112 protein-coding genes (1 of these 112 only partly in view) are annotated in these 112265 nt (G+C 60.3%); 49 read left to right on the plus strand and 63 right to left on the minus strand.

Translation table 11 applies throughout. The annotated features are described in order from the left end of the window. Positions 1–29 precede the first annotated feature (29 nt). Positions 30–1319 carry a nitrate- and nitrite sensing domain-containing protein gene (locus tag AACX99_RS10550; RefSeq protein WP_339411644.1) on the minus strand — a complete coding sequence of 430 codons (1290 nt, stop codon included), beginning with the start codon at positions 1317–1319 and terminating at the stop codon, positions 30–32. Between the two features lie 131 nt (positions 1320–1450). Here AACX99_RS10550 and hisB point away from each other — a divergent pair, with 131 nt between their 5' ends. From hisB to AACX99_RS10590, 8 genes are all read left to right on the plus strand, one after another. Beyond that, on the plus strand, positions 1451–2044 hold the full coding sequence (hisB, locus tag AACX99_RS10555; RefSeq protein ID WP_339411645.1) for an imidazoleglycerol-phosphate dehydratase HisB: 594 nt from the start codon (positions 1451–1453) through the stop codon (positions 2042–2044). Positions 2045–2311: 267 nt separating this feature from the next. Beyond that, the gene (gene hisH / locus AACX99_RS10560) at positions 2312–2950 is read left to right on the plus strand and encodes an imidazole glycerol phosphate synthase subunit HisH (protein ID WP_339411646.1); all 639 of its coding nucleotides are present in this window, start codon (positions 2312–2314) and stop codon (positions 2948–2950) included. Beyond that, on the plus strand, positions 2951–3211 hold the full coding sequence (locus tag AACX99_RS10565) for a DUF2164 domain-containing protein (protein ID WP_339411647.1): 261 nt from the start codon (positions 2951–2953) through the stop codon (positions 3209–3211). A gap of 36 nt (positions 3212–3247) precedes the next feature. Beyond that, on the plus strand, positions 3248–3985 hold the full coding sequence (gene hisA, locus AACX99_RS10570; RefSeq protein WP_339411648.1) for a 1-(5-phosphoribosyl)-5-[(5-phosphoribosylamino)methylideneamino]imidazole-4-carboxamide isomerase: 738 nt from the start codon (positions 3248–3250) through the stop codon (positions 3983–3985). Positions 3986–4096: 111 nt separating this feature from the next. Then, positions 4097–4867 (plus strand): imidazole glycerol phosphate synthase subunit HisF, encoded by a 771-nt coding sequence (hisF, locus tag AACX99_RS10575; protein ID WP_339411649.1) that lies wholly within the window; start codon positions 4097–4099, stop codon positions 4865–4867. Positions 4868–5031: 164 nt separating this feature from the next. Continuing rightward, complete coding sequence (locus AACX99_RS10580; RefSeq protein WP_339411650.1) at positions 5032–5769, plus strand: substrate-binding periplasmic protein; 738 nt, start codon at positions 5032–5034, stop codon at positions 5767–5769. A 96-nt stretch (positions 5770–5865) separates the two neighbouring features. Then, the gene (locus AACX99_RS10585; RefSeq protein WP_339411651.1) at positions 5866–6621 is read left to right on the plus strand and encodes a substrate-binding periplasmic protein; all 756 of its coding nucleotides are present in this window, start codon (positions 5866–5868) and stop codon (positions 6619–6621) included. A 137-nt stretch (positions 6622–6758) separates the two neighbouring features. After that, a complete protein-coding gene (locus tag AACX99_RS10590) occupies positions 6759–7514 on the plus strand; it encodes a substrate-binding periplasmic protein (protein ID WP_339411652.1) in 756 nt (251 codons plus the stop codon). A 123-nt stretch (positions 7515–7637) separates the two neighbouring features. Here the strand turns inward: AACX99_RS10590 and AACX99_RS10595 are convergent, their stop codons facing one another. The 3 genes from AACX99_RS10595 to gpmI all read right to left on the minus strand — a co-directional run bounded on the left by AACX99_RS10595 (position 7638) and on the right by gpmI (position 11908). Then, positions 7638–8933 (minus strand): S41 family peptidase, encoded by a 1296-nt coding sequence (locus AACX99_RS10595; RefSeq protein WP_339411653.1) that lies wholly within the window; start codon positions 8931–8933, stop codon positions 7638–7640. 38 nt (positions 8934–8971) lie between these two features. Further along, positions 8972–10213: a murein hydrolase activator EnvC family protein gene (locus AACX99_RS10600; protein ID WP_339411654.1), complete on the minus strand. Its 1242-nt coding sequence runs from the start codon at positions 10211–10213 to the stop codon at positions 8972–8974. A 159-nt stretch (positions 10214–10372) separates the two neighbouring features. After that, positions 10373–11908: a 2,3-bisphosphoglycerate-independent phosphoglycerate mutase gene (gpmI, locus tag AACX99_RS10605; protein WP_339411655.1), complete on the minus strand. Its 1536-nt coding sequence runs from the start codon at positions 11906–11908 to the stop codon at positions 10373–10375. A 145-nt stretch (positions 11909–12053) separates the two neighbouring features. On the opposite strand from gpmI, the gene AACX99_RS10610 reads away from it, so the two are divergent. Genes AACX99_RS10610 through secB form a run of 3 tightly spaced genes read left to right on the plus strand, consistent with a single transcriptional unit; the run spans position 12054 to position 13250 of the window. Continuing rightward, positions 12054–12467: a rhodanese-like domain-containing protein gene (locus AACX99_RS10610; RefSeq protein ID WP_339411656.1), complete on the plus strand. Its 414-nt coding sequence runs from the start codon at positions 12054–12056 to the stop codon at positions 12465–12467. A 1-nt stretch (position 12468) separates the two neighbouring features. Further along, positions 12469–12723 carry a glutaredoxin 3 gene (gene grxC / locus AACX99_RS10615; protein ID WP_339411657.1) on the plus strand — a complete coding sequence of 85 codons (255 nt, stop codon included), beginning with the start codon at positions 12469–12471 and terminating at the stop codon, positions 12721–12723. 41 nt (positions 12724–12764) lie between these two features. Further along, positions 12765–13250 carry a protein-export chaperone SecB gene (gene secB / locus AACX99_RS10620; RefSeq protein ID WP_275962187.1) on the plus strand — a complete coding sequence of 162 codons (486 nt, stop codon included), beginning with the start codon at positions 12765–12767 and terminating at the stop codon, positions 13248–13250. Between the two features lie 184 nt (positions 13251–13434). Here the strand turns inward: secB and trmL are convergent, their stop codons facing one another. Beyond that, on the minus strand, positions 13435–13896 hold the full coding sequence (trmL, locus tag AACX99_RS10625) for a tRNA (uridine(34)/cytosine(34)/5-carboxymethylaminomethyluridine(34)-2'-O)-methyltransferase TrmL (protein WP_339411658.1): 462 nt from the start codon (positions 13894–13896) through the stop codon (positions 13435–13437). Between trmL and AACX99_RS10630 the strand changes: the two genes are divergently transcribed. Next, entirely contained in the window at positions 13895–14326 is a 432-nt protein-coding gene (locus tag AACX99_RS10630) for a hypothetical protein (protein ID WP_339411659.1), read from the plus strand. The genes trmL and AACX99_RS10630 overlap by 2 nt on opposite strands. Positions 14327–14615: 289 nt before the next feature. Here the strand turns inward: AACX99_RS10630 and ntrC are convergent, their stop codons facing one another. The 5 genes from ntrC to glnA form a co-directional block, all read right to left on the minus strand. After that, positions 14616–16049 (minus strand): nitrogen regulation protein NR(I), encoded by a 1434-nt coding sequence (gene ntrC / locus AACX99_RS10635; protein ID WP_339411660.1) that lies wholly within the window; start codon positions 16047–16049, stop codon positions 14616–14618. Beyond that, on the minus strand, positions 16046–17131 hold the full coding sequence (gene glnL / locus AACX99_RS10640) for a nitrogen regulation protein NR(II) (RefSeq protein ID WP_445261856.1): 1086 nt from the start codon (positions 17129–17131) through the stop codon (positions 16046–16048). Before glnL ends, ntrC begins: the two co-directional genes overlap by 4 nt. A gap of 207 nt (positions 17132–17338) precedes the next feature. Further along, positions 17339–17956, minus strand: coding sequence for a DUF4124 domain-containing protein (locus tag AACX99_RS10645; protein WP_339411661.1), 618 nt, complete (start codon positions 17954–17956; stop codon positions 17339–17341). Positions 17957–17958: 2 nt separating this feature from the next. Then, complete coding sequence (locus AACX99_RS10650) at positions 17959–18513, minus strand: DUF4124 domain-containing protein (RefSeq protein ID WP_339411663.1); 555 nt, start codon at positions 18511–18513, stop codon at positions 17959–17961. Between the two features lie 174 nt (positions 18514–18687). After that, a complete protein-coding gene (gene glnA, locus AACX99_RS10655; protein ID WP_339411665.1) occupies positions 18688–20094 on the minus strand; it encodes a glutamate--ammonia ligase in 1407 nt (468 codons plus the stop codon). 326 nt (positions 20095–20420) lie between these two features. Here glnA and thiI point away from each other — a divergent pair, with 326 nt between their 5' ends. Together thiI and typA are read left to right on the plus strand one after the other, a co-directional pair. Further along, on the plus strand, positions 20421–21875 hold the full coding sequence (gene thiI, locus AACX99_RS10660; protein ID WP_339411666.1) for a tRNA uracil 4-sulfurtransferase ThiI: 1455 nt from the start codon (positions 20421–20423) through the stop codon (positions 21873–21875). A gap of 157 nt (positions 21876–22032) precedes the next feature. Beyond that, positions 22033–23853 (plus strand): translational GTPase TypA, encoded by a 1821-nt coding sequence (gene typA / locus AACX99_RS10665; protein ID WP_339411668.1) that lies wholly within the window; start codon positions 22033–22035, stop codon positions 23851–23853. 61 nt (positions 23854–23914) lie between these two features. Here the strand turns inward: typA and AACX99_RS10670 are convergent, their stop codons facing one another. Together AACX99_RS10670 and AACX99_RS10675 are read right to left on the minus strand one after the other, a co-directional pair. Continuing rightward, complete coding sequence (locus tag AACX99_RS10670; RefSeq protein WP_339411669.1) at positions 23915–24877, minus strand: IS1595 family transposase; 963 nt, start codon at positions 24875–24877, stop codon at positions 23915–23917. A 328-nt stretch (positions 24878–25205) separates the two neighbouring features. Further along, a complete protein-coding gene (locus AACX99_RS10675) occupies positions 25206–26270 on the minus strand; it encodes an AI-2E family transporter (RefSeq protein ID WP_339411671.1) in 1065 nt (354 codons plus the stop codon). Between the two features lie 580 nt (positions 26271–26850). Between AACX99_RS10675 and AACX99_RS10680 the strand changes: the two genes are divergently transcribed. After that, the gene (locus AACX99_RS10680) at positions 26851–28110 is read left to right on the plus strand and encodes a M23 family metallopeptidase (RefSeq protein WP_339411673.1); all 1260 of its coding nucleotides are present in this window, start codon (positions 26851–26853) and stop codon (positions 28108–28110) included. 102 nt (positions 28111–28212) lie between these two features. Here AACX99_RS10680 and AACX99_RS10685 read toward each other — a convergent pair whose 3' ends face one another. Both AACX99_RS10685 and AACX99_RS10690 read right to left on the minus strand, forming a co-directional pair. Then, positions 28213–29619 carry an NAD(P)/FAD-dependent oxidoreductase gene (locus tag AACX99_RS10685; protein ID WP_339411675.1) on the minus strand — a complete coding sequence of 469 codons (1407 nt, stop codon included), beginning with the start codon at positions 29617–29619 and terminating at the stop codon, positions 28213–28215. A 61-nt stretch (positions 29620–29680) separates the two neighbouring features. After that, positions 29681–30076, minus strand: a complete 396-nt coding sequence (locus AACX99_RS10690) for a YkgJ family cysteine cluster protein (protein ID WP_296129555.1) — start codon at positions 30074–30076, stop codon at positions 29681–29683. A 314-nt stretch (positions 30077–30390) separates the two neighbouring features. Between AACX99_RS10690 and AACX99_RS10695 the strand changes: the two genes are divergently transcribed. The 7 genes from AACX99_RS10695 to AACX99_RS10725 all read left to right on the plus strand — a co-directional run bounded on the left by AACX99_RS10695 (position 30391) and on the right by AACX99_RS10725 (position 39927). Beyond that, positions 30391–33975, plus strand: coding sequence for a DUF2339 domain-containing protein (locus tag AACX99_RS10695; protein WP_339411680.1), 3585 nt, complete (start codon positions 30391–30393; stop codon positions 33973–33975). Continuing rightward, a complete protein-coding gene (locus tag AACX99_RS10700; RefSeq protein ID WP_339411682.1) occupies positions 33972–35342 on the plus strand; it encodes a DUF3999 domain-containing protein in 1371 nt (456 codons plus the stop codon). Before AACX99_RS10695 ends, AACX99_RS10700 begins: the two co-directional genes overlap by 4 nt. A gap of 194 nt (positions 35343–35536) precedes the next feature. Continuing rightward, complete coding sequence (locus tag AACX99_RS10705) at positions 35537–37180, plus strand: histidine kinase N-terminal 7TM domain-containing diguanylate cyclase (RefSeq protein WP_339411684.1); 1644 nt, start codon at positions 35537–35539, stop codon at positions 37178–37180. Positions 37181–37412: 232 nt separating this feature from the next. Next, a complete protein-coding gene (locus AACX99_RS10710) occupies positions 37413–38420 on the plus strand; it encodes a class 1 fructose-bisphosphatase (RefSeq protein WP_339411685.1) in 1008 nt (335 codons plus the stop codon). 3 nt (positions 38421–38423) lie between these two features. Further along, positions 38424–39041, plus strand: coding sequence for a DUF924 family protein (locus tag AACX99_RS10715; RefSeq protein WP_339411687.1), 618 nt, complete (start codon positions 38424–38426; stop codon positions 39039–39041). Between the two features lie 68 nt (positions 39042–39109). Next, positions 39110–39364 (plus strand): outer membrane protein assembly factor BamE domain-containing protein, encoded by a 255-nt coding sequence (gene bamE, locus AACX99_RS10720; RefSeq protein ID WP_339411689.1) that lies wholly within the window; start codon positions 39110–39112, stop codon positions 39362–39364. After that, positions 39364–39927 (plus strand): lipocalin family protein, encoded by a 564-nt coding sequence (locus AACX99_RS10725; RefSeq protein WP_339411865.1) that lies wholly within the window; start codon positions 39364–39366, stop codon positions 39925–39927. The genes bamE and AACX99_RS10725 overlap by 1 nt, the downstream gene beginning before the upstream one ends. A gap of 9 nt (positions 39928–39936) precedes the next feature. Here the strand turns inward: AACX99_RS10725 and AACX99_RS10730 are convergent, their stop codons facing one another. Continuing rightward, positions 39937–40383, minus strand: coding sequence for a DUF2141 domain-containing protein (locus AACX99_RS10730; protein WP_339411690.1), 447 nt, complete (start codon positions 40381–40383; stop codon positions 39937–39939). 130 nt (positions 40384–40513) lie between these two features. On the opposite strand from AACX99_RS10730, the gene AACX99_RS10735 reads away from it, so the two are divergent. From AACX99_RS10735 to AACX99_RS10750, 4 genes are read left to right on the plus strand one after another with little or no spacing between them, the layout of a single operon-like run. Beyond that, positions 40514–41332 (plus strand): dialkylrecorsinol condensing enzyme, encoded by an 819-nt coding sequence (locus AACX99_RS10735; RefSeq protein WP_339411692.1) that lies wholly within the window; start codon positions 40514–40516, stop codon positions 41330–41332. Positions 41333–41351: 19 nt separating this feature from the next. Further along, on the plus strand, positions 41352–42518 hold the full coding sequence (locus AACX99_RS10740; protein ID WP_339411694.1) for a beta-ketoacyl-ACP synthase III: 1167 nt from the start codon (positions 41352–41354) through the stop codon (positions 42516–42518). Beyond that, the gene (locus AACX99_RS10745) at positions 42515–42922 is read left to right on the plus strand and encodes a hypothetical protein (RefSeq protein WP_339411696.1); all 408 of its coding nucleotides are present in this window, start codon (positions 42515–42517) and stop codon (positions 42920–42922) included. The genes AACX99_RS10740 and AACX99_RS10745 overlap by 4 nt, the downstream gene beginning before the upstream one ends. After that, positions 42919–43914: a BtrH N-terminal domain-containing protein gene (locus AACX99_RS10750; RefSeq protein ID WP_339411698.1), complete on the plus strand. Its 996-nt coding sequence runs from the start codon at positions 42919–42921 to the stop codon at positions 43912–43914. The genes AACX99_RS10745 and AACX99_RS10750 overlap by 4 nt, the downstream gene beginning before the upstream one ends. Positions 43915–43978: 64 nt before the next feature. Here the strand turns inward: AACX99_RS10750 and AACX99_RS10755 are convergent, their stop codons facing one another. The 6 genes from AACX99_RS10755 to AACX99_RS10780 are packed head-to-tail and all read right to left on the minus strand — an operon-like array spanning position 43979 to position 48361. Next, positions 43979–44536: a hypothetical protein gene (locus AACX99_RS10755; protein ID WP_339411699.1), complete on the minus strand. Its 558-nt coding sequence runs from the start codon at positions 44534–44536 to the stop codon at positions 43979–43981. After that, positions 44527–45651, minus strand: a complete 1125-nt coding sequence (locus tag AACX99_RS10760; RefSeq protein ID WP_339411700.1) for a beta-ketoacyl synthase N-terminal-like domain-containing protein — start codon at positions 45649–45651, stop codon at positions 44527–44529. Before AACX99_RS10760 ends, AACX99_RS10755 begins: the two co-directional genes overlap by 10 nt. After that, entirely contained in the window at positions 45648–45914 is a 267-nt protein-coding gene (locus AACX99_RS10765) for an acyl carrier protein (RefSeq protein WP_160014823.1), read from the minus strand. Before AACX99_RS10765 ends, AACX99_RS10760 begins: the two co-directional genes overlap by 4 nt. Then, entirely contained in the window at positions 45896–47080 is a 1185-nt protein-coding gene (locus tag AACX99_RS10770; RefSeq protein ID WP_339411701.1) for an ABC transporter permease, read from the minus strand. Before AACX99_RS10770 ends, AACX99_RS10765 begins: the two co-directional genes overlap by 19 nt. Next, positions 47077–47961, minus strand: coding sequence for an ABC transporter ATP-binding protein (locus AACX99_RS10775; RefSeq protein WP_339411703.1), 885 nt, complete (start codon positions 47959–47961; stop codon positions 47077–47079). Before AACX99_RS10775 ends, AACX99_RS10770 begins: the two co-directional genes overlap by 4 nt. Next, on the minus strand, positions 47954–48361 hold the full coding sequence (locus AACX99_RS10780) for a beta-hydroxyacyl-ACP dehydratase (RefSeq protein ID WP_339411704.1): 408 nt from the start codon (positions 48359–48361) through the stop codon (positions 47954–47956). The genes AACX99_RS10775 and AACX99_RS10780 overlap by 8 nt, the downstream gene beginning before the upstream one ends. A gap of 102 nt (positions 48362–48463) precedes the next feature. Between AACX99_RS10780 and AACX99_RS10785 the strand changes: the two genes are divergently transcribed. Continuing rightward, entirely contained in the window at positions 48464–49018 is a 555-nt protein-coding gene (locus AACX99_RS10785) for a methyltransferase family protein (RefSeq protein ID WP_339411705.1), read from the plus strand. A gap of 15 nt (positions 49019–49033) precedes the next feature. Here the strand turns inward: AACX99_RS10785 and AACX99_RS10790 are convergent, their stop codons facing one another. After that, on the minus strand, positions 49034–49468 hold the full coding sequence (locus AACX99_RS10790; RefSeq protein WP_339411706.1) for a hypothetical protein: 435 nt from the start codon (positions 49466–49468) through the stop codon (positions 49034–49036). Between the two features lie 123 nt (positions 49469–49591). Here AACX99_RS10790 and pip point away from each other — a divergent pair, with 123 nt between their 5' ends. Together pip and dtd are read left to right on the plus strand one after the other, a co-directional pair. Beyond that, the gene (gene pip, locus AACX99_RS10795; RefSeq protein ID WP_339411708.1) at positions 49592–50563 is read left to right on the plus strand and encodes a prolyl aminopeptidase; all 972 of its coding nucleotides are present in this window, start codon (positions 49592–49594) and stop codon (positions 50561–50563) included. Then, positions 50560–50991: a D-aminoacyl-tRNA deacylase gene (gene dtd / locus AACX99_RS10800; RefSeq protein ID WP_339411710.1), complete on the plus strand. Its 432-nt coding sequence runs from the start codon at positions 50560–50562 to the stop codon at positions 50989–50991. Before pip ends, dtd begins: the two co-directional genes overlap by 4 nt. Before the next feature lie 27 nt (positions 50992–51018). Here dtd and AACX99_RS10805 read toward each other — a convergent pair whose 3' ends face one another. Both AACX99_RS10805 and AACX99_RS10810 read right to left on the minus strand, forming a co-directional pair. Further along, positions 51019–51606, minus strand: coding sequence for a 2-hydroxychromene-2-carboxylate isomerase (locus AACX99_RS10805; protein WP_339411712.1), 588 nt, complete (start codon positions 51604–51606; stop codon positions 51019–51021). Positions 51607–51653: 47 nt separating this feature from the next. Then, positions 51654–52382, minus strand: a complete 729-nt coding sequence (locus AACX99_RS10810; RefSeq protein WP_339411713.1) for an SDR family oxidoreductase — start codon at positions 52380–52382, stop codon at positions 51654–51656. A 100-nt stretch (positions 52383–52482) separates the two neighbouring features. Here AACX99_RS10810 and AACX99_RS10815 point away from each other — a divergent pair, with 100 nt between their 5' ends. Next, on the plus strand, positions 52483–52986 hold the full coding sequence (locus tag AACX99_RS10815) for a winged helix-turn-helix transcriptional regulator (protein ID WP_339411715.1): 504 nt from the start codon (positions 52483–52485) through the stop codon (positions 52984–52986). A 79-nt stretch (positions 52987–53065) separates the two neighbouring features. Here the strand turns inward: AACX99_RS10815 and AACX99_RS10820 are convergent, their stop codons facing one another. From AACX99_RS10820 to ubiE, 9 genes are all read right to left on the minus strand, one after another. Then, the gene (locus AACX99_RS10820; protein WP_339411717.1) at positions 53066–53773 is read right to left on the minus strand and encodes a 16S rRNA (uracil(1498)-N(3))-methyltransferase; all 708 of its coding nucleotides are present in this window, start codon (positions 53771–53773) and stop codon (positions 53066–53068) included. Continuing rightward, the gene (gene tatC / locus AACX99_RS10825; protein ID WP_339411719.1) at positions 53770–54567 is read right to left on the minus strand and encodes a twin-arginine translocase subunit TatC; all 798 of its coding nucleotides are present in this window, start codon (positions 54565–54567) and stop codon (positions 53770–53772) included. The genes AACX99_RS10820 and tatC overlap by 4 nt, the downstream gene beginning before the upstream one ends. Further along, positions 54564–54920, minus strand: coding sequence for a Sec-independent protein translocase protein TatB (gene tatB, locus AACX99_RS10830; protein WP_339411720.1), 357 nt, complete (start codon positions 54918–54920; stop codon positions 54564–54566). Before tatB ends, tatC begins: the two co-directional genes overlap by 4 nt. A 3-nt stretch (positions 54921–54923) precedes the next feature. Beyond that, positions 54924–55154, minus strand: a complete 231-nt coding sequence (gene tatA, locus AACX99_RS10835; protein WP_339411722.1) for a twin-arginine translocase TatA/TatE family subunit — start codon at positions 55152–55154, stop codon at positions 54924–54926. Positions 55155–55181: 27 nt separating this feature from the next. Next, positions 55182–55514 (minus strand): phosphoribosyl-ATP diphosphatase, encoded by a 333-nt coding sequence (locus tag AACX99_RS10840; protein WP_304867976.1) that lies wholly within the window; start codon positions 55512–55514, stop codon positions 55182–55184. A 7-nt stretch (positions 55515–55521) separates the two neighbouring features. After that, a complete protein-coding gene (gene hisI, locus AACX99_RS10845) occupies positions 55522–55923 on the minus strand; it encodes a phosphoribosyl-AMP cyclohydrolase (RefSeq protein ID WP_339411724.1) in 402 nt (133 codons plus the stop codon). A 67-nt stretch (positions 55924–55990) separates the two neighbouring features. After that, complete coding sequence (gene ubiB, locus AACX99_RS10850) at positions 55991–57580, minus strand: ubiquinone biosynthesis regulatory protein kinase UbiB (RefSeq protein WP_339411726.1); 1590 nt, start codon at positions 57578–57580, stop codon at positions 55991–55993. Then, a complete protein-coding gene (locus AACX99_RS10855) occupies positions 57577–58194 on the minus strand; it encodes a ubiquinone biosynthesis accessory factor UbiJ (RefSeq protein ID WP_339411727.1) in 618 nt (205 codons plus the stop codon). Before AACX99_RS10855 ends, ubiB begins: the two co-directional genes overlap by 4 nt. Then, on the minus strand, positions 58194–58964 hold the full coding sequence (gene ubiE / locus AACX99_RS10860; protein WP_090254901.1) for a bifunctional demethylmenaquinone methyltransferase/2-methoxy-6-polyprenyl-1,4-benzoquinol methylase UbiE: 771 nt from the start codon (positions 58962–58964) through the stop codon (positions 58194–58196). Before ubiE ends, AACX99_RS10855 begins: the two co-directional genes overlap by 1 nt. Positions 58965–59168: 204 nt before the next feature. On the opposite strand from ubiE, the gene AACX99_RS10865 reads away from it, so the two are divergent. The 3 genes from AACX99_RS10865 to AACX99_RS10875 all read left to right on the plus strand — a co-directional run bounded on the left by AACX99_RS10865 (position 59169) and on the right by AACX99_RS10875 (position 60911). Beyond that, positions 59169–59447 (plus strand): polyhydroxyalkanoic acid system family protein, encoded by a 279-nt coding sequence (locus tag AACX99_RS10865; RefSeq protein WP_339411729.1) that lies wholly within the window; start codon positions 59169–59171, stop codon positions 59445–59447. Positions 59448–59653: 206 nt separating this feature from the next. Then, complete coding sequence (locus AACX99_RS10870; RefSeq protein ID WP_339411730.1) at positions 59654–60094, plus strand: phasin family protein; 441 nt, start codon at positions 59654–59656, stop codon at positions 60092–60094. 10 nt (positions 60095–60104) lie between these two features. Beyond that, positions 60105–60911: a phasin family protein gene (locus tag AACX99_RS10875; protein ID WP_339411731.1), complete on the plus strand. Its 807-nt coding sequence runs from the start codon at positions 60105–60107 to the stop codon at positions 60909–60911. A 63-nt stretch (positions 60912–60974) separates the two neighbouring features. Here AACX99_RS10875 and AACX99_RS10880 read toward each other — a convergent pair whose 3' ends face one another. The 28 genes from AACX99_RS10880 to choX form a co-directional block, all read right to left on the minus strand. Continuing rightward, a complete protein-coding gene (locus AACX99_RS10880) occupies positions 60975–61589 on the minus strand; it encodes a TetR/AcrR family transcriptional regulator (RefSeq protein ID WP_339411732.1) in 615 nt (204 codons plus the stop codon). A gap of 87 nt (positions 61590–61676) precedes the next feature. Then, positions 61677–63359, minus strand: a complete 1683-nt coding sequence (gene phaC, locus AACX99_RS10885; protein ID WP_339411733.1) for a class II poly(R)-hydroxyalkanoic acid synthase — start codon at positions 63357–63359, stop codon at positions 61677–61679. 193 nt (positions 63360–63552) lie between these two features. Next, positions 63553–64413: a poly(3-hydroxyalkanoate) depolymerase gene (gene phaZ, locus AACX99_RS10890; RefSeq protein WP_339411735.1), complete on the minus strand. Its 861-nt coding sequence runs from the start codon at positions 64411–64413 to the stop codon at positions 63553–63555. Positions 64414–64570: 157 nt separating this feature from the next. Beyond that, on the minus strand, positions 64571–66250 hold the full coding sequence (phaC, locus tag AACX99_RS10895; protein WP_339411737.1) for a class II poly(R)-hydroxyalkanoic acid synthase: 1680 nt from the start codon (positions 66248–66250) through the stop codon (positions 64571–64573). 418 nt (positions 66251–66668) lie between these two features. Beyond that, positions 66669–67043, minus strand: a complete 375-nt coding sequence (locus AACX99_RS10900; protein WP_339411739.1) for a DUF971 domain-containing protein — start codon at positions 67041–67043, stop codon at positions 66669–66671. Positions 67044–67100: 57 nt separating this feature from the next. Continuing rightward, on the minus strand, positions 67101–68441 hold the full coding sequence (gene hslU / locus AACX99_RS10905) for an HslU--HslV peptidase ATPase subunit (RefSeq protein ID WP_339411741.1): 1341 nt from the start codon (positions 68439–68441) through the stop codon (positions 67101–67103). Between the two features lie 27 nt (positions 68442–68468). Then, complete coding sequence (gene hslV / locus AACX99_RS10910; protein WP_273815985.1) at positions 68469–68999, minus strand: ATP-dependent protease subunit HslV; 531 nt, start codon at positions 68997–68999, stop codon at positions 68469–68471. A 140-nt stretch (positions 69000–69139) separates the two neighbouring features. Continuing rightward, positions 69140–69820, minus strand: a complete 681-nt coding sequence (locus tag AACX99_RS10915) for an SPOR domain-containing protein (RefSeq protein WP_339411743.1) — start codon at positions 69818–69820, stop codon at positions 69140–69142. After that, entirely contained in the window at positions 69821–71560 is a 1740-nt protein-coding gene (argS, locus tag AACX99_RS10920; protein ID WP_339411745.1) for an arginine--tRNA ligase, read from the minus strand. Positions 71561–71774: 214 nt separating this feature from the next. Further along, positions 71775–73463 carry a choline dehydrogenase gene (betA, locus tag AACX99_RS10925; protein WP_339411746.1) on the minus strand — a complete coding sequence of 563 codons (1689 nt, stop codon included), beginning with the start codon at positions 73461–73463 and terminating at the stop codon, positions 71775–71777. A gap of 280 nt (positions 73464–73743) precedes the next feature. Next, positions 73744–75216 (minus strand): betaine-aldehyde dehydrogenase, encoded by a 1473-nt coding sequence (gene betB, locus AACX99_RS10930; protein WP_339411747.1) that lies wholly within the window; start codon positions 75214–75216, stop codon positions 73744–73746. Between the two features lie 334 nt (positions 75217–75550). Further along, positions 75551–76141, minus strand: coding sequence for a transcriptional regulator BetI (gene betI, locus AACX99_RS10935; protein WP_339411748.1), 591 nt, complete (start codon positions 76139–76141; stop codon positions 75551–75553). A gap of 135 nt (positions 76142–76276) precedes the next feature. After that, positions 76277–76966 (minus strand): L-2-amino-thiazoline-4-carboxylic acid hydrolase, encoded by a 690-nt coding sequence (locus AACX99_RS10940; protein WP_339411749.1) that lies wholly within the window; start codon positions 76964–76966, stop codon positions 76277–76279. Then, on the minus strand, positions 76963–77199 hold the full coding sequence (locus tag AACX99_RS10945; protein ID WP_339411751.1) for a helix-hairpin-helix domain-containing protein: 237 nt from the start codon (positions 77197–77199) through the stop codon (positions 76963–76965). Before AACX99_RS10945 ends, AACX99_RS10940 begins: the two co-directional genes overlap by 4 nt. Positions 77200–77230: 31 nt before the next feature. Continuing rightward, the gene (locus AACX99_RS10950; protein ID WP_339411753.1) at positions 77231–77773 is read right to left on the minus strand and encodes a DinB family protein; all 543 of its coding nucleotides are present in this window, start codon (positions 77771–77773) and stop codon (positions 77231–77233) included. Positions 77774–77800: 27 nt separating this feature from the next. Next, positions 77801–78109 (minus strand): NIPSNAP family protein, encoded by a 309-nt coding sequence (locus tag AACX99_RS10955; RefSeq protein ID WP_282874240.1) that lies wholly within the window; start codon positions 78107–78109, stop codon positions 77801–77803. Positions 78110–78158: 49 nt separating this feature from the next. Beyond that, a complete protein-coding gene (locus AACX99_RS10960) occupies positions 78159–78776 on the minus strand; it encodes a LysE family translocator (protein ID WP_339411760.1) in 618 nt (205 codons plus the stop codon). A 119-nt stretch (positions 78777–78895) separates the two neighbouring features. Then, on the minus strand, positions 78896–79480 hold the full coding sequence (locus tag AACX99_RS10965; protein ID WP_339411762.1) for a nucleotidyltransferase family protein: 585 nt from the start codon (positions 79478–79480) through the stop codon (positions 78896–78898). A gap of 48 nt (positions 79481–79528) precedes the next feature. Continuing rightward, positions 79529–79834 carry a cupin domain-containing protein gene (locus AACX99_RS10970; RefSeq protein ID WP_339411764.1) on the minus strand — a complete coding sequence of 102 codons (306 nt, stop codon included), beginning with the start codon at positions 79832–79834 and terminating at the stop codon, positions 79529–79531. Positions 79835–79902: 68 nt separating this feature from the next. Next, positions 79903–80511 carry a rhodanese-like domain-containing protein gene (locus AACX99_RS10975; protein WP_269381409.1) on the minus strand — a complete coding sequence of 203 codons (609 nt, stop codon included), beginning with the start codon at positions 80509–80511 and terminating at the stop codon, positions 79903–79905. 89 nt (positions 80512–80600) lie between these two features. Next, a complete protein-coding gene (locus tag AACX99_RS10980) occupies positions 80601–80765 on the minus strand; it encodes an alpha/beta hydrolase (protein ID WP_339411767.1) in 165 nt (54 codons plus the stop codon). Positions 80766–80891: 126 nt separating this feature from the next. Next, on the minus strand, positions 80892–81053 hold the full coding sequence (locus tag AACX99_RS10985; protein WP_339411769.1) for a DUF2986 domain-containing protein: 162 nt from the start codon (positions 81051–81053) through the stop codon (positions 80892–80894). A 101-nt stretch (positions 81054–81154) separates the two neighbouring features. Then, positions 81155–82801, minus strand: coding sequence for an AAA family ATPase (locus AACX99_RS10990; protein WP_339411771.1), 1647 nt, complete (start codon positions 82799–82801; stop codon positions 81155–81157). 187 nt (positions 82802–82988) lie between these two features. Continuing rightward, the gene (locus tag AACX99_RS10995) at positions 82989–83849 is read right to left on the minus strand and encodes a glycine betaine ABC transporter substrate-binding protein (RefSeq protein ID WP_339411773.1); all 861 of its coding nucleotides are present in this window, start codon (positions 83847–83849) and stop codon (positions 82989–82991) included. Between the two features lie 303 nt (positions 83850–84152). Then, positions 84153–85097 carry a choline ABC transporter substrate-binding protein gene (locus tag AACX99_RS11000; RefSeq protein ID WP_339411774.1) on the minus strand — a complete coding sequence of 315 codons (945 nt, stop codon included), beginning with the start codon at positions 85095–85097 and terminating at the stop codon, positions 84153–84155. A 30-nt stretch (positions 85098–85127) separates the two neighbouring features. After that, on the minus strand, positions 85128–86006 hold the full coding sequence (locus AACX99_RS11005) for an ABC transporter permease (RefSeq protein WP_339411775.1): 879 nt from the start codon (positions 86004–86006) through the stop codon (positions 85128–85130). Further along, positions 85999–87204, minus strand: a complete 1206-nt coding sequence (locus AACX99_RS11010) for a quaternary amine ABC transporter ATP-binding protein (protein WP_339411777.1) — start codon at positions 87202–87204, stop codon at positions 85999–86001. The genes AACX99_RS11005 and AACX99_RS11010 overlap by 8 nt, the downstream gene beginning before the upstream one ends. Positions 87205–87864: 660 nt before the next feature. Continuing rightward, the gene (gene choX, locus AACX99_RS11015) at positions 87865–88806 is read right to left on the minus strand and encodes a choline ABC transporter substrate-binding protein (protein WP_339411779.1); all 942 of its coding nucleotides are present in this window, start codon (positions 88804–88806) and stop codon (positions 87865–87867) included. 447 nt (positions 88807–89253) lie between these two features. Between choX and AACX99_RS11020 the strand changes: the two genes are divergently transcribed. Next, positions 89254–90633: an L-serine ammonia-lyase gene (locus AACX99_RS11020; RefSeq protein ID WP_339411781.1), complete on the plus strand. Its 1380-nt coding sequence runs from the start codon at positions 89254–89256 to the stop codon at positions 90631–90633. 414 nt (positions 90634–91047) lie between these two features. Next, positions 91048–92151 (plus strand): GlxA family transcriptional regulator, encoded by a 1104-nt coding sequence (locus AACX99_RS11025; RefSeq protein ID WP_339411782.1) that lies wholly within the window; start codon positions 91048–91050, stop codon positions 92149–92151. Between the two features lie 389 nt (positions 92152–92540). On the opposite strand, the gene gbcB is transcribed toward AACX99_RS11025, so the two are convergent. Further along, on the minus strand, positions 92541–93644 hold the full coding sequence (gene gbcB, locus AACX99_RS11030) for a glycine-betaine demethylase subunit GbcB (RefSeq protein WP_339411783.1): 1104 nt from the start codon (positions 93642–93644) through the stop codon (positions 92541–92543). Between the two features lie 398 nt (positions 93645–94042). Here gbcB and gbcA point away from each other — a divergent pair, with 398 nt between their 5' ends. From gbcA to AACX99_RS11070, 8 genes are all read left to right on the plus strand, one after another. Further along, complete coding sequence (gene gbcA / locus AACX99_RS11035; protein ID WP_339411784.1) at positions 94043–95335, plus strand: glycine-betaine demethylase subunit GbcA; 1293 nt, start codon at positions 94043–94045, stop codon at positions 95333–95335. Positions 95336–95959: 624 nt separating this feature from the next. Further along, on the plus strand, positions 95960–96937 hold the full coding sequence (locus AACX99_RS11040; RefSeq protein WP_339411785.1) for a dipeptidase: 978 nt from the start codon (positions 95960–95962) through the stop codon (positions 96935–96937). A gap of 135 nt (positions 96938–97072) precedes the next feature. Continuing rightward, entirely contained in the window at positions 97073–97603 is a 531-nt protein-coding gene (locus AACX99_RS11045) for a DUF5943 domain-containing protein (protein ID WP_339411786.1), read from the plus strand. 110 nt (positions 97604–97713) lie between these two features. After that, complete coding sequence (dgcA, locus tag AACX99_RS11050; RefSeq protein WP_339411788.1) at positions 97714–99774, plus strand: dimethylglycine demethylation protein DgcA; 2061 nt, start codon at positions 97714–97716, stop codon at positions 99772–99774. 171 nt (positions 99775–99945) lie between these two features. After that, on the plus strand, positions 99946–101910 hold the full coding sequence (gene dgcB / locus AACX99_RS11055) for a dimethylglycine demethylation protein DgcB (protein ID WP_339411789.1): 1965 nt from the start codon (positions 99946–99948) through the stop codon (positions 101908–101910). Next, on the plus strand, positions 101907–103130 hold the full coding sequence (etfA, locus tag AACX99_RS11060) for an electron transfer flavoprotein subunit alpha (protein WP_339411791.1): 1224 nt from the start codon (positions 101907–101909) through the stop codon (positions 103128–103130). Before dgcB ends, etfA begins: the two co-directional genes overlap by 4 nt. A gap of 98 nt (positions 103131–103228) precedes the next feature. After that, positions 103229–104002 carry an electron transfer flavoprotein subunit beta gene (gene etfB, locus AACX99_RS11065; protein ID WP_339411793.1) on the plus strand — a complete coding sequence of 258 codons (774 nt, stop codon included), beginning with the start codon at positions 103229–103231 and terminating at the stop codon, positions 104000–104002. 173 nt (positions 104003–104175) lie between these two features. Continuing rightward, positions 104176–104427: a hypothetical protein gene (locus tag AACX99_RS11070; RefSeq protein ID WP_339411795.1), complete on the plus strand. Its 252-nt coding sequence runs from the start codon at positions 104176–104178 to the stop codon at positions 104425–104427. Between the two features lie 161 nt (positions 104428–104588). Here the strand turns inward: AACX99_RS11070 and AACX99_RS11075 are convergent, their stop codons facing one another. After that, positions 104589–105635 (minus strand): threonine aldolase family protein, encoded by a 1047-nt coding sequence (locus AACX99_RS11075; RefSeq protein WP_339411797.1) that lies wholly within the window; start codon positions 105633–105635, stop codon positions 104589–104591. Between the two features lie 344 nt (positions 105636–105979). Here AACX99_RS11075 and AACX99_RS11080 point away from each other — a divergent pair, with 344 nt between their 5' ends. The 6 genes from AACX99_RS11080 to AACX99_RS11105 form a co-directional block, all read left to right on the plus strand. Beyond that, complete coding sequence (locus AACX99_RS11080; protein WP_339411798.1) at positions 105980–106276, plus strand: hypothetical protein; 297 nt, start codon at positions 105980–105982, stop codon at positions 106274–106276. Between the two features lie 72 nt (positions 106277–106348). After that, entirely contained in the window at positions 106349–107080 is a 732-nt protein-coding gene (locus AACX99_RS11085) for a TraX family protein (protein WP_339411800.1), read from the plus strand. A 205-nt stretch (positions 107081–107285) separates the two neighbouring features. Then, entirely contained in the window at positions 107286–108539 is a 1254-nt protein-coding gene (glyA, locus tag AACX99_RS11090) for a serine hydroxymethyltransferase (RefSeq protein ID WP_339411801.1), read from the plus strand. Between the two features lie 118 nt (positions 108540–108657). Beyond that, a complete protein-coding gene (locus AACX99_RS11095) occupies positions 108658–109908 on the plus strand; it encodes a sarcosine oxidase subunit beta family protein (protein WP_339411802.1) in 1251 nt (416 codons plus the stop codon). Positions 109909–109963: 55 nt separating this feature from the next. Then, positions 109964–110290, plus strand: a complete 327-nt coding sequence (locus tag AACX99_RS11100; RefSeq protein WP_339411803.1) for a sarcosine oxidase subunit delta — start codon at positions 109964–109966, stop codon at positions 110288–110290. After that, positions 110287–112265: the 5' portion of a sarcosine oxidase subunit alpha gene (locus tag AACX99_RS11105; protein ID WP_339411805.1), read on the plus strand. Its footprint extends 1039 nt past the window's final position; the window shows 1979 of its 3018 coding nt (coding positions 1–1979); its start codon is at positions 110287–110289; its stop codon lies off the right edge, out of view. The genes AACX99_RS11100 and AACX99_RS11105 overlap by 4 nt, the downstream gene beginning before the upstream one ends.

The following is a 112265-nucleotide window of genomic DNA, read 5'->3' on the forward strand; positions in this document are numbered from 1 at the left end:
AGTGCGTGGGGATGTGTGCGTGCCTGGGTTCAGTGCTTTTGCCGAGATCTGGCCGCCTGCGATTCGGCGTTGAGCGCCAGCAGGCGCTGGGCCACCTCGTCCAGGCGCAGGCCCTGGTTCATCGCCTCCTGACGCAGGCGGGTATAGGCTTCGCTTTCGCTGCAGCCCTGCTGCTTGATCAGCAACTGCTTGGCGCGCTCCACCAGCTTGCGTTCGTCCAGTGCCTGGCGCGCTTCGCGCAATTCGTCGTGCATGCCCTGCAGGCGATGGGTCTGGCTCTGCAGCAGATCCAAGGTCGAACGCGCCAGGTTGGCGTCTGGGCCTTCCTCGGTCGGGCGGTCGCTGTTGTGCACGCTGAACAGTCTGGCCTGCTCGGCGGCAGCGTGCATGTCGCTGAGGCCGTCGAGCAGGTGGCGGTGGCTGTGCAGATCGCGGCGGACGCGCTGCATGCTCTGCTGGCAGCGCTGCAGCAAATCTTGCTCAAGGCAGGTTTCCACGCTTTTCATCGCGTCGATGCGGGCGGTGTGCAGGTCGAACCAGAGTTCGCCGAGCTGGCGGTCGACTTGGGCGTCGGCGTGGGTGCGTCGGGCGATCTCGCGCAGGCGGCAGGCCTGGTCGTTGCTGGGGCTGGCGCAGAGGCTGTGCCAGAGCTCCAGGGCCACCGGGCTGGCGAAGCGGCCGAAGGTAACGAAGCTGCGCTCCTGGCATTCCAGCAGATGCTCCAGGCGTTCGAGCATCTCGGCCGTGAAGTAGCCGCTGGCGAAGCCGGTGACGCCCAGGGCGCGCTCCTGGCCGGCGAGCTCCTTGCCCTGCATAAAGTTGAACAACGCCACCAGGCTGCGGGTGATGGCGGGGTCGATGGCGGTGTCGGCGGCCTCGAAGACCACTGCCAGCAGGCCGCCGATCAGTCGTACCAGCGTGGTGGTGGCGTCCTGCATGCTGATGCGGTGCTCGCGAATCCTGCGCCGCAGCGCCGGCAGCTCGTCGAGGCTGTGCAGGGCATAGGCGATGCGGGTGAACAGGCGGGTCTTGTCGGCCGAGCCGAGGCCGTTCTGGCCGATGCGTTCGAAGTCGTCACGCGCCTGACGTTCCAGGCTGTCGGCGGCCTGGCTCAGGCCGTCCAGCTGCAGGCGTTGGTGTGGGGCGTTGCCGCTCAGGTAGAGGTTGGAGTAGCCGCGCTCTTTTTGCAGGGCATGCACCAGCTGGCTGATACGGGTAACCAGTTCGCAGGTCTGCGACAGGTCCTCCAGGCCGAGCAACTCGCTGCGCCGGGCTGCCAGCATAAAGCGCAGGGTGGCCGGCATTTTCCGCTCATGCATGATCGCCGCCTCAGGTTGGCAAATACCCGGACGTCTGCAAGATGCAGTCCAGCCGGCTGGGTGCGTATCGCCAGGCCAGCTTTGCCCCTATAATGGCAGCCTTTTTCCGTGGGCAATTTCTGGAGCTGGTGATGGCCGAACGTACGGCATCCGTCGAGCGCAATACCCTGGAGACCCAGATCAAGGTCTCGATCAACCTGGATGGAACTGGCAAGGCCAAGTTCGATATTGGCGTGCCATTCCTCGAGCACATGCTCGACCAGATCGCCCGCCATGGCTTGATCGACCTCGATATCGAATGCAAGGGCGACCTGCATATCGACGACCACCACACCGTGGAAGACGTCGGCATTACCCTTGGCCAGGCGTTCACCAAGGCTATCGGCGACAAGAAGGGCATGACCCGTTACGGCCATTCCTATGTGCCGCTGGATGAAGCGCTGTCGCGTGTGGTGATCGACTTCTCCGGTCGTCCGGGTTTGCAGATGCATGTGCCGTTTACCCGTGCCGTAGTTGGCGGCTTCGACGTGGACCTGTTCCAGGAATTCTTCCAGGGCTTCGTCAACCATGCCCTGGTTTCGCTGCACATCGATAACCTGCGTGGCACCAACACCCACCACCAAATCGAAACGGTGTTCAAGGCCTTCGGCCGCGCCCTGCGCATGGCTGTCGAGCTGGACCCGCGCATGGCCGGACAGATGCCGTCGACTAAAGGCGTGCTCTAGAACCTGCCCCGCCTAAAAATCATGCCCGCGCCGGAGGCCGTTTTTCCGCAGCGCAAGGCAAGAGGAGAGAAGTTTGGTTATTCCAAATGAACGACGATTAACGCAGGGCTGCGGAAAAACGGCCCCGTCCCGCAGGGTTGCGCTCAAAAGTGCGCCATGCGGTGTTGTGGGACTTGCCAATGGAACGACCATTGGCTGCGTTCCACGCCTTGCCTGGCACGCTTTTGAGCAGCAACGCGGGCATGATTTTTGGGCGGGCAAGTTCTTATGCAAACGGTAGCAGTAATCGACTACGGCATGGGCAACCTGCATTCGGTGGCCAAGGCCCTTGAGCACGTAGGCGCCGGCAAGGTGCTGGTGACCAGTGATGCCCAGGTGATCCGCGAGGCTGACCGCGTGGTCTTCCCAGGCGTTGGCGCGATTCGCGATTGCATGGCCGAGATCAAGCGCCTGGGTTTCGATGATCTGGTCCGCGAGGTCAGCGTCGATCGGCCATTTCTCGGCATCTGTGTCGGTATGCAGGCCCTGCTGGAGCACAGTGAAGAGAACGATGGCGTCGATTGCATCGGCCTGTTCCCCGGCAAGGTGCGGTTCTTCGGCAAGGACATGGTCGAAGATGGCGAGCCGCTGAAGGTGCCGCATATGGGCTGGAATGAAGTGGCGCAGTCGGTCAAGCATCCGCTGTGGCACAACATCCCGGACCTGGCGCGCTTCTACTTTGTGCACAGCTATTACATCGAGGCCGGCAACCCCAAACAGGTGGTCGGTCGCGGCCATTACGGCAAGGACTTCGCGGCGGCCCTGGCTGACGGCTCGCGTTTCGCCGTGCAGTTCCATCCGGAGAAGAGCCATACCCATGGCCTGCAATTGCTGCAGAATTTCGCCGCCTGGGATGGTCGCTGGTAAATGAGCCGGGCCAAGCAGAAACCGCTGATTCTCACCCTCACGGCCGAGCAGGAGCGTGAGGCGACCAGCGCCCTGAAGCGCTTTATGGAAGAGCGCTTTGAGCTGCAGCTGGGCTCGTTCGAGGCGGCGGAAATCCTCGAGCTATTCGCTCGTGAGATTGCACCGCATTACTACAACCGGGCGATTTTCGATGTGCAGACTCACCTGAAAGAACGGTTCGAGAGCATCGAAAGCGACCTCTGGGCGCTGGAAAAGAGCTGACCCACCGAATTCACACGACTTGAGCAGGTTCAACCGATGCTGATTATCCCCGCTATCGATCTGAAGGACGGCGCCTGCGTGCGTCTGCGCCAGGGCCGCATGGAAGATTCCACGGTATTTTCCGATGACCCGGTGAGCATGGCCGCCAAGTGGGTTGAGGGCGGCTGCCGTCGCCTGCATCTGGTCGACCTCAACGGCGCCTTCGAGGGTCAGCCGGTCAACGGCGAAGTGGTCACTGCCATCGCCAAGCGCTACCCGAATCTGCCAATCCAGATCGGCGGTGGTATTCGTACCCTGGAGACCATCGAGCATTACGTCCGCGCCGGGGTCAGCTACGTGATTATCGGCACCAAGGCCGTTAAAGACCCGCAGTTTGTCACTGATGCCTGTAAAGCCTTTCCGGGCAAGGTGATTGTCGGTCTGGACGCTAAAGACGGCTTCGTCGCAACTGACGGTTGGGCTGAGGTCTCTACCGTGCAGGCCACCGATTTGGCCAAGCGCTTCGAGGCCGATGGTGTGAGTGCCATTGTTTATACCGATATCGCCAAAGACGGCATGATGCAGGGCTGCAACGTCGAGGCCACTGCTGCCCTGGCTGCTGCCAGCCGCATTCCGGTAATTGCCTCGGGTGGTATCCACAACCTCAGTGATATCGAGAAGCTGCTGCTGGCGCGCTCGCCAGGCATCATCGGCGCGATCACTGGTCGGGCGATTTACGAAGGCACTTTGGATGTGGCTGAGGCGCAAGCCTTCTGCGACGCCTTCAAGGGCTAAGCCGTAGGGTGGGTTAGCCGCGTAGCGGCGTAACCCATCGCCAACCACTTATCGATGGGTATCGCTGCCCTCAGCGGAACACCGCCCGCCCCATCCAACGAGAACATAGTTATGGCTTTGGCAAAACGCATTATTCCCTGCCTCGACGTCGACAACGGTCGTGTGGTCAAAGGCGTGCAGTTCGAGAACATCCGCGACGCCGGTGACCCGGTGGAAATCGCCCGTCGCTATGACGAACAGGGCGCCGACGAGATTACCTTTCTCGATATCACCGCCAGCAGTGACGGTCGCGATACCACGTTGCACACCGTCGAGCGCATGGCCAGCCAGGTCTTTATCCCGCTGACGGTGGGTGGCGGCGTGCGTACCGTGCAGGATATTCGCAATCTGCTAAATGCCGGCGCGGACAAGGTCTCGATCAATACGGCAGCTGTTTTCACCCCGGAGTTCGTTGGCGAGGCCGCCTCGCGTTTCGGCTCGCAATGCATCGTGGTCGCCATAGACGCGAAGAAGGTTTCCAAACCGGGCGAAACCCCGCGCTGGGAAATCTTTACCCATGGCGGCCGCAAGCCGACAGGTCTGGACGCCGTGTTGTGGGCGAAGAAGATGGAAGACCTCGGCGCCGGCGAAATTCTGCTGACCAGCATGGATCAGGACGGCGTAAAGAGCGGCTACGACCTCGGCGTCACCCGCGCCATTAGTGAAATGGTCGGCATCCCAGTGATCGCCTCCGGCGGCGTCGGCAGTCTTCAGCATCTGGCTGACGGCATTATCGAAGGCAAGGCGGCTGCGGTACTGGCTGCGAGCATCTTTCACTTCGGTGAATACACCGTGCCGGAAGCCAAGGCGTATATGGCCGCGCGCGGCATCGTCATTCGCTAAACCTCGCTGGCCGGCAGCCCTGCCGGCTACCGCTGCGGGCGAGTCGACAGCAAAATGTCGACTGGCCCGCTAAAATCATAATGTTTGCGTTCGGGTCGATGCTTTTGTCATCCCCGTGAGCGCTCCTCTTTCAATAAATGATTATTTCCCTACACGGAGTTCTTATGTCCGCTATCCGGCTATTCACCGCAGTTTGGCTGTTGTGTGCCGTCAGCCTGGCTCGCGCGGAGCCTTTGGTTCTGCTTACCGAAAACCTGCCACCGTTCAGCATGGCGGCCAGCGGTGGCAACTTTGCCAAAGATGCTGATGTGCAGGGCATCAGCAGCGATACGGTGCGTGCGTTGTGTAACAAGGCGCAGTTGGAGTGCCAGATGATTCTGCGTTTCCCCTGGGACCGTCAGTACAAACAGGCGCTCGAAAACAATGGCTACGGGTTGTTCTCCACAATCCGCACGCCGGACCGTGAATCGCTGTTCAAGTGGGTCGGGCCTATTGCCGTGAGCGATTGGGTGCTGCTGGCCAAGGCCGATAGCAAAGTTACGCTGAACAGCCTGGATCAGGCCGGGGCATACCGGATTGGTGGTTATCGCAATGATGCGATTTCGCAGTTCCTGATCGACCGCGGCGTGACGGTGCAAACCAGCCTGCAGGACAAGGAAAATCTCAACAAGCTGGAGAAGGACCTGATCGACCTGTGGGCCACCGATGAAGTCGGCGGGCGCTATATGGCCAAGCAGTCGCCGCTGGGCGCGCTCAAGGTGGTGCATCGCTTTAACAGCGCCGATCTCTATCTGGCGCTGAATATTGAAACGCCCGATGAAGTGGTGCAGAAGTTGCAGAAAGCCTTGGACGACATGCGCGCTCAGGGTGAGCTGGGTAAGATCAAAGACAGCTATCTGTAAGCGCTTTGTGATTGTGCCTGCGCAAAACCTGGGCTGGGCTAAGTCGGCAGTGCTGGGTATGCTGCATGCTCAGCCCAACTATCGATGTGAGACATCATGTTAAAACAACTACTAGTCGCTCTCGCCGGCACAGTTATGGTGCTCGCGGGCAGTGCTCGGGCCGAAATTGACCCGAACTACCGCATGGTCCTGCTGACCGAGAATTTCCCACCGTACAACATGGCGATCAACGGCAAGAACTTCGCCCAGGAAGACAATATCGACGGCATTGCTGTGGATATCATCCGCGAGATGTTCAAGCGCGCCGGCATCCAATACAACATGACTCTGCGCTTCCCTTGGGACCGCATCTACAAGCTGGCGCTGGAAAAACCTGGCTATGGTGTATTTGTTGCGGCGCGTCTGCCGGAGCGTGAGGCGCTGTTCAAGTGGGTTGGCCCGATTGGTCCGGATGACTGGGTACTGCTCGGCAAGGCCGACAGCAGCATTACCCTGAACAGCCTGGACGACGCCAAACAGTACAAGGTTGGTGCCTATAAGGGTGACGCGATCGCCGAGCACCTGGTGGAAAAAGGCCTGGAGCCGATTACCGCCCTGCGCGATACGCAAAACGCCAAGAAGCTGATGGTCGGGCAGATTGACCTGTGGGCCACCGGTGATCCTGCCGGTCGTTACCTGGCCAAGCAGGAAGGTGTTTCTGGCCTGAAAACTATTCTGCGTTTCGACAGCGCAGAGTTGTATCTGGCCCTGAACAAAGAGGTGCCGGACGAAGTTGTGCAGAAGCTGCAAGCCGAGTTGGACAAAATGCGCAGCGAAGGATTTGTCGACGATATTCTGAACAACTACCTGTAATACGTAACACCAGCGCGCCGGCGATAAACCGGCTCGCGGCCATGGATGGTTGACGCCGCGTACCATACGTCGCCGGGTAGTCGCCCGAGCAGGGATGCCGCTAGCCATAATCACAATTCATGCGAGCGGAATGACCTATGTTAAAAACCCTGAAAGCCAGCCTGTTGTTCGGGCTTGTCCTGAGTGCCTGCGCAGCCCGTGCAGAGCTTCCAGCTGATTACAAAGTGGTGTTGCTGACCGAGAACTTCCCGCCGTTCAACATGGCGGTGGACGACAAGAACTTCGCCCGTGATGACGGTATTGACGGTATCAGTGCCGAGATCGTTCGAGCGATGTTCAAGCGTGCCGGCATCAACTACACCCTGACCCTGCGTTTTCCTTGGGATCGCTTGTATCGCCTGACCCTGGATAAACCCAACTACGGCCTGTTCTCCACGACCTTCACGCCAGAGCGTCAGCCACTGTTCAAGTGGGTGGGGCCGTTGGCGAAAACCGGTTGGGTACTGTTGGCTGCGCCAGGTAATAACCTCAGCGTCGCCAGTCTCAAGGATGCCGGGCAGTATCAGATTGGTGCCTACAAGAACGATGCGGTCAGCCAGCACCTGGAAAGTCAGGGCCTGAGTCCGATCAATGCGCTGCGTGATCAGGAAAACATCAAGAAGCTGCTCAGCGGCAAAATCGACCTGTGGGCCACCACTGACCCGGTCGGCCGCTACCTGGCCAAGCAGGAAGGTGTAAGCGGGTTGAATACTGCGCTGCGCTTTAACGAAGCCGAGTTGTACCTGGCGCTGAACAAGGACACCCCGGATGAGGTGGTGCAGCGTCTACAGAAGGCTTTGGACGAACTGCGCGCCGAAGGCTTTATCGACGAGATGACCAATAACTACCTGTAGTTGTAGGTGTTATTAAAAAGCCCGACCTTGAGTGATCAAGGTCGGGCTTTTTCTTGGATCTGTAGGAGCGACCCATGGCCGCGATTGCGGGTTCGCGGGCATGGCCCGCTCCTGCACTCATCCCTACTCGCCGCGGGTAACGCTCAGCCCTTTGAGTAGGTTGAGTGCCTGGCTCAACTGGTAATCGTCATCCTGTGGGCGTGCTGGGGTGCTGGTTTTACTCTTGCTTGGCTTGTCGGCGCCGCCGTTACCATTACCAAGGTGACCTTGCAGATCGGCTTCCTTGATGCTGCTTTCATCCTGCTCGCGGGTCAGCTTGGCCCGTGCCACCTCAATGTCCGGGACGATGCCCTGAGCCTGAATCGAGCGGCCGTTGGGGGTGAAATACAGCGCGGTAGTGAGCTTCAGGGCGCGGTCGTTGTTCAGCGGTAGCACGGTCTGCACCGAGCCTTTGCCGAAGCTGTCAGTACCCATCAGCACACCGCGCTTGTGATCCTGTAGGGCACCGGCGACGATTTCCGAGGCCGAGGCGCTGCCGCCGTTGATCAGCACCACCAGTGGCACGCCTTCACTGGCGTCGGTTGGATCGGCATTGAAGCGCAGCTCGGAGTTAGCGATACGCCCCTCGGTGTAAACGATCAAACCCTTCTTAAGGAAATGGTCGGTGACTTCCACTGCTGCCTGTAGCACGCCGCCTGGGTTGTTACGCAGGTCAAGGACCAGGCCGCGGAGCTTCTTGCCGTTTTCCTTGCGCAGCTTGGCCAGTGCCTTGCCGACGTCCTCGCCACTGTTGACCTGGAACTGGGTGATGCGGATATAGCCATAGCCATCGTCAAGCAGCTGGCTTTTTACGCTCTTGACCTTGATCACCGCGCGCGTCAGTTCGACATCGAAGGGTCTGCCGCCTTCACGTACAAGGGTCAGCTCGATATCGCTGCCGGCTTTGCCACGCATCTTCTCGACTGCTTGCATCAGCGACAGGCCCTTGGTGGGCTGGCCGTCGATCTTCACGATCAGGTCGCCTGGCTGGATGCCGGCGGCGGACGCTGGGGTGTCATCAATTGGCGATATAACCTTGAGAAAGCCGTCTTCCGTACCGAGCTCAATACCCAAGCCGCCAAATTCGCCACTGGTGCTTTCCTGCAGGTCGCGGAAGGCTTCCGGCTCCAGGTAGGCCGAGTGCGGATCAAGGTTGCTGAGCATGCCCTTGATCGCGTTTTCCAGCAGGGTCTTGTCGCTGACCGGCTCGACATAGGCTGACTTGATACGGTCCATCACCTCGGCAAAGGTACGCAGGTCGTCCAGCGGCAGTGGCGCGCTGTCGTTGACTGTGGCCGGTACTGCGGCAAAGGCCTGGGAGGCGCCAGCCAGCAGGCTGAAAGCCAGGGCGAAAGCGCTGAGACGGAACAAATGCGGCATATCGAACTTACTCCTTCCTGAATCGGTAAAGGCAGCGCTTATCCTTGCGCGCGGCACCATTGAGCGGGGTCAATCGGGCGGCCCTGCTGGCGAATTGCGAAATACAATGCTGGGGTTTCCTGGCCGCCGCTGTTGCCAACGGTGGCGATGGCCTCGCCAGCTTTGACCACGTCGCCGGCATCTTTGAGCAGACTCTGGTTATGCCCATAGAGGCTCAGGTAGCCGTTGCCATGATCGAGAATGACCAGAAGCCCGGCGCCGCGCAACCAGTCGGCAAACACCACGCGCCCTCCATGCACCGCGTGCACCTGGCTACCGGCTGAAGCGCCGATCAGCACGCCATCCCACTTAGTGCGGGCATCGCCACCGCGTGGTGTGCCGTAGCGCGCCACCAGGCGACCGTTGACTGGCCAGGGCAATTGGCCGCGGGCTTTGGCGAATGGACCGCCAAAGCTGGCACCGGAGCTCACCAATGGACCCGTCGGCGCGGAATTAGTGCTGCTGCGCGGTTGTTCGCGTTCGGCGAGCAGGGCTTGTTGGCGCGCGGCTTCAGCTTCGCGGGCCTGGCGGGCGAGGGTTTCCTCGATGGTTTTCAGCACGCGCGCCAGATTGGCTTGCTCCTGCTGGCGGGCCTTGAGCTTCTGGTCGCGGGCGGAGAACTCCTTGTTCAGCTTGGCCAGGGCCAGCTGACGCTCCTTGCGCACGCTGGCGAGCTGTTCGCGGCGGCCGTCCAGCGCACTTTTCTGCTCAAGCAGCTGGCGTTGCTGGTTGGCGATGTCCTGCTCGACATTGGCCAGCTGACGCAGGGTTTCATTGAAGGCAGCGAGTTGTTCCATGCGCGCTTCGCTGAGGTAGTCGTAGTAGGTCAGGGTGCGCGAGAATTTTTCCGGATTTTGCTGGTTGAGCAGCAGCTTGACGTACTCCTGGCGGCCGCTCTGATAGGCGGCGCGGGCCTGGATGCCGATCAGGCGCTGCTGTTCAAGGCGCGCACCCTCAAGTTTTTTTTTCTCTTTATCGAGGCGTTGGATTTCCTCTTCGCTGTTTTTCAGGTCCTGCTGCAGGCCTTTGACCTGCTTCTCCAGCTGACCCATTTCGCTTTCGGTTTTTTTCAGGTCTTTCTGTACGCCGGATTTTTCCTGCTGCAGCTTCTCCAGCAGTTGTTTCAGCTCGGCGACATCGGCGCGGGCGGCGTCCAGTTGCTTCTGCGCATCGCTCTTCTCGTCGGCAATGGCAGGCGTCAGCAGGAGGGTCAGGAAAACAAGGGCGAGGGCACGAAGCATGGGGCTGGCAGTACCTAGGGCATGGACGCGCCTAGTATGCCTAAAAAACCGGCGGCAAGCTGCAAGTCATCCGTTTGCACATGAGGGTAAATTGGTAGCGTGAAGCAGCCGGCAGTTTGCCTGCAAGCCAGGCATTGCGCCTGGCTCACGGGTCGCGGCTTAGCTTAGCTCGACGATGCTGGTGCCGGTCATTTCCGCCGGTACCGGCAAGCCCATCAGGGTCAGCAGGGTCGGGGCTACGTCAGCCAGTACGCCGCCAGCACGGATAGTCGCCGGGCGCTTGCCAACATAGATAAACGGCACCGGCTCGCAGGTGTGTGCGGTGTGCGCCTGACCGGTGCTTTCATCGGCCATCTGCTCGACGTTGCCGTGGTCGGCGGTGATCAGCGCTTCACCACCCACCTTGTCCAGCGCGGCGACGATGCGGCCGACACAACCGTCCAGGCATTCCACGGCGGCCACGGCGGCGGAGAACACACCCGTGTGGCCGACCATGTCGCCGTTGGCGTAGTTGACAATGATTACGTCATAGCGCTGATTCTCGATGGCATCGACGATCTTGTCGGTGACTTCCGGCGCGCTCATCTGCGGCTGCAAGTCATAAGTGGCGACGTTCGGAGAGGGGATCAGGATGCGCTCTTCGCCAGCGAAGGGCTCTTCGCGGCCGCCGGAGAAGAAGAAGGTGACGTGGGCGTACTTCTCGGTTTCGGCGATGCGCAGCTGGGTCTTGCCGTTGTTTGCCAGATATTCGCCAAGCACGTTGGTCAGTGCCTCCGGCTTGTAGGCGCTGGGCGTCGGGATACTCGCGGCGTACTGGGTGAGCATGATGAAACCGGCCAGTTGCGGCACGCGCTTGCGCTCGAATTCCTTGAAGCCTGGCTCGACAAAGGCGCGGGTCAGCTCGCGGGCGCGGTCGGCGCGGAAGTTCATAAACACCACGGCATCGCCGTCTTCCATGCGTACAGGCTCGCCAATGCTGGTGGCTTTGACGAATTCATCGCTTTCGCCGCGCTCGTAAGCGGCATTCAGGCCTTCCATGGCGGTGGCGGCGGTGAACTGGCCATTACCGTCGACCAGCAACCCGTAGGCCTGCTCGACGCGGTCCCAGCGGTTGTCGCGGTCCATGGCGAAGTAGCGGCCGCTGAGGCTGGCGATGCGGCCCTTGCCGAGTTTGGCGAAGGTGGTGTCAAGCAGTTCGATGGAGGGCTGGGCGCTTTTCGGCGGGGTGTCGCGGCCGTCGAGGAAGGCGTGCAGGTAGATGTTCTCTGCCCCGCGCTGGGCGGCCAGTTCGGCCATGGCCACCAGGTGGTCCTGATGGCTGTGCACGCCGCCGTCGGAGAGCAGGCCGAGGATATGCACGGCCTTGCCAGCCTTGACCGCTTTATCCACCGCGCCAGTGATCTCGGCGTTATCAAAGAATTCGCCATCGCGAATGGCCTTGGTCACTCGGGTGAAGTCCTGGTACACCACACGGCCGGCTCCGAGGTTCATATGGCCGACCTCGGAATTGCCCATCTGGCCGTCTGGCAGACCTACGTCCATGCCTGAGCCTGAGATCAGGCCATGGGGCTGGGTGGCGCGCAGATGGTCGTAGACTGGCGTGTTGGCCGCCATGATGGCGTTGGATTCGGGGCTGTCACTGTGGCCGAAGCCATCGAGGATGATCAGTACCAGGGGTTTGGGCGTGGCGCTCATATAACTGGTTCGCTCTGGGTCGATGGGCGGGAAACAAAGCAGGCATTTTACGGCCAAGTGGCACAAACGTCACCGCCGGGCGGGGTTTGGCCGACTTGTGTGGCTGTGTATACTGGCCGACATTTTACCGCCCCGGAAACGCACAATGCTTGCCAACTTGATTGAATTTGCCACGACCCACTATGTCCTGAGCGGCTTGTTCGTGACCCTGCTCGCACTGCTGGTCTTCACCGAAGCACGCAAGGGTGGACAGAGCCTGAGCAGCCGTGAGCTGACCGCACTGGTTAACAGCGAGCAGGGCGTGGTGCTGGATATTCGCGGGCAAAAGGACTTTGCTGCTGGGCATATCGTCGGTGCGCTGAATATTCCCTTCGAAAAACTCGCTGGCCGTATGGTTGAGCTGGACAAGCACAAGACCAAGACCATCATCGTGGTCGATGCCATGGGCCAGCACGCCGGCGCTGTGTGCCGCGATCTGAAAAAGGCAGGTTTCACTGCCGCCAAGCTGTCTGGCGGTGTCGCCAGCTGGCGTGGTGACAATTTGCCGCTGGTGAAGTGAGATGCAGCCTGTCGTCATCTATTCCAGCGATTGGTGCCCGTACTGCATCCGCGCCAAGCAATTGCTGACTCAGAAAGGTGTGGCCTTCAACGAAATCAGAGTTGATGGCAAGCCTGACGTGCGTGCTGAGATGACCCGCAAGGCGCGGCAGACCTCGGTGCCGCAGATCTGGATCGGTGACACCCATGTGGGTGGTTGCGATGACCTTTACGCCCTGGAGCGCGCCGGCAAGCTTGACGCGCTGCTCAAGGCTTAACTCCCTGTTTATCCGTACCTAACGACAAGAAGGCTTTTGCCATGACAGAACAAGCTAGCAACGGCGCCGCTCAGGGCGAACAAAACCCGCAATTTTCCCTGCAGCGTATCTACGTACGTGACCTGTCCTTCGAAGCGCCGAAGAGCCCGGAAATCTTCCGTCAGGAGTGGGCGCCTAGCGTCGCCATGGACCTCAACACCCGTCAGAAGGCGCTGGATGGTGACTTCCACGAAGTGGTGCTGACCCTCTCGGTGACCGTGAAAACGGGCGAAGAAACCGCCTTTATCGCTGAAGTGCAGCAGGCCGGTATCTTCCTGATCAAGGGCCTGGACGCTGCCTCCATGAGCCACACCCTGGGTGCGTTCTGCCCGAATATCCTCTTCCCTTACGCTCGCGAAACCCTGGACAGCCTGGTCGTACGCGGCTCGTTCCCGGCGCTGATGCTGGCTCCGGTGAACTTCGACGCCCTCTACGCCCAGGAACTGCAGCGTATGCAGCAGGCTGGCGAAGTTGCAACCGCACACTAAGGTTTGCGGCTGGAACAAAAAAACGCCCTGCGGGGCGTTTTTTTATGGCCTGCCATCCCTGGCGGCCACCCTGCGGGCCGTCGTTGCATCATTTGGAGGGATAGCCAGTCTGTCTCGTTGGAGGGTTACGGCGCGACGGATTTATGTGGCAGCAGATAATCCGTGGCTTTGCGCCTAACCCACCCTACGCGCCGGCAAAACCCTGCTGACGCCAGGCCTCATAGACCGCTACGGCAACGGTGTTGGACAGGTTCAGGCTGCGGCAGCCTTCGCGCATCGGCAGGCGCAGACGTTGTTCGGGTGGCAGGTTGTCGCGAATTTCCTGCGGCAGGCCGCGGCTTTCCGGGCCGAACAAAAAGGCGTCGCCGGGCTGGTAGCTGACCTGGTGAAACGCTTGCGAGCCCTTGGTGGTAAAGGCAAATACGCGCGGCCGGCCGATGCTGGTCAGGCAGCTGTCGAGGTCGGCGTGGCGCTGCAGGGTGGCGTATTCGTGGTAATCCAGGCCGGCGCGGCGCAGGCGTTTGTCATCCAGCTCGAAGCCCAGCGGCTCGATCAGGTGCAGGTGGCAGCCGCTGTTGGCGCAGAGCCTGATAATGTTGCCGGTATTGGGCGGAATTTCCGGTTGAAAAAGGATGACGTGAAACATGCGCGGCTCCGAGCTTGAAGACGAGCAGCATTCTACAGACCCGCGCCCCCGTCCGTGGGTTCGGGTGATTGCTTCATTGGCGGTGTTTGGTTTTTTGATTGGTTTGATGATTGGTCGGCTGCTCCAGCCTGATCCGCTCTGGCTCGAACGCGTGGATGTGATCGAGCAGGGTCTTGAGCTGTGGTTCAACGTCGAGCCGGTGCCGCACGAGGAACACGCCAACGGCGTGTTTATCCTGCGTCTGCAAAGTTTTGGTCGCCAGCAGCACGGTCAACTGCAGATCCAGGGCAGGTTGGCCAACTGGCGTTTGCTGCGAGAGAGAAGGGATTTGTTACTGAGAGTGGTGGCAGCCCGTCCAGTGCGCGGTGAGTGGCGCGCTGAGGAGGTGGACGGGCGCTGGCGGCTGGTGATCAGCCTGATGGAACAATAAAAGAGGGGAATCCCCGGCCTGCCTGTACCAAGGTCCCCAAAACTGGGATTACTTGAGTCTATGCAGGCTGTGTGCCAGTTTTATTACGTTGACTGCGGGCCTTGTAAATACAGGGGTTCAGGAGTTTCTGCGGATGTTGCGGGGGCTCGGTAAGCGCTGGGGTATGAACCGCCGCTGTGCACGGGATTGATGCCGGTGCGTTGCTCTGGCGCATTTTCAGTTGTATGCCGGCGTAAAGAAAACGGGCCCTGATGGGCCCGTTTTGCATTCGCTGCAGCAGTTGAGCGGCTTAGTCATCGCTCTCCTCGTCATCGGCGCTTTCGACGTTCATGCCCAGTTCCTTGATCTTGCGCGTCAGGGTGTTGCGGCCCCAGCCCAGCAGCACGGCGGCGTCGCGGCGGCGGCCGGCGGTGTGTTTGAGGGCTGTTTCGATCATGATCCGCTCGAAGGCTGGTACGGCGGTATCCAGCAGGCTGGACTGACCACGGCCCAAGGCCAGATCGGCCCATTGGCGCAGGGCCTGCTCCCAGTTACTTACCGGTGCGCTTTCCTGCGGCTGGCTGAGCAGCTCTGGAGGCAGGTCGTCGACATGTACCTCACGGCCGGAGGCCATGACGGTGATCCAGCGACAGGTGTTTTCCAGCTGGCGCACGTTGCCCGGCCACGGCAGTTGCTGCAGGTAATCCTCGGTTTCGCTTTTCAGCAGTTTGGGCTCGACTGCCAGCTCCAGCGCTGCGCGGCTGAGGAAGTGCCGGGCCAGGGTCGGGATGTCTTCGCGACGATCCGACAGGCGCGGAATATGGATGCGGATCACATTGAGGCGGTGGAACAGGTCTTCACGGAACTTGCCGGCCTGCACCAGGCTTTCCAGGTTCTGGTGGGTGGCAGCGATGATGCGCACATCGACTTTGACTGGGGTGTGGCCACCGACCCGGTAAAACTCGCCGTCGGCCAGCACGCGTAGCAGCCGAGTCTGGGTGTCGGCCGGCATGTCGCCGATTTCATCGAGAAATAGCGTGCCGCCATCGGCCTGCTCGAAGCGTCCGCGACGCTGGTTGGCCGCACCGGTAAAGGCGCCTTTTTCGTGGCCGAACAGTTCGGACTCCATTAGATCCTTGGGAATCGCCGCCATATTCAGTGCGATAAACGGCGAGGCCGCACGCGGGCTATGGCGGTGCAGGGCGTGCGCCACCAGCTCCTTGCCGGTACCGGACTCGCCGTTGATCAGCACGGTGATATTGGAGTGCGACAGACGACCGATAGCGCGGAACACCTCCTGCATGGCCGGTGCTTCGCCAATGATCTCCGGCGTACGCGGCTGCTCGACCGGCGCGGCCAGGCTCTGCTGCTCCTGGGCATGCATATTGGCGCGCTTGACCAGGGACACGGCCTCATCGACATCGAACGGCTTGGGCAGGTATTCGAATGCGCCGCCCTGGTAGGACGCTACCGCGCTGTCCAGGTCGGAATGGGCGGTCATGATGATTACCGGCAGGCGCGGGTGCAGCTCGCGGATGCGCGCCAACAGGTCGAGGCCACTGGCCCCCGGCATACGGATGTCGGAGATGATCACGTCCGGTTGCTGACGGCTCAGGCGGCTGATCACGCCATCGGCGCTGTCGAAGCTCTGGGTGGTCATGCCTTCCTGTTGCAGGGCTTTTTCCAGGACCCAGCGGATGGAGCGGTCGTCATCGACAATCCAGACGGTTTCACTGCGGCTCATGACGGAGTTACTCCTTGTTCCAGCGGCAGGAAGATCGAGAACACGGTGTGGCCAGGATGGCTCTCGCACTCGATCAAGCCTTGGTGCTGACTAATGATGTTCTGGGTGATGGCCAGGCCCAGGCCGGTGCCATCGGCACGCCCGCTGACCATGGGGTAGAAGATGGTTTCCTGCAGCTCGTGCGGGATGCCCGGACCGTTGTCGATGATCTCGATCTTGGTCACCAGGCGATGGCGGCAATGGCCGATGGTGAACTGGCGCAGCGCGCGGGTGCGCAGGGTGATGCGGCCCAGGCGCAGATCGCTCTGTCCGGACAGCGCCTGCATGGCGTTACGCACGATATTCAGCACGGCCTGGATCATCTGCTCGCGGTCGATCAGCACATCCGGAATGCTTGGGTCGTAATCGCGCACCAAAATGATGCTGCCCTGGCTTTCCGCTTCCACCAGGCTACCGACACGTTCGAGCACTTCATGCACGTTGGTCAGTGCCAGGGAGGGCAGCTTGTTCGAGCCGAGCATACGGTCCACTAGGTTTCTTAGCCGGTCGGCCTCCTCGATGATCACGTTGGTGTAATCCTTGAGGCTTTCCTCGGGCAGCTCGCGGGCCAGCAGCTGCGCCGCGCCGCGGATGCCGCCCAGCGGGTTCTTGATCTCGTGGGCCAGGCCGCGCACCAGCAGTTTGGTGGTTTCCTGCTTGGACAGCTGCGCCTCTTCCTTGGTGATGCGCAGCAGGCGGTCGCGCGGGTGTACTTCCAGCAGCAGCAGGGTTTCGCCACGGTTAAGCACAGGGGTCACCGCGTAATCGACGGTCAGGGTCTGGCCGCTGACCGAGGTCAGTACCGCTTCGCGCTTGTTGAACGGGTGAGCGTGCTGAACGGCCTGGCGCAAGGCGCTCAGCGCCTCACTGGACTCGGTAAATAGCTCGCTGATGAATTGCCCGTGACTGCGCTGGCCGCTGACGGCCAGGAGCATCTCCGCTGCCGGGTTCATGTACTCAAGACGCAGGTCGTCGTTAAGCAGCAGCGTGGCAGTGGTCAGGTTGTCCAGCAGCAGGCGGTGCAGTGCGTCGTTGATGATCATATGGGATGTCAGCAGACCCTTGGGTTCCGGCAATGCAGCTGGAAAATGCAAGAAGCAAACCAAAGCCCCGAAAAGAAGCGTGTTTGGCCGTGGGATGCCGGGAATTAGCTGCTTAACAGCGCAGCCGGGTCGCGCCTGGCGACCCAAAACAGGGAGAGTATAGAAATGCCGGGCAAGAAGTGCACTGCTTTGGTGCGCTTCGCCGATTTAGATAAATGGAACGAAGGGTATATCTTTCTTTTCCGGCGGTTTGTCCTTCAGTGGACACTCCGGGCGCACGCCGTAGTCGGCTTTCTTGCACGGATTGACCTTACGCTTCTGCGCCAGGGAGATGCGCAGCATATGGAATGGTTGAGTGGGCGTGCGCTCGATGATGCGGCCCTGCTGGTCGATGATTTCCACCGCTAACTGGTGCGTGCCGCGGTCGATATTCTCCAGGGGGAATACCGGGCTGCTGCCGGCTTCGCCTACCTGTACGCCGTCCATTAGCAGACGGTAGCTGTGCTGGGGGAAAAGTTTCGGTTCGCTGTTAATGCTGACAATCAAATTGCCGGCACTGTCACGGATAGTCGCATCGGGTTGCGGCACCAGAATACGCAGCAGGCTGTAGCGCTGGCTAGGCTCGGGCGGTGCTGCAATTACCGGCGCGGTTTGCGTCTGCACGGTCGGCATCGAATTGCTGGGTGCCAACTCGACACGTTCGGCATTGCCCGATCTGGGCTTGTCGGTGAAGACGCGATTCCCTTCGGCGTCTATATAGGTGTAGACCTGCGCTAAGGCAGGCAGGGCGAGCAGCATCAGGCCGCAGAACAGCAGATTGCGCATAGTCAGGGGGCTGGCTTGGGTTTGGGTGGAGGTGGGCGCAGGGCCGGGCTGCTGGTGTTGACCCGCTGTACGGTAAAGGTGGCCGTGGCGCTCTGCTGGATCGATTGCTCGCCGCTGAGCACTTCTACAGCCAGGCTGTGCTCACCACGGTCAGCGTTGCTTATTTGCAGGCGTGGCACATTGCTTGGTTGGCCGTGCGGTTTGCCGTCGAGCAGCAGGCGTAGGCGGTGGTTGTTGGCCAGGCGTGGTTCGATCATCACACCTACGCTAAAGGTGCCGTTATTGGCACGCAGTGCTTCATCGTCGGGTATGCCGGTCAGCTGCAGGGTGCTGTAAGGCGCGGCATTGTCGACGGGGTCGGATGTGGTCGCTGCGGGCAGGCTGGGTGCCGGCATCGATACGCTATTGGTTTTCGGTAGCTCGACATTTTGTGTCGCCTGGCCTTCCGGCGGCTGGTCGGTGAATACCGTGTTGCCATTGGCGTCGGTGTATTTGTAGATCTGCGCGCTGGCCGGCAATGCCAGGCTCAGTAGCAGGCAGATGAATAGAGGGCGCATGCCTGACTCTCCCTAGTGGTGTGCCCTAAGCCTTGCACTGGTAAGGCGCTCTGGCAAGCATGTTGATGGCTGGGCGTATACCAGCGCAGAAAATGCCGGGTTAAACGGCAGCAGCCCCGGGCGGCTAAACGCAAAAAGGCCACCCGAAGGTGGCCTCTTGTACTGCGTGTCGAATTAGACGCTGTAGTACAGGTCGTATTCCAGCGGGTGTACGAAGGTGCGTACTTTGATTTCTTCTTCGGATTTCAGCTCGATGTAGGCATCGATAAAGTCGTCGGAGAATACGCCGCCTTTGGTCAGGAACGCACGGCCCTTGTCCAGCTCTTCCAGGGCTTCTTTCAGGCTGCCGCAAACCTGCGGGATCAGCTTGCCTTCTTCTGGCGGCAGGTCGTACAGGTTCTTGTCGGCTGCATCGCCAGGGTGGATCTTGTTCTGGATGCCATCCAGGCCAGCCATCAGCAGCGCTGCGAAAGCCAGGTATGGGTTGGCAGCCGGGTCTGGGAAGCGTGCTTCGATACGGCGGGCTTTCGGGCTCGACACGTAAGGAATACGGATCGAAGCCGAACGGTTACGCGCCGAGTAGGCCAGCATTACTGGGGCTTCGAAACCTGGGACCAGACGCTTATAGGAGTTGGTCGACGGGTTGGTGAAGCCGTTCAGGGCCTTGCCGTGCTTGATGATGCCGCCGATGAAGTACAGGGCGGTGTCGGACAGGCCGGCATAGCCTTCGCCAGCGAAGGTGTTCTTGCCATCTTTGGCGATGGACAGGTGCACGTGCATACCCGAACCGTTGTCGCCGTACAGCGGCTTCGGCATAAAGGTCGCGGTTTTGCCGTAGGCATCGGCCACGTTGTGTACGCAGTACTTCAGGGTCTGAACTTCGTCAGCCTTGGCGACCAGGGTGTTGAACTTCACACCGATTTCGTTCTGGCCGGCAGTCGCCACTTCGTGGTGGTGAACTTCGATGACCAGGCCCATTTCTTCCATGGCATTACACATGGCAGTACGGATTTCGTGGTCGTGGTCGCACGGCGGAACTGGGAAGTAGCCACCTTTGACGGCTGGGCGATGGCCCTTGTTGCCGCCTTCGATGTCGGCGTCGGTGTTCCAGGAACCTTGTTCGGAGTAGATCTTGAACATCGAGCCGGAGATGTCGGACTTGAACTTCACTTCGTCGAAGATGAAGAACTCAGGCTCTGGGCCAACGAATACGGTGTCACCGATGCCGGTGGTTTTCAGGAACTCTTCAGCGCGCTTGGCGATCGAGCGCGGGTCGCGGTCGTAGCCCTGCATGGTGCTTGGCTCAACGATGTCGCAAACCAGGATCAGCGTCGGCTCTTCGGTGAACGGGTCCAGTACAGCGGTTTCGTCAACCGGCATCAGGATCATGTCGGAGGCTTCGATGCCTTTCCAGCCATGGATGGAGGAGCCGTCGAACATTTTGCCGTGCTCGAAGAATTCGTCGTCCAGGGCGTCACGGGCCGGCATGGTCACGTGGTGCTGTTTGCCCTTGGTGTCGGTGAAGCGCAGGTCAACCCACTTCACGTCGTGTTCTTTAATAAGTTGAATCGACTTCGACATGCTGTCCTCCAGGTGGATAAGGCTCAAATCGTGAGCCCGCAATAGTACGGTAAGGCCGCGGCATACTCTGCCAGGGCATCCTGCCTCACAAGGGAGCAAATTGCATGCCAGTGCACAAGAATGGGTGTAAGCCCTGAAACTCAGGGTTGGCGGGGGCTGCGCGGCTCGGTGCGATAAATATTTGCACCGTTATGGTTCGCTGTATTTGTAGTGCGCTCTTTAATGGTGCGCTATTTGGGCGGTTGAGGATTTTTGATCAAAGCGTGAGCAATTTCCGCTATAATCCGCGCCCCTGTTTTTTCGCGGCCTCGGCACCCCCTGTTTTCATGAAACTGATCGTTAAAGTCTTCCCGGAAATCACCATTAAAAGTCGGCCAGTGCGTAAGCACTTTATCCGGCAGCTGGCGAAGAATATTCGCTCGGTTTTGCGTGAGTTCGATCCGCAGCTGCAGGTCAGCGGTGTGTGGGACAACCTGGAACTTGAAACTCAGCTCAGTGAGCCGAAAACCCTGCAGGCGATGATTGAGCGTCTGAGTTGCACGCCGGGCATCACCCACTTCCTGCAAGTCGATGAATACCTGCTGGGCGATTTCGACGACGTGCTGGAAAAGTGCAAGCTGCACTTCGCGGATCAGTTGCCGGGCAAAATTTTCGCCGTGCGCTGCAAGCGCGCCGGCAAACATGCGTTCAGCTCCATGGACGTGGAGCGCTATGTTGGCAGCCAGCTGCGCCAACAGTGTGGTGCGGCCGGTATCTCGCTGAAAGATCCCGAGGTGATTGTGCGGATGGAAATCCGCGACCAGCGCCTGTTCGTTATTCATCATCAGCACGAAGGCCTGGGCGGCTACCCGCTGGGCTCGCTGGAGCAGAGTCTGGTGCTGATGAGCGGTGGTTTCGACTCCACTGTGGCCGCCTATCAGATGATGCGGCGCGGCCTGGTCACCCATTTCTGCTTCTTCAATCTAGGCGGCCGTGCCCACGAGCTGGGCGTGATGGAAGTCGCGCATTACCTCTGGCAGAAGTACGGCAGCTCGCAACGCGTGCTGTTTATCAGTGTGCCGTTCGAAGAAGTGCTCGGCGAGATTCTCGGCAAGGTCGACAACAGCCACATGGGCGTGATCCTCAAACGCATGATGCTGCGCGCCTCCACGCGCATGGCCGAGCGTTTGCAGATTGATGCGCTGGTCACCGGCGAGGCGATTTCCCAGGTCTCCAGCCAGACCCTACCGAACCTCGCGGTGATCGATGCGGCCACCGAGATGCTGGTGCTGCGCCCGCTGCTGGCCAGCCACAAGCAGGACATCATCGACACCGCCACGCAGATCGGCACCGCCGAGTTCGCCAAGCACATGCCTGAATATTGCGGGGTGATCTCGGTCAACCCGACCACCAAGGCCAAGAAGCCGCGCGTCGAGCACGAAGAAAGCCAGTTTGATATGGCCGTGCTTGAGCGTGCGCTGGAGCGCGCCACCCTGCTGCCGATCGACAAGGTGATCGACGAACTGGGCAAGGATATTCAGGTCGAGGAAGTCAGCGAAGCGCTGGCTGGCCAAGTGATTATTGATATTCGCCACCCCGATGCCGCTGAGGATCAGCCGCTTGAGCTGCCCGGCATTGAGGTACAGGCGCTGCCTTTTTATGCCCTGAACAGCAAGTTCAAGGAGCTGGATGAGGCGCGCCAATACCTACTGTATTGCGACAAAGGCGTTATGAGTCGTTTGCATGCCCATCATCTGCTGAGTGAGGGGCATGCCAATGTGCGCGTTTATCGTCCGACATAAGACGCCCGGGTTGAATGGCGGCAGCATCCGCCATCGCCCTCCCGACATACAGGCGGCGTGACTCACGCATTCGCGCCGCCGAGCCGAAAATTGAAGTTAGTTAATACTTGCCACCTAGACTAAGTGGCACACCGAATCCTCTGATCGAGATACACACGTGATCGAAAATCTACGCAACATCGCCATCATTGCCCACGTTGACCATGGTAAAACCACCCTGGTAGACAAACTCCTGCGTCAGTCCGGCACTCTTGAGCGCGGCGAGCTCAACGACGAGCGCGTGATGGACAGCAACGACCAGGAAAAAGAGCGCGGCATTACCATTCTCGCCAAGAACACCGCGATCAACTGGAACGGCTACCACATCAACATCGTCGACACCCCCGGCCACGCCGACTTCGGCGGTGAGGTTGAGCGCGTAATGTCGATGGTTGACTCCGTGCTGCTGCTGGTTGACGCCCAAGACGGCCCGATGCCACAAACCCGCTTCGTGACCAAGAAGGCCTTCGAAGCCGGCCTGCGTCCAATCGTGGTGATCAACAAGGTTGACCGTCCAGGCGCGCGTCCGGACTGGGTTCTGGACCAGATCTTCGACCTGTTCGACAACCTCGGTGCCACCGAAGAACAGCTGGACTTCAAAGTCGTCTACGCCTCGGCCCTGAACGGCATTGCCGGTCTGGACCACACCGACATGGCTGAAGACATGACCCCGCTGTACCAGTCCATCGTCGACAACGTGCCGTCCCCGGCTGTTGACGTTGACGGTCCGTTCCAGATGCAAATCTCCGCACTGGACTACAACAGCTTCCTCGGCATTATCGGTGTTGGCCGTATCGCCCGTGGTCGCGTCAAACCGAACACCCCGGTGATCGCCATCGACGCCGACGGCAAGAAGCGCAACGGTCGTATCCTCAAGCTGATGGGTCACCACGGCCTGCACCGTGTCGACGTTGAAGAGGCCACCGCCGGTGACATCGTCTGTGTCAGCGGTATGGACTCGCTGTTCATCTCCGACACCCTTTGCGACATCAACCACGTTGAAGCGATGAAGCCGCTGACCGTCGACGAGCCGACCGTATCCATGACCTTCCAGGTCAACGATTCGCCGTTCTGCGGTAAAGAAGGCAAGTTCGTCACCAGCCGTAACATCAAGGAGCGTCTGGACAAAGAGCTGCTGTACAACGTGGCACTGCGCGTTGAAGAAGGCGACAGCGCTGACAAGTTCAAGGTCTCCGGCCGTGGTGAGCTGCACCTCTCGGTACTGATCGAAACCATGCGTCGCGAAGGCTTCGAAATGGGCGTGGGTCGTCCGGAAGTGATCATCCGTCAGGTTGACGGCGTGAAGCAGGAACCGTTCGAAAACGTCACCATCGACACCCCGGAAGAATCCCAGGGCAAGGTCATGGAAGAGATGGGTCTGCGTAAGGGCGACCTGACCAACATGGTGCCGGATGGCAAAGGCCGTGTGCGTCTGGAATACAACATCCCTGCTCGTGGTCTGATCGGTTTCCGTAACCAGTTCCTGACCTTGACCAACGGTGCTGGCATCCTGACCTCGATCTTCGATCGCTACGACACCATGAAGTCCGGCGACATGTCCGGCCGTCAGAACGGTGTGCTGGTATCGGTAGAAACCGGCAAGGCGCTGACCTACTCCCTGGAAACCCTGCAGGCGCGCGGCAAGCTGTTCGTCGAACACGGCCAGGAAATCTACAACGGTCAGATCGTCGGCCTGAACAGCCGCGACAACGACATGGGCGTTAACCCAACCAAAGGCAAGAAGCTCGACAACATGCGTGCTTCCGGTAAAGACGAAACCATCGCCCTGGTTCCACCTGTTCGCTTCACCCTGGAACAGGCCCTGGAATTCATCCAGGACGACGAGCTGTGTGAAGTCACGCCGAAGTCGATCCGTCTGCGTAAGAAGATCCTCGACGAAGGCGAGCGCACCCGCGCTGCCAAGAAAGCCAAGAACTGATACCAGTTCTAGCTAGCTAAAAAGCCCCCGCCGGCGCGAGCCTGCGGGGGCTTTTTCTTGGCTATGTCCCAATCGCGTGTTGCATGGTGCGCCCAACAGCCTCCTGGATGCAGTGAACCGGCTGAATACGCTGCTGATAGCGTTCAAGCATGCGGCGCCATCCTAGGTAGTTCGGGAGGTAGCGGGTGGCGACACCGTGGAAGCGTGCCATCCAGCTCTTCAGGCGGCTGTGGTAGGCATTCACGTTCTGAATGTGGAAAGCACCCTGGCGTACCCGCTCGCCAGGGCGCGAGTGGACGACATGGTGAGTAATGCCCTGAGTGCGGGCGAAGCTTGCGTAGACCGCGGCGCCATCACTGCACAGTACGGCCTCTTGGTCGATGAGCGGCAGTAAGGCTGTTCGCACATGCTCTGCATCCAGCCTTTCCAGCTTGAAGTCTGCGGTATGCCCCTCACTATCACGCACCGCCATGACCGGAATCTGATCCCTGCCAGTGCCGCGCGTTTTGCCCACCCCGGCCCTTTTGCGTGGTGCCCGCGGCAGCTTGCGCTGCCCCTTGAAGGACTCCAGAAAGAACGTCTCATCGACCTCAACGATTCCCGCTTCATGTGATGCATGGTGCTGGGCGGCGCAGGTCAGGAAGCGATGCCGCCAGAGAAAGGCTGTGTTCTTGCTGATACCGCATCGTTTGGCAGCCTTGCGCACGCTCAGGCCGTCAATCAGCGCTTGGGCGTAGTCCTTCCAGCGTTCGGGATAGTGCAAGCGAGCAAGGCTGCTGTTCGAAACCGCTGAGCATGTCCGCCGACAGGCCCGACAACGATAACGGCGCAAGCCACGCGACCAGCCCCAGGGAGCAAGATGTTCAGCCTTTGCTTGGCAATGTGGGCAGCTCTGAAGCGCTGGCAAGCTATCAAGAACCTCCATTGTTGGCGGTTCTTGCAGCGCCTGATGAAGTGCGGATTTTTGCTTGCTGCTGAGCTGGCTCACCTGAGCCAACCAGCGCTGAAAGGCTTGAGTATCCATGGTGGGCTGACCTCCCGAGCGGATGCCTGCCTTAAAGCTTAGTCCTGCAACACGGTCTTGGGACATAGCCTTTTTCTGGCTATGTATCAGGGCGTTTGCACGCCGCTTCTTTAGGGTGGGCGGCGCTGGACTGGTTATGGGTGGCACCAAGCGATTCGGCGCCGCGTGACCCACCATCGCGGATTGCGGGTGGACCTCCATGACGGGTTCAAGCCAATGGTGTTCACCTGATCCCGGTTATCGGCTAGGCCACCCTACGTATTACCGTGCTTCCTGTGCCGTACAGCTGTTCTGTCCCCTTAGTCCGCTAATCACGCCTGAAGCTTGGTTAGTCCGGCAATTTGACTGTCCTCTTCCCTCCTTCAAACAGGTTCCAGCTGGAGAGGAACAGTGCCGCCACCAGCGGCCCGATTACGAAGCCGTTGAGGCCCAGCAGGGCCAGGCCGCCGAGGGTGGAAACCAGGATCAGGTAGTCGGGCATGCGGGTGTCCTTGCCCACCAGGATGGGGCGCAGGATGTTATCCACCAGGCCGATCACCAGCACGCCGAAGACGGTGAGGGTCACCCCCTGCCAGAGGCTGCCGCTGGCTATCAGGTACACCGCGACGGGCACCCAAATAATGCCGGCCCCGACGGCAGGCAGCAGCGACAGAAATGCCATCAGCACGCCCCACAACAGCGGGCTGTAGATACCAAGCGCCCAGAATATAAGGCCGCCCAGTGCACCCTGTACTGCGGCGACTACAACATTGCCTTTTACCGTGGCGCGTACCACGCGGGTGAATTTGATCTGCAGGCGGCGTTTGGTGGCTTCGCCCAGCGGAATGGTTTCGCGAATTGTGCGCGCCATTTCCAGGCCATCACGCAGCAAGAAGAACAGCAGATAGAGCATGACGAAGAAGCTGACGAAGAAGGTAAAGGTGCCCTGACCGATGGCGAAGACCTTGGTGGCGAGAAACTGGCTGCCGGCCATGGCCACGGTTGAAATCTGTTCGCGCAGGCCATCGAGGTCGGAAATGCCGATACGGTCGAGCTGTACTTGCAGCGACGGCGGCAGCGCTCGGATGGTGCTGGTGACGTAGGTTCCGATATCCAGTTCGCCCGACTCCAGCTTCTTATAAAGGCTGGCACCTTCGGCCACGACCGCCGAGGTGATAAATATCACCGGGAGAATGGCTACCAGCAGGCAAACAATCAACGTCAGCAGGGCTGAAACATTGCCCCGGCCGCCAATGCGCCGCGCCATGCGCCGCTGCATCGGGGTAAATACCACCGCCAGCACCATGGCCCAGAAGACCGCACCATAGAACGGCAGCAGTATCCAGAAGAAGGCTACGGTCACTAGGACGAGGAGAAGAATGAAGGCTTTCTGTTCGACGTTGGGAATCTGCATGGCCGCTTCACTGGAGAGTTATGTTTGTTAGTCCCCCTCACTCTGAGCAAAGTTGCTTAATTCGCTACGCCCTGCCGTTGACGTGTGGTTCGACAGCTCTGGGATACTGAAAGCTGGCCACGATCATTTATCCAGGCGCAGAGGAGGGCCGCTATGCGTGATGAAGGCAGGGGCCGCAGGTCTGAGGTCGGCGAATAATCGGGGGGGCAGGCCACGGTTATCTTGACCTTTCGCCTAGCGGCATATGGATAAGGCGTTTTCATATGCCGCGCCAATCACGAGCTGAGGCAAGCCACTTGGGCCGACGCAGAAGCACGATGCGATCCCTTAATTTATTGCCGGATTCTGCCCTGTTTAGTTGCTTAGGCACGTTTTCTTTACAACTTTTTCCATCTATTGCTTAGTTCTAATTGTTTTAATTTCTCCGGGCTTTGTTTCTTGATAATTATTTCTTGTTGGCTAGCCTCTGGTTGCCTGAGCTATGAGAAGGCAAATGCACGGTCGTGTGTATGCAGTCCATGGCGAGGTCTAATAGGTGTTCTGAAAAAATTCCGATTAAATGTCATGGATGGATAACATAATGAATGGACGCACATGTATTGGTATGGCCTCCGGGGTTTTGATTTTCTCCTGCCTGGAAATGACGGTATTAACTACGCAGGCTATTGCCAGCGAAATAAATCACCCTGCCTATAACTTCTCAGTTCATGAATTAAAGCGCCTGCAGCCAGTAGGCGATGAGCTGCTTTTTAGCAATGAGTTATTTCTATATGGACGCGATGCAGAGGCGTTTGACCTTGCCGGTTATCTAGCGGTGCATGCGCCTCAGCTACGTGACAAGCAGGAACTGATCGCCCATTGGAGCGGCTATTACAGTATCAATCCCAAGGTGGTACTGGCGCTTATGGAGCTGAAGAGTGGATTGATGTCTGCACCCAGCCAGGAGAAGTTGCGCACCCCTTTTGCGGGGTTGTCCAAGGCGAGTGATTTTGCCGGGCAATTGCGTGATGTTTTGCAGCAGCTATCGCAACGTTTTTACGGTTTTGAGGCTTATCAGCTCAGGCAGGCGCGCACTGGCGATCGGCGCTCAGGTCAAGATGCAGGGGTGCTGAACGGTGCCAGCGCCGCGTTATTAGGGCTTCTTTATGATGCGAGCAGTGAGCCTGTGGTGCTTATAAAGAAACCGTCGCTGCAAGGTTTTACTCAACAGTTTGCTCAGCTATTTAATACGCCTTCTGAGCAGATGAGCCCCGTAGAGTCGAGCGGCGAAGTGGTGCTGGCGGCGAGTGCTCTCCCCCCGACTAATATGCTCCAGCTACCCTGGTATCAGGGTTATTCCTGGCAATCAAATGGCGCTCACTCCCACACGGGATCGGGTTCGCCGTACTCCTCCATTGATGTGTCCTATGACTGGCCGGGTTGGGGAGCGGCCACATACAGTGTGGCGGCTGCGCATGATGGCCGTGTCACGGTTATGTCGCGCTGCCAGGTGCGCGTCACCCACGCCAATGGTTGGGCGACCAACTATTACCACATGGACAATATTCGGGTGAGTAATGGGGAGATCATCACGGTTAATACAAAATTGGGAAACTATGCGAGTAACCGAAATACCGCGCTGTGCGAGGGAGGAAGTTCAACTGGGCCGCACTTGCATTTTTCACTTTTATACAATGGGCGTTATGTCTCATTGCAGGGCGTTAATCTCGGTGCCTTCCGTATTTCGGTGGGTTCTTACAATTACGACAATCAATGCAATCGCTTCAATTTCTACAATTTGAATACACGGCGCTACCAGTGCGCTTGGAGTGCGCTGTATAACGCGGGGCCGTTGAATTAGCCCTGTGAGGTGATCTGCTGTTATCGCTGCAACTAACCCAGGTGCTAGTTGCTCGGTCTTGGGCTGATATCCGCCAGGGTGCCTTGCTTGTGAACCGCTCCGTTAATGCATAAATTTTTCCATGGTGCCGGCCAGGCTGCTGGCCAGCTTGCGCCGCCATGGGGGACTGTCTGGGTTGGCCAGCACACGGTCTTCGTGCGCAAAACTCTGGATGATTGCGTTGTAGCCGAGCCAGCGCAGCGGCTCCGGTTCCCAGCGCGGCAGGCGATTGATTGGTTGGTCGCCCAGCACCCAGGGTTGGCGGGTCAGTTCGCTTTGCTGGTTGAGAATCAAGTCCGCCAGGGTGCGCCCGCCGAGGTTGCTGGCGCCGACACCTTCGCCGCCGTAACCGCCGGCCAGGGCGATGCCGTTGCGTCGGTCTACCAGCATGTGCGGGCGAAAGCGCCGTGCCATGCCCAGGTTACCGCCCCAGGCGTGGGTGATCCGCACCTGCTTGAGCTGCGGGAAGAGTTCGCCGAACAGGTAGCGGCGCAAGTCGCGCTCGTTCTCGCTGAGGTTGAAGTCGTGGCGCAGTTGGCCGCCAAAGCGATAGCCGCCGCGGGCACCGAACACCAGCCGGTCGTCGGCGCTGCGCTGGCCATAGGTGACCTGGCGGCTGTTCTCACTGAAGGCCTGGCCGCGCTCCAGGCCGATATCGGCCCAAACTTCCTTGGGTAGCGGCTCGGTGGCCACCAGCAGGCTCTGCACCGCGAGTTGGTGTTTGCCCAAGGGCGGCAGGCTGGCGGCGTAACCTTCAACGGCCGGGACGATCCAGTCGGCGCGCACGCTGCCGCTGGCGGTGCGCACCATACCGGTTTGCCAGTCGGTCACGCGGCTCTGCTCATACAGCTCAACGCCCATGGCCGCTACGCAGCGAGCCAGGCCGCGCACTAGTTTGGCCGGCTGAATGGTCGCGCAGTGTGGCGTATAAATCGCGCCGTAGGCATTGGCCAGTTGCAGCTGTTTGCCCAGATCGAAGGGTGTTAACCAGCGGTAGTCATTTTCATCCAGGCCTAGGGCACGCAGTTCGGCCAGATATTGACGCAGGCTGGTCAGCTGTTCGGGGTAGCGTGCGGCGCAATACAGTACGCCGGCTTTGCGGTAATCGCAGGCGATCTGCTCGCGCTGCAGCACGCTGGCGACTTCATCGGGTATGCCATGCAGCAGCTTATAGGCACTTTGGCGTGCGGCGCTGGGCTGGTCGGCGAGCAGGCTGTCTTGGCCGAGCAGGTTGCCCATCAGCCAGCCGCCGTTGCGTCCGGAAGCGCCGAAGCCGGCAATCTCGCCTTCGAGGATGACTATGCGTAAATGTGGCGCCTGCCGCTTGAGGTAATAGGCGGTCCACAGGCCGGTGTAGCCCGCGCCGATGATGGCCACATCGGCATGCAGGTCTTCGGTAAGCGCGGGGCGGGCGGTCAGCGGTTTGTCCAGCTGATCCATCCACAGGCTGAGGGTGTGCCATGGGAACATGCAGGTTGACCTAGTTCGCAAGGAGGGCGCCTAGGATAAACCAGTGTGGCGAGGGGAGAGCTCAGGCTTTGGGCTTGTATGCGCAATAACCCGGGCGCGGACCGATTTTCGGATGGTTGCGGCAGGTATCCGGGCGCTTGTCGTAGATGGTGCACAGGCGGGTTTTGCGGTCGAGGTAGTAGCAGTCGTTGTTGCTCATGCGGGTCAGGGTGAAGATGCCCGATTTCTGATGGAAACGCTCGACGATGCCGTCTTTCTGCAGGCGCTTGGCGATGTTCTTCAGTGGCTCGCTGCGTTCGAATTCGTCGACCACGCCAATACGAATCAGGTCATTCAAGCGTGCTTCGACCGGCAGCGTGCAACAGCTGGACATGCAGCTGTGGCACATGTCAGCGGTATATTTGGCCCAGGTTTCCAGGCGGTCGAGTTCGGCGGCGGCAATCAGGTTGTTTTTCATCGGGGCTGGCGTCAGGTGTGCGGCGCGCGATGATAGCGACCTTGCGGCGTTTGTGAATGACTATCTGCCGGCTGGTCATAATTTGTGCGGTTATGTTTGAGCTGATTTTTTATGGCGGCCATCCATGGCAGAGCCCGTTTGGTTCGCCGCGACACAACGTTAAAAACAGCCCCCGGCAATTTATGACTGTGCTGTGATGCGTGCGGCATTCGTCTCTCTGGGTATGCACCTGCCAGGCTCCTATACTGCTGCGCAGTTTGCGCCGGGTGCTGGGCAACAGGATGTTCGGGTTTAGTTGAATAGGAACGCGCTGCATGCAATGGATCTTCATGCTGGTGGGGTTGGTGCTCGGGGCATTGGCGGATGAGACGCTGACAGCCTCGCTGTTAGGTGCCTTGGTGGGGTTGGGCCTTGGTCAGGCGCTCAAGCTACATGGGCTGGCGCGCGAGAATGCCGCGCTAACGGCGCAGCTCAAGGCTTTTTCTCAGCGCTTCGAGCAGGGCACAGCTGCGCTGTATGAGCGCTTGCTCAAGCTGGAGCAGGGCGCAGCGCCGGCCCCTGATGCGCCACCCGTGGCGGAGCCGCTCAGGTCCGTTGCCGAGCCCGAACCTGAGCCCATTGTCGCTGCCCAGGCTGCCGAGCCCGAGCTGGACTGGACCCTGGATTTTGTCCTGCCCGAACCTGCGCCTGTCGCTCCTATGCATGCCGAGGCTGGGCCCGCAGCCGAGCCGATCAAGCAGCCGTCCGCCACGCCGTGGAAACCGGCAGAGCCGCGTCAGCCGACTTTGCTTGAGCGGGGCTTTACGGCGGCCAAGGACTGGCTGTTGGGCGGCAACACGGTGTTGCGTGTTGGCGTTGTGCTGTTGTTTCTCGGCCTGGCCTTCCTGCTGCGTTACGCCACTGAAGGAGTGGTGGTGCCGGTTGAGATGCGTTACGCGAGTGTCGCCGCCAGTGCCGTGGCGCTGCTGGCTCTGGGCTGGTGGCTGCGCCTGCGCAATCCTAATTACGCACTGATGCTGCAGGGCACCGGGATCGCCGTGTTGTACCTGACGGTGTTCGCTGCCATGCGGCTGCATCCTTTATTGGACTCTGGCGTGGCGCTGGGCCTGCTGGTGCTGGTCACGCTGTTCTCGGCGATCCTGGCGGTCAAGCAGAATGCCCTTGGCCTTGCGGCTGCAGCGGCTCTGGGCGGTTTTGCGGCGCCGATTCTGACCTCGACCGGCAGCGGCAATCATGTCGCGCTGTTCAGTTATTTCGCCCTGCTCAATGCCGGGATCTTTGCCATCGCCTGGTTCAAGGCCTGGCGCCTGCTCAACCTGATCGGTTTTGTCGGCACCTTCGGCATCGGCTTCGCCTGGGGCATTCGCTCCTATACACCGGAACTGCTGTGGAGCACCGAGCCGTTTCTGATTCTGTTCTTCCTGATGTATGTGGCCATCGGTCTGCTGTTTGCCCGGCGCAAGCTGCGCGAGGCGCTGGATGCGCCCGAGGACCGCGATGCGCTGCTGCGCTGGGCGGCGCGCAAGGGCGACTATATCGATGCCACCGTGCTGTTCGGCCCGCCGCTGGTAGGTTTTGGTCTGCAGTTTGCGCTGGTGCAGCATATCGAGTTTGCCGCAGCCTTCAGTGCGCTGGCGCTAGGCTTGTTCTACCTAGTGCTGGCGCGGCTGCTGGTCGGTCGCACCGGTGATCGTGCGGCACTGCTGGTGGAAACCTGCCTGGCGCTGGGCGTGGTATTTGGCAGCCTGGCCATTCCCTTGGGCCTGGATGCGCGCTGGACCTCGGCCGCCTGGGCGGTGGAAGGGGCGGGTATTTTCTGGCTCGGTCTGCGTCAGCAACGCAGCCTGGCACGGGCATTCGCCTTGCTGCTACAGGTTGGCGCGGCGCTGGCCTTCGTTATCGGCTTGCGCGGCGGTGAACTGACCCTGTTGGACGGTGCGCCGCTGGGCGCGTTGATGCTCGGCGTGGCCTTGCTGTTCAGCTACTGGCAGTTGCGCCAAAACACGGCACTGGCCAGTAGCTGGGAAGTGCGCGGGCTGCCGGTGCTGGCCTGCGCGGGGCTGGGCTTCCTTTATCTGATAGCGCCATTGCTGTTCGCGGCGCAGGGCACGGCGATCAGCTGGGCGCTAGCTGGTCTGCTGACGCTGTGGCTGGGCCTGCGCATCCAGGCGCGCAGTTTTCTGTTCAGTGCCTTTGCCGTGCAGTTGCTCGGTGGCCTGGTGTTTATGCTGGACATGGCCGGCAATGCGTCCAGCGGTATAGGCGGGTTCTCTGCCGGCTGGCAGGGCTTGTTGACCTCGTCCTTGATCGGCTTTGGCCTGATCGCCGGCATGCTGCTGGCGGCGCGGGACCCGCAGGTCGGCGCGGATCGCCGCCTGCTGCGCGGCCTGTCCATCGTGCTGTTGGTGGGGCTGGTATTTCTCAATCTGGCGGTGCTGTTCGTCCTGCCTTGGGCCACGGCTAGTGCGGTATGGGGCGGCAGCGGGCTGCTGATAATCTGGCTCAGCTTGCACTTGCAGCAACGCGCCAGTTTTGTCTTCGGTCTGTTGTTGCAGGTGTTGGCGGGGCTGGTGTTTCTTGCGGTCAGCCCGTTGCTGTTCGGTCAGTTGTCGGCTGAGGGGATTCGCCCGCTGGCGCATATGGATTTTTGGACGCCGCTGGTGCTCGGTGTCGCCGCTTTGGTCGGCGCCTGGCGTTTGCAACAGCTGGCGCGTCGTGAGGCGCCCAGCGCCCTGGGCAATTTCAGTTTGCTTGGCTTGGCGCAATTGCTGTTGGTGTGGGGCGCGGCCTGGTGGGCGCTGGCGCTAAGCAGCGAAGTGCTGCGTTTTGTCGTGGCCGAATGGCAGAGCAGTGCGCTGCTCGCGGTACTAGCGGCCAGTGTGGCCTTGACGGCTTTCCTGGCGCCGCGCACACGTTGGGCCGAACTGGCGCTGCTGTGTTGCCTGCTGACGCCGTTGGCCGGCGTGGTGCTGCTGCATGCTTGGCACCTGCACTATCACCCGGCGGCGCAGTTCGGCTGGCTGGCCTGGACGCTGCTGTTTGCCGTGCACTTCTGGGCGCTGCGGCGTTTGGCTGTGCAGCTGCCGGCCGGCGCGTTGAGCGCCGCCCATGTGCTTGGCTGCTGGTTGCTGCTGGGCGTGCTGGCGCTGGAGTTGCGCTACCTGCTGCTGGCTCTGTCGGAGCATTACAACGCCTGGCGCTGGCTGGGCTGGGCGCTGCTGCCGAGCGCCTATCTATGGCTGATGGCGCTGCCACGCCGCTGGCCTTGGCCGGTGGCGGCCTATCCGCGTGAATACCGTTTGCTGGCAGCGGCCCCGCTGGCGCTGCTGATGCTCGGCTGGTTCTGGCTGGCCAACGTCGCCAGCGCTGGGGATGCCGAACCCCTGGCTTACCTACCGTTGCTCAATCCGCTGGAACTGGGCTTGTTGTTTGCTCTTGGCGCAGTATTCGCTTGGGCGCGTATGGGCCTGGCTGAGCTGGGAGTGGACGCCATACGCAGCCAGTGGCTGACCCAGGCGGTGGCTGGGGCTTCGTTGTTCGCGCTGCTGACCGCCATGGTGATGCGCACTGCGCATCACTGGGGCGGCGTGCCTTATCAGCTGGATGCGCTGCTCGATTCGATGCTGGTGCAGGCCGGTCTGTCGATCGTCTGGACGCTGATCGCTCTGCCGCTGATGCTCCTCGGTAATCGCCTTGGCCGGCGCGAGCTGTGGCTGATCGGCGCGGCGTTGATCGCGCTGGTGGTGGCCAAGCTGTTCTTCGTTGAGTTGGGTAATCGCGGTGGGCTGGAGCGCATCGTGTCGTTTATTGGTGTTGGTGTATTGCTGTTGGTGGTGGGCTATTTCGCCCCGTTGCCGGCACGCAAGGTGGATGCGCAACAGTCGCAGGAGCCCGCATGATCAATCGTTTTATCCTCGGCGCATGTAGCGCTGCGTTTCTTGGCCTACTGTGCAATGCGCCAGCCCTGGGGCAGGAGCAGTCTGGCGATTATGCCGTGCAACTGCCGCTGAGCCTTAATGGGGAAGGGCCCTGGTATCGCCTGGACGTGCCGATGGCGCTGCATTTCGCCGCACGCTATGGCGATTTGCGTGACCTGCGGGTGTTTAACGCGGAAGGCCAGGCCCTGGCCTACGCCTTGGTAGCCGGGCAGGGCGAGTCGCGCGACAGCCAGCAGGAGCAGGCGGTGAAGTGGTTTCCGCTATATGCCGAACAAGGCGATAGCAGCGCCACGCCGAGCCTGCGAGTACAACGCAGCACCAGCGGGACCTTGATCGAGCTGCTTGATGAGCCGGATCCAGCCGACAAGCCGGCGCTGCTGCGTGGCTGGCTGTTGGATGCCAGCGCGTTGCAAGAGCCGCTGGTGCGCCTGCAACTGGACTGGAGCGGTGGTCAGGAGGGCTTCCAGCATTTCAGCATCGAAGCCAGTGACGACCTGCAAGTCTGGCGCTCCTGGGGTAGCGGACAGTTGGCGCGCTTATCGTTCGACGGCGAGCGTGTCGAGCAGCGCCAGATAGAGCTGCCGGGCAGCAAGGCGCGCTACCTGCGCCTGCTCTGGCAAAGCCCGCAGCAAGCCCCGCAACTGACGGCGGCCAGCCTGCACAGCCAGCGCAGTGACAGCATGCCGGCGCCGCTGGTGTGGTCGCAGCCATTGGCGGCAACGCGCAGCCCAGATGGCCAGTATCAGTGGCAACTGCCCCTGGCCTTGCCGCTGGAGCGTCTGCACGTCGAGCTCAGTCAGGCCAATAGCCTGGCGCCGATCCGCGTCACTGGCCGCAGCGAAGCCAAGGGCGCGTGGCAATCACTGGCCCAGGCCCTTCTCTATCGGCTGCCGGAAAATGGCGTAGAAATCCGTCAGGACGAACTGCCGTTGCCGGGCTGGGCGGTGCAGCAGTTGCGTCTTCAAGTGGATGAGCGCGGCGGCGGTCTGGGCGTCGAACCGCCGCAAATCAAGGTCGCGGTGCGTGCCACCCAGCTGGTGTTTCTCCAGCGTGGTAGCCCGCCCTATCGGCTGGTAGTGGGGCGAGCAGGGGCCCAATCAGCTGCCTTGCCATTGTCTACCTTGATCCCTGGTTATCAGCCGCAGCGCCTACAGCAACTAGGCACAGCCGAAGCGCAGTTGCCGGCTGAGGATCTAGCGCCGCAAGAACAGGCAGCGGTTGGCGAGAGCGACTGGAAGCGCTGGGGGCTATGGCTGGTGCTGCTGCTTGGCGTGGGCTTGCTGGCGCTGATGGCAGTCAGCCTGTTGCGCCGGCCGAGTGCTGAATAGCGCTGGATGACAGAAATAAAGCCCAGCTGCCTAACGAATTTTGCAGTATGGTTGGCATCTTCGATTGATTGGCGTTTGAGGTCAGGAAGGCCCTTGCGTATTGCTACTTTGACCCGTCGTCGGGTGATTCCCGTGCGTTTGCCAGGCTTGTTTGGCAAACCTATCCAGCCGTTTTCCTTGGCAGTGCCCTACCGATGAATGCCTGCGGTGATTCCGGCTGGGCGCTCAATGGCCCGGTGATTCTGACTTCAGCGGTTTGCCTCGGTGTGCTGCTCTTGGCCCGCTGGGTTATGCGGCAGCGCTATTTCCCAGGGCGTGAGAGCTTTATCGTGCTGCACCTGGCGAGCCTCTGGTGGATGATCGCCGCAAGTCTGGAAATGGCCGCGCAGGGCCCGCAGTGCAAAGTGTTCTGGGCCACCATGGCCTGGCCGGGCATTCTGATGGTGCCGACTTTCTGGGCGGTGTTCCTCTGGCAGTATGTCAACAGCGTGCGTCAGCCGCTGCCGCTGCGCAGCACCCTGGGTTTGGCTGTGGTGCCGGTGCTGATCTGGCTGATGGCCCTGAGCAATCCCTGGCATGGCCTGTTCTACGGCGCGGATACAGCGCCGCTGAGCGATGAGCCGGGCGCGCCGATTCGCTATCAGCATGGGCCGCTGTTCTACGCTGCCGCCGCTTATGTCTACCTGTTTATGACCTTCTGCATGGGTGTGGTGCTGCGCGCGGCGATCGTCAGTTATGGCGTGCACCGGCGGCATTACCTGGCCTTCGTCTTTGTTACGGCAGTGCCCTGGGCCGCCAATATCAGCTATGTGGTCTTCGGTTGGATGCTGTTCGGTTTTGACCCGACCCCCTTCAGCTTTGCGTTTACTCTGGTGGCGTTTGCCTGGTTGATCGTTGGCGTGCGCCTGTTCGATTTGCTGCCGGTAGCGCGCCATCTATTGCTGGATGCATTGCTCGATCCGGTGCTGGTCGTCGATGCGCAATTGCGGGTAATCGAGGCCAACCCCGCTGCATTGAAACTGGCGGGGCTGCGCAGTGGTTGGCAGGGCCGACAGCTGGCCGACTGGCCGATTCTCGGCGCTGATCTGCAACAGCTGCTGAGTCAGCAGGTACAAGGTGAGCATGACTGTTTGCTGACCCTGGCCAACTCGGCGCGTTATTTTGAGGTGCGTATCCGCGCCATTGAGCGGGTGACCCATCGCGGTACTCTGGTGCTGGGGCGAATGCTCTACCTGCGTGATGTTACCCAGCGCCACCTGAGCGAACTGAAGCTAGCTGAGGCCCTGGCCCTGAGCGAGGAGCGCCTGCGCACCATTACCAACCTGCATGAACAACTGCAGGAACAGGCGCTGTGTGATCCGCTGACGGGGCTCTATAACCGGCGCTATCTGGATGAGTTCTTTGCTCGTGAGCTGGCCGTGGCACAGCGCGAACGCACGCCAATTTCCCTGGCGCTTATCGATCTGGATCACTTCAAGCAGCTCAACGACGAGCATGGCCATCTGGAAGGTGATGATGTGCTCAAGGGCGTGGCGCAGCATCTACAGGAAAACCTGCGCAGCTCGGATGCGGTATTCCGTATCGGCGGTGAAGAGTTCCTGCTGATCCTGCCGCGGGCCGATGCTAAGGAAGCCCGCGCGCGCCTGGAAACCATCTGCCGTGAGCTGGCTGCACAGCCGCTGCCAACCCGCGGCGGCGCGCGCTATGTGACTCTCTCTGCCGGTCTTGCACTGTGGCCCGAACAGGGAGTAGTGCTCGATCAACTGCTGCAGGTGGCGGACGCCGCGCTCTATCAGGCCAAGCATGCCGGGCGTAATAGAGTCTGCAGCCTGGTCTGATGGCCCAGCAAAGGCTGCTGCGCGTCGGTCTTGCTGCGTTAGAAACAGGCTCGGGTGCGAGCCCAGTCCGCTTCCTTACCTGTTTCTGCCTTGCATGCCGCTAGCCCGCGATCCTTTGAGTGGGTTTTGATCGGTTGTGTATTTTCCCGTAAGGCCCTTCTATCCAGTGCTAAGGCGCTTTCCCCGCTAAAGGGGTAAACTGCGCGCGATTTCATTCCCTCCGGAGCCATCCATGTCCCGCGTTACCCTCAGCCGCTACCTGATCGAGCAGACTCGCTGCAACAACACCCCGGCCGATCTGCGTTTCCTTATTGAAGTGGTCGCTCGGGCCTGCAAGGAAATCAGTCATCAGGTATCCAAGGGCGCGCTGGGCGGCGTATTGGGCAGCATGGGCACCGAGAACGTGCAGGGCGAGGTGCAGAAGAAGCTCGACGTGATTTCCAACGAAATTCTGCTGGAAGCCAACGAATGGGGCGGTCACCTGGCTGGTATGGCGTCCGAAGAAATGGACAATGCCTACCAGATTCCCGGCAAGTACCCGAAAGGTGCCTACCTGTTGGTATTTGACCCACTGGATGGCTCCAGCAATATCGATGTCAACGTTTCGGTTGGCACCATCTTCTCGGTGCTGCGTTGCCCGGATCGCAATGGCGATGAAGGCGATCTGGGTGAGGACGCTTTCCTGCAGCCAGGTACCGAGCAGGTGGCTGCCGGCTACGCGATCTACGGCCCACAAACCATGCTGATGCTGACCCTGGGTGATGGCGTCAAAGGCTTCACCCTGGACCGCGAGCTGGGCAGCTTCGTGCTGACTCACGACAACATCAAAGTGCCGGAATCGACCAAAGAATTCGCCATTAACATGTCCAATCAGCGCCACTGGGAAGCACCGGTGCAGCGTTATGTCAGCGAGTTGCTGGCTGGCGAGGAAGGCCCGCTGGGCAAGAACTACAACATGCGCTGGGTGGCTGCGATGGTTGCTGACGTGCATCGCATCCTGACCCGTGGCGGCGTGTTTATGTACCCGCGCGACAGCCGCGAGCCAGAAAAGCCGGGCAAGCTTCGCCTGATGTACGAAGCCAACCCAATGTCGATGATCATCGAACAGGCCGGCGGTGTGGCCACCAACGGTACCCAGCGCATTCTCGATATTCAGCCGACCTCCCTGCATCAGCGCGTAGCCGTCTTCCTCGGTTCCAAGGAAGAAGTGCTGCGCATCAGCGCTTATCACCGCGAGTAAGTGATGAACGCGCCCTGGCAGCCGTTACTCGATTGGTGGTTTGGTGCGGCCGGCTGCGGCAATGGTGTGACGGCTGCCGAGGTGGCTGCCAGTCGTACCGCGCTGTGGTTCGGCAAGCAGGACAGCCAGGATGAGCAGGCGCGCGAGCAGTTTGCCGCGCTGGTCGAGCAGGCCCTGGCCGGTCAGTTGCAAGACTGGCAAGCCGAGCCTGAAGGCTGGCTGGCGTCGCTGCTGTTGCTTGATCAACTGCCACGGATGATCTTCCGCGATACGCCCAAAGCCTTCGCCGGCGACTTGCTGGCGCGGCCGTTGGCCCTACATGGGTTGACTCGCGGCTGGGATCAGCAGCTGCATCCCATCCAGCGCGTATTTACCTATCTGGTGTTGGAGCACGCCGAAGATCTGGCGCTACAGGATCAGGCCGTGCAGCTGTTTCAGGTGTTGCGCGAGCAAGCCGTAGCCGCCGAGCGCGGGCTGTTTGCCGACTATCTGGATTATGCCGTGTGCCATCAGCAGGTAATCGCACGCTTTGGCCGTTTCCCCCATCGCAATCAGATACTCGGGCGCACTTCCAGCACTGAGGAATCTGCCTTTCTGCTGGAACCTGGCTCGCGCTTCTAGCATCCAAGCAGGCAAGCTCGGTATTGCTATGCCAAGCTGGTCTTGGTTCTTTTCTCAGGAGTATCCCCATGTCTCTGCGTGTCGTCGCACTACTCGCTGGTTGCCTGCTGCTGGCTGCCTGCAACAAGGTCAATCAGGATAATTACGCTCAGCTCAAGCCGGGTATGGCTAAGGATGAGGTTGAGAGCCTGCTCGGCAGCCCGGCCGAATGCGCAGGCGCGCTTGGCATGTCCAGCTGCACCTGGGGCGATGAGCAGCGCTTTATCAGCGTTCAGTACGCTGGCGACAAGGTCATGATGTTTTCCGGCAAGGGCTTGAAGTGATGCGCCTGCTGGCGGCGTTGGCCGCAGCAGCGCTGCTGGTAGGTTGCGCCAATTCCGGTACAGGCGTGGTGCCACCCAAGACGATTGAGAAGGTCGATCTGCAGCGTTATCAGGGCACTTGGTACGAACAGGCGCGGTTGCCGATGTTTTTCCAGCGAAACTGTGCGCAGTCCGAGGCGCTCTATGAGCTGCAGGACGGCGGCACGATTGGCGTGACCAACCGCTGCCGTACTTTCGATGGCGATATGCAACAGGTGCAAGGACAGGCTGTGGCTCAGGTGCCGGGCGAGACTAGCAAGTTCTGGGTGCGCTTCGACAACTGGGCCAGTAAGCTGCTGCCGGGTCTGACCAAGGGCGAATACTGGGTGCTGTATCTGGATGATGACTACCAAACTGCACTGGTCGGCCATCCCAATCGCAAGTACCTCTGGTTGTTAACGCGAGATCAGGACGCCAGCACGAAACACTTGGCGACGCTACTTGAAGAGGCGCGCAGCCGTGGTTATGACACCCGTGAGCTGATCTGGCGCCGCACGGCTGCTGAGATGGCTCTGCCGCGTTAATTGTCCTGGTTATTTCTTGGCTTTCGGGCTCTGCAGGCGGATGCGCAGTTGGGTGTCCGCTGTGCCGTGCTCGAACAGGCTGTCAGCTGGTGTGGGCTTGCCATTGAGCAGCGGTGGGTTGGCGGAAAAGCCCACCGGTTCCAGCGGGATGCCGCGTCGGCCCTGATCAAGCTGGCGATTGCCATTGCTGTCTTGGTACAGCTGAATGGCATAGCGTCCGGGCGCTAGATCGATCAGACGCAGCTGGCCATCGTCACTCTGTTGCTGGCGCAGTGGTTGTTCGGGCCAGCGCTTCAGCTCGCCGCTCACCAGTGCCGCATGCACGGTTCCTGCGGCTTGTATGCCGTCTATTGTGACCAGGATGTCACCGGCCTGGGCCGATGAGCCGACCAGTAGCAGCAAAAGGCCAGTCTGATAGCCGGCCTTCTTTACGGTTTGAAGAATTCTCTGTGGCATAATCCGGGCATTTCGCAGGAAGTGGCTGGCGATGCGTCAGGTCTTGATCGTTCATTTTTCGCAAACTGGCCAGCTAGACAGGTTGGCGCAGTCGGTATGCGAGCCTTTACAGCAATGCAGCGATATTCAGTTGGATTTTCTTCAACTGCAGCCTGCGCAACCTTACCCGTTTCCCTGGCCTTTTCTCGGTTTTTTCCGGATTTTTCCTGAAACCGTATTGATGCGCCCGCAGCCGCTGCTGCCGTTGGCGGTGGATGCGAGCAAGCGCTATGACTTGGTGATTCTGGCGTATCAGGTGTGGTTCCTCTCGCCATCGCAGCCGATGACCGCGTTTCTCGCCTCCTCTGAGGCTGCGCAGTTGCTCAAGGGCACGCCGGTGGTGACGCTGATTGGCTGCCGCAATATGTGGCTGATGGCCCAGGAAAAGGTCAAGAACCGGCTCACTGAACTGGGCGCGCGGCTGGTGGACAATATCGCCCTGACCGACGCCTGCGGTACTGCGGCGAGCTTTCTGGCGACGCCTTTGTGGCTATTTACCGGGCGGCAGAAGCCCTATGGATGGGTGCCGCGCGCAGGTATCGCCGAGGTGGAAATTGTTGCGGCCAGTCGTTTCGGCACCGCTATAGCGCAGCGGTTGACTGCAGATGATCAGCCGATTGAGCAACCGATGTTGACTGGTCTTGGTGCAGTGCGAATTGATGAAAAGCTGATCGCCAGCGAGAAAGTCGGCAACCGCAGCTTCCAGTTATGGAGCCGCTTGCTGGCTGCTTTAGGCCCGCAGCTGAGCCGTCGGCGTGGCGCAGGGCTGGTGGTGTATATCGTGTTTCTGTTGTGCCTGATCGTCACCGTGGTGCCGCTCAGTGCCTTGCTTAAAAAGCTGTTGGCGCCGCTATTAAAACAACGCACCCAGCGTGAGAAGGCTTACTTTGCCGGCCCGTCTGGCGAGTGAAGTGACCCGAGGAAGTCCCGTGGTACAACCTGTATTTATTAACCGAATCAGTGCCTTCCTGCCCCATGCTCCGGTCGACAACGAGCAGATGGAAGCGCGCCTGGGCCTGGTCGGCGGTAAACCGTCGCGCGCGCGCAAGCTGATCCTGCGCAGCAATGGCATTCAGCAGCGTCACTATGTGATCGACCCGCAGACCGGCGCGCCAAGCATGAACAATGCCCAGGTCAGCGCGGCAGCGATACGCGGTCTATTGGGCGGTGATTTCCAACTGGAGGATCTCGATTGTCTGGTGGCTAGCAGCGCCTCGCCGGATCAGGTCATGCCTGGCCATGCGGTGATGGTGCAGGGCGAGCTGGGCAATCCGCCGTGCGAAGTGGTGTCCACCGCCGGTATCTGCCTGTGCGGCATGACCGCGCTGAAATACGCTTGGATGAGCGTGGCCAGTGGCGAAAGCCGCAACGCCGTGGCCTGTGGCTCGGAAGTGGCCTCGACGCTGATGCAGGCGAGCAACTTCAACGCCGAGTACGAGAGCCGCCTCGACGAGCTGGAAACCCACCCGGAAATTGCCTTCGAGAAGGATTTTCTGCGCTGGATGCTCTCCGATGGTGCCGGTGCCGTGCTGCTGCAAGGCCAGCCGAATCGCACGGGCATGAGCCTGCGTATCGACTGGATCGACATCTTTTCCTTCGCCGACCAGATGCCGCCGTGCATGTACGCCGGGGCGGAAATGGTCGATGGCCAGCTGCAGGGCTGGAGCCGTTATGAAGGTGCCGAGCGCAACCGCCGCTCGCTGATGGCGATCAAGCAGGACGTCAAACTGCTCAACGACAACATCGTCAAATACACCGTGGAAGAAACCCTCAAACGCATCATGGCGCGTCGCGAGCTGCATGCCGAGGCGGTGGATTATTTCCTCCCGCACTATTCCTCCGAGTTCTTCCGCGAGCGCCTGTCTGTGGGGCTGGCCAATGCGGGCCTGCCGATCCCGCAGGAACGCTGGTTTACCAACCTGACCAGCAAGGGTAATACCGGCGCCGCGTCGATCTTTATCATGCTGGATGAGTTGTTCAATGCCGGTAGCCTGCGCAGCGGCCAGCGCTTGCTTTGCTATGTGCCGGAAAGTGGGCGTTTCTCTAGCGCCTTTATGCATCTGACAGTGGTTGGCCAGGACGGTGACAACACATGAAGCTCAATGAGGTTCCCCAGGATCACAGCTCCACTTACGGCGGCCACTGCAAGTTGGTCTACGCGGTAGACGCCAGTGGCCATTACCAGGGCGCGCAGAGTGATGGCTGGGAGCCGGAGGCCTTTGCTACCCAGCTCGCCGTAGCTGAACTGCAGGAGCAGGAAGCTGAGGCCGAAGCGGGCTGGCAGCGCGGCGAGCTGTCGCCGCTGAAGTGCCTGATGTACCGCTATCGTCTGGATGAGCCGGCGTTGGCGCAGATTACCGGGCTATGGCAATGGCGTATTCGCCGGCATTTTCGTCCGGCGATTTACCAGAAATTGTCGGCGGCCATTCTGGCGCGATACGCGGAGGCGTTCGGCCTGCCCGTTGAGCAATTGATTTCTTATCAGAAGGGCATGGCATGAGCAGTTTTCAGCATCAACAGAGCGCCCACTGCGAAAGCGGGGTGATGGCCAGCCTGTTGACCCATGCAGGCTTGCCGATGAGCGAGCCGATGGCCTTCGGTCTGGCCTCGGGCCTGGCGTTCGCCTACCTGCCGATCGTCAAACTCAGCGGTATGCCGCTGATTGCCTACCGCATGCCGCCCAAGCACCTGATCAAGACCCTGAGCAAGCGCCTGGGCGCGCGCCTGCATACACGCACCTTCGGTAACCCCGAGCAAGGCCGTCGCGAGCTGGATGCGGCCTTGGACAGCGGCCGCTTGGCCGGGCTGCAGAGTTCGGTGTTCTGGTTGCCGTATTTCCCGCCGGAGATGCGCTTTCACTTCAATGCGCACAACCTGCTGGCCTATGGTCGCGAGGGTAATGAATACCTGATCAGCGATCCGGTGTTTGAAGAGCCGGTGCGCTGCGCCGTCGAAGACTTGCAGAAGGCGCGCTTCGCCAAAGGTGCACTGGCCGCCAAGGGCCTGATGTACTGGCTAGATGATGTGCCGCTGGAGCAGGACTGGAACAAGCTGATCCGCCAGAGCGTGCTGTCTACCACGCGTATCCTCGACGGCATGCCACTGCCGTGGATCGGTATTCGCGGCATTCAGCATTTGGCCAAGCAGATCGACAAGCTCGATCCGGCGCAGAGCAAATACAACCGCCTGTACCTGACCCATATCGTGCGCATGCAGGAAGAAATAGGCACCGGCGGCGCGGGTTTCCGCTTTATGTATGCGAGCTTTCTGCAGGAAGCCGGCGAGAAGCTTGGCGACAGCACCTTGCAGGAAGCCTCGGCGCAGCTGACCGCCATCGGCGACAATTGGCGCCAGTTTGCCTCGGCCTGTGTGCGCGCCAGCCGCAACAAAGGCGAGACGCCCAACTTCGCGCCCATCGCCGAGAGTCTGCGTGGCATTGCCCTGCAGGAACGCGGGTTGATGAAAGAGCTGGCGGCTTGGAGCAAACGCTAGGGTGGATCGCGCTGTAGCGATCCACCGTTCAACGCCGCTGGTGGATGAAAACGGCGCATCCACCCTACAGCTTGATTCGCAGCACCTCGGTATTGGCGCTTAACTCGGCAAAACTGTTGGCGTAAGCGCCAGCAGTTGCACCTTCCTGCAGCACAGCCTGCACACAAAAATCCCCGTGCTCATCGCACACCAGCAACAACGCCTGCTCGATCAGGCCGTCCTGTAAATCCAGATTGGCCAGCGCTTGTAGCTGCGCCCAGACCTGTTCACCAGCGCCGATAAACAGATTCGGCCCGTCGATACCCAGTTGCTGGGCGATATGAAAGCCGGCGGCGTTGCTTACACTGTTCACGAACTCGAAGGGCTTGGGCTGTTTGTGCTGCACGCACACCGCCTCCAGCAGCGCGCCCATGGTGGCGCGGGCCGGATGCGCCGAGGCCAGGTACAGGCCGCAGTTGTTGCGTACCTGGCTCTTCAGCGGTGCGGCGGCCAGCAAGCATTGCAGAATCAGCCGGTCGATACGCCTTGGCGGGCTGTCCAGCCACTGGCCCAGGGCCGCTTTCAGCTCTTTATCGCTGGTGGCGGCCAGGCCGTGGATCTCGCTGGCTGCGATTACCGGCATGCTGTTTCTCCCGTGCTGCAACCCTGAAGTACCAGGCTGGCGTTATTGCCGCCAAAGCCGAAGAAATTGGTCAGTACCAGGCTGCTGGCTGCAAGAGTTTGCGGTTCTGTACTGAATGGCAGCATCGCTTGGTTGGCGTAGCTCACGCCTGGCAGTGGGCCGTTTTGCAGAGCCTTGAGTAGCAGCAGGCTTTCACTTAAGCCACAGGCGCCCAGGGTATGCCCGAGCCAGGGTTTGAGCAGGCTAAGGGCGGGCATCTGTTTGCCGTACAGCAAGCGCATGCCATTGCTTTCAGCTTCATCGTTGGCGCTGGTAGCCGTGCCGTGCAGTTTCACTAGGTCGATCTGCGCCGCCGTGCAGCCGGCACTACTTAGCGCCTGTTGCATCACCCAGTGGATATGGCTGCCATCCTCGCGGGTGGTGGTCAGGCTGCTGGTGTCGCAGGCGCTAAAGCCGCCGAGCAGGCGGCCCAATGGCGCGTCACCTGGCTCACGGGTGAGCAGGGTGGCAGCATAGGCCTCACCGAGGATCAGGCCGTCGCGTTCGGGGTGAAAGGGCCGGTACTCGCCGCTGGGGCTGGTCAGCATCAGTGCACCGAAACCCTGCATGGCGATAGCGCTGGGCGTCTCGAAACTCAACACCAGGGCACGGACGTACTGGCCGGCGTTGATAAGCCGGGCGCCATAGAGCAGGCCGTTGGCGGCACTGGTGCAGGCGGTGTTCAAGGTAAACGCGGCGGCAAAGCCCCAGCGTTGGCGCAGCTGGTTGGCGAGCAAGTCCAGTGGCGTCGAGTCTTCCGGACGGAACCCCTGCTGCTGGCTGGTCAGGGCTTCCAGTTCGCTGATATCCAGGCTGGTGCTGGCGACGATCAACAGGCAGTCGTCGAGGGCCTGGGGGTGTTCACCGAGGGTTTCGCCGAGCAGGCGATCCAGGCGCTCACTCAGGCGTTCGCCGGTTTTAGCGGCGTACAGATACGTGCGCGGCTCAAGCACTTCATGCAGTACAAAGGGCTCGCCCTGGGGCGGCTGATCGCTTTGCAGGGCGCGGGCGGCGCTGTGCAGGTCTTCACCGAGGGCGCAGTGCAGGGCGGCGCGTTGCAGGTAGATCGGGGTCACTGCTGCTGCCTGATATAGGCGGCGATGCTGGCGATGCTGCCAAGGATACGTCGACCGTCTTTCGCGCCCTCAATACGCACTCCATAGTGCTGTTGCAGGGCCAAGGAGACTTGCAGGGCATCCAGGCTGTCCATGGCGATGCGGCTTTTGCCGCCGAACAGCGGCTCGTCGTCGCTGATGCTCTGCCAGTCGATATCGTCTTCCTTGTCGCACTCGCGGATCAGCAGTTGTTTGAGTTGTTGTTCTAGTAGTGAGTGGTCCATTGCGTGCGCTGTACTCGTCGGGTGAACAGAAGCAGCCCGGCCATGCCGCACACCGCTGCAAACAGCAGCAGGCGCGCGCAGTAGGGGGCGATGTCGGCCAGTGAGCCGTGGCCCACCAGAAGGGTGAGAAAGGCATCCAGTGCCCAGCTCATCGGGGAAACTTCCGCCAGTTGGGCCATGGCCGCCGGCATCACGCTTTTCGGCACCATGATTCCGCCAATCGCGGCCAGCAGGATGTTGATGCCGCCGCCAAGGAGCAGCGCCTGTTCACTGCTACGCGCCAGGGCAGCCAGCAACAGGCCGAGGCTGCAGGTTGCCAGGGCGATACTCAGCGCGAGCAGCGGATAAGCCGCGGCGCTGCCGGGCAAACTCAGGGCGGGCAGGCCAAGCAGCGGCAGACCATAGACGCCGATACCCAGCAGCAGAATGAACTGCAGCAGGTTGATCGCCAGGTACGGCAGCAGCTTGCTCAGCACCAGGGTGCCGAGGTTCAGGCCCAGGCAGCGCAGGCGCAGCAAGGTGCCGCTCTGCTGTTCACGCTGGAAGCCACCGGCCATGGGTAGCACGACGAAGAACATGCCGAAGATCAGCCAGGCCGGCACGCTCAGTTGGGTGGCATTGGCGCGGCCGCTCAGGTCGCCGCTGGCCAGTTGTTCCTGCTCGTCGATCTGGCTCTGGGTGCGTTGTTGCACCAACTGCAGGCGCTCGGCACGGCTTAATTTGGCATCGACCACACCGCTGTCTTCCAGGTAGGCCAGCAGCCGGCTTTGCGCCAGGGCAATGCTCACTGCGCTGTGCAGACGCTGGCGCGACAGCTTGTCGAACTGCGCCGGGAAGCTCAGGCTCGGGCCCTGATGTGGGCTGTCCAGCAGGGTATCGGCGAAGTCTGCGGGCAGCTGCACGCGGGCCAGGCTTTCGCTGCTGTCGTCCAATAGCTGGCTGTCGGGCAGTTGCGCCTGTAGGGCGTCGCGGAAGAACTGGCTGGCGTCGCCCTGTGGTGCGTCGATAAGCAGGCGTAGCGCAGGTGGCTTGTCCTGCATATAGCTGGACATGGCCCCGGCCATCAGCAGCAGAAACAGCGTCGGCATAATAAACAGCACGGCCAACGCATGCGGGTCGCGTAGCAGCAGTAGCACTTCTTTGCGTACCAGCGCCCAGAGCCTCATAGCCGACCTCCGTTCAGGCGCAGGTAGAACTGCTCGAGCGACGGGCGGCCGAAGCGTAGCAGGTTGGGTAGGCCATCCTGCGCAGCAACAAATTCGGTGATCGCCAGCAGCTGTTGGCCATTCAGGGATGCGATACGCAGGCCCTTGGGTAGCACTTCGGCCGTCAGTTGCAGGCTCGCGAGCAGTTCGATAAGACCTATCGGTATGGCGTCCGGCCATTCCAGCAGCAGACCGTGGTCGTCACCGAGCAGCTGACGTTTTTCCAGGTCCAGGCGTACCTGACCTTCGTGCAGCAGCAGAATGCGCTGGGCGACCCGCTCGACTTCTTCCAGATAGTGGCTGGTGTAGATCACCGCCTTACCATCGGCTGTCAGCTGCTCCACGGCAGCCAGCAGCTGTTGGCGACTCGCGGCGTCGACGCCCACGGTAGCTTCATCGAATAAATAGAGATCAGCGGGTTGCAGCAGGCCGATAGCGAAGTTCAAGCGCCGTTGTTCGCCGCCGGAGAGTTGCTCGCTGCGCCGCGTCAGCTTGTCTCCCAAGGCGCAGATATCGATGCACTGCTGCAGGCGCTGACGGCGTTCGGCGCCGCGCAAGCGATACAGGTCGGCAAATAATTCGAGGTTCTCGCCCACCTTGAGCCCGGCATAGAAGGCCAGCTGCTGCGGTACCAGGCCGAGCCTTGGCTGGCCTTCCCAGTGCAGCTCACCCTGTTGCAGCGTGAGCACGCCACTGAGTAGCGATAGCAGGGTGGTCTTGCCGGCGCCGTTACTGCCGAGTAGGCCGAGGCATTCGCCGGCCTGTAGCTGCAGGTCGATACCCTGCAGCGCGGCGCGGCTTGCGCCTGGGTAGCTGTGCGTGACGTGGCGAAGTTCAAGCATGGATCAACACCAGCAGCAGTTTGCCGTCGAGCAGTAGCTGCTCGTCATTGTGGATGCTGAAGGCATACAGCGCGCCGGCCGGGCTTAGCGCCTCTTGCTGGGCGCTGACCTGCAATGCGCCGCTGCGCTGCGTCGGTTCATGGTGTAGCTGCAGTTGCGAGAGCTTGCCGACCAGGGCCATTTCAATGGCACTGGCATCGCCGTATAAGGCACCATGCGCGGCGCACAACTGAGCGGCTGCTTCGAACAGCAGGCAGGGTGAGGCATTGGCCCCAAAGGTCTCGAGAAAGCGCCAGGCACTCAGACCCTGGATACTCAGGCTGTCATGCGCCAACAGGCCATCCAGCCAGAGGGCTGGGCCTTGGTGGGGCAGCAGGCTGTGCAGTTGAGTGCGATCCATTGCGGGCGGCCGAGGCAAAGAGGCCGGCAGTGTAACAGAGGGGCTGCAGGTCACGCAGCGCCTGGCCTTGAAGGGCTAACGGACAGAGTAGGAGACGGCTTTATGGTGTGGTTGCAGGGGTTGGCTTTTGCGCTGGGTACACTGCTGCTGCTGGCGCTGTCCTGGCGGGTACTGCTACGGCCGCAGTCTCACGGCTTTTACCGGTTCTTCGCCTGGGAGGCGATTCTGGCTTTGCTGGTGCTGAACGGGCCGGTCTGGTTTGTCGACCGCTTTGCCCTGCATCAGCGTCTGTCCTGGGCGCTGCTGTTTGCATCCTTGCTGCTGCTGTTTACCGGCCTCTATCAGCTACGCCGTATGGGGCGCCCTGATGGGCAGCGCACGGACGCCGAGCTATTCGCTTTCGAGCGCACCTCGCAACTGGTGACTAGCGGCATCTTCCGCGTTATCCGCCATCCGCTGTACGCCTCGTTGCTGTTGCTGGCTTGGGGCGTGGCCTGCAAGCAACCCAATGGCTTGAGTCTGGCGCTGGCACTGCTGGCCAGCCTGGCACTCTGGCTGACCGCCAAGCGCGACGAAGCCGAGTGTCTGCAGCAGTTTGGCGAGGCGTATCGCGACTATATGCAGCGCAGCAGGATGTTTATCCCCTGGCTGTTTTAATTAGTAGCTGGGCCGTTATTGCCACTTCAGGCGCGCCAGCTTCCATTCATCACCCTCCAGCCACCACTCCATTTCCACAAGGAAATGACGGGCACTATCCGGGATCACGCTTTCGGCGCCGACCAAGGCAACCTGGGCCTCGGTAAAGCCTTTCTCGCGATAGGTTTCGTGGACGTAGCTGGCTTTGCTCAGGGCCAGCACTTCGACGTTCTTGTGGCGCATAAACAGCAGCAACATGGTGCGCTGCGCCCACTCACGGTCGAACTCGCCCTGGGCCGAGAACTGCGGGTGCAGCTGGTCGAGTACCGCGCTGGTGTTCTTCGCTTCCAGGTTGTCCTGCAGTTGTTGCACGGCTGCTTCCAGCGCTGCCTGCGGATCGTCCTTGGCGCCGCAACCTGTGAGTAGGGTGCAAAACATTAGGAAAGCTAAGGCAAATATCCTTGTTGGCATGCTGAACTCCTTTTTCATGGTTATGATGCCCGGCAGAGCGTCAAGCGGTTGCGTCTGCAGTTGTCCTGCGCAAGGCTGTCAACGTTACGCCACGCATTATTCAGGTCAAGTCAGGAGCATGCTATGCAGACCTTGTATCCGGAGATTAAACCCTACGCCCGTCATGAGCTGGCGGTGCAGGCGCCGCACGTGCTGTATGTCGACGAAAGCGGTTCGCCGGATGGCTTGCCTGTGGTGTTCATCCACGGCGGGCCGGGTGCCGGGTGCGACGCTGCTAGCCGGCGCTATTTCGACCCCAACCTGTATCGTGTTATCACGTTCGATCAGCGTGGTTGTGGCCGTTCCACCCCGCACGCGAGCCTGGAAAACAACACCACTCAGGCGCTGATCGCCGATATGGAGCAGATCCGCGAGCACCTCGGCATCGATAAGTGGGTGCTGTTCGGCGGCTCCTGGGGTTCGACCTTGGCGCTGGCCTACGCCCAGACCCATCCGCAGCGTGTGCATGGCCTCATCTTGCGCGGCATCTTTCTTTGCCGCCCGCAGGAGATCAGCTGGTTCTATCAGGCCGGCGCCAGTCGTTTGTTCCCCGATTATTGGGAAGATTACCTAGCGCCCATACCGGCGAATGAGCAGGATAATTTGGTACAGGCCTTCTACAAACGCCTGACTGGGCCCGACCAGATCGCCCAGATGCATGCAGCCAAGGCCTGGTCGACCTGGGAAGGCCGCACCGCCACCCTGCGCCCCAACCCGCAGGTGGTCGACCGTTTCAGCGACAGTCATCGCGCGCTGTCGATTGCCCGTATCGAATGCCATTACTTCGTCAACAATGCCTTCCTCGAAACCGATCAGCTGCTGCGTGATATGCCGAAGATCGCCCATCTTCCGGGGGTTATCGTGCACGGCCGTTATGACGTGATCTGCCCGCTGGACAACGCTTGGGCGCTACATCAGGCCTGGCCGAACAGTGAGTTGCAGATCATTCGCGATGCCGGCCATTCGGCAGCGGAAACCGGGATTACCGATGCGCTGGTGCGCGCCGCTGATGAGTTGGCGCATCGCTTGCTCAACCTGGCGCCGGACGAAGCATGAAGGCACTGATTCAGCGGGTGCGTGGCGCCCGAGTAGAAGTAGACGGCGAAGTGGTCGGTGCGATTGATCAGGGCCTGCTGGCGCTGGTCGGTGTTGAGCCGCAGGACACTCCGGCCAGCGTCGAGAAAATCCTGCACAAACTGCTCAATTACCGCGTTTTCAGCGATACGGCCGGCAAGATGAATCTGTCGCTCAGCGATATTGGTGGCGGCTTGCTGCTGGTCTCGCAATTCACCCTGGCCGCCGACACCAAGAGTGGCCTGCGCCCAAGCTTTTCCAGTGCTGCGCCACCAGCGCTGGGCGCGGAACTGTTCGACCTGCTGGTTACTCAGGCCCGCAGCAAACACCCGCAGGTTGCCACCGGCCAATTCGGTGCCGATATGCAGGTGCATCTGATCAATGACGGGCCGGTGACCTTTCTGCTGTAGAGCTAGCAGGCCGCTGAAAACTACCTGCTAGCGCGCCAGGGCTTCGGCGACGAAGTCCAGGCGATCCTGACCGAAGTGCATCTCGCTGCCGATAAAGAAGGTCGGCGCGCCAAATACGCCGCGTTTGATCGCCTCTTCGGTGGTGGCCTTGAGCCGTTCCTTGACTGCTTCGTCGCTGACCAGGCGCTCGAACTCGGCGGGCTCGAAGCCTGCTGCGCTCAGCACTTCGGCGACTACTTCGGGCTTGCCGAGGTCTTTCTGTTGCACCCACAGCGCTTCGAAGATGGTTTTTAGATAGTGCTCGAAGCGCTCGCTGCCCTGGTAACCGGCTGCGCCGCGCATCAGCGTCAGGGTGTTGATCGGGAAACTCGGGCTAAAGGCCATCGGCACACCGTAGTGACTGGCGAAACGCGCCAGGTCCTTGAGCATCCAGGCGCCCTTGCTCGGAATCATGACCGGCGACTGGTTACCGGTGGCCTTGAATACGCCGCCAAGCAGCATCGGTCGCCAGACGATCTGCGCGCCGGCCTTGTCGGCAATACGCGGCAACTGAGTCCAGGCTAGGTAGCTGGCTGGGCTACCGAAATCAAAAAAGAACTCTACGCTTTTGCTCATTGCATGCTCCTTCGGGAGGTCTTGTTCTTGGGCGAGCGCAGCTGCGGCTAGAACGTCTCAGACCAGGGCCGCAGATCCAGCTCATGCACCCAACAATCGCGCGGTTGGCAATGGATCTGCCAGTAGGTCTCGGCGATATGCTCAGGGTTGAGGATGCCATCCTGTTCCTTGAGCTGATAGAGCTGAGGAAAGGTGTCGCGGATAAACGCGGTATCGATGGCGCCGTCGATGATCGGGTGGGCGACATGGATGCCCTGGGGGCCGAGTTCGCGGGCCATGCTTTGGGCCAGGGCGCGCAGGGCGAACTTGGCGCTGGCGAAGGCGGAAAAATTCGCCCGGCCGCGCAAGGAAGCGGTGGCGCCGGTAAAGATGATCGTGCCCTGGCCGCGCGGCAGCATCACCTTGGCGGCTTCACGACCGGTGAGAAAACCGGCCAGGGCGGCCATTTCCCAGACTTTGCGATACACCCGCTCAGTGGTTTCAGTGATGGAGAATTGCACATTGGCGCCGATGTTGAACACCACGGCATGCAGCGGGCCGACTTCGCGTTCGATGGTGGTAAACAGCTCGATCACCTGCCCTTCGACTCGCGCATCGCAGCCAAAGGCGCGGGCAGTACCACCGGCTGCTTCGATATCCGCCACCAGCGTACCGAGCTTGTCGGCATTGCGCCGTGCCACGCAGGCGACATAGCCCTCGCGGGCGAAGCGTTTGGCGATGGCGCTGCCGGTGGCATCACCAGCGCCTACTACCAGAATTGCTTTGCGTTCGGTCATTACAATCTCCATCAGTTCTATTTTGGAACCTGGCCTGATAGTCGGTTCCATTTTGGAACCTGTCAAGCTATGGTGAGCCGTCGCTGTTGGAGACTGGTTTATGCGTTGGGAAGAACTTGAGCAACAACCCTGCTCCCTGGCCCGCACCCTGTCGGTGGTGGGTGACCGTTGGACGCTGCTGGTGCTGCGCGAAAGTTTTCTTGGTATCCGCCGTTTCGACGAGTTCGAGAAACGCCTGGGGATTACCCGTCACGTGCTGGCCGAGCGGCTGAAAAAGCTGGTGGAAGCCGGGGTGCTGGACAAGGTGGCCTATCAGCAGCGGCCCTTGCGTGAGGAATATTGCCTGAGCGCCAAGGGCCGTGATCTGTACCCGGCCATCATGGCGCTAGTGCATTGGGGTGACCAGCATATGAGCGGCGCGGAAGGCGCACCGATTCGGCATATTCATCGGGGCTGCGGGCAGCCGATGCATGGCGTGCTGGTGTGCTCGGATTGCGGTGAGCCGCTGGTGCCGAGGGATGTTCTGCTGGAGGAGGCGCCTGCGCTCAAGGGCCAGCTACTGCCGGCGCACTGGCACGTTCTTGAGGTTGGAGAGAACCTGTAGGAGCACGCCATGCGTGCGAGCGTTTTCCCCGATACCACCACTCGCGGGCATGGCCCGCTCCTACGGAGTCGGTGTTCGCTTAGAACAGTCGCGCCAGCAAGGCGGTAACCGCCGTCTCGACTCGTAGAATCCGCGCGCCCAGTTGCACCGGCTGCAGGCCAGCTTCCTGCAGCTTGTCCACTTCATAGGGAATCCAGCCGCCTTCCGGCCCGATGGCCAATGTGACGGCCTGTTCGACGGCACGTGGGCAGGCCGGGTAGTCGCCAGGATGGCCGACCAGGCCCATTGTGCCGGCGGCGATGCTGGGCAGCTGGTCTTCGACAAAGGGCTTGAAGCGTTTCTCGATAATGACTTCCGGCAATACGGTATCGCGGGCCTGTTCCAGGCCGAGGATCAGCTGTTCGCGAATCGCCGCCGGTTCGAGGAAGGGCGTCTGCCAGAAGCTTTTCTCTACCCGGTAGCTGTTCAGCAGAATCAGCCGAGGTACGCCCATGCTGCTGACGGTTTGCAGCACGCGCCGCAGCATCTTCGGCCGGGGCAAGGCGAGCAGCAGGGTCAGTGGCAGTTTTTCAGGCGGCGCTTGGTCGAGTTGCACGACAAGCTCGGCCTGCTCGGCATCCAGGCGCAGTAACTGGCCGCTGCCCATTGCGCCATTCAGCCGGCCAACGCGCAGGCTGTCGCCAGCTTCGGCGCGGTGCACTTCATGCAGATGCTTGAGGCGGCGGCCGCTTAGCAGCACGCGGTCAGCGGCGATAAAGTCGCCGTCTTCGAGGAGCAGCAGGTTCACGGTTGTGCGGCGGGCGGCTGATCGTTGGAGGCGCTGTCGGCTTCAGCCGCTGCTTCCTCATCGGCGCGGCGCTTGACCAGGCTGCCGCACAGCAGGCCGGCTTCAAACAGCAGCCACATGGGCAATGCCAGCAGGGTCTGCGAGAACACATCCGGCGGGGTCAACACCATGCCGACGACAAAGCAGCCAACGACTACATAGGGTCGGCTTTTACGCAGGGTGGCGACATCGACAACGCCGATCCAGATCAGCAGAAAGGTGGCAATCGGGATCTCGAACGCCACGCCGAAGGCAAAGAACAGGGTCAGGACGAAATCCAGGTACTGACCGATATCGGTCATCATCTCCACGCCTTCCGGGGTCACGCTGGCGAAGAAGCCGAACATGATCGGGAATACCACGAAGTAGGCGAAGGCCATGCCCGCGTAGAACAGCAGAATGCTGGATATCAGCAGCGGTACGGCGATGCGCTTTTCATGCTTGTACAGCCCCGGTGCGATAAAGCCCCAGATCTGATGCAGGATGATAGGAATCGCCAGAAACAGCGCGACCATCAGCGTCAGCTTGAACGGCGTGAGGAACGGCGAGGCCACCCCTGTGGCGATCATGGTCGCACCTTCCGGTAGGTAGGCGCGCAACGGCGCGGCGACCAGCGCGTAGATGTCCTGGGAGAAATAGAACAGCCCGGCAAACAACGCGAAGACCGCCGCCACAATACGTAGCAGGCGTGTGCGCAGTTCGGTCAGGTGGGAGACCAGGGGCATTTCCTGATCGCTGTCCGGTCGTTGGCTCATGGCTGCGGGCTTTTATCCTGGCGGGTGCTGCTATCAGTGGTGGTAGCCGGCTCTGCTGCGGGGGGCGCGGCAGGGCTGGGTTCAGTGAGGGTGCTGAGCGGTGCGTTGAGGTTTTGCTTCATCGCGTTCATTTCCCGCTCAAGCTCGAGGATCTGCTCATTATGCAGCTGGCGGCGAATTTCATCCGCGCCAATCTCACGCTCAACCTCTGCCTTGATCGCACTGAAGCTGCGCTTGATCCGACCGATCCACAAACCGGCAGTGCGAACTGCACCGGGCAGACGATCAGGCCCTAGGACTACCAGGGCTACCACGGCGATCAGCAGCAACTCGGTAAAGCCGATATCGAACATGGCTTAGTCTTTTTTCGCCGGTTCTTCGACCTTGCGCGCTTGGGCATCGATGGTCTGGCCCTTTGGCTCTTCCACGGCCGGCTTTTCTTCTTCGCTGCCCATGGATTTCTTGAAGCCCTTGATCGCATCACCGAGATCGGAGCCCAGGCCTTTAAGGCGCTTGGTGCCGAACAGCATGACCACGATCAACAGGATGATCACCAGTTGCCAGATGCTAATGCCACCGAATCCCATAACGCGTACTCCGTAGTAAGAGGTTGATCAGTTTTGCGGGCGCGAGGCTTTTTCCGCGTGCCCGGACAAGCCGAAACGCCGGTCCAGTTCGTCCAGTACCGCCTGAGGATGCTGGCCGAGTGCGGCGAGCATGACCAGGCTGTGGAACCACAGGTCGGCGGTTTCATAAATTACATCGCTGCAGTCACCGCTGACGGCAGCATCCTTGGCGGCGAGGATGGTTTCCACCGACTCTTCACCGACCTTTTCCAGAATCTTGTTCAGGCCCTTGTGGTATAGGCTGGCGACATACGAACTGTCGGCAGCCGCGCCTTTGCGCGACTCCAGCACGTCGGCCAGGCGGCTGAGGGTGTCGGTCATGGCCGTGTCACTCATGGTTGTGTCCTGCGGCATAGATGGCGTGCGGGTCTTTTAGCACCGCGTCGACGGTTTTCCACTCGGCGTTGTCGTACACCCGGTAGAAGCAGCTTTCGCGGCCGGTGTGGCAGGCGATGCCGCCCAGTTGCTCGACCATCAGGATGATCACGTCAGCATCGCAGTCCAGACGCAGTTCGTGCAGCTTTTGCACATGGCCGGACTCCTCGCCCTTGCGCCACAGCTTGCCACGCGAGCGTGACCAGTAGATGGCGCGCTGCTCGGTGGCGGTCAGGGCCAGGGCTTCACGGTTCATCCAGGCCATCATCAGCACGCGGCCGGTTTTGTGGTCCTGGGCGATGGCCGGCACCAGGCCGTCCGCGTTCCAGTTGATTTCGTCGAGCCAGTCATTCATTGCAAGTTCCGCCCATATCGGGCTGTCTGATTCGGAAAGCTAGTGTGCCAGTGCGCACCCGGTGTGGCTATCGGCGCAGTACCAGATAGAGGCCGCCGGCGAGCATCAGCCAGCTCGGCCAGGCCACCAGGCTCAGCAGCAGGCCCTGGCTGGCGGCACCGCCGATCAGTGCTGCGCCGAGCAAACGAACCGGCCATTGGCGGCTTGGCGCAGGCTGTTGCTGACGGCTGGCCGGTTGCTGGTTGAGACGTTCCAGGGTTTCACGGGCGATCTGCGACAGGTGCGGGACTTGCTCGGCCTGCAGTTGCAGGTTGCGCAGCAACTGCAGTGGGCTGATGCGCTCACGCATCCAGCGCTCGAGGAACGGCTGGGCGGTGCTCCACAGATCCAGATCGGGGTACAGCTGGCGGCCCAGGCCTTCGATATTCAGCAGGGTTTTTTGCAGCAGCACCAGCTGCGGCTGCACTTCCATATTGAAGCGTCGCGCGGTTTGGAACAGGCGCAGCAGCACCTGGCCAAAGGAGATGTCCTTCAGCGGCTTCTCGAAAATCGGCTCGCACACCGTGCGGATCGCCGCCTCGAAGTCATTGATCTTGGTTTCTGCCGGCACCCAGCCAGAGTCGATATGCAACTGCGCCACACGACGGTAATCGCGCTTGAAGAAGGCAATCAGGTTGCGCGCCAGGTAGTCCTGATCTTCGGCGGTAAGGCTGCCGATAATGCCGCAGTCGATGGCGATGTACTGCGGGTTCCAAGGCGTGCGGGTACTGACGAAGATATTGCCGGGGTGCATGTCGGCGTGGAAGAAGCTGTCGCGGAACACCTGGGTGAAGAAAATCTCCACGCCACGCTCGGCCAGCAGTTTCATATCGGTGCGCTGGTCGGCCAGGGTTTCCAGGTCGGTGACCTGAATACCGTAGATGCGCTCCATCACCAGCACTTTCGGCCGGCAATAGTCCCAGTACACCTGCGGCACATAGAGCAGCGGCGAGCCTTCAAAGTTGCGCCGCAGCTGGCTGGCGTTGGCGGCCTCGCGCAGCAGGTCGAGTTCGTCGTAGATGGTCTTTTCGTAGTCGCTGACCACTTCCACCGGACGCAGTCGGCGGGCATCGGCGGAGGCGCGCTCGGCCAGTTTGGCCAGCAGGAACAGCCAGGCGATGTCCTGTTCGATTACCGGTTTCAGACCCGGACGAATCACCTTGACCACCACTTCTTCGCCGCTTTTCAGCTGCGCGGCATGCACCTGGGCGACGGAGGCCGAGGCCAGTGGTTGAGCGTCAAAGCGGGCAAACACCTCGCTGACCTTGGCCCCCAACTGGGACTCGATCAGCGCCTGCGATTGCGCGGGGTCGAAGGGTGGTACCTGGTCTTGCAACTTGGCCAGCTCATCGGCGATATCGGTCGGCAACAGGTCGCGGCGGGTGGAAAGCAGCTGGCCAAACTTGATAAAGATCGGCCCCAGTTCCTCCAGCGCCAGGCGCAGGCGTGCACCGCGCGACAGCAACAAGTCGCGGCGTGGCAGCCAGCGCCAGGGCAAAACATAGCGCAGCACGCGCGCCCATAAGGGCAGCGGCAGGGCAAATAACAGGTCGTCCAGCTGGTAGCGGATGACTACGCGCTGGATACGTAACAGGCGACGAACGGCAAGCAGCTTCATGCGATGGGCTTATGGCGTTGGGCGAAGCGCTCGATGCGCGCGTCGAGTCGGTCGAGGGACAGCTTAAGGTGGTCCAGTTCGGCGAAGCGCGCATCGGCTTCGCGCTGGCCGACCAGGCTGCGGGATTCTTCGCTGAGGTAATCGGCCAGGTTCAAGCGCAGGCTGTCGAGGGTCTGGCTGGTCCAGCTGACGCGGCTGCGCAAATGGCCGCCGAGCAGCTGGCTACCGATCGGGCCGAGCCAACGCGACAGTTCGTACTCCCAGTCCAGTTCAAGGTCCTGAAGGATTCCGGCCAGCTCCAGCAGGGCGGCGCTGTCGCCATCCAGACTGACGTCCGGGCTATGCAGGATGCTGGTCTTGTCCTTGCTGGTGGCCAGGCGCAGCAGGCTGGCGGCGGGTGCGCGCAGGTGGCAGTCAGCTTCGCCTGCCCACTGTGCGGCTAATTGCAGGCCGCTGGCGCTGGGCAATATAAACAGCTGCAGATTGGGTGCGGCGCATTCGACGGCAATCACCCGGCCGCTCAAGCGCGCCAGGCGTGGCAGCGCGGTGCTGTCCATGGCCAATACGCGATTGAGGCCGAGTTCGACCCCGGCCAGTAGCCCGGTGAGGATCATCAGGGCTTGATGCCGCGGTGCAGGGCGACGATGCCGCCGGTCATGTTGTGGAAGGTCACACGCTCGAAGCCGGCTTCAACCATCATCGCCTTGAGTGTGTCCTGATCCGGGTGCATACGGATCGACTCGGCCAGGTAGCGGTAGCTCTCGGCGTCGTTGGTGATCAGCTTGCCGGCCAGCGGCATGAACTTGAACGAGTAAGCGTCGTAGAACTTCGACAGCAACGGGCTGGACGGTTTGGAGAACTCCAATATCAGCAGGCGGCCGCCGGGCTTGAGAACGCGTAGCATCGAACGGATGGCGTCTTCCTTATGCGTCACATTGCGCAGACCGAAGGCGATGGTCACCACATCGAAATGATTGTCCGGGAACGGCAGTTTTTCCGCATCGGCCTGAACGAAGCTGACATTGCCGGCCACGCCCTTGTCGAGCAGGCGATCACGGCCGACGCGCAGCATCGATTCGTTGATGTCGGCCAGCACCACTTCGCCGGTCGGGCCGACCAGGCTGGAGAATTTGCGGGTCAGGTCGCCCGTGCCACCGGCGATATCCAGCACCCGGTTACCGCTGCGCACACCAGACAGTTCGATAGTGAAGCGCTTCCACAGGCGGTGCATACCGCCGGACAGCACGTCGTTCATCAGGTCGTATTTGGCCGCCACGGAGTGGAACACTTCGGCGACTTTCTCCGCCTTCTGGCTTTCCGGCACGCTCTGGAAACCAAAGTGCGTGGTGGGTTCGCTGTCGCTGCTCTTGCGCGGATCGTTCATCGTGGCCTTTCCTAAAACACAGAGGCTGCATCTAAAGTGGCGGCCATTCTAAACCCAAAAAGCCCCGCTGGGTTTGGGCCTTGCGCGGCAAACAACAAAGTTGTGCGGCCTACTGAATGCGGGAGTTGCTTGCAGCTTGCGGCCTGTAGCCTTGCTATAGTCGCAGCGACTTAAGGTCGCAGTTAACTGGCGAGGAGAAATGCCATGGCCAAGATCACCATCGAACGTCCCCACTCCCTGGGGCGCGAAGCCGCCCGGGAAAAAGCCGAGCAATTGGCCGAGCGTCTGGCGCGCGAGTACGACGTGCGTTATCGCTGGAACGGCGACAACCTGGAGTTCAAGCGCAGCGGTGCGGATGGGCGTATTGAAGTGCATGAGCACAGCGTGCGCGTGCAGCTCAGTCTGGGGCTGTTGTTGTCGGCGATGAGCAGCAGCATCAAGCGTGAGATTGAAGAGGTGCTGGACAAGAATCTGCAGGCTTGAGGTGCTGTTTAGAATTGCCCTTGGCAATTTTTGATGGCCTGCCATCCCTGGCGGCCACCCTGCGGGCCGTCGCTGCGCGACGTTAAAAACTGCTCCAGGCAGTTTTTTCTTACGCTTAGTATGCGGTTTCTAATTTTCATCGATACCGTGCTCCTAAGCCTGCATTCCGTGGGCGTTTCCTCGAAACACTTAGAGTGAGGTGCACCATGTCGAAAGTTGCCGTTAAAAAGAAAGCCGTCGTTGAAGAAACCAGCAGCGTGCTGAGCGACGCAAAAGTTTACGCCCGCAAAATCTGGCTGGCAGGTCTGGGCGCTTACGCCAAAGCCGGTCAGGAAGGTTCCGAGTACTTCAAAGAACTCGTGAAGAGCGGCGAAGGCGTTGAAAAACAAGGCAAAAAACTGGTCAACGAACAAGTTGAAGCAGCCAACAGCCAGATCGACAGCGTTAAGAGCACTGTCACCAGCAATGTCAGCAGCGTGAAAGGCAAGTTTGAAGTGCAGATCGACAAAATCGAGAAAGCCTTCGATAACCGTGTAGCCAGCGCACTGAACCGCATTGGTATCCCTTCCAAGCAGGATGTTGAAGCACTCTCTGCTAAGCTGGATGAGCTGAGCGCGTTGCTCGAGCACGTCGCGCGTACCAAGTAAGGAGAGCAGGATGGCTGTCAAAAAGAAAACCGAAAAGCAAACCACTTCCTGGATCGGCGAAGTAGAAAAATACTCGCGTCAAATCTGGTTGGCTGGTTTGGGTGCCTACTCCAAGGTCAGCAAGGACGGCAACAAGCTGTTCGACACGCTGGTCAAGGATGGCGAAAAAGCTGAGAAGCAAGCCAAGACCGAAGTCGACAAGCAAGTTGGCGCAGTGAAGACCAATGTGGGTTCGAAGGTAGACACTGCCAAATCGAAAGTCGATGAAGTAAGAGGCAAGGCTATTGGCAAGTGGGGCGAGCTGGAAGAAGCCTTCGACAAGCGTCTGAACAATGCCATTTCGCGTCTTGGTGTACCGAGCCGCAACGAAGTGAAAGCGCTCAACGCCAAGGTTGAAAGCCTTACCAAGCAGATCGAGCAACTGACCGGCGTTTCGGTCAAGTCGGTCAAACCGGCGGTCAAGAAGGTGGCTGCCAAGCCTGCTGCTAAACCTGCGGCCAAGCCGGTTGCCAAAGCCGCAGCTAAACCAGCTGCTAAGCCTGCGACCAAAGCTGCTGCCAAGCCTGCCGCTAAACCGGTAGCCAAGGCTGCGGCCAAACCAGCAGCTAAACCTGCTGTCAAAGCCGCCGCTAAGCCTGCTGCCAAACCAGCGGCGAAAGCTGCTGCCAAGCCAGCTGCTAAACCAGCCGCCAAGGCGCCAGCCAAGCCGGCCGCAGCTAAGCCTGCAGTTGCCAAACCAGCTGCTGCTCCTGTAGCTGCTGCACCTGCGCCGGCCGCTGCACCTGCTGCACCCGTGACACCTGCCGCCCAGTCGTAAGACGCGCAGCAGTCAACGCAAACGCCCGGCCAAGTGCCGGGCGTTTGCGTTTATACGTGCGGGTTAATCTTCCAGGTAGCGCTGCGCCAGGTGTTCGGCGGCGTAGCGTGATTCTTCGGCCAGGTGCGGGGCCACCAGCATCATGACCTGATAGACCACTAGGCGACTCTCGGCTTCGCGGCCGATGATGCGTTGGTAGTCCAGCGAAAAAAGCAGGGTTAGAGTGATTTGCTCAACCAGCTGGCCCAGCGCCTGTGTATCGCTGTGCAACTGGCCATCGAGCTGCAGTTGTGCAAGCAGTTCGGCCAAGGTGCGTTTCAAGCTGTTGAGCCAGTGGCGTATACCGCGTTCCAGTTTCGGCAGGCGGCTGGTTAGGTTGGATAGGTCCTGGAACAGGAAGCGGTAGTGCGCCAGGCGCTCGACGATCAGGTGCAGAAACAGCCAGTAGTCTTCTACATCCAACTGCACGTCTTCTGGCGGCGATAGCAGCGGCGCGAGCTCGGCTTGAAAGCGCTCGAACAGGCCGAGGATCAGCGGCTCCTTGCCGTGGAAGTGGTAGTACAGGTTGCCCGGGCTGATGCCCAGTTCGTTGGCGATTTCCAGGGTTGAAACATTTGGCTCGCCCTTCTGGTTGAACAGCAGCAGGGCACATTCCAGGATTCTGTCGCGGGTTTTCATCCGGTCTTCTTATTCTGGCCGCGGGAAGGCTGACGATACCTGGCCGCAATAGCTTGCGGCCAGTCTGATCATGCGTAGCTTGGCGTTTTAGCGCACATGCACATAGGTGCCGGGAGCTGCTTCCATAGCTGGGTAGTGGCGGTTGCCGAGTGCCATCTGGGTGTCCTTTTGCTCGCCCGAGCGTTCCTGCATCCAGCTTAACCATACCGGCCACCAACTGCCTTGTACGTGCTTGGCGTCGTGGTACCAGGCGCGCGGGTCGCCGGTGAGTTTGGGGTTTTCCAGGTAGTTGGATTTGGGGTTGCCCGGCGGGTTGAGAATGCTCTGAATATGCCCGCTGTTGGATAGGATAAAACGCCGGTCACCGCCCAGTAGCAGGGTCGAGCGATACACTGCATCCCAGGGCGTGATGTGGTCGTTGATCCCGGCAACGCTGAAACTGTCCACCGTGACCTTCTGTAGATCGACCGGCGTGCCGCAGACTTCCAGGCCGCGTGGATGGGTCAGCGGGTTGTGCTTGAAGAAGTCGATCAGGTCGCCATGCAGGGCAGCCGGCAGGCGGGTGTTGTCGTTGTTCCAGTAGAGGATATCGAAGGCCGGTGGCTGCTTGCCGAGCAGGTAGTTGTTGATCCAGTAATTCCAGATCAGATCATTCGGGCGCATCCAGGCGAACACGCGCGCCATATCGCGGCCATCCAGTACGCCCTGCTGATAGGAGCGGCGCTTGGCGGCCTCAAGCGTCAGCTCGTCGGCAAATAGCATGGCCGGGCTGTCGATCTGACTGTCCAGCAGGCTGACCATATAGGTGGCACTGGCCACCTTGCGCAGCTGACGCTTGGCTTGCAGGTGGCCCTGCAAGGCGGCAATGGTCAGGCCGCCGGCGCAGGCGCCGAGCAGGTTGACGTCCTTGCTACCGGTGATCTCACGGCAGGCGTCGATGGCGACTTCAAGTGCTTCCACGTAGCTCGACAAGCCCCACTCGCGGTGCCGTGGATCGGGGTTACGCCAACTGATGACAAAGACCTGCAGGCCGTTTTTCAAGGCGTACTGAACGAAGCTCTTCTCGCTGGAGAGGTCGAAGATGTAGAACTTGTTGATTTGCGGCGGCACGATCAGCAGCGGCTTGGCGTACTGTTTTTCGCTCATCGGCTTGTACTGAATCAGCTCCAGCAGCTCGCTGCGAAACACCACGGCGCCGTTGGTGGTGGCCAGGTTGCGGCCGACTTCGAACGCCTTCTTGCTGACCTGGCTGGGCATGCCGTCGTTATTCACCAGGTCATCGAACAGATGCGTCACGCCCTTGAGCAGGCTACTGCCGCCGGTGTTGAACAACTCCTTGATCACCTGCGGGTTAAGCAGGGTGTTGCTGGGGGCCAGGGCATCGCCCAGCAGAGTGGCGACAAAGCGCGCGCGGGCGCGGTCGTCGGCATCCAGGTTGCTCTCGTCGATCCAGTTGTTCAGCTGTTTCTGGCAGGCCATATAGGCTTGCAGGCTGCGGCTATAGATTGGATTGTCACGCCAGGTCGGGTCAGCGAAGCGCGGGTCTTGCGGGTTGACCTTGAACGGCTTGTCGCCCATCAGCACGCGGCCCAGTTGACCACCCAGCGCGGCGACATGCCGGGCGCTGTGAATGGGTTGCTTGATTCCTTGCAGGGCCAGGCCTCGCAGGGTGGATAGCAGGTCCCGGCCGCGCAGACCGACCACTGCGTTTTGGGCATTCATCACGCTGCTGCGTACCGGCAGGGCGCGTTTGGCAGGTTGGTCTCGCATTGGGCAACACTCCGTCGTCAAACCGTGAGACTTGATAAGCAGCAAGGCTTATACCAATGCGCGCGCATGTGCGTTCCAGACTGCCGCGCGCCAAGTCCCAGGTAATACAACGTGCCCGAAAGTGGGTCAAGCACTGTGCTTTCGGCACAGCCTCAGGGCGCGCTGTTGAGGCGCTTGCCCAGGTACGGTGCGCTTAGCCGAGAGTCCGGGCTGGCGCGGGCTGCGGATGCATGATCGCGCGCTGACGTTCTTCCTCGAGAAATTTCATTATGATCGGTGCCACCGCTTCGGCGCGGGTCACCAGGAACAGGTGGCCATCGTCGATCACGTGCAATTCCGAGTTGGGGATGCGCCAGGCCAGCAGGCGCATGTTGACCAGCGGGATCAGCGGATCGTCGTCACCGGCCATCACCAGCGTCGGTTGGCGAATCTTGTGCAGCCAATGGATGCTGGTCCAGCCTAATCCTGCGAACAGCTGCCAGTAGTAGCCCATCTTGCCACCCGAGCGGACTTTACTGGCATGCGCCAGGGCCAGTTTCGGGTCGCGGCGGAAGGCGCCACCGTAGATTTCCGGGGCAATCTGCACTCCATAGGACGGCTGCACATAACGCCGTGGGCTGGCCATGCACCAGAGCACCTTGGGTTTGCCGGGAATCATCACCGCGCCGGCCGAAGTGGCCGCGAGGATCAGTTTCTTGCAGCGCTCGGGGTAATCGTGGGCGAACTGCTGCGCCAGTGCTCCACCCCAGGACACGCCAATCGCATTGACCTGGCCATAATCGAGGTAATCGAGCATGCGCGCGGCCAGCTTGGCCAGGCCAGGGAAGCGGTACGGCGTACTGGGTGTGGACGAGCCGCCAACGCCGGGTACATCGAACGCAATGACCTCCAGGCCAGGGTCCAGAGCCCGCACGAAAGGCATGACCAGTTCCAGGTTGGCCCCGATGCCGTTGAAAATCAGCAGCGGAGTCATTTTGCCGTTACCGGGGCGCACCGCGGTACGGATAGTTTGGCCGTCCAGTTCAATGGTACGGAATACGAAAGGTAGCGACATGCGCAAAAGCCCTATCAATTAAAACGCTGGATCAGACCCTCCGGGTCTTTTCCAGAAACACCAGGGCAAAGCCTGGTTCGCCTCACCCGCATAAATAAAGCGGGTGGGCGAGCGACACCTCCAGTGCCGCGGGCAGTATTGCGCAGTGCGCAGGTGATCAACGTTCGTGAACGTAGGTGCCGGGCGCTGCTTCCCCGGCCGGATGTTTCTTGTTGCCCAGTTGCGTTGGTGCCTTCTTCTGTGCGCCGGAGCGCTCGCCAAGCCAGACCTGCCAATGCAGCCACCAAGAGTCGGCGTGTTTGGTCGAACTGGCTTGCCAGGTTTTCGGGTCCGCATGCATCTGGGTGTTGGTCATGTAGCGTGCTTTTGGGTTACCCGGCGGGTTGAGGATGCTCTGGATATGTCCGCTATTGGACAGCACGAACTCAACATTGCCGCCAAACAGATTGGCTGACTTGTAGCACGACTCCCACGGCGTGATGTGGTCGGTGGTGCCCGCCACGCAGTAGAGATCGCTGGTGACTTGCTTGAGATCAATCGGGGTGCCGCAGACTTCCAGCGCGCCCGCACGGATCAGCGGGTTGGAGGTAAACATGTCGATAAACTCGCCATGCAGGGCTGCAGGCAGGCGCGTGGTGTCGTTGTTCCAATAGAGGATGTCGAACACCGGCGGCTCGTTGCCGAGCAGGTAGTTGTTGACCCAGTAGTTCCAGATCAGGTCGTTGGGGCGCATCCAGGCGAACACCTTGGCCATGTCGCTGCCTTCCAGTACGCCGGCCTGGTAGGAGCGGCGCTTGGCCAGCTCCAGGCTTTTCTCGTCGGCGAATAGCGCCACATCAGTTTCCAGGCGGTTATCCAGCACGCTGACCAGTAGGGTCAGGGCATGCACCTTCTTCTCACCCAGCGCGGCGTAATGGCCCAACAGCGAGGTGGTGGTGAGGCCGCCGGAGCAGGCGCCGAGCATGTTGATGTCTTTGCTGCCGGTGACAGCCGTGACCACATCAATGGCTTCTTTCAGCGCTTCGATATAGGTCGACAGGCCCCACTCGCGGTGGGCCTTGGTCGGGTTGCGCCAGCTCACCACGAAGGTTTGCACGCCATTGCGCAGCAGGAAGCGCGCAACGCTCTTTTCCGGCGACAGGTCGAATACGTAAAACTTGTTGATCTGCGGCGGTACCACCAGCAATGGGCGCTCATGCACCTGCTCGGTGATCGGCTTGTACTGGATCAGCTCCAGCAGATCGTTGCGGAAAATCACCGCACCATCGGTGGTGGCCAAGCTTTTGCCGACCTCGAAGGCGTTCATGTTGACCTGGCTGGGCATGCCGCCGTTGTTGACCATGTCCTTGGCCAGGTGCGACAGGCCGTCGAGCAGGCTCTTGCCGCCGGTTTCGAAGAAGCGTTTGACTGCGGCCGGGTTGGCCATGCTGTTGCTGGGGGCCATGGCTTCGGTCATCAGGTTGATCACGAAGTGGCCACGGCTGGCATCCTGCTCGGACAGGTTGCTGTGCTCAACCCAATCATGCAGCTCCTTGCGCCAGGCCAGGTAGGTCTGCAGGTAACGGCGGTACAGCGGATTCTGGCTCCACGCCGGATCGGCAAAGCGCCGGTCGCCATCGGCGGGGGTGAGGTCGGATTGGCCGAGCAACACGTTCTTCAGCTCCATGCTGAAGTGAGCAAGGTGTTTGGCGCTGTGCAAAGGTTGCTTGATAGCTTGCTTGAGTACGACCCGGGCGGAGCTAAGCAGGTCTTTACCACGGATGCCGATCACCGGATTAAGGCCCAGGGTGTTCTCGGAGGCCTGGTGCTTCAGGTCATCATTATTCTTATCTGTCATCTACAACGCTCCATTGTCCTGAGACGAAATACCGGCGTAATGCTGTGCACGGCGACACAGGGCTAGAACCTGCTCCAAGTCTGCTCGCGAGACTTTGAACCGGTTCCATGAACCAGGTATTGCCCGGATTACCAAGGGCGGATTGCTCCGCAATATTCCCTGCCGCTGGCCTAGCCAGATGCAAGAAAACTTCCAACTACTTGGTTACCCGAGTTTGAGAATTTGTGCAAGCTGGCCGCGATCCAGGCCGAATGCGCGATGAGTATGCCGGGAAGGATTAGAAAATGCGCTCTAACCGGTCAGGATCACCGGGCTAGAAGGGCTGCTGCACTGCGGCAGATTGCCGCTTGGCGGTGCAAGGGTAAGGAAATAGCTGAAGCGCCTGAGGCAATTCCTGTCGGCATATCGCCTGGGCGCTTCAGAGCATCAGTTTGACCACGCTTTCGCTGGGGTCGCGGGACTTGCCTGCGGCCGCGAGCGTGGCGAGGTAATCGTTCCACAGTTCGCTCTGACGCATGGCCAGCTGCTCCAGGTAATCCCAGGTGAACAGGCCGCTGTCGTGACCGTCATCGAAGGTCAATTTCAGCGCGTAGTTGCCCGCCGGTTCGATCTTGCTCAGGCCAACGCCGAGCTTGCCGGTCTGCAGGATGGGTTTGCCATGGCCCTGGACTTCCGCCGATGGCGAATGCACACGCAGAAACTCGGCGGGCAGGCTGTAGTGCTCGTCAGTCCCGTAGTGCAGCTCCAGGGTTTTCGAGGCTTTGTGCAGTTTTATTGCGGTAGGCATGCGCATGGTTGCTTCCTGGGTTGCTCCGTAGCCCGGATTGCATCCGGGCTACGTGCGGGCGCGTTACAGGATATAGCGCGACAGGTCTTCGTCCTGCGCCAGTTCGCCGAGGTGGCTGTTGACGTAGGCTGCGTCGATCACAATCGGCGCGCCAGCCTGCTGGCCGGCCAGGTCGCCTGCGCTGAAGGAGACTTCCTCGAGCAGACGTTCGAGCAAGGTGTGCAGGCGGCGCGCACCGATGTTTTCGGTCTTTTCGTTGACCTGATAGGCAATCTCGGCGATGCGCTTGATGCCTTCGGCAACGAACTGGATACCCAGGCCTTCGGTGTTCAGCAGCGCGGCGTATTGCTCGGTCAGCGAAGCGTGCGGCTCGGTGAGGATGCGCTCGAAGTCCTCTGGGGTCAGGGCCTTCAGCTCCACGCGAATCGGCAGGCGGCCTTGCAGCTCCGGCACCAGATCGCTCGGCTTGCTCAGGTGGAACGCGCCCGAGGCAATAAACAGGATGTGGTCGGTCTTCACCATGCCCAGCTTGGTGTTCACCGTGCAGCCTTCGATCAGCGGCAGCAGATCGCGCTGTACGCCTTCGCGAGACACGTCGGCGCCGCCGGTATTGCCGCGCTTGGCAACCTTGTCGATCTCGTCGATAAACACGATGCCGTTCTGTTCCACGGCTTCCAGGGCTTGGGCCTTGAGTTCGTCCTCGTTGACCAGGCGCGCGGCTTCTTCATCGCGCACCATCTTCAGGGCTTCCTTGACCTTGAGCTTGCGGCTCTTCTTCTTGCCCTTGCCCATATTGGAAAACAGGCTTTGCAACTGGTTGGTCATCTCTTCCATGCCCGGCGGGGTCATGATTTCGATGCCGGCGGGTGCTTCGGCCACTTCGATATCGATGTCCTTGTCGTCCAACTGGCCTTCGCGCAGGCGCTTGCGGAACAGCTGGCGGGTGTTGGAGTCGCTGCCCGGCGCGGCTTCTTCACTGAAGCCCGTGCGGGCCGGCGGCAGCAGGGCATCAAGGATGCGTTCTTCGGCGGCGTCCTCGGCGCGGTGACGGACTTTGATCATCTCCTGTTCGCGCAACAGCTTGATCGCCGCATCGGCGAGGTCACGGATGATCGACTCGACATCGCGGCCGACATAGCCGACTTCGGTGAACTTGGTCGCTTCCACCTTGATAAACGGCGCATTGGCCAGCTTGGCCAAGCGGCGGGCGATTTCGGTCTTGCCGACGCCGGTCGGGCCGATCATCAGAATGTTCTTCGGCGTCACTTCGGCGCGCAGTTCGGCAGGCAGTTGCATGCGCCGCCAGCGGTTGCGCAGGGCAATGGCCACGGCGCGCTTAGCGTCGTCCTGACCGATGATATGGCGGTTGAGTTCGTGAACGATCTCGCGGGGCGTCATGGACATGCAGGTTTACTCCAGAGGAAGGCGCGCTTATTCGGCGCAGTCTTCTTCTTCGATAGTTAGATTCTGATTGGTGAAGACACAGATGGAGCCGGCAATGTTCAGCGCGGCTTCGGTGATTTCACGGGCGCTCAGGTCGGTTTTCTGCAGCAGGGCCATGGCCGCGGCCTGGGCGAAGCCGCCACCAGAGCCCATGGCGATTAGGCCATGCTCGGGCTCAACCACGTCGCCGTTGCCGGTGATGATCAAGGAGGCGTCTTTGTTGGCCACGGCCAGCATGGCTTCCAGGCGGCTCAGCGAACGGTCGGTGCGCCAGTCTTTGGCCAGCTCCACGGCGGCGCGCACCAGATGACCTTGATGCTTTTCAAGCTGGCCTTCGAAGCGCTCGAACAGGGTAAAGGCGTCGGCGGTGGCACCGGCGAAGCCAGCCAGCACCTGACCGTGGTACAGGCGACGAACTTTTTTCGCGTTGCCTTTCATCACGGTATTGCCGAGGGACACCTGGCCGTCGCCGCCCATGACGACTTTGCCGTTGCGGCGTACTGAAACGATGGTGGTCAAGGGGAGAGTCTCCACGCAGCGGGGCGAAAGTGCCCAATGCCGAATGAAGTGGGGGCAGCGATGGCCTGCTTCAAGCCCTGATGCATCCGCTGTCCGACAAATAGTCGTCAGAGACGCCGCAGGGCCTGAAGTCGCGGGGGCTATTGCGCCTGGCGCTGCTGTAACAACAGATTGCTAAAGCCGCTGCCGGCCAGGGATTTTTGCGCCTGGCCGAGCTGTTCGCGGGTGGCGAAGGGGCCGACTAGCACGCGGTGCCAGGTTTCCTCGCGCACCTTCCCGGTTTCCACTTGCACGCTCTGGCCAAGCAGGATGATCTGCGCACGCAGGCTGTCGGCGTCATCCTTGCGGCGGAACGAGCCGGCCTGAAGGAAGAACTGCGAGCTCACCGGGCCTTTGGCCACCACCGGCGGCGGCGGTGGCACCTGGCCGTTTAGTGCAGCTTCGGCGCGGGCGGCGTCGATCTTTGCCGCTTCTTCCGGGCTGACCGGTTTCTGCTCGGGAGGGGCGACGGGCTCAATGCTTTGCGGCGGCAGGATCACTTCCGATTCCGGCAGCAGGGTGTAGAAATCGTATTTAGGCTTGATCGGCTCTTTGCTGGCGGGCTTGGCGGCCGCCGCTTTATTGGCCTGAGTGGCGCGAGCCTGTTCGACCTTGCTGCGCTTGATCTCGTCGCGGCCCGGTTCGAGGCTGAACAGAAACACCATAAAGCCGCCGATCACCAGGCCGCAGACCAGCCAGAACCAACCCGGCACCGGTTTTTTCGCCTGAGCCTGATAACGACTGGCGCCGCGTTTGGCCGCGGGTTTCTTCTTCGCCGCCACTTACATGCGCTCCAGGGTTTCCAGGCCGAGCAACTCAAGGCCTTGCTTGAGTGTACGCGCGGTCAGCGCGGCCAGGCGCAGGCGGCTGTTGCGCAGCGCTTCGTCTTCGGCGGAGAGGATCGGGCAGTTCTCGTAGAAACTGGAGAACAAACCGGCCAGGTCGTACAGGTAGGCGCAGAGCAGGTGCGGCTCGCCCTTGTCGGCGACGCTGGCAAGCACTTCGTTGAATTGCGCGAGCTTGCCGCCCAGTTCGATTTCGTGGGCGGCCTGCAGGTCGAGGCAGCCCTCGATCTGCTCGAAGCCCTTGCCCAGCTTGCGGAATACGCTGGCCACACGGGTGTAGGCGTACAGCAGGTACGGTGCGGTGTTGCCCTCGAAGCTGAGCATCAGCTCGAAGTTGAAGCGGTAGTCGCTGGTACGGTGCTTGGACAGGTCGGCGTATTTCACTGCACCGATGCCCACCGCACGGGCGATCTGGCGCAGTTCGGTTTCGTCGAGCTCAGGGTTCTTGCCTTTGACCAGGGAGTAGGCGCGCTCTTCGGCTTCATCAAGCAGGTCGACCAGCTTCACCGTGCCGCCGTCGCGGGTCTTGAACGGGCGGCCGTCGGCGCCGTTCATGGTGCCGAAGCCCATGTGTTCCAGTTGCATCGTCTCAGGGACAAAACCCGCCAGGCGCGCAGCAGTGAAGACCATTTGAAAGTGCAGGGCCTGACGCTGATCGACGAAGTACAGCGCGCGGTCGGCTTTGAGTACGTTGGCGCGGTAGCGAGTGGCGGCCAGGTCGGTGGTGGCGTACAGGTAACCGCCGCCAGCCTTTTGCACGATCAGGGGCAGCGGGTTGTCTTCGGCGTTCTTGAACTGCTCCATAAACACGCACTGCGCGCCGTCGCTCTCGCTGAGCAGGCCCTTGGCCTTGAGGTCGGCGACCACATTGGCAAGGTCGTCGTTGTAGGCGCTCTCGCCCTTGACGTCGGCCATGCTCAGTTTCACCCCAAGGCGGTCATACAGCGCTTGGCAGTGGCTGAGGGAAATATCATTGAAGCGGTGCCACAGGCGCAGGCATTCAGCATCGCCAGCCTGTAGTTGCACCACCAGCTCACGGGCACGCTCGGCGAACTCAGCCGAGTCATCGAAGCGCTTCTTCGCCGCGCGGTAGAAACCTTCCAGGTCAGCTAGCTCGCTTTCGGCGGCCACTGGGTTTTCCTGCATGTAAGCCAGCAGCATGCCGAACTGGGTACCCCAGTCACCGACGTGGTTCTGCCGAATGACTTCGTCACCGAGGAACTCCAGCACCCGCGCCACGCCATCACCGATGATGGTCGAGCGCAGATGGCCGACGTGCATCTCTTTGGCCAGGTTGGGTGCCGACAGGTCGACCACTACGCGCTGCGCTGGGCCATTTTTTCGCACGCCAAGTTTGCCGTCGGCCAGCAGGGCATCCAGGCGCGCGGCCAGGGCTTGAGTGTTCTGATAGAAATTGAGAAAGCCTGGACCGGCGATCTCGACCTTGCTGATCGCGGCATCGGCCGGCAGTGCGGCGATCAGCTTCTCGGCCAGGTCACGTGGCTTCATGCCGGCCGGTTTGGCCAGCATCATCGCGATATTGCTGGCGAAATCACCGTGAGTCTTGTCTTTGGTGTTCTCCACCTGAATGGCCGGGCTCAGGCCTTCCGGCAGCACGCCGTCGGCAGTGAGGCGGGTCAGGGCTTGCTGAATCAGGTGGCGAATGCTGTCTTTCATGGTCTGCTCGGTCGGCCGTTGGGGCGGCGGCGCATAAAGGCGCTGGTTGAAAACTGCGCATTATCGACGCCCTTCGCCCGCAGCTTCAAGCAGCGTGTGGTTTCGTCGGGCTAAAGGCCGTTGCGATGGGTTGCAGATCACGCCGTGCCGGGCCTCTATAAAGAAAACGCCGCAGAGGCGAAACCGCTGCGGCGTCTGGATGTGGCGTGAAGCGTTAAGCGGAGCGCTGCGCAGTGCCACGCGCGGCGGCGTTGCCGGCGACGAAATATGGCGCGCTGCTGCGTGGCAGTGGGGCGCGGCCACGGATTTTGTCGGCAATCTTCTCGGCCATCATGATGGTCGGTGCATTCAGATTGCCGGTGACGATCAGCGGCATGATCGACGCATCCACCACGCGCAGGCCCTGCACACCGTGCACCCGGCCCTGGCCGTCGACCACCGCCATGTCATCTTCACCCATCTTGCAGGAACACGACGGATGGTAGGCGGTTTCCGCGTGTTCGCGGATAAAGGCGTCCAGTTCGGCATCGCTCTGCAACTCGGCGCCTGGGCTGATCTCGCGTCCGCGGTACGGGTCCAGCGCCGACTGCGCCATGATTTCGCGGGTGATACGGATGCCGTCGCGGAATTCACGCCAGTCCTGTTCGTGGGCCATGTAGTTGAACAGGATGCTCGGGTGCTGGCGCGGGTCTTTGGAGGTGACGTGAATGCGTCCACGGCTCGGCGAGCGCATGGAACCCATATGCGCCTGGAAGCCATGTTCCTTCACTGCGTTGCTACCGTTGTAGTTAATCGCCACTGGCAGGAAGTGGTATTGGATGTTCGGCCACGCGAAGTCGGCGCTGGAGCGGATAAAACCGCCGGCCTCGAACTGGTTGCTGGCGCCGATGCCCTTGCCGAGGAACAGCCAATTGGCGCCGATCATCGGTTGGTTCCACCATTGCAGCGCCGGGTACAGCGACACCGGCTGCTTGCAGGCGTATTGCAGGTACACCTCAAGGTGGTCCTGCAGGTTCTGGCCTACGCCGGGCAGGTCGTGCACCAGTGGGATGCCCAGTTCACGCAGCAGCGCTGCCGGGCCGACGCCAGATCGTTGCAGCACCTGTGGCGAGGCAATCGCACCGCTGCACAGCAGCACTTCGCGGCGTGCGTTGACGGTGATCGGTGTGTCGTTGTCGCCCTGCAGATAAACCACGCCGCTGGCGCGTTTGCCGCTGAACAGAATGCGATCAGTCAGCGCGTGGGTGACGATGGTCAGATTCGCTCGTTTGCGGGCCTGATCAAGGTAACCGCGCGCGGTGCTGGCACGGCGGCCCTTGGGCGTAACGGTGCGGTCCATCGGGCCGAAGCCTTCCTGCTGGTAACCGTTGAGGTCGTCGGTACGCGGGTAACCGGCCTGCACGCCAGCTTCGATCATGGCGTGGAACAGCGGGTTATTGCCGTTTTTCGGGGTGGTCACGCTCACCGGACCATCGCCGCCGTGGTAGGCATTGGCGCCGATATCACGGGTTTCCGCTTTGCGGAAATACGGCAGGCAATCCAGGTAGCTCCAGTCTTCCAGGCCCCTCTCCTCAGCCCAGCCGTCGTAATCCATGGCGTTGCCACGGATGTAGCACATGCCATTGATCAGGGATGAGCCGCCCAGGCCCTTGCCGCGTCCGCACTCCATGCGGCGGTTGTTCATATAGGGCTCGGGTTCGGTCAGGTACGCCCAGTTGTAGCGCCGGCCCTGCAGCGGGAAGGCCAGGGCGGCAGGCATCTGAGTGCGGAAATCCAGGCGGTAATCCGGGCCGCCGGCCTCCAGCAGCAGCACGTTGACGTCTGCGTCTTCAGTCAGGCGGGCGGCCAGCACGTTACCGGCCGAGCCGGCACCGATGATGATGTAGTCAAATTCCTGGGGCATAAAAGCTCCTGTAGCCCGGATGCACTCCGGGGAAAACGCGGTGACTGTTCCCGGATTGCATCCGGGCTACGGGTTGCTCTATGTAGGGTGGATGGCGTTTTTTCATCCACCGTTGCAATTGGTGGATGGGTGAAGCGTCATCCACTCTACGAAGTCGAGCGCCTTGAGAATCAACGTAGGATCTTCGGGGTAGTGATCTGTAGGCGCGGGGGCGACGCCTAGTCCCATGCCCGCGATAGCGTTTCGCGGGCATGGCCCGCTCCTACGAAGGTTTTGATGATCAGAACACCGAGGCGTAGTCGCCCATTTCCAGCTGTATCGATTTAATTCGGGTGTAGTGCGCCAGGGTGGTCAGGCCGTTTTCGCGACCGACGCCGGATTGTTTGTAGCCGCCCACCGGCATTTCCGCCGGCGACTCGCCCCAGGTGTTGATCCAGCAGATACCGGCTTCCAGCTTGTGGATCACTCGGTGCGCGCGGTTCAGGTCGCGGGTGACCACGCCTGCGGCAAGGCCGTAGTCGGTGGCGTTGGCGCGGCGAATCACTTCCTCTTCGGTGTCATAAACCAGAATGCTCATCACCGGGCCGAAGATTTCCTCTTGGACGATGGTCATGCCGTCGTTGCAATCGGTAAACACGGTCGGCGCGACGTAGGCGCCCTTGGCGTAGTCGCCCTCGGACACGCGATTACCTCCGATCAGCAGGCGTGCGCCTTCGCTGCGGCCGGTTTCGATATAGCCGAGCACGCTTTCCATATGTGCCGCGCTGACCAGCGGGCCGAAGTTGGTGCTGTCATTGAGTGGGTCGCCTAGGCGGATGCGTTTGACCCGCTCAACCACCTTGGCCTCGAAGCGCGCCTGTAGCATGCGCGGCACAAACACGCGGGTGCCGTTGGTGCAGACCTGGCCAGAGCTGTAGAAGTTGGCCATCACGGCAATGTCGGCCGCGCGGTCGAGGTCGGCGTCTTCGAAGATGATCAGCGGCGACTTGCCGCCCAGCTCCATGGTCACTTCCTTGAGCGACGAGCTGGAGGCGCTGGCCATCACCTTCTTGCCAGTCACGGTGCCGCCAGTGAAGGAAATCTTCTCGATCCCGGGGTGCTCGGTCAGCCACTGGCCGACTTCGCGGCCGCTGCCGGTGAGCACGTTGAACACGCCATCGGGCAAGCCTGCTTCGGTATAGATTTCGGCGAGCTTGAGGGTGGTCAGTGAGGTCACTTCGCTCGGTTTGAAAATCATCGCGTTGCCCGCCGCCAGGGCCGGGGCGGATTTCCACAGGGCAATCTGGATCGGATAATTCCACGCGCCGATGCCGGCGACCACGCCCAATGGCTCGCGGCGGGTGTAGACGAAGCTGGTTTCGCGCAGCGGAATCTGCTCGCCTTCGATAGCCGGAATCAGCCCAGCGTAGTACTCCAACACGTCCGCGCCGGTGACGATATCGACGTAACGGGTTTCGCTCAACGGCTTACCGGTGTCGAGGGTTTCCAGCTCGGCCAGCTCATCGTTGCGCTCACGCAGGATGTCCACGGCGCGGCGCAAAATGCGCGAACGCTGCATGGCAGTCATCGCCGCCCACACCTTCTGACCCTCGGTGGCACTGGCAACAGCCAACTCCACATCCGCCTCGCTGGCGCGCTGCACACGGGCCAGCACTTCCCCGGTGGCGGGGTTGATGCTGTCGAAGGTCTCGCCGCTGCTGGCGGTTACATAGCGGCCGCCAATAAAAAGTTGCTGTTCGTCGAAGCGGGGCATGGCGCGTTCCTCGTGTGCGATGGGCGACGGGAGCCGCCTGGCGCAGGCCGTCAGTGTAGACAATATAGATGCAAGGCTAAATTATCTAAATTGAACGATCAATCAATAAAAACGACAGAGCACAGCCAAACGCGACAGGCAGCGCGTGTCGGCAGTGGTAATAGGCTTGTTTGAGGCTATAGACCAATCAAGTACGTAGGGATGGTTAGCGGCGCAGAAAAGCATGTGCGCTTTGCTAACCCGCCAGGCAGGAGATTGGTTGAGCCCCCATGGTGGGTTACGGCGCAATTAAGCCATTGGTGTGTGGACGCTAGTGGCCTGCGCCTAACCCACCCTACATGGCCTTGGCCAATTGCAGGTCGAGGTATTCGTAGGCGATCTCAATCGCCTGGCGGGTGTCGAAGCCTTCGCCGGACAGCGCGCCGCGCAGCCACAAACCATCGATCAAGGCCGCCAGACCACGGGCAGCGCTGCGTGCCTGCGCCTGCGGCAACACCTGAAGAAACTGGCCGCATAGATTGGAATACAGGCGCAGGTCATTGACCCGCTGCAAACGCCGCAGCGCCGGTTGGTGCATGCTGGTGGCCCAGAACGCCAGCCAGGTCTTCATCGCCGGGCCATTGACTTGGCTGTCATCGAAGTTGCCTTCAATCATTGCCCGTAGATGTTCGCGCGGCCGGTCCGGCGGCAAGCTGGCGCGGCGTTCGCGCACGGCATCGCTGAGCGCCTGCATCAGGTGGCGCATGGTGGCGTCGAGCAGGCCGTTCTTGTCCTTGAAGTAATGGCTGATGATGCCATTGGAGACCCCGGCGATCCGCGCGATATAGGCGATGCTGGCATCCCCCATGCCGACTTGATCAACCGCTGCGAGGGTCGCCGCGATCAATTGTGAGCGGCGGATCGGCTGCATTCCGACCTTGGGCATCTACTTCTCCATCGGTGGGGGCATCCCCGGAATGCGCGCAGTCTAGGCCGGTTATTGTTGAGCGATCAATCAAACGTGGCGTTTCAGGGATGACCTGTCAGTCAGGGGCATGCCGCTGCGCGAGGGCCGACGGAGCTAGTTTCCAGGTTGATCGGCGGCGGTTTTATCGACGCCCGCGCCTTCGCGAGCAATCAGCTGAACGGGTGGCATGCTAAAGCGGAAATCGCAGTAGGCCGCGCCGCCGGCGAGGGTTTGCGTGCGTTGCAGCGTCACGCCCCAGTCGCTGGCCATACGGTAATCCAGGCTACACGCGGCCAAGTGGGTCAGCTCCGGCACGCCCTGGTCGCGCAAGTAACTGGCCAGCGGACACACCTGCACATCAAAGGCCACGCCAGCGGCAGCGGGCAGGTTTGTGCGGCGGAAAGGGCGGGTAAACACCAGGCTGAACAGCGCATCGAGCAGCCACTGGACGCGTGCCTGCAAACGGCTGCTGCGCAGGCGCGACACTTTGAACGCCATGGCGCTGGCCGGGGCGAAGATCTGCCAGTTGATCTGCTCGATCCACTCGCCGGCCTGTTGCTGGCCGATGCCTTGCTCCTGCAAGGCGCGGTACAGCGCGCAATCCCACTGCATATAACGCAGCAGCAGATTCACCCCGGGCGAATGACGCACTCGCGTGCGTTGCAATTCGCCCTGTATTTCCAGGGTTCTGGCCCATACCGCTGCCGCCGTGGCCGCAGGCAAACAAACACCCAGCTGCGCCTGCGCCGCGCGGCGAAAGGCGATGCGCGGGAGATAAACCCGCAGCAGGGCGAGTGGTTTCATTGGCTGTCTTTGGCTCTGGCGATGGCGGCATTGAGCGCCGCCTTGGCCTGTGGGCTGTTTTTCCAGCAGGTGCTGCTGAGCATGGCGGCGACCATCTCGGCGATATCTTCGGCCCGGTAGGTGGCCAGCTGCGCCAGGGAATCGATGCCAAGCTCCTCGAAGCGCTTGATCACCGTGGGGCCAACGCCCTTGATGGCGAGCAGGCTGAGACGTTCGGTTTGGTTAAAGGCCATGGGGTGACGTCCTGTCCGGTCGTTGCGCGTGTCAGCGCGGGTCAACGTCGGCGATCAGCGCCAACAAATCGGTCACGCCGATATCCTGACCGGCCTGATGCAGCAGGGTGCTGGCCTGACCGCGATGGTGGGTCTGATGATTGAAGAAGTGCAGCATCAGGCCGGCGTACGGCCGCTGCGCCGGCACGCCCTTCATATTACCGTAGGCCAGCACATGCTCTAGGTCCGCCTCGCTCAGTGCTGCGACCCAGTTGCTGATATGCCCATCCAGCCGGCTGCGCAATGCCTGTAACGGCGCGAAGGTGTCGAACAACAGCTGATCCAGCGCCGTAGGCCGCTGTACATCCTTGATCGCCTCGCGTAGCTCAGCGCAGGCCGGGTGCTCGGCAAAGCGTTTGAGCCAGATGATATCGGCCACCGCAATATGGTTTAGCGTGGCGAGGATGGACGGGAAAAACGCCCCGCGATCCTCATTCAGCGCCTGCGGCGAAAGCTGGCCTGTAGCCGCGTAGAGCTTGTCATTCATCCACGCGTTATAGCGGGCCATTAACTGGAAGTGGGCTAGTTGAGACATGCGCTTAACTCGGCAATTAAGGTTCAGTCAGGCATCGAATACCGGGCGGAAGAAGGTGCGCTCGTAGCTGATGATGCACTGGGTCTCTTCCGCATATTTAAAGGCCGCCAGGCACTCGGCGTCGGCGAAGGATTTCAGCCGATACTGCTCATACTCCGCCAGGCTGGGGAAGCTGAACATCGCCAGGCCGATATTGTTGGCACCTTCCGAGGGTAGAAAGTAACCGTGATGCGTGCCGCCAAACTTCGCCACCAGGGCAATCCATAGCTTGCCGTAATGCTCGAATTCCTTGAGCTTGCGCGGGTCGAGCACGTAGCGGATATGGCAGGTGATCATGCGGGTTCCTCAACTAGTGTGGGCCGGCTTATTCAGGCCGTGCACGGGTTCAACGGTGAGTGAGCTGAGTGAATATTTCCATTACAACGGGCACAACAGACAGAACCAGCAGTGCTGACATGCTGTAGTTGAACCACTTTCGATTTTGCTCACTCTTCAGCAAGGTTTTCAGCACCGAGCCGAAAAGCAGCCAAACTCCAACGCATGGAAACGACACGATAAAAAAGGTCAGGGCTATTGTCAGGTTCTGCGTGTAAAAACTCGCGCCAATGGTTGTGAAGGCTGCAATTGCCCCTGTAGCGACTACCCACGCCTTCGCATTTACCCACTGAAACAAGGCACCTTTCATAAAGGTTAGGGGTTTGGCTTGATGCTCTGCAGTAACCGCCCCAGCCGATTTGGCAATTAACCAGGCCAGATAGAGTAAATACAGAGTGCCAACGCATTTGATGATGAAGTGCAAACTGGGGAATAGGTCAAATAGTTGGGCGAACCCTAGCCCGACAAGCAACAGCATGATGGTAAAACCAACGCATATTCCCGTCAGTAACGGCAGGCTTTGCTTGATGCCGAAATTCAGGCCGGATGTCATCACCATAATATTGTTTGGCCCAGGTGTTACTGAGGATGAAACCGCGAAGAGAATGACTGCGAGTAAATATTCCATGTGCCTGTCCATAGCGCTTTGTTTCAGCAGATGTGGGGGCTGCTGGGTCTAAATCAAGTTTTTCTATTTCGGATATTGAACTGTAGGGCGGGACCTGCCCGGCCTGATAAGCGAGTGGGTTACTTTAATCGGGTTGCTTGGTTGGAGTGTGGCGACTCATCTGGGCTGATGCTTAGCCAGGGCCAGCGTTGCTGATAGGACGCGGCTTTCTCGGCAAACAGGCTTTTATGTGGTGTCAGCGGGTTTGGCGTCAGGGTGCCCTTATACAAAAGCTCAAGGCCGTTTGGTGCGTAGACCTCTTCGGGGTTAATGCCAACGCATGTTCCCGGTATCAGAAAGCGTTCGATGCCCTCTCTAGCACTGCTCAGCGCGGCATAGGGATGGCCAAAATGCGCTTCATACCAAAGGTGCACCCGCACCTGGTTGGCGACTTCCACTGTTATGTCCAGGTCTGCCAGCACGGTTTCTACATGACGCTGCACAGCGCTTTCAGCCGCTTCGCTCAGGTCAGCAGGGTCGAAATAGAAGAAGTCGTAATCCTTGATCTTGCTCTCCGGCGGCTGCCCAGAAAGCACATTCCACACCGTCTGAAACAGGCAGCCGGCGACTAGCCAGCCATCCGTTAGATTCAACGCATCCCAGCGTTCGATGATCAGTGCGTTATGGCGGTTATGCAGTACGTCGGCGCGAAACTTTGCTTGCATGGTGATCTACACAAAAGGCGGCAGGTTTGTTTCGGGGGTTGTAATGCCTTATACAAACCAGAATTCAACCTCATCCGTCTCTACCTCAAATAGCGCCGAGTGCTCAACATGTGCAGGTACGTGATACCACTCACCGACGCCAACCCTGATGGTTTGGTTATTCATCGTCAGGATCAACTCGCCGCGCGTAATCACGCCATGGTTGTCGGTGTCATGGGTATGCGGCGGGATGGAGGTGCCGGCGGGGTAGGAGGCAAACAGAACAGTGCTGTCTTTGGCCTCAAGCTTATAGGCGTCAAAGCGGCCATCGAATAAGGGCAGTTGCTTGATCCGGTTTGGGTATTGGCCTGGCATATGAATGTTCTTCCTTGTGGTCCATCACGGATGATTGGCGTTCGGGCCTTTGGTAGAGGGGGCTGTGCTTATTTATTGGCAGCGACTGTACCCTCAAATGACACCCGAGGGTCCGTTACATCTACTAGCTCATCCAGTTCGTAGACATTGCGATAACCGTAGCCGTAGAGCGTGATGTACGTGGGTACATTGAGTGCCAGCATCAGCGGTTTTTCCTGCGCCTTGAACTGCGTTGTGGGCGTAGTCGGGGGAGCCTTGCCAGCGTGATGGAGTGGCCGCACCGGCAAGGCGATCTTGGACGCGAAGTCCACTTCATTGCCATCAAAGTTGTTGTTGCAGTAGATCAATACAACCGTCTCTTGCGAGGGAATGACTTCTCGCAGGTTGTCCTGAGTGAAATCGGGGAAACTCAAATGCTTGGCTCCCTTGAGATGGATGCGCTCAAAGCGAAAGGCTGACCGAGTGTCGAGGATGACAACTCCGGGCTGTTGGCTCATCTCTAGGAAAGTGTCGAGGTCCACCAAGCGTTTTTGCCGATGCGGTTCCACTTCGGCAACCAGAGTCTTGAAATCGTCGTAGCTGACCTTGGCAAGAGGGTGGCGATTCTGCTCCGCCTGAGCCGCAATGGAGTGCGCTACGAATAAGCTGGCAACGACGACCAGTGATCTTTTCATCATAAGTACGCTCCTGATTTGGCAGCAGAAGGCTTGATTAAGTCGCACCACAAGGTGGCCTGGACTGTAGCAAAGGGGACAGATTTATTTTGCTATAGATAAATCTGTCCCCTTTTGTTCACTATCCAGCCAGCACAGCTGGGGTTGTCCCAGCTCGATTGGTTGACGCGGATATAGTTGCTATTCGTCTGTTCCCAGTGGCTTTGCCAGTGATCCGGCCCTGAGTTTCCGTTGCCCGGAAGAATAAGTACGTTCATATTGGCAAATTTCCTTTTGCTGTCGGGCGACACTGTTATGTTTTTCTAGGCGATTGCATGCTGGATAAAGCTACTTGTGATTCGGCTTAATATGCAGGCACATCCCGTGCGTTTAAATCACGTAAGTCAGCTTTCAGGCATGGTTTCTGAGTCTTGGTTGGATTCATCGGCTAGTTTTAAGCGGTCGGCTTTGCTGACATAGGTGGATTTCTTTTTGGGTGCCAATTTGGCATTGGCCTTTTTGGCGTGCGCTTCGAGTAGCTGTTTGATTTTCTTGCGGCGGTTCATTTTTTGGCTCGGCTTGTTGTTAAAGATAGGTTATGGGTTTACTTGTAGTGATAAAGCGGGGTTGGAGGTCGTGAATCAGCATTATTGATTTAAGTTAATTATCAGCAGCCAACTGCTGTAAGTAGTGAGTTTTTTAGCTGGTTTAATTTGTGGAAGTCACTTGGTTTGAAGTTTCTTTTTAATGATCGCATAAGGTCGTCGCCATTTCGGCAGCCGGCTTTCGGGGCGAGTTTGTTTAGTAGCTCTTTCCCGGGAAGATAAAGTAGTGCCGAATTTAAATCTTTTTCGCTTATAGCAAGATTTATCTTTGATATTTCTTCTGTCAGCATGATTTCTAGTGTTTTTATATCACACATTTCAATGGCTTTTTTAACCTCTTCTTCAGCTACGCTTTTTAACTCTTCAATTATTTGAGATGTGCTGTTTGCGTTGGTGAGAACTTTCTTGGTTAGGCTTACGCCAAGAGTTATTTTTGACTTAGAAAATACCCTTTTGGCGGCTATGCTGAGTTTTGCAAATTCCAAGCTGGAGAATATGTAGTCATTTACTTCTGTTAGTGTAAGTTCTTTTTCTTGTGAGCCGATTCTATTGCTAACTGCAACTATAACCTCAGGCGTGCAAAGAAATGATTCAGCTTCATGGAAAGGTAGCGACACAATACCTTGTGCGTTAAAGTTTGCTAAATACTCAGGCGATCGGTAGTCAGAATCTATAACTCCAGCAAGTGAAATTTTTGTAGAAATTTTAGACCATAGCCCAGACTTCCCTACAATGTCTATTACATCGGTGCAGCTTCCGCCGGGATATATCTCAATTGAATTCTCTTCTGTCAGCCATCTATAGAAAATTGAATCGAATGATTTGTCGTGGCCCTCTGTGACGATAACCTTATTAGTCGAAAGGATACCCGGGAGTCCGCCTAGAAAGGCTGAAAGTTCCACTCTTTCGAGATCTTCAAAGCTATCAACTCTAGTGATTTTTTCAGCGTCATTACTTAATATATATACGGAGCTAACATTTTCTCTGAGGGAGAAATTAATGCTGTGTGATGCGTAGATGAAAGTCTTTTCAGGATATCCGTTTTCGATGAGTGTCCAGATTCGTTCGGCTAATTCGGGGTGTAAATTTAACTCAGGCTCATCGACAATTATAAATTCGTGCTTTTCGCTTAGTCCTATAAAGTCAGCTAGGATTGAAAAGACTTGTTTTTCTCCATCGGAAAATTGAGAGGGGCTATATGTAACGCCGTTTTTATTGGCCATCAGTCGCCTTGCTTCGGTGTTAAATGTAAGTTCAATTAGAGGAAATATTTCATTAAACATTTCAAACATTCTATCAAGCGGGGGTTGGCGCCTTGTTGGGCAATCCCCACTTGAACCTGACTCGATCCACGCTTCGACCGCATCTGAATGTCTAGATTTTTCTTCTTGGCCTTGCTTGTCCAAGACGATTAATGCGTCAAAAACTCTGTCGGCTAGAGAAGATTTTCTTTTATTCTCATGCTGGGTCTTGGCTTGGTCAAGGCGGTCATACTGCTGAAAATTCTGACGGTTAAGCTGTAGGGTGTCGTTGATTTTTATTGTTCGACCGCCCTCAACGTATACGAGGTTGTTATTGCCTTGGCTTATAAAATATTGGCGGACCTCGTTGAGGAATGTTGATTTACCTGCTCCGTTCGCGCCAAGAAATACATTTACTGCGGAGAGTTCAAACTCAAATCCTTTGTATATTTGTGAGATATATTTCATTGTTTTGTTCCCGCTTTCCATGTCGTAAATAAGTAGTGCAAGCTCAATAGTTAGGCGATAGCAAGCCACTATCCTCCAACCCTATCCAGCCCCCCATCCCACTGTCTAGAACATTCTCCCACTCCCCATTTCGCGCCCACAAAAAAGCGGGCCGTAGCCCGCTTCTATATAGAGGTGCTGCCTTGGCTTATTTAAGCCACTCGGCGACGCGCTCTGGGTTTTTGCTGATCCAGTCTTTGGCGGCTTCTTCCGGCTTGGCGCCTTCGCGGATGGCAAGCATTACGCTGCCGACTTCTTCACCGCTCCAGGAGAATTTCTTCAGGAAGGCAGCGGCTTCTGGGGCTTTGGTAGTGATGCTTGGGTTGGCCACAGTGTCGACGTGCTCGTCATCGCCGAAGACTTTCTTCGGGTCATCGAGGAAGCGCAGTTTCCATTTGGCGAACATCCAGTGCGGGATCCAGCCGGTGACAACAATCGGCTTCTGGGCTTTTTCGGCGCGGGTCAGGGCGGTGGCCATGGCCGGGCCGGAGCTTGGCATCAGTTTGATGTCGGTGAGGGCGTATTCCTTGATCGCTTCTTCGGCGCGGCGCATCACGCCGGCACCGGCGTCGATGCCGGTGATTTTGCCGTCGAAGTCTTTGGAGTAGGTTTGCAGGTCGGCGATGGATTTGGCTTGTACGTAGTCCGGTACGATCAAGCCAATTTTGGCGCCGGCGTAGTTGGTGCCAAGCACTTCGACTTTGTCTTTGAGTTTTTCAAAGTATTCGCCGTGGGTGGCGGGCAGCCAGGCGGAGAGGGTGGCGTCGAGGTCACCACGGGCTACGCCCTGCCACATGATGGCTGGCTCTACGGGCTTCAACTCAACGGTGTAGCCGAGTTTGCTTTGCAGGATTTCACCCGCTACGTGAGTGGCGGCAACGCTGTCGTCCCAGCCGTTTACATAGCCGATTTTCAGGGTGGGTTTGTCCGCCGCCATGGCGGTGCTCATGCCGAGTGCCAGGGCGGCGACGCCGAGGCTTTGCAGGCAGAGGTTTTTCAGGTTTCGCATAGGTTGTGCTCCGTCAGTGAGAGTGGCAGTTCAGTGAGTTACTGGCGCGTTCTTCTTGCGGGCTTGCTGGGTAAAGATGTTGCGGTTGTGTCGCCCGGTTGCAGTCCGGGTCTTGCTTTGCCGGCGAGTCCGTTCCCATATTGCATTCGGGCTAGGTAATGGCCCGGTTCCTATCAGCGCCGCGCGGTAAATCGCGGCTGCAGCAACCCAGGCGATAGCCATGTGGCTTCGCTGGTTGGGTTGCGCAATACGTTGGGTGATTCACTGCGCCGTCCATTAATTACCTGGACGGCGCGGTGTGGCTTACATGCCGAGGTGTTTCTTCACTGCTGCAACGCCGTCCTGGCCGTCATAGGTGGTGACGCCGGCCAGCCACTGGTCGAGGATCGCCGGGTTGGCTTTGATCCACTCTTTGGCGACTTCGGTGGGATTCTGTTTATCCAGAACCTTTTCCATCAGCTGGCTTTCGATTTCCACGGTGAATTGCAGGTTGTTCAGCAGTTTGCCGACGTTGGCGCAGCGCGCTTCGTAATCTGGCGGTACGACGGTGTAGACCTTGGCGGCGCCGAAGTCCGGACCGAAGACGTCATCGCCGCCTTCCAGGTAGGTGATATCGAACTGGGTATTCATCGGGTGTGGTGCCCAGCCGAGGAATACCGCGGGTTCATTCTTCTTCACCGCGCGTTGCAGCTGCACCAGCATGCCGGCTTCGCTGGATTCGACCATCTTGAAGTCGCCGAGGCCGAACTGGTCGCTCTTGATCATGCCCTCGATCAACAGGTTGCCGTCGTTGCCGGGCTCGATGCCGAAGATCTTGCCGTTCAGTTGGTCTTTGAACTTGGCGATGTCGGCAAAGCTTTTCAGCCCGGCTTCTGCTGCGTAGGTCGGCACGGCCAGGGTGTACTTGGCCCCTTCGAGGTTGGGTTTGGGCAGTACTTTGACGCCGTTATCCTTGGTGAAGGGCTCGATTACTGCGTCCATCGAGGGGGCCCAGTAACCGAGGAAGACGTCGATCTGGCCTTTTTGTACACCGGTAAAGGCGATGGGGACGGAGGCCATGATCTTGCGAGTCTGGTAGCCCAGGCCTTCGCTGAGGGTCATGGCTACGCCAGTGGTGGCGGCGATGTCAGCCCAGCCGATTTCGGCGAAGCGCACCATCTTGCAACTCTCCGGTTCCTGCGCCCAGGCGCTTTGCAGCATGGCCGCGGAGAGCAGGCCGACACCTGCGAGCTGTTTAATCGTCTTCATCTGCGATTCCCTGTGATGGTTAAATTTAGATTACTGGCGTTGAAGCTTGCTGTTGACCCAGCTGAATAACGTGCTGCGTTTGGTTTGCGGCGTACCGAAGCTTTCGGTGATGCGGTCGAGAATGATCGCCAGCAGCACCACGGCCATGCCGCTTTCGAAGCCCAGGCCGATATCCAGGCGCTGGATACTCGCCAGTACGTCGTTACCCAGGCCGCCGGCGCCAACCATCGAGGCGATGATCACCATCGACAGGGCCATCATGATGGTCTGGTTGACCCCGGCCATGATCGACGGCATAGCGTTGGGCAGCTGGACCTTGAACAGTAGCTGACGCGGGGTGCAGCCGAAGGACTGGCCGGCCTCGATGATCTCTTTATTCACCTGGCGGATACCCAGGTTGGTCAGGCGCACCGCCGGTGGCATGGCGAAGATCACCGTGGCGATGATCCCCGGTACGCGGCCGAGGCCGAAGAGCATGGCGGCGGGAATCAGGTAAACGAATGCCGGCATGGTCTGCATAAAGTCGAGGATCGGCCGGATGATGGTCGCCACTCGCTCGCTGCGCGCTGCCCAGATGCCCAGTGGAATACCCAGTAGCAGGCTGATCAGGGTGGCGGAGAAGGTTAGGCCGAGGGTCACCACGGTCTGTTCCCAGAAGCCGGTAAGCACGATCAGCAAAAAGGCCACGGCGGTGAAGATGGCGAACTTGTAGCTGATGCGCCACAGGCCGAGGCCGACGAAGATGGCGATCAGCAGCCAGGCTGGTGGCAGCATCAGCAGCCATTCGATGCCTTCGGAGAAGCCATTGACCACTGCGCCGACGCTGTCGAAGCCATCGCTGTAGTTGTCCAGCAGATGCTGCACCATGTCGTTGACCCAGCTCCCCAGGTCGAGCTGTTTATCACTCATGGGACTCTCCCTGCAGGCGGGTCAACAGGCGACCCTTGCTGATGGCACCACTGTAATGGCCGTGTTCGTCAATCACCGGAATCGGCCCTTCGTTGTCTACCAGGCGTTCGATGACCTGATCCAGCGGGGTGCCTTCGGAAACGGGATTGATCTGCTTCAGCACATCGCCATCGAGGCCGCAGCTGGTGCCGCCCTCGACCAGCAGGGCAATTTTCTCCAGGCTGATGGAGCCTTGGAAATTGTTCTGCTCGTCGACGATAAAGGCGTAGTGCTTGTCCAGCGCCTGCAGTTCCTGGCAGACCGTTTGCGCATCCGGCGCTTTGCCGTTGTGCACGTAGATCGGCACGCTGTCGGCCATCAGCTGGCCAGCAGTGAGGTAGCGGTTGGTGTCGACGGTGTTGAAGAAGTTGCGCACGTAATCGTTGGCGGGGTTGTCGATCAGCTCTTGCGGGGTGCCGACCTGAACCAGTTTGCCGCCTTCCATGATGCCGATGCGGGTGCCGATACGCATGGCTTCTTCGATGTCGTGGGAGACGAAGATGATGGTGCGGCGATCAGTCTTCTGCAGCTCCAGCAGCACGTCTTGCATCTCGCGGCGCTTGAGCGGGTCGAGGGCAGAAAACGCCTCGTCCATGATGATCATTGACGGGTCGACCGCCAGGGCGCGGGCCAGGCCGACGCGCTGTTGCATGCCGCCCGACAGCTCATGCGGCATCTTGTGCGCAAAGGTGTCCAGGCCGACCTGTTTGAGTACCTGCATGGCGCGCTCTTCACGCACCTTCTTGCTCTTGCCGGCCACTTCCAGGCCGAACGCGGCGTTGTCCAACACGCTGCGCGAGGGCATCAGGGCGAAGGACTGGAAGACCATGCTCATGTCGCGGCGGCGCAGATCAATCAGTTCTGCTTTGGGCATCTTGGCGACGTTCTGTCCATCGATGTAGACGTTGCCATCACTGGGTTCAACCAGACGGTTGATTAGGCGGATCAAGGTGGATTTGCCGGAGCCGGAAAGGCCCATGAGCACGAAAATTTCACCTTCCTCGACGCTGAAGGACACGTCGCTGACGCCGATAACTGCGCCTTTTTCCGCAAGAATACGTTCCTTGCTCCAGCCCTGCTTGAGCAGATCGATGGCTTCTTGCGGTTGTGAGCCGAAAACCTTGTAGAGGTTCTCGACGACGATTTTTCCAGACTGCATGGGACTGTTCCCCTCAGTAGACATCCAGATCAGTGCTGCGGAACCGGGCGTACGCCAGCTGGCGTTCGTGCGGTGATGCCGACTGTTCTTGCCTGTGTGTTTGCTGGGTTGCGAGGTTGGCACCGTGCTTTGCTGCGCTGCAGATCAGGGACGCTCAGGCACAACCGCTGCAATGCGCCAGTTGCCTTGTGAGCAATGGGCGAAACTGGGGTGGGCTGTTGAGTGAACCTTACTGTGCCGTGCTGCAAACCGCGTTCCATACCCTCTGGCAGTGTTACGAAGCCCAATCCTTGGGAATTTCACGCCTCAATCCGAGGCGCACGTACATCCGAAATTTCTTGTTGGGCTGGCACCCATCAGTAAGGAGCCAGCGCTTATATGTTCTTCGGTCCGGGGCTGTGGGCTCCCGGTCTCTGCCTCCGGTGGAGGTCAGAGCGACGAAATCGGCTGACTCAACGATATAGTCTTCAAATTGCCGCAATTGTCGGTTTACGACTCTGACGTGTTACGCGGCGACATACCGTTTGCTAAAAAAACCATAACAGACTTTTTACCCCGCTTGCCAAGGCTGTAAGCCGCGTCGGCCGTGGTTCGCAGCTTTTAAATTAGCCGCAGACACTATGGTTAGGGGGCTGCGCGGTGTTCGAGAAAAATGACAAATTAATTTTCGCTTGACAGGTTTTCGGCGGTTTTTATTGATTGACCGTTCAGTCTTGTTACGCCCACCAGCCAGGACTCGAGTATTTTTGGGTTGGCTTTGAGCCACGCTTTGGCCTCGCGTCGCGGGTTGGTGTTCTTGTTGAGAATCGCCTCCATCAGGTCGTTCTCCATTTCCAGGCTGAAACGGATGTTCTTGAGCAGCCGACCGAGATTCGGACACTGGCTGACCAGGCCCTTGCGCACGGTTGTATAGACCGTGGCGCCACCGAGGTTTGGGCCGAAATAGTCATCGCCGCCGCTGAGGTAGCGCATGTTCAGCTGGTTGTTCATCGGATGGGGTTCCCAGCCGAGGAATACCGCCCATTTGTTTAGATGGTCCGCCCGTTTGACGTGGAGGATCATCTCGGTCTCACTGGATTCCACCAGTTTGAAATCGGCGAGGCCGAAGGCGTTCTTGTCGATTATTTGCTGAATCAGCTGATTGCCACCGTTGCCCGGTTCGATTCCGTAAATCTTGCCGTCGAGCTGTTGGCTGAACTTGGCGATATCGGCGAAATCCTTGAGACCGGCGTCGTGGGCAGCCTGGTTGACTGCCAGGGTGTATTTGGCACCTTCCAGATTGACTGCCAGCAGCTCCACCGAGCCGTCGTCCAGGTAGGGGCGGATATCTTTCTCTGAGCTGGGTAGCCAGGTGTCGAGGAACACGTCGACTTCATTGTCGTGCAGCGCCTTGAAGGTTTCCGGTAGCGAGAGACGCTTGAGCTGCGAGCGATAGCCCAGCTCGCTGAGTACCAAGCGGGTCACGGCGTTGGTCGTGATCAGATCCGTCCAGCCAACGTCGGCGAAGCGAATCAGCTTACAGCTGGATGGGTCGGCAGCCTGCGCTAGCAGCGGTGTACACAAGGCAGCGGCCAGTAGGCCGCGACGCATATTCAGTTTCATCAAACCTTCTCCCAAATGCATGGACGGGGCGCCTCTGTGCCGGCGCGCAATCGGACCACGGGGCGGGCAGGGCGAGCGTGGCTGGCCGTTCCATGGGCGCGGCGATCATGCCGACAGTTTTCCTGCGCTGCCTATGCGTGAAGTCGTAACTGGAATGCTGGTGTCGTGAATTGTTGCGGCAGCGCTTGAACGTGTGAGCCGGTAGCCCGGGTGAAATCCGGAGGAGAAAATCGCGCTCCTACAGGGAATTGCTGCATGGAACAGGTAATCGAGGCATAGCCATAGATTCCCCGGATTGCATCCGGGCTACAGAAAACTCCGCACTTGCGATCCGCCGTATGGATGAGACGTTGACGGATTTAGGCATGAGCGAGTCGGTGTGGGGCGACTGTGCGCTGGGGAAATCCTGATCATGGCCTGCACGTAGCATCAGTGCAGGAGAGAGTCGTGGCTATCAGCGTGTTTGACTTGTTCAAGATCGGCATCGGGCCGTCCAGTTCGCATACCGTCGGGCCTATGCGGGCGGCGGCGCTGTTTAGCGGCGCATTGGCCGAGCGGCGTTTGCTGGAACGCACCGCACGCTTGCAGGTGCGCCTATACGGCTCGCTGTCGGCCACCGGTGTGGGGCACGGTAGCGACCGTGCGGTGATCATGGGGCTGATGGGGGAGTGGCCGGATCAGGTCGACCCGAGCAGCATCGAGCCGCGTATCGCCGAGTTATTGGCCAGTGGTCAGTTGCAGCTCGGCGGGCGTGTTGGTATCGCCTTCGACTGGCAGCGCGACATGCTTCTGCTGGAAGAAAACCTGCCCTATCACCCCAACGCCATGACCCTCAGCGCGTTTGCAGCTGACGGCAGCCTATTGCACGAAAACACCTATTACTCGGTCGGCGGCGGTTTTGTGGTGGACGCCGAGCAGGCCGCCAGTGGCCAGCTGGATCAGGATCACACCGCGCTGCCCTACGACTTCAGCAGCGCCGAGGAACTGTTGAGTCTGTGCAAGGAGCACGGCTTGCGCGTCTCCGAGCTGATGATGGCCAACGAAAAGGCCTGGCGCAGTGAGGCGGAAATCAATAGCGGCTTGATGCGCCTGTGGCAGGCCATGCGCGAGTGCGTTGAGCAGGGCTTGCAGCACGAGGGCATCCTACCCGGCGGGCTGAATGTGAAGCGTCGCGCTGCCAAGCTGCACCGCAGCCTGCAGGAAATGAGCAAGCCCAATGTGATCGGCTCGACCTTGAGCGGTATGGAGTGGGTCAATCTGTTCGCCCTGGCGGTCAACGAGGAAAACGCCGCCGGCGGCCGTATGGTCACCGCGCCGACCAATGGCGCGGCGGGGATCATTCCCGCAGTGCTGCATTACTTCGTGCGCTTCAGCCCGGCAGTCAGCGAAGCCAATGTGGTCGACTACCTGCTGGCTGCCGCGGCTATCGGCATTCTGTGCAAGAAGAACGCCTCCATCTCTGGTGCTGAAGTCGGCTGTCAGGGCGAGGTCGGTTCGGCCTGCGCCATGGCGGCGGCGGGGCTGGCGGAGATTCTCGGCGCCACGCCCGAGCAGGTGGAAAACGCCGCCGAGATCGGCCTGGAACATAACCTCGGCCTGACCTGCGATCCGGTCGGCGGCCTGGTGCAGGTGCCATGCATCGAGCGCAACGCGATTGCGGCGGTGAAAGCCATCAACGCGGCGCAGATGGCGTTGCGCGGTGACGGTCAGCACTTTATCTCGCTGGATCGGGTGATCCGCACCATGCGCGACACGGGTGCCGATATGCATGACAAGTACAAGGAAACCTCGCGCGGAGGGTTGGCGGTTAGTGCCGTCGAGTGTTGAGGCCCGCGTTCAATCAGCGGCGCACAATTGTGGTGCAGAGCCGTTCAGTGCAGCGGAAAAAGGCGGCGCAAGGCTGCTGAATACGGCTCGACCGTTGGTCCGTTACCGCAGCGGTTTTACCCTGCGTAGCGGGGTGACAGACTCCCTGGTCACCAGTGCTACCGAAATGCTCAAACGCCCGTTAAACGGGCGTTTTAGGTCGCTATCAGAATACTAATGTCGCTCCTGCCAACGCCTAGTGGCACTAGTGATGGACTAATCCACCCACTTTTTATTGAACACCCAATCAATTTAGGCACGGCCTTTGCGTTGTGCCGGTTGTCGATCTGGCGTTGTGCAGTTCCAGAACCATAAGAAGAGCCATCCCGCAGAGGGGCTCACTACCGTGCTTTGCTTCGCGTGAGGGTTTACCTGATGTCACAGTCCACTCAAGGGGCACAACCCCAGAGCCGTGCGCCGCAGTCCATCGGCTTTCTGCTACTCGACAACTTCACCCTGATTTCTCTGGCGTCTGCCGTTGAGCCGCTGCGCATGGCCAACCAGTTGTCCGGCAAGGAGTTGTACCGTTGGCATACCCTCAGCCAGAGCGGCCTGCCGGTCTGCGCCAGTGACGGCCTGCAGATCACTCCGGACGCCAGCCTGGTTACGGCGCCGCGCCTGGATGCGGTGATTGTCTGCGGCGGCGTGGACATCCAGCACAGCGTCACCCGCGAGCATGTGCAGTGGCTACAAAGCCAGGCGCGTCATGGTGCACAGTTGGGCGCGGTATGCACTGGCAGCTGGGCCCTGGCCAAGGCCGGGCTGCTCGATGGCCACGACTGCAGTGTGCATTGGGAGTTTCTCGCCGCCATGCAGGAGGCTTTTCCGCGTGTGGCTGTCAGCACCCGGTTGTTTTCCATTGATCGCAAACGCCACACCAGCTCCGGCGGTACCGCGCCGATGGACATGATGCTGCACGTGATCGGTCGTGAGCATGGGCGTGAACTGGCGGCAGCGATTTCCGAGATGTTTATCTACGAACGCATCCGCAACGAGCAGGATCACCAGCGCGTGCCGCTCAAGCACATGCTTGGCACCAACCAGCCGAAGCTGCAGGAAATCGTCGCGCTGATGGAAGCCAACCTGGAAGAGCCGATCGACCTCGATCAGCTGGCGCTTTACGTCGATGTATCGCGCCGTCAGCTGGAGCGCCTGTTCCAGAAATACCTGCACTGCTCGCCGTCGCGCTACTACCTCAAGTTGCGTTTGATCCGCGCGCGTCAGCTGCTCAAGCAGACCAGCATGTCGATTATCGAAGTGGCCTCGGTGTGTGGCTTTGTCTCCACCCCGCACTTCTCCAAGTGCTACCGCGAATACTTCGGCATCCCGCCGCGCGACGAGCGTGCGGGGCAGCAGGGCGGTCATGTGGTGGCATTGCTGCCAATGCCGGAAGATCTGATGCGTCCATCGCCGTCTTCGGCCATGGCGGCGCTGACGCGGGCGCAGGGGGAGTCGACCTTTGCCAGTGTCAGGCTCTAAGTCGCAGCCATAACCTGTAAGGCTTGCCCGCGATAGCGGGCGCAGGGTGTAGGGTGGATGGCGCTTTCTCATCCACCATTGCGATTGTCGGGCGGTGGATGGGTGAAGCGCCATCCACCCTACAAAAACCAACCTGCGCCGCCCAAACAAAAGGCTATATCCCCACACTATGTTGCAAGCCGCTTTTTAGGGTGGGCCCAGCGGCGCTGGGCTGGTTATAGGTATCGCAACGCAACCCGCGCGGCGTAAGTATTACCGCGGCCCATACATCGCATAGCCGTCCCGGACGACTCAACACATAACGGGTACATCGCCCAACAAAAACGCCGCACCGACCTTGATGGAGAGTGCGGCGTTTTACTGTGTGTGGTGTTGGGCTTACAACGCCCTCAATACTCGATCGCCACATCACCCTGCGGCACGCTGCAGCAGGAGAGGATATAGCCCTCGGCCACATCTTCGTCGGTGATCCCGCCGTTGTGTTCCATGCTCACTTCACCTGAGGTTTTCATTACCTTGCAGGTGCCGCAGATACCCATACCGCAGGCCTTGGGAATATGCAGGCCGAGCTTGGCGGCGGCGGCGTGCACGGTTTCGCCTGGGTCGACACGGATGCTCTTGCCGGTGCTGGTGAAGGCCACCTGGTGCTGGTCAGCCGTAGGTACCGGATCGGCATCGGCGGCTTCGGCGGCCAGTTCCTTGACCTCGGCGCGTACTTCCGGCGGCGTCGCACCGAAGGATTCCTCGTGGTAACGCTGCATATCAAAGCCATTGCTTTCGAGCAGGCGCTTGACCGCATTCATGTAGGGCGTAGGGCCGCAGCAGAAGATTTCCCGTTCCAGATAATCCGGGGTAATCAGTTCCAGCATCTTCTGGTTGAGGTAGCCGCGATAACCGGCCCAGGCCTCGCCCAGGCCGTGTTTTTCGCAGATCACGTGCAGGCTGAAGTTGTTGATCCGCGCGGCCATATGTTCCAGCTCGCGGTGGTAGATGATGTCTTTGGGCGAGCGCGCGCTGTGCACGAAAACCATGTCGACATTGGCGTTGGTGTCGTAGAACCAGCGCGCCATTGACATCACCGGAGTAATGCCGACGCCGCCGCTGAGGTAGAGCACTTTGTCGGCGGGAAAATCGATGGCGTTGAACAGCCCGACAGGACCGTGCGCTGGCAGCTCGTCGCCTTCACTAAGGTTATCGTGCAGCCAGTTGGAGACCTTGCCGCCCGGCACTCGCTTGATGGTGATGGAGAAGCTGTAGGGCACCGATGGCGAGCTGGAAATGGTGTAGGAACGCATCACCGGTTGGCCTTCGATCTCCAGCTCCAGGGTGACAAATTGCCCTGGTTTGAAGAAATACAACAGCGGCTGATCGGCCATAAAACAGAAAGTGCGTACGTCCCAGGTTTCCTGGATAACCTTGACGCAGCGCACCATATGCCGGCCATTGCTCCAAGTCTGCGTGGTAACTGGGTTGAGGAAGTCGTTCGTCGTCATGGACGTCTCCGCGCGTGGCCGGATATCGGCCTTGTATGCGATGGATTGTGCGTACTGGCAGACAGGCTCATTTATCTGCCAGCGACATTTACATGCTTATCGCGACCTGCCGCGCAGGCCTTGATTTACCGCGTCGGAAACGGATGTGGCCATGTCGCCCATAGATAAGGTTTCGCCTACGCTCAGCCCCACACTCGCAGCCAGCCGAAGCAAAAAGGTTACGAGCGAATTCTCCGTTTACCCAGTCGCCATCGGCAGGCGCAAAACGGGGCAATGACGCCACCTTGCGTGAGGGTCTGCTGGCGTGCAACGCGACTCGCATCGACGCGTTAGCAGACTTGCTATTAGCCACTTTATTGCGGCAACTCGCCGAGCGAGTCGCCATTGAGGAGTTACCGATGGACGTCACTTCTACTCTGAGCCTGGGCGATCCGCTGGAGCCCGCACGCAAGGCCACCGCCGAGATGCTGCAGACCCGCGAGCGCACTTTTTCCTTGCCGCAGCCGTTTTATAACGACGAGCGTTTGTTCCAGATCGACATGCAGGAGATCTTCCACAAGGAGTGGCTGATTGCCGGCATGACCTGCGAAATTCCCGCCAAGGGCAACTATCTGACCCTGCAACTCGGTGACAACCCGATCATCGTGATCCGTGGCGCCGAAGGCGTGGTGCACGCCTTCCATAACGTCTGCCGCCATCGCGGTTCGCGTCTGTGCACCAGCGACAAAGGCAAGGTGGCCAAGCTGGTCTGCCACTACCACCAATGGACCTATGAGCTGGACGGCCGTCTGCTGTTTGCCGGCACCGAGATGGGCGCCGACTTCGACATGAAGGAATACGGCCTCAAACCGGTGAACTGCAAGGTCGCGGGCGGCTACATCTTTATCTCCCTGGCCGAGAATCCGCCGGCCATTGATGACTTCCTCAGCACCCTGGCCCACTACATGGAGCCCTACGACATGGAGAACACCAAGGTGGCGATACAAAGCACCTTGATGGAAAAGGCCAACTGGAAGCTGGTGCTGGAGAACAACCGCGAGTGCTACCACTGCAGTGGTTCGCATCCGGAGCTGCTCAACACCCTATTGGAGTGGGACGACGTTACCGACCCGCGCGCCGATCAGGCCTTCAAGGATCATGTGGCCGCCTCCGCAGCCGCCTGGGACGCCGAGAAGATTCCCTACGCCCACGCCAGCTTTGGCTTGCGTAACCGTATCGTGCGCATGCCGCTGCTCAAAGGCACGGTGTCCATGACCATGGACGGTAAGCAGGGCTGCAACAAACTGATGGGGCGCATCCAGAACCCAGACCTCGGTTCGATGCGCATCCTGCATCTGCCGCACTCGTGGAACCACTGCATGGGCGATCACATTATCGTCTTTACCGTGTGGCCGATCAGCGCCCAGGAAACCATGGTCACCACCAAGTGGCTGGTGCACAAGGATGCCGTTGAAGGCGTCGACTACGACGTGGCGCGCATGCGTCAGGTGTGGGACGCGACTAACGATCAGGACCGTCGCCTGGCCGAAGAAAATCAGCGCGGCATCAACTCCACCGCCTACCAGCCAGGCCCGTATTCCAAGACCTATGAGTTTGGCGTGGTTAACTTTATCGATTGGTACAGCGAGCGGGTGCTGAGCAACCTCGGCGCAGCCCCCGCGCCGTATTTGCGCCAAGTCGGCTCGGAGTAAGGCTGCATATGACGCTTGGCCTATGGCTGCTGCTTGGTTTGACCGCATACGGTCTGCTGGCCGCACGACGTAGGCCAGCTACCCCCGTACCACACTGAGACCCTCCTCAAGGGTCACTTGGCCCCTGCCGGTTACCCCTAGGCAGGGGCTTTTTTTATAGCGATCTACCCGTTATCAGTTGAGCTGCCTGAACCGCTTTACGCTGCAAGACGCGGTAATGCGTGGTGGGTTAGGCGCTAACCGGGAGCAGGCAAACACCACTGTTTTTCCATGCGCCGTAACCCACCATTGCGGCCTACCTGCAAGCCGCATTGGTGGCCTATGCGGCGCCCGAAACTCTGTGGCGCTGCCGATAATGACCCTTCGCGCCACCAGCCCCACCCCCTAAAACAGCCTGCAACACCGTCCCGATGTAGGGCCTTGTTGGCATTGATCGTTCCCGCGCTGGAGCCTGGGCGCCAGCGGGAGTGCGCGCTTATTGGCGGCTTATCCAACCGCGACCTGGCTTTGACGCTTTCGGCAATACCCCAGTCGTTTTTGCACCGGGTCGTTCGAGCCCTCGGGGATATGCTCAATCCAAAGCGCCAACAACGGGTTTGGCGACACACTAAAGGGGACTGCCTGATGAGCCCAGCCGAATTGCACGCCGACAGCATCGTTATTGACGGGCTGATCATCGCCAAGTGGAACCGCGAACTGTTTGAAGACATGCGCAAAGGCGGGCTGACCGCAGCCAACTGCACCGTGTCGGTATGGGAAGGTTTTCAGGCCACGGTAAACAATATTGCCGCCAGCCAGAAACTGATCCGCGAGAACAGCGATCTGGTGATGCCGGTACGTACGACCGCCGATATCCGCAAGGCGAAGGAGCAGGGCAAGACCGGCATCCTCTTCGGCTTCCAGAATGCGCATGCGTTTGAAGACCAGATCGGTTATGTCGAGGTGTTCAAGCAGCTCGGCGTGGGCATTGTGCAGATGTGCTACAACACCCAGAACCTGGTGGGCACCGGCTGCTACGAGCGCGACGGTGGCCTCTCTGGTTTCGGCCGCGAGATCGTCGCCGAGATGAACCGCGTCGGCATTATGTGCGACCTCTCGCATGTGGGCTCGAAGACCTCCGAGGAAGTCATCCTCGAATCGAAAAAGCCGGTCACCTATTCCCATTGCCTACCGTCGGGCCTGAAAGAACACCCACGCAACAAGTCCGACGCCGAGCTGAAATTTATCGCCGATCACGGCGGCTTTGTCGGTGTGACCATGTTCGCGCCGTTCCTGGCCAAGGGCATCGATTCGACCATCGACGACTACGCCGAAGCCATCGAGTACGTAATGAACATCGTCGGTGAAGACGCCATTGGCATCGGCACCGATTTCACCCAGGGCCACGGCCAGGACTTCTTTGAATACCTGACCCATGACAAGGGCTACGCCCGCCGCCTGACCAGCTTCGGCAAGATCATCAACCCACTGGGCATCCGCACCGTGGGCGAGTTCCCCAACCTCACCGAAACCCTGCTCAAACGCGGCCATTCCGAGCGCGTGGTGCGCAAGATCATGGGCGAGAACTGGGTAAACGTTCTTAGGGATGTCTGGGGCGAATAAGCCTGACGCGATGCCAAATCCGTAGGGTGGAGACGATTTTTTCATCTACCACCCCACTGCGCGGTGACTCACCCTTCTGGTGGATGGATAAAGCGCCATCCACCCTACAAACGACTTGATTACGGAGTTTTCCCCATGGCCACCCACGCACCCGAAATGCCTATCCAGGTCGACGACGAAACCGGCGTCTGGACCACCGATGCCCTGCCGATGCTCTATGTGCCGCGGCATTTCTTCGTCAACAACCATATCGGTATCGAGGAAGTGCTGGGCGCCGATGCCTATGCCGAAATTCTCTACAAGGCCGGCTACAAGTCCGCCTGGCACTGGTGCGAGAAAGAGGCTGAATGCCATGGCCTGTCCGGCGTAGCGGTGTTCGAGCACTACATGAAGCGCCTGTCGCAGCGCGGCTGGGGGCTGTTCAAGACCCAGGCGATTGATCTCGACGCAGGCACCTGCGAGGTGCGCCTGGATCATTCCGCCTTCGTCTACGTCTACGGCCAGTGTGGGCGCATGGTCGACTACATGTTCACCGGCTGGTTCGCCGGTGCCATGGACCAGATTCTGCAAGCTCAGGGCAGCAGCATCCGTACGCGTGCTGAGCAGGTCTACGGTGCGTCGCAGGAAGGCCATGACCATGGCCTGTTCCGTACTCAACCACTCTAAAAACAATCGTGCGTGGGGAGGCTCAGCCGCGACATCTTCGCTGCTAAAGCGAGGTGCCGCCCAGCCCTCCCACAAAGTAACGCTAGGCCGCTTTCCGTGAGGGTGCCGCAATGGCTTTCGAAGCAATGTTCCAACCGATTCAGATCGGCAAACTGACCATCCGTAACCGTGTGATCAGTACCGCCCACGCCGAGGTCTATGCCACCGATGGCGGCATGACCACCGAGCGTTACGTGCAGTATTACGAAGAGAAGGCCAAGGGCGGCATCGGTCTGGCGATCTGCGGTGGCTCATCGGTGGTGGCAATCGACAGTCCACAAGAGTGGTGGAGCTCGGTCAACCTGTCGACCGATCGGATCATCCCGCACTTCCAGAATTTGGCCGACGCCATGCACAAGCATGGCGCCAAGATCATGATCCAGATTACCCACATGGGCCGCCGCTCGCGCTGGGACGGTTTCAACTGGCCGACCCTGATGTCGCCGTCGGGCATCCGCGAACCGGTGCACCGCGCCACCTGCAAGACCATCGAGGTCGAGGAAATCTGGCGGGTGATCGGCAACTACGCGCAAGCCGCGCGCCGCGCCAAAGAAGGTGGCCTGGACGGTGTCGAACTGTCCGCCGTGCACCAGCATATGATCGACCAGTTCTGGTCGCCGCGGGTCAACAAACGCACCGACGAATGGGGCGGCAGCTTCGAGGGCCGGATGAAGTTCGGCCTGGAAGTGCTCAAGGCCGTACGCGCCGAAGTGGGTGACGATTTCTGTGTGGGCATCCGCCTGTGCGGCGACGAATTCCATCCGGACGGCCTGTCCCACGAGGACATGAAGCAGATCGCCAAGTACTACGATGACACCGGCATGCTCGACTTTATCGGCGTGGTCGGCTCGGGTTGCGACACCCACAACACCCTGGCCAACGTTATCCCCAATATGAGTTACCCGCCGGAGCCATTCCTGCATCTGGCAGCCGGGATCAAGGAAGTAGTCAAGGTGCCGGTGCTACACGCGCAGAACATCAAGGATCCGAACCAGGCCACGCGTATTCTCGAGGGCGGCTATGTCGACATGGTCGGCATGACCCGCGCGCACATCGCTGACCCGCACCTGATCGCCAAGATCAAGATGGGCCAAGTCGACCAGATCAAGCAGTGCGTCGGTGCCAACTACTGCATCGACCGCCAGTACCAAGGTTTGGACGTGCTGTGCATCCAGAACGCCGCGACTTCCCGTGAGTACATGGGCCTGCCGCATATCATCGAAAAATCCACCGGGCCGAAACGCAAGGTGGTGATCGTCGGCGGCGGCCCAGCCGGGATGGAGGCCGCGCGGGTTGCCGCAGAGCGCGGTCATGACGTGACCCTGTTCGAGAAGAAGGACAGCCTCGGCGGCCAGATCAGCCTCGCCGCCAAGGCACCGCAACGTGACCAGATGGCTGGTATCACCCGCTGGTTCCAACTGGAGATCGCCCGTCTCGGCGTTGACCTGCGTCTGGGCACCGGCGCCGATCTCGACAGCATCCTCGACCTGCGTCCGGACATCGTGGTTCTGGCCAACGGCGGCCATCCGTTTATCGAGCAGAACGAACACTGGGGCGCAGCCGAGGGCCTGGTAGTCAGCAGCTGGGACATCCTCGACGGCACCGTGGCACCGGGCAATAACGTGCTGGTGTACGACACCATTTGCGAATTCACCGGCATGTCGGTGGCCGATTTCATCGCCGAGAAGGGCGCCAAGGTCGAGATCGTCACCGACGACATCAAACCGGGCGTGGCCATCGGCGGCACCAGCTTCCCGACCTACTACCGCAGCCTATACCCGAAAGAAGTGATCATGACCGGCGACCTGATGCTGGAAAAGGTCTACCGCGAGGGCGACAAGCTGGTGGCGGTGCTGGAGAACGAATACACCGGCGCCAAGGAAGAGCGGGTGGTCGATCAGGTCGTGGTGGAGAACGGCGTGCGTCCGGACGAAAGCCTCTACTACGGGCTTAAGGACGGTTCGCGCAATAAGGGTCAGATCGACGTCGAAGCGCTGTTCGCGATCAAGCCGCAGCCATGCCTATCGGAGACGGGTGATGGCTACCTGCTGTTCCGTATCGGTGACTGCGTGGCGCAGCGCAACACCCATGCAGCGATCTATGACGCGCTGCGTTTGTGCAAGGATTTCTGATCGCGGCCTCGGTGGATGGCTTCGGCCATCCCGCTACGGAGCGTAACGGCTGAGGCGATGCGGCTTTGTAGGGTGGATAACGCTCTACTTATCCACCGCGGGTCAACACGGAATTAAATACGGCGGATGGCTTCGTCCATCCACCCTACGAATCATCTGAAGGGTGCGGCCATGCTGAACACCATCCTGCCCATTCTGTTGTTCGCCGCGCTGGCGTTGGCGGTGATGGGTGCTGTGAAACGCTTTCTGATGTGGCGCCGTGGCCGCGCGGCCCAGGTCGACTGGCTGGGTGGCCTGCTGGCCATGCCGCGGCGCTATATGGTCGACCTGCACCATGTGGTGGCCCGCGACAAATATATCGCTAACACCCACGTGGCCACGGCCGGCGGCTTCGTTCTGGCCGCGGTGCTGGCAGTTCTGGTGCACGGTTTCGGCCTGCAGAATCGTATCCTCGGTTATGCCTTGCTGTTCGCTACGGCGCTGATGTTCGTTGGCGCGCTGTTCGTCGCTAAACGCCGCCTCGATCCGCCGTCACGGTTGTCGAAAGGCCCGTGGATGCGCCTGCCGAAAAGTCTGCTGATGTTCGCTGCGAGCTTCTTTATCGCCACCTTGCCGGTCGCCGGGATCCTGCCGGAAGGCTTCGGTGGCTGGATTCTCGCCCTGCTGCTGACCGTCGGTGTGGCCTGGGGTGTATCCGAGCTGTTCTTCGGCATGACCTGGGGCGGACCGATGAAGCACGCCTTCGCCGGCGCCCTGCACCTGGCCTGGCACCGCCGTAGCGAGCGCTTCGGTGGTGGTCGCTCGACCGGTCTGAAAGCCCTCGATCTGAACAACCCGCAAGCGCCGCTGGGCGTGGAAAAACCTGCGGACTTCACCTGGAACCAACTGCTCGGTTTCGATGCTTGCGTGCAGTGCGGCAAGTGCGAGGCGGCCTGCCCGGCTTTCGCCGCTGGTCAGCCGCTGAATCCGAAAAAGCTGATTCAGGACATGGTGGTTGGCCTGGCGGGCGGCACCGATGCCAACTTTGCCGGTTCGCCTTACCCAGGAAAACCAGTGGGCGAGCACAGCGGTGGCCCGCATCATCCTATCGTCAACCTCAATGGCAAGGCCCTGGTCGATGCCGAAACGCTGTGGTCGTGCACCACTTGCCGCGCCTGCGTAGAGGAGTGCCCGATGATGATCGAGCACGTCGACGCCATCGTCGATATGCGCCGCCATCTGACCCTGGAAAAAGGTGCCACGCCAAACAAGGGCGCGGAGGTGCTGGACAACCTGATCGCCACCGACAACCCCGGCGGCTTCGCCCCCGGCGGGCGGCTGAACTGGGCGGCGGATCTCAACCTGCCATTGCTAAGCGACAAGCAAAGCGTTGACGTACTGTTCTGGGTCGGTGATGGCGCCTTCGATATGCGCAACCAACGCACCCTGCGCGCCTTTGTCAAAGTGCTGAAAGCCGCCAATGTCGACTTCGCCGTGCTCGGTCTGGAAGAACGCGACAGCGGCGACGTGGCGCGCCGGCTGGGGGATGAAGCGACCTTCCAGCTGTTAGCCAAACGCAATATTGCCACCCTGGCTAAATACCAGTTCAACACCATCGTCAGCTGCGACCCGCACAGCTTCCACGTACTGAAGAACGAATACGGCGAACTCGGCGGCCGCTATCAGGTGCTGCACCACAGCACCTATATGGATGAACTGATCGGCGCGCAGAAGTTGAACTTAGGCCAGCACAAGGGCGGCTCGGTCACCTACCACGACCCTTGCTACCTCGGCCGTTACAACGGCGAGTACGAAGCCCCGCGCAACGTGCTGAACGCTATCGGGATCGAAGTGAAAGAAATGCAACGTTCCGGCTTCCGCTCACGCTGCTGCGGCGGTGGTGGCGGTGCGCCGATCACCGATATCCCTGGCAAGCAGCGGATTCCTGATATGCGCATGGTCGACATCAAGGAGACCGGTGCCGAACTGGTGGCCGTCGGTTGTCCGCAATGCACCGCCATGCTCGAAGGTGTGGTTGGCCAGCGGCCTGAGGTCAAGGACATTGCTGAGCTGGTGGCCGATGTATTGATCGAGGGTGTGGCCGAGGCCAAGAAGCCTGCGCCAACCCCGCGTGAACTAGCCGAGGTAAGCCCATGAGCGACATCATTCGTCGTGACCCACGGGCTGAATGGATCGCCCGTAATCGCCTGCACCCGCTGCACGCCGCCTTGCAGCCAGCGGAAGTCAGCTGGCTGGGCCCCAATGGGGTCATACGCAAGAACCCGCATGCTGTCGGCTTTATTGGCCCCAATGGCCTCAAGCGGATCGACCGCTCGGGTACTCAGCAGGGCGGTAATCAGAAGCGCAGCGCGGCCAGTGCCGCGGTGCAGTTGCCGCTGCATGTTATTGAGCAACCGGCCTTCCATATCGTGGTGGTGCCGGACATGGTCGGTGGCCGCCTCAGTGCTCACGACAAGGATTTGCTTGGCCTGGCGCACAAGCTGGCCGGTAGCGATGGCGCGGTGGTCGCAGTGATCTTCGGTGAGCACAAGGAAAACGCCTTCGACTGCAACGGCGTTGACCGCCTGCTGCAGTTCGCTGACGACGATTTCGACGGCTACTCCCCGGAAGCTCGGGTACTGGCCCTTGGTGCGCTGGAGCGGCAGCTCTCGCCACGCCACTGGCTGCTGCCCGATAGCCGCAGCGGGGGTGGCGAACTGGGTCGCCGTTTGGCCGCCAAGCTCGGCGAACGCCCGGCGACGCGGGTCTGGCAGGTGGCCGACGGCATTGCCAGTGGGCGCGCGGGTGCTGGGCGCGAAGACCTGGTGCAACAAGCGCCACGGTTGATCCTGGCAGCGGTGGAGTGTGCTGAACCGGTCAGTGAAACCCGGCATGAAGTGCGGCCGCTGGCGCTCAGTGATGCGCTGGTTCGCCATTTGCCAAGGATTCAGGACCTCGGTGCAGTGGCAGTCGACCCGGCGCAGATCCCCATGGCTGAGGCCGAATTTATTCTGTCTGGCGGCAACGGCGTAAAAGACTGGACGCTGTTCCACCAGGCCGCCGCTGCGCTGGGTGCAACTGAGGGTGCCTCGCGGGTGGCAGTGGACGACGGCTTTATGGGCCGCGAGCGCCAGGTCGGTGCGTCCGGCATCTGGGTTACTGCGCGGGTGTATGTGGCGGTGGGTATCAGTGGTGCGATCCAGCACCTGCAAGGCATCGGCGCCTGCGACAAGGTGGTGGCGATCAACCTCGACCCGACCTGCGACATGATCAAGCGCGCCGATCTTTCGGTGATCGGCGAGTCTGCCGCAATTCTGCAGGCGTTGATCGAGCGCGTCGCCGCCCACCGCCAAGGAGCAGAGCGCGATGCCGCGTAATCAAACTGTAGGGTGGATGACGCTTCACCCATCCACCGGGAGCGACCACACAGTGATGGTGGAAGAAAAAGGCGTCTTCCACCCTACGGAGCAGGCCAATGACTGACTTGAATATCGTTGCGCTGGTCTCGGTTGGTGCCCACCCAACCTCCGGACGCCCACGCCGTGCCGAGCAGGATGCCCGCGCGGTCGAGCTGGGTTTGCGTTTGGCCGGTGAGCGGTTGCAGGTGCTGCATGCCGGCGACCCGCAACAGGAGGCGCTGCGCGCTTATCTGGGCATGGGCCTTGAGCAGATCAAGATTCTTGAGCAGCCGGCGCACAGCGATGCGCTGCCGGTGCTGGTCGAGTACCTGGCCGACTCCAGCGCGCAGCTGGTACTGACCGGCAGCCAGGCGGAAACCGGTGAAGGTTCGGGCATGCTGCCCTACCTGCTGGCGGAGCAGCTTGGCTGGCCGCTGGTCGTCGGGCTGGCGGCGGTGGAGCAGGTCAGCAATGGCGTGGCCCAGGTGCTGCAAGCGCTGCCGCGCGGTCAGCGCCGGCGCTTGCAGGTGCGCCTGCCGTTTGTTGCCAGTGTTGATAACGCCGCGCCTATTGCGAGGCAGAGCGCCTTCGGCCCGGCCCGCCGAGGTCTGTTGACGGCTGAGGAAGTGGAGCTGGTTGCCGATCCGCTATTTGCCAGCGCCCAGTTGCAGCCGGCTAAACCCCGGCCTAAACGCCTTAAGGTGATCAAGGCGAAGACCGGCGCGGAACGGATGAAGGCCGCCACCGCCAAGGCGTCCGGTGGTGGCGGGCAGGTGCTCAAGGATATGTCGCCGCAAGCGGGCGCTGAGGCTATCTTCAAATTACTGTTGGAAGAAGGCGTGCTGCGCTAGGAATGTGGGAGGGGATTTAGCTCATTCACCGTTAGAAGCTCGCCGCTAAAGCGCTACGTCGCCGGCGCCTCCCGAGCAGAGCGGCCGTTGGTAGGATGGGTTGAGCGTCGCGATAGCCATCTGAACCCGAGTCGAAAGCTCAATTTATTGCCGCGCCATTAGAGGATTTGACCATGATGCATGCCGATCTGATTGATCAGGAAGATCTACGCGAACGCCTGGTGGCGCTGGGGTTGTCGATACCCGCCGGGGTGACGGCGGCGCAGGCCTGCGAGCATGCCGTCAGTGGTCTGAGCCCGGAACGGGCAGTGGCGCTGCGGCGTCTGGTGGAGGAATTGCTCGGCGGCAGCGCAACCGTGCTACCGAACGTGCGTGAAGCAATCTCGCGCACTCTGCTTCCTGCTTTGGTGCCGCGTCCTTCGTGATCTGCTGGAGCATGCATTCGGAGGTTGGGTCGGGCGGCGTTCCGTTGCGCTCCGCGAAGCCCTGCGGCGGTGTCTGGCTCAGGCTCGGTGTTGCGTCGATCATCACCCGTTAGGCTTCGTTGCTCCGCTGCTCAACCCAAACTACCTGCTCTGGTACCGCGTTAGCTCGCTGCCGCCATCGCCGCACGAATATCCGCCGCTAACTGACGTATCCGCGCTTCCTCGGTATCCCACGAGCACATAAAGCGTGCGCCGCCGGCCCCGATAAAGGTGTAGAAGCGCCAGCCCTGGCCGCGCAGCACTTCCAGCGCTGGCTCGGACATCTGCAGAAATACGCCGTTGGCCTCAACCGGGAACATCAGGCTAACCCCCGGGATATCGTTGACCAGCTCGGCCAGCAGTTGTGCGCAACGGTTGGCGTGCTGGGCGTAACGCAGCCAGGCGCCGTCCTGCAGAATGCCGACCCAGGGCGCCGACAGATAACGCATCTTCGAGGCCAGCTGGCCGGCCTGCTTGCAGCGGTAGTCGAAGTCTTCGGCCAGGTCCTTGTTGAAGAACAGGATCGCCTCACCCACGGCCATGCCGTTCTTGGTGCCGCCAAAACACAGCACATCCACGCCAGCCTTCCAGGTTAGGTCGGCCGGGCTGCAGCCGAGAAAAGCGCAGGCGTTGGAGAAACGCGCACCGTCCATATGCAGATGCAGGCCGAGTTCGCGGCACACGGCGCTGATCGCTCGTACTTCATCGGGGCTGTAAACCGTGCCGACTTCCGTGGCCTGGGTCAGGGTCACCACGCGTGGCTTGGGGTAGTGGATGTCCTGGCGCTTGAGGGCGATCTCGCGGATCGCCTCGGGGGTCAGCTTGCCGTTCTCGGTCTTGGCCAACAGCAGTTTGGAGCCGTTGGAGAAGAACTCCGGTGCGCCGCACTCGTCGGTCTCGACGTGGGCGGTCTCCGAGCAGATCACGCTGTGGTAGCTCTGGCATAACGCCGCCAGGGCCAGGGAGTTGGCCGCGGTGCCGTTGAAGGCGAAAAACACTTCGCAGTCGGTTTCAAACAGCTGGCGAAAATGGTCGGCGGCGCGCGCCGTCCACTGGTCATCACCGTAGGCGCGCTGATGGCCCTGATTGGCTTCGGCCATGGCGGCCCAGGCTTCCGGACAGATACCGGAATAGTTGTCGCTGGCAAATTGCTGGCTCTGGTCGGGCATTGCGGATTCCTTTCTTGATCGACGCCGCTGAGTCATCGGCGAATGCCACTACTTTACCCTTGGCCCAGGCAGCGGTGGGGACATCGCCGCGACATCTTGTTTAACTCAGGCGCTGTTCGCCCACGGGCGTAACCTGGCAGGCACAGCGGAAAAAGGAACTCATAGCGCTGACAGCCCTCACAGCTAAGTCCATGGTGATTGGCCGCCTGACGGAGTCTGGCGTGTATTACCTGCCAGCGCGGTTATCCGTTCGACAGATGGTCATGCGCTGTGGACCCGCTAGAACAGTGCCTTGGCTGACCAGCCAAGTGCCGCTCTGTCACTGACCCGTACAGGAATCGACCATGAACTACCGTCATCTCATCGCGTTGTTTGTTCCCCTGGCGTTCGCGCTACCGTCTATTGCGGCTGAACCATGGCCGGCTGACGCCAAGGCCGAGTTCGTCAACGAGTGTGTCGCGAGCGCGCCTGATGGGCACGCAACGAACAACCTGACGGCATATTGCGAATGTGCCGCTGAGAAGGTCAGTAGTGAGTTTAGTGAGGCGGAAATGCAGGCCATGGCCCGTCAATCGCCACCCGATTCGGCGATGCAGCAACGCTTGATCAAGGCCTCGGCTAGCTGCGAAAAAAACTTGTAGCGCTGATCTGATCGCAGTGCACATTGAGCCCGGCTCGCTGCCAGATAATTCGCTGACTCCGTGAGTGCTGCAATGCTGACACCCTCAGCCGGACAGACCCGTGACGCCGCGCTGGACCTGATCAAGTGGCTGGCTTTTGCCAGCATGCTGATCGACCACCTGCGGCATGTCTGGCCGTCTCTTTACTGGTTGTACATCCCTGGCCGCTTGGCCTTCCCCTTTTTCTGTCTGGCAATTGCCGCCAATCTGATGCGTCCCTCGGCTGGGGGCGGCAAACCCTTCCCGCTGCGTTACCTGGGGTTACTGGCGTTATTCGCGCTGCTCTCCGAATGGCCTTATCGGCTGCTGGTCGTTACCCCACATTCGCTGAACGTTCTACCGACTCTGGTGCTGGGGTTGCTGATTGCCGGTGGCGTGGCGCAGCCCACTGTGCAACGGCGCTGGCTGGCTGTCGCGGCGCTGCTGGTAGCACTGCTCGCACACCCCTGGTTGATGTTTGGCTTTGCCGGGGCGCTGCTGCCAGTGGCCTTTGTTTATGCCCTGCAGCGAGCGGGGCCGAACTGGGTCTGGCCGGTGCTGCTGTGTCTGGCGGCCAATTACTGGCCGCCGTTCTATATCGATGCAACCCGCGGTGACCCCTTTGCCGTGAGTTTTATCCTGATCTGCAGCGTGGCACCACTGCTGGGGTTGGGGCTATTACGGCAACCGTCGCTGGGCCAGGTGCCGGCAGTACGGCGCTGGGCCTATCTGTTCTACCCCGGTCACTTTCTCCTGCTGGTGGGGGCACGCGCGCTGCTCACCTGAGTGCACTCGCGTACCGCAGCGTATTTGTCTGCCAATTTGCGCATACCCGATAGCGACACGTCGGCCCTTCGCATGTCGCAAACGCAATCTCCCGTGGCGTGCCTAGGCATCTGACCGATCAGGGCCAGTCATACCATCGCTTCACAAGGGCCCAGCCCGCTTCCGACACAGATGCGCCACACAACGGTGCCGCAGGAGATCAGCGATGTTCAGCAAGCACGACCAGATTAAAGGCTACGACGACGAGTTGCTCAGCGCGATCAACGCCGAGGAAAGCCGCCAGGAACACCACATCGAGCTGATCGCCTCGGAGAACTACACCAGCCAGCGAGTGATGGAAGCCCAGGGCAGCGGCCTAACCAACAAGTACGCCGAAGGCTATCCGGGCAAGCGTTACTACGGCGGCTGCGAGCATGTCGATGTGGTTGAACAGCTGGCGATTGATCGCGCCAAGGCGCTGTTTGGTGCCGACTACGCTAACGTCCAGCCGCACTCCGGTTCCTCGGCCAACAGTGCGGTGTATCTGGCGCTGATCAATGCCGGCGACACCATCCTCGGCATGAGCCTGGCCCACGGCGGCCACCTGACCCACGGCGCTAAGGTGTCGTCCTCGGGCAAGCTGTACAACGCCGTGCAGTACGGTATCGACACCGCCACTGGCCTGATCGATTACGACGAAGTCGAGCGTTTGGCCGTCGAGCACCAGCCGAAGATGATCGTTGCCGGCTTCTCCGCCTATTCGAAGACCCTGGATTTCCCGCGCTTCCGCGCCATTGCCGATAAGGTCGGGGCGCTGCTGTTCGTCGATATGGCCCACGTCGCAGGCCTGGTAGCCGCTGGCCTGTACCCCAATCCGATTCCCTTTGCCGACGTGGTCACCACCACCACCCACAAGACCCTGCGCGGTCCGCGTGGCGGGCTGATCCTGGCCAAGAGCAATCCGGATATCGAGAAGAAGCTCAACGCCGCGGTATTCCCCGGTGCTCAGGGCGGCCCGTTGATGCACGTGATCGCTGCCAAAGCGGTGTGCTTCAAGGAGGCCATGGAGCCAGGCTTCAAGGAGTACCAGGCGCAGGTGATCAAGAATGCCCAGGCTATGGCCAAGGTGTTTATCGAGCGTGGCTTTGATGTGGTTTCCGGCGGCACCGACAACCACCTGTTCCTGGTCAGCCTGATCAAGCAGGGCCTGACCGGCAAAGAAGCCGACGCTGCCTTGGGTCGTGTCGGTATCACAGTCAACAAGAACGCCGTACCGAATGACCCGCAGTCGCCGTTCGTGACCTCGGGCCTGCGTATCGGCACCCCGGCGATCACCACACGCGGCCTCAAGGAAGCCCAGAGCATCGAGCTGGCCGGCTGGATCTGTGATGTGCTCGACCACCTTGGCGATGCCGATGTGGAAGCTCAGGTCGCTACCTTGGCCTCCGGGCTGTGCGCCGACTACCCGGTATACCGCTGAAAGCAATGATCCGGTAGGAGCGGGGGGACGCCGAGTCCCATGCCCGCGAAGTGTAGAGATCGCGGGCATGGCCCGCTCCTACAGACAAGGTTCCAGCTTTCCGTTTCAGGAGCATCTCATGCAGCGTTATTCCGGCTTCGGCCTGTTCAAACACTCCTTCAGCCACCATGAAAACTGGCAGCGCATGTGGCGCAATCCCACGCCCAAGCCGGTATACGACGTGATCATCGTCGGCGGTGGCGGTCATGGCCTGGCGACCGCCTATTACCTGGCGAAAGAATTCGGCGTGAAGAACGTCGCGGTGATTGAGAAGGGTTGGTTGGGCGGCGGTAACACCGCGCGTAACACCACCATCGTGCGTTCCAACTACCTGTGGGATGAGTCGGCGCACCTCTATGAGCACGCGATGAAATTGTGGGAGGGCCTGTCCCAGGACCTTAACTACAACGTCATGTTCTCCCAGCGCGGCGTGTTCAACCTCGGCCATACCCTGCAGGACATGCGTGATATTGAGCGCCGCGTCAGCGCCAACCGCCTCAATGGCATCGACGGCGAAGTGCTGAATGCCAAGCAGGTCGAGGAGCTGGTGCCGTATATGGACTGCTCGAAGAACACCCGTTATCCGGTGATGGGCGCTTCCCTGCAGCGTCGCGGTGGCGTCGCCCGTCACGATGCCGTGGCCTGGGGCTATGCCCGCGCCGCCGACGCCCTGGGCGTCGACCTGATCCAGCAAACCGAAGTGATCGGCTTCCGCAAGGAAAACGGCGTATGCATCGGTGTGGAAACCAATAAAGGCTTTATCGGCGGTAAGCGCGTCGGCGTGGTCACTGCCGGTAACTCCGGGCATATGGCCAAGCTCGCCGGCTTCCGCCTGCCGCTCGAATCCCACCCATTGCAGGCGCTGGTGTCCGAGCCGATCAAGCCGATTATCGACAGCGTGATCATGTCCAACGCCGTACACGGCTATATCAGCCAGTCGGACAAGGGCGACCTGGTTATCGGCGCTGGCATCGACGGCTACAACGGTTATGGCCAGCGCGGCTCCTACCCGACCATCGAGCACACTCTGCAGGCCATCGTCGAGCTGTTTCCGGTGCTCTCGCGGGTGCGCATGAACCGGCAGTGGGGCGGTATCGTCGACACCACGCCGGATGCCTGCCCGATCATCGCCAAGACCCCGGTGCCGAATCTGTTCTTCAACTGCGGTTGGGGCACCGGTGGCTTCAAGGCCACTCCGGGTTCAGGCCATGTGTTTGCCGCCAGCCTGGCCAAAGGCGAGATGCACCCGCTGGCCAAGGCGTTCTCGATCGAGCGCTTCCACAACGGCGCGCTCATCGACGAACACGGCGCGGCTGGGGTCGCACACTGATTTTGGCCCCCTCCGCCGACGGCGGAGGGAGGAAGGTTTTCTGGAGGTACCGATCATGCTGCATATCTTCTGCCCTCACTGCGGCGAACTGCGCTCCGAAGAGGAATATCACGCCGGCGGCCAGGCACATATTCCGCGCCCGCTGGACCCGAACGCCTGCACCGACGAGGAGTGGGGCGAGTACCTGTTCTTCCGCGACAACCCGCGCGGTATCCACCACGAGTTGTGGATCCATGCGGCGGGCTGCCGTCAGTACTTTAACGTCACCCGTCACACGGTGAGTTACGAAATCCTCGAAACCTACAAGATCGGCGAGCGGCCCAGCGTGACTGAGGCATCGGTCACCGCGAAGAAGGCTGTCGACCAAGGAGTAACGGCATGAGCCAGGTCAATCGTCTTTCCCAGGGTGGTCGCATCGACCGCAGCCAGCCGCTGAGCTTCAGCTTTAACGGCCAGACCTTTCAGGGTTTTGCTGGTGATACCCTGGCCGCCGCATTGCTGGCCAATGGCGTCGATGTGGTCGGCCGCAGCTTCAAGTACTCGCGGCCGCGTGGCATCGTCGCCGCCGGGGCCGAGGAACCGAACGCCGTGCTGCAGATCGGCAGCACCGAAGCCGCGCAGATCCCCAACGTGCGTGCGACTCAGCAGGCGCTGTACGCCGGCCTGACTGCCAACAGTGTGAACGGCTGGCCGAACGTCAACACCGACCTGATGGGCATTCTCGGCAAGGTCGGCGGCGGCATGATGCCGCCCGGCTTCTACTACAAGACCTTTATGTACCCGCAGAACCTCTGGCTGACCTACGAAAAGTACATTCGTAAGGCCGCAGGTCTCGGTCGCGCGCCCAAAGAAAACGATCCGGACAGCTACGACTACCTCAATCAGCATTGCGATGTGCTGGTAGTCGGTGCCGGCCCGGCTGGCCTGGCTGCTGCCTTGGCCGCCGGTCGCAGCGGTGCACGGGTGATTCTCGCGGACGAACAGGAAGAGTTCGGTGGCAGCCTGCTCAGCACCCGCGAAACGCTTGACGGTGAGCCTGCTAGCGATTGGGCTGCTAAGGCTATCGCCGAACTGCAGGCTATGCCGGAAGTGACCCTGCTGCCGCGCGCCACGGTGAACGGCTACCACGACCACAACTTCCTCACCATTCATCAGCGCCTGACCGATCACCTCGGCGAAGTCGCGCCCATGGGAATGGTGCGTCAACGCATGCACCGCGTGCGCGCCAAACGTGTAGTGCTGGCCACTGGCGCCCACGAGCGGCCGCTGGTGTACGCCAACAATGACGTGCCGGGCAATATGCTCGCCGATGCGGTGTCCATCTACGTGCGCCGTTATGGCGTGGCACCGGGCAAGCAACTGGTGCTGTCGACCAACAACGACTACGCCTACCGCGTGGTGCTCGACTGGCTCGACGCTGGCCTGCAAGTGGTGGCCGTTGCCGATGTGCGTAGCAACCCGCGCGGCAGTTGGGTGGAAGAGGCGCGCAAGCGTGGCGTGCGCATCCTCACCGGCAGCGCCGTGGTGGAAGCCGCAGGCAACAAGCGGGTAACCGCTGCCCGCATCTGTGCCATCGATGTGCACAACCACACTGTCAGCAGCCCCGGCGAAGTGCTCGACTGCGACCTGATCGTCAGCTCCGGCGGCTACAGCCCGGTGGTGCACCTGGCTTCGCACCTCGGCGGTCGGCCGACCTGGCGTGAAGACATCCTCGCCTTCGTCCCCGGCGAAGGCTTCCAGAAGCGCCTGTGCGCCGGTGCGGTGAACGGCGTGTTCGGCCTCGGTGATGCCCTGGCCGATGGTTTCGAAGCGGGTGTTTCGGCAGCTGCCGAAGCCGGCTTCAAGGCAGTTACCGGCAGCCTGCCGCAGGTTGAAAAACGCATCGAGGAAGCTGCCGTCGCACTGTTCCAAGTGCCCCACGACAAATCCACGGCGCGTGCGCCGAAGCAGTTCGTCGACCTGCAGAACGATGTCACCGCGGCCGGTATCGAACTGGCCACCCGTGAGGGCTTTGAGTCGGTCGAGCACGTCAAGCGCTACACCGCGCTGGGCTTCGGCACCGACCAGGGCAAGCTGGGCAATATCAACGGTCTGGCCATCGCCGCGCGTTCGATGAACATCAGCATCGCGCAGATGGGCACCACCATGTTCCGCCCGAACTACACCCCGGTGACCTTCGGCGCACTCGCCGGTCGTCACTGTGGCGAACTGTTCGAGCCCAAGCGCTACACCGCAATGCAAAAGTGGCACCTGCAGAACGGCGCCGAATTCGAGGACGTCGGCCAGTGGAAGCGTCCCTGGTACTTCCCCAAGAAGGGCGAAGACCTGCACGCCGCCGTGGCCCGCGAGTGCCTGGC

The sequence above is a fragment of the Pseudomonas sp. EA_35y_Pfl2_R5 genome (assembly GCF_963970805.1).
Taxonomy (GTDB): domain Bacteria; phylum Pseudomonadota; class Gammaproteobacteria; order Pseudomonadales; family Pseudomonadaceae; genus Aquipseudomonas.

Bases quoted from the DNA above. Each gene is read 5' to 3' on its own strand.
- phaC (WP_339411737.1), bottom strand. From the start codon at position 66,250: ATGACAGATAAGAATAATGATGACCTGAAGCACCAGGCCTCCGAGAAC.
- AACX99_RS11085 (WP_339411800.1), top strand. From the start codon at position 106,349: ATGCTGACACCCTCAGCCGGACAGACCCGTGACGCCGCGCTGGACCTG.
- AACX99_RS10630 (WP_339411659.1), top strand. From the start codon at position 13,895: ATGCGCGGCTCCGAGCTTGAAGACGAGCAGCATTCTACAGACCCGCGC.
- betB (WP_339411747.1), bottom strand. From the start codon at position 75,216: ATGCCCCGCTTCGACGAACAGCAACTTTTTATTGGCGGCCGCTATGTA.
- AACX99_RS10700 (WP_339411682.1), top strand. From the start codon at position 33,972: ATGATCAATCGTTTTATCCTCGGCGCATGTAGCGCTGCGTTTCTTGGC.
- AACX99_RS10815 (WP_339411715.1), top strand. From the start codon at position 52,483: ATGCGTTGGGAAGAACTTGAGCAACAACCCTGCTCCCTGGCCCGCACC.
- AACX99_RS10790 (WP_339411706.1), bottom strand. From the start codon at position 49,468: ATGCCAACAAGGATATTTGCCTTAGCTTTCCTAATGTTTTGCACCCTA.
- hisH (WP_339411646.1), top strand. From the start codon at position 2,312: ATGCAAACGGTAGCAGTAATCGACTACGGCATGGGCAACCTGCATTCG.
- AACX99_RS10585 (WP_339411651.1), top strand. From the start codon at position 5,866: ATGTTAAAACAACTACTAGTCGCTCTCGCCGGCACAGTTATGGTGCTC.
- AACX99_RS10950 (WP_339411753.1), bottom strand. From the start codon at position 77,773: ATGTCTCAACTAGCCCACTTCCAGTTAATGGCCCGCTATAACGCGTGG.
- tatC (WP_339411719.1), bottom strand. From the start codon at position 54,567: ATGAGCCAACGACCGGACAGCGATCAGGAAATGCCCCTGGTCTCCCAC.
- AACX99_RS11100 (WP_339411803.1), top strand. From the start codon at position 109,964: ATGCTGCATATCTTCTGCCCTCACTGCGGCGAACTGCGCTCCGAAGAG.
- gbcB (WP_339411783.1), bottom strand. From the start codon at position 93,644: ATGACGACGAACGACTTCCTCAACCCAGTTACCACGCAGACTTGGAGC.
- glnL (WP_445261856.1), bottom strand. From the start codon at position 17,131: ATGATCATCAACGACGCACTGCACCGCCTGCTGCTGGACAACCTGACC.
- AACX99_RS10730 (WP_339411690.1), bottom strand. From the start codon at position 40,383: ATGCCACAGAGAATTCTTCAAACCGTAAAGAAGGCCGGCTATCAGACT.
- betA (WP_339411746.1), bottom strand. From the start codon at position 73,463: ATGCCCCAGGAATTTGACTACATCATCATCGGTGCCGGCTCGGCCGGT.
- AACX99_RS11045 (WP_339411786.1), top strand. From the start codon at position 97,073: ATGGCCACCCACGCACCCGAAATGCCTATCCAGGTCGACGACGAAACC.
- AACX99_RS11095 (WP_339411802.1), top strand. From the start codon at position 108,658: ATGCAGCGTTATTCCGGCTTCGGCCTGTTCAAACACTCCTTCAGCCAC.
- AACX99_RS10785 (WP_339411705.1), top strand. From the start codon at position 48,464: ATGGTGTGGTTGCAGGGGTTGGCTTTTGCGCTGGGTACACTGCTGCTG.
- argS (WP_339411745.1), bottom strand. From the start codon at position 71,560: ATGAAAGACAGCATTCGCCACCTGATTCAGCAAGCCCTGACCCGCCTC.
- AACX99_RS10595 (WP_339411653.1), bottom strand. From the start codon at position 8,933: ATGCCGCATTTGTTCCGTCTCAGCGCTTTCGCCCTGGCTTTCAGCCTG.
- AACX99_RS10995 (WP_339411773.1), bottom strand. From the start codon at position 83,849: ATGCGAAACCTGAAAAACCTCTGCCTGCAAAGCCTCGGCGTCGCCGCC.
- AACX99_RS10550 (WP_339411644.1), bottom strand. From the start codon at position 1,319: ATGCATGAGCGGAAAATGCCGGCCACCCTGCGCTTTATGCTGGCAGCC.
- AACX99_RS10875 (WP_339411731.1), top strand. From the start codon at position 60,105: ATGGCTGTCAAAAAGAAAACCGAAAAGCAAACCACTTCCTGGATCGGC.
- hisA (WP_339411648.1), top strand. From the start codon at position 3,248: ATGCTGATTATCCCCGCTATCGATCTGAAGGACGGCGCCTGCGTGCGT.
- AACX99_RS11040 (WP_339411785.1), top strand. From the start codon at position 95,960: ATGAGCCCAGCCGAATTGCACGCCGACAGCATCGTTATTGACGGGCTG.
- AACX99_RS11000 (WP_339411774.1), bottom strand. From the start codon at position 85,097: ATGAAGACGATTAAACAGCTCGCAGGTGTCGGCCTGCTCTCCGCGGCC.
- AACX99_RS10565 (WP_339411647.1), top strand. From the start codon at position 2,951: ATGAGCCGGGCCAAGCAGAAACCGCTGATTCTCACCCTCACGGCCGAG.
- AACX99_RS10690 (WP_296129555.1), bottom strand. From the start codon at position 30,076: ATGAAAAACAACCTGATTGCCGCCGCCGAACTCGACCGCCTGGAAACC.
- tatB (WP_339411720.1), bottom strand. From the start codon at position 54,920: ATGTTCGATATCGGCTTTACCGAGTTGCTGCTGATCGCCGTGGTAGCC.
- glnA (WP_339411665.1), bottom strand. From the start codon at position 20,094: ATGTCGAAGTCGATTCAACTTATTAAAGAACACGACGTGAAGTGGGTT.
- AACX99_RS10670 (WP_339411669.1), bottom strand. From the start codon at position 24,877: ATGGATACTCAAGCCTTTCAGCGCTGGTTGGCTCAGGTGAGCCAGCTC.
- thiI (WP_339411666.1), top strand. From the start codon at position 20,421: ATGAAACTGATCGTTAAAGTCTTCCCGGAAATCACCATTAAAAGTCGG.
- trmL (WP_339411658.1), bottom strand. From the start codon at position 13,896: ATGTTTCACGTCATCCTTTTTCAACCGGAAATTCCGCCCAATACCGGC.
- AACX99_RS10725 (WP_339411865.1), top strand. From the start codon at position 39,364: ATGCGCCTGCTGGCGGCGTTGGCCGCAGCAGCGCTGCTGGTAGGTTGC.
- phaZ (WP_339411735.1), bottom strand. From the start codon at position 64,413: ATGTCGCTACCTTTCGTATTCCGTACCATTGAACTGGACGGCCAAACT.
- AACX99_RS10705 (WP_339411684.1), top strand. From the start codon at position 35,537: ATGAATGCCTGCGGTGATTCCGGCTGGGCGCTCAATGGCCCGGTGATT.
- ntrC (WP_339411660.1), bottom strand. From the start codon at position 16,049: ATGAGCCGCAGTGAAACCGTCTGGATTGTCGATGACGACCGCTCCATC.
- AACX99_RS10775 (WP_339411703.1), bottom strand. From the start codon at position 47,961: ATGCTTGAACTTCGCCACGTCACGCACAGCTACCCAGGCGCAAGCCGC.
- AACX99_RS10610 (WP_339411656.1), top strand. From the start codon at position 12,054: ATGCTTGCCAACTTGATTGAATTTGCCACGACCCACTATGTCCTGAGC.
- AACX99_RS10745 (WP_339411696.1), top strand. From the start codon at position 42,515: ATGAAGCTCAATGAGGTTCCCCAGGATCACAGCTCCACTTACGGCGGC.
- AACX99_RS10755 (WP_339411699.1), bottom strand. From the start codon at position 44,536: ATGCCGGTAATCGCAGCCAGCGAGATCCACGGCCTGGCCGCCACCAGC.
- etfB (WP_339411793.1), top strand. From the start codon at position 103,229: ATGACTGACTTGAATATCGTTGCGCTGGTCTCGGTTGGTGCCCACCCA.
- AACX99_RS10710 (WP_339411685.1), top strand. From the start codon at position 37,413: ATGTCCCGCGTTACCCTCAGCCGCTACCTGATCGAGCAGACTCGCTGC.
- AACX99_RS10780 (WP_339411704.1), bottom strand. From the start codon at position 48,361: ATGGATCGCACTCAACTGCACAGCCTGCTGCCCCACCAAGGCCCAGCC.
- AACX99_RS10685 (WP_339411675.1), bottom strand. From the start codon at position 29,619: ATGTTCCCATGGCACACCCTCAGCCTGTGGATGGATCAGCTGGACAAA.
- hslU (WP_339411741.1), bottom strand. From the start codon at position 68,441: ATGTCCATGACGCCCCGCGAGATCGTTCACGAACTCAACCGCCATATC.
- AACX99_RS11025 (WP_339411782.1), top strand. From the start codon at position 91,048: ATGTCACAGTCCACTCAAGGGGCACAACCCCAGAGCCGTGCGCCGCAG.
- AACX99_RS10590 (WP_339411652.1), top strand. From the start codon at position 6,759: ATGTTAAAAACCCTGAAAGCCAGCCTGTTGTTCGGGCTTGTCCTGAGT.
- AACX99_RS10855 (WP_339411727.1), bottom strand. From the start codon at position 58,194: ATGATCCTCACCGGGCTACTGGCCGGGGTCGAACTCGGCCTCAATCGC.
- AACX99_RS10900 (WP_339411739.1), bottom strand. From the start codon at position 67,043: ATGCGCATGCCTACCGCAATAAAACTGCACAAAGCCTCGAAAACCCTG.
- gbcA (WP_339411784.1), top strand. From the start codon at position 94,043: ATGGACGTCACTTCTACTCTGAGCCTGGGCGATCCGCTGGAGCCCGCA.
- AACX99_RS11075 (WP_339411797.1), bottom strand. From the start codon at position 105,635: ATGCCCGACCAGAGCCAGCAATTTGCCAGCGACAACTATTCCGGTATC.
- betI (WP_339411748.1), bottom strand. From the start codon at position 76,141: ATGCCCAAGGTCGGAATGCAGCCGATCCGCCGCTCACAATTGATCGCG.
- AACX99_RS10810 (WP_339411713.1), bottom strand. From the start codon at position 52,382: ATGACCGAACGCAAAGCAATTCTGGTAGTAGGCGCTGGTGATGCCACC.
- AACX99_RS10880 (WP_339411732.1), bottom strand. From the start codon at position 61,589: ATGAAAACCCGCGACAGAATCCTGGAATGTGCCCTGCTGCTGTTCAAC.
- AACX99_RS10645 (WP_339411661.1), bottom strand. From the start codon at position 17,956: ATGCGCAATCTGCTGTTCTGCGGCCTGATGCTGCTCGCCCTGCCTGCC.
- AACX99_RS10840 (WP_304867976.1), bottom strand. From the start codon at position 55,514: ATGACCGACACCCTCAGCCGCCTGGCCGACGTGCTGGAGTCGCGCAAA.
- AACX99_RS10805 (WP_339411712.1), bottom strand. From the start codon at position 51,606: ATGAGCAAAAGCGTAGAGTTCTTTTTTGATTTCGGTAGCCCAGCCAGC.
- AACX99_RS10680 (WP_339411673.1), top strand. From the start codon at position 26,851: ATGAATGGACGCACATGTATTGGTATGGCCTCCGGGGTTTTGATTTTC.
- AACX99_RS10980 (WP_339411767.1), bottom strand. From the start codon at position 80,765: ATGAACGTACTTATTCTTCCGGGCAACGGAAACTCAGGGCCGGATCAC.
- AACX99_RS10965 (WP_339411762.1), bottom strand. From the start codon at position 79,480: ATGCAAGCAAAGTTTCGCGCCGACGTACTGCATAACCGCCATAACGCA.
- AACX99_RS11005 (WP_339411775.1), bottom strand. From the start codon at position 86,006: ATGAGTGATAAACAGCTCGACCTGGGGAGCTGGGTCAACGACATGGTG.
- phaC (WP_339411733.1), bottom strand. From the start codon at position 63,359: ATGCGAGACCAACCTGCCAAACGCGCCCTGCCGGTACGCAGCAGCGTG.
- hisI (WP_339411724.1), bottom strand. From the start codon at position 55,923: ATGAATGACTGGCTCGACGAAATCAACTGGAACGCGGACGGCCTGGTG.
- hisF (WP_339411649.1), top strand. From the start codon at position 4,097: ATGGCTTTGGCAAAACGCATTATTCCCTGCCTCGACGTCGACAACGGT.
- AACX99_RS10765 (WP_160014823.1), bottom strand. From the start codon at position 45,914: ATGGACCACTCACTACTAGAACAACAACTCAAACAACTGCTGATCCGC.
- etfA (WP_339411791.1), top strand. From the start codon at position 101,907: ATGAGCGACATCATTCGTCGTGACCCACGGGCTGAATGGATCGCCCGT.
- AACX99_RS10940 (WP_339411749.1), bottom strand. From the start codon at position 76,966: ATGAAACCACTCGCCCTGCTGCGGGTTTATCTCCCGCGCATCGCCTTT.
- AACX99_RS10650 (WP_339411663.1), bottom strand. From the start codon at position 18,513: ATGCGCCCTCTATTCATCTGCCTGCTACTGAGCCTGGCATTGCCGGCC.
- AACX99_RS11070 (WP_339411795.1), top strand. From the start codon at position 104,176: ATGATGCATGCCGATCTGATTGATCAGGAAGATCTACGCGAACGCCTG.
- hisB (WP_339411645.1), top strand. From the start codon at position 1,451: ATGGCCGAACGTACGGCATCCGTCGAGCGCAATACCCTGGAGACCCAG.
- glyA (WP_339411801.1), top strand. From the start codon at position 107,286: ATGTTCAGCAAGCACGACCAGATTAAAGGCTACGACGACGAGTTGCTC.
- AACX99_RS10580 (WP_339411650.1), top strand. From the start codon at position 5,032: ATGTCCGCTATCCGGCTATTCACCGCAGTTTGGCTGTTGTGTGCCGTC.
- AACX99_RS10770 (WP_339411701.1), bottom strand. From the start codon at position 47,080: ATGAGGCTCTGGGCGCTGGTACGCAAAGAAGTGCTACTGCTGCTACGC.
- AACX99_RS10945 (WP_339411751.1), bottom strand. From the start codon at position 77,199: ATGGCCTTTAACCAAACCGAACGTCTCAGCCTGCTCGCCATCAAGGGC.
- dtd (WP_339411710.1), top strand. From the start codon at position 50,560: ATGAAGGCACTGATTCAGCGGGTGCGTGGCGCCCGAGTAGAAGTAGAC.
- AACX99_RS10675 (WP_339411671.1), bottom strand. From the start codon at position 26,270: ATGCAGATTCCCAACGTCGAACAGAAAGCCTTCATTCTTCTCCTCGTC.
- AACX99_RS10990 (WP_339411771.1), bottom strand. From the start codon at position 82,801: ATGAAATATATCTCACAAATATACAAAGGATTTGAGTTTGAACTCTCC.
- AACX99_RS10985 (WP_339411769.1), bottom strand. From the start codon at position 81,053: ATGAACCGCCGCAAGAAAATCAAACAGCTACTCGAAGCGCACGCCAAA.
- AACX99_RS10975 (WP_269381409.1), bottom strand. From the start codon at position 80,511: ATGATGAAAAGATCACTGGTCGTCGTTGCCAGCTTATTCGTAGCGCAC.
- AACX99_RS10750 (WP_339411698.1), top strand. From the start codon at position 42,919: ATGAGCAGTTTTCAGCATCAACAGAGCGCCCACTGCGAAAGCGGGGTG.
- AACX99_RS10865 (WP_339411729.1), top strand. From the start codon at position 59,169: ATGGCCAAGATCACCATCGAACGTCCCCACTCCCTGGGGCGCGAAGCC.
- bamE (WP_339411689.1), top strand. From the start codon at position 39,110: ATGTCTCTGCGTGTCGTCGCACTACTCGCTGGTTGCCTGCTGCTGGCT.
- AACX99_RS10695 (WP_339411680.1), top strand. From the start codon at position 30,391: ATGCAATGGATCTTCATGCTGGTGGGGTTGGTGCTCGGGGCATTGGCG.
- dgcA (WP_339411788.1), top strand. From the start codon at position 97,714: ATGGCTTTCGAAGCAATGTTCCAACCGATTCAGATCGGCAAACTGACC.
- gpmI (WP_339411655.1), bottom strand. From the start codon at position 11,908: ATGAGCGCCACGCCCAAACCCCTGGTACTGATCATCCTCGATGGCTTC.
- ubiE (WP_090254901.1), bottom strand. From the start codon at position 58,964: ATGAACGATCCGCGCAAGAGCAGCGACAGCGAACCCACCACGCACTTT.
- pip (WP_339411708.1), top strand. From the start codon at position 49,592: ATGCAGACCTTGTATCCGGAGATTAAACCCTACGCCCGTCATGAGCTG.
- AACX99_RS11080 (WP_339411798.1), top strand. From the start codon at position 105,980: ATGAACTACCGTCATCTCATCGCGTTGTTTGTTCCCCTGGCGTTCGCG.
- AACX99_RS10960 (WP_339411760.1), bottom strand. From the start codon at position 78,776: ATGGAATATTTACTCGCAGTCATTCTCTTCGCGGTTTCATCCTCAGTA.
- AACX99_RS10870 (WP_339411730.1), top strand. From the start codon at position 59,654: ATGTCGAAAGTTGCCGTTAAAAAGAAAGCCGTCGTTGAAGAAACCAGC.
- grxC (WP_339411657.1), top strand. From the start codon at position 12,469: ATGCAGCCTGTCGTCATCTATTCCAGCGATTGGTGCCCGTACTGCATC.
- choX (WP_339411779.1), bottom strand. From the start codon at position 88,806: ATGAAACTGAATATGCGTCGCGGCCTACTGGCCGCTGCCTTGTGTACA.
- ubiB (WP_339411726.1), bottom strand. From the start codon at position 57,580: ATGAAGCTGCTTGCCGTTCGTCGCCTGTTACGTATCCAGCGCGTAGTC.
- tatA (WP_339411722.1), bottom strand. From the start codon at position 55,154: ATGGGATTCGGTGGCATTAGCATCTGGCAACTGGTGATCATCCTGTTG.
- AACX99_RS10955 (WP_282874240.1), bottom strand. From the start codon at position 78,109: ATGATCACCTGCCATATCCGCTACGTGCTCGACCCGCGCAAGCTCAAG.
- AACX99_RS11010 (WP_339411777.1), bottom strand. From the start codon at position 87,204: ATGCAGTCTGGAAAAATCGTCGTCGAGAACCTCTACAAGGTTTTCGGC.
- secB (WP_275962187.1), top strand. From the start codon at position 12,765: ATGACAGAACAAGCTAGCAACGGCGCCGCTCAGGGCGAACAAAACCCG.
- AACX99_RS10715 (WP_339411687.1), top strand. From the start codon at position 38,424: ATGAACGCGCCCTGGCAGCCGTTACTCGATTGGTGGTTTGGTGCGGCC.
- AACX99_RS10970 (WP_339411764.1), bottom strand. From the start codon at position 79,834: ATGCCAGGCCAATACCCAAACCGGATCAAGCAACTGCCCTTATTCGAT.
- AACX99_RS10600 (WP_339411654.1), bottom strand. From the start codon at position 10,213: ATGCTTCGTGCCCTCGCCCTTGTTTTCCTGACCCTCCTGCTGACGCCT.
- dgcB (WP_339411789.1), top strand. From the start codon at position 99,946: ATGCTGAACACCATCCTGCCCATTCTGTTGTTCGCCGCGCTGGCGTTG.